The organism is Streptomyces viridiviolaceus (genome assembly GCF_014650995.1).
Lineage (GTDB): Bacteria > Actinomycetota > Actinomycetes > Streptomycetales > Streptomycetaceae > Streptomyces > Streptomyces viridiviolaceus.
The window spans coordinates 33,899-149,241 of the sequence record NZ_BMWA01000007.1 but is presented as its reverse complement, the minus strand read 5'-3'; the positions used below and the strand labels follow the sequence as shown (position 1 = coordinate 149,241).

The 115,343-nt window shown below is 72.6% G+C and carries 68 protein-coding genes, 3 tRNA genes, 2 pseudogenes and 1 riboswitch (1 of these 74 cut by a window edge); of the genes and pseudogenes, 29 read left to right on the top strand and 44 right to left on the bottom strand.

Features of this window, described 5'->3' with window-relative positions:
• Positions 1–455, top strand: partial view of a CHAT domain-containing protein gene (locus tag IE260_RS11625; RefSeq protein WP_229880689.1) — the final stretch only. The gene continues 2,569 nt to the left of window position 1, outside the view; 455 of the gene's 3,024 nt are visible here — the last part of the coding sequence; the start codon falls outside the window, past its left edge; its stop codon occupies positions 453–455.
• Positions 456–462: 7 nt separating this feature from the next.
• On the opposite strand, the gene IE260_RS11620 is transcribed toward IE260_RS11625, so the two are convergent.
• Positions 463–2,331, bottom strand: a complete 1,869-nt coding sequence (locus tag IE260_RS11620; protein WP_189870668.1) for a LuxR family transcriptional regulator AbsR2 — start codon at positions 2,329–2,331, stop codon at positions 463–465.
• A gap of 72 nt (positions 2,332–2,403) precedes the next feature.
• Between IE260_RS11620 and absR1 the strand changes: the two genes are divergently transcribed.
• Positions 2,404–3,483 (top strand): beta-glucuronidase AbsR1, encoded by a 1,080-nt coding sequence (absR1, locus tag IE260_RS11615; RefSeq protein WP_189870666.1) that lies wholly within the window; start codon positions 2,404–2,406, stop codon positions 3,481–3,483.
• Positions 3,484–3,591: 108 nt separating this feature from the next.
• Here the strand turns inward: absR1 and IE260_RS11610 are convergent.
• From IE260_RS11610 to IE260_RS11560, 12 genes and pseudogenes are all read right to left on the bottom strand, one after another.
• Positions 3,592–4,682, bottom strand: a pseudogene (locus IE260_RS11610) (LLM class flavin-dependent oxidoreductase).
• Positions 4,679–6,055 (bottom strand): NtaA/DmoA family FMN-dependent monooxygenase, encoded by a 1,377-nt coding sequence (locus IE260_RS11605; RefSeq protein ID WP_189870664.1) that lies wholly within the window; start codon positions 6,053–6,055, stop codon positions 4,679–4,681. The pseudogene IE260_RS11610 and the gene IE260_RS11605 overlap by 4 nt, the downstream one beginning before the upstream one ends.
• Positions 6,056–6,074: 19 nt before the next feature.
• Positions 6,075–7,280: an LLM class flavin-dependent oxidoreductase gene (locus IE260_RS11600; protein ID WP_189870662.1), complete on the bottom strand. Its 1,206-nt coding sequence runs from the start codon at positions 7,278–7,280 to the stop codon at positions 6,075–6,077.
• 79 nt (positions 7,281–7,359) lie between these two features.
• Complete coding sequence (locus IE260_RS11595) at positions 7,360–7,512, bottom strand: putative leader peptide (protein WP_189870660.1); 153 nt, start codon at positions 7,510–7,512, stop codon at positions 7,360–7,362.
• Positions 7,509–8,255 carry a GNAT family N-acetyltransferase gene (locus tag IE260_RS11590; RefSeq protein ID WP_189870658.1) on the bottom strand — a complete coding sequence of 249 codons (747 nt, stop codon included), beginning with the start codon at positions 8,253–8,255 and terminating at the stop codon, positions 7,509–7,511. Before IE260_RS11590 ends, IE260_RS11595 begins: the two co-directional genes overlap by 4 nt.
• 59 nt (positions 8,256–8,314) lie before the next feature.
• Positions 8,315–9,334 carry an ABC transporter substrate-binding protein gene (locus tag IE260_RS11585; RefSeq protein WP_189870655.1) on the bottom strand — a complete coding sequence of 340 codons (1,020 nt, stop codon included), beginning with the start codon at positions 9,332–9,334 and terminating at the stop codon, positions 8,315–8,317.
• 51 nt (positions 9,335–9,385) lie between these two features.
• Positions 9,386–10,174 carry an amino acid ABC transporter ATP-binding protein gene (locus IE260_RS11580; RefSeq protein WP_189870653.1) on the bottom strand — a complete coding sequence of 263 codons (789 nt, stop codon included), beginning with the start codon at positions 10,172–10,174 and terminating at the stop codon, positions 9,386–9,388.
• Positions 10,171–11,151 carry an amino acid ABC transporter permease gene (locus IE260_RS11575; RefSeq protein WP_189870651.1) on the bottom strand — a complete coding sequence of 327 codons (981 nt, stop codon included), beginning with the start codon at positions 11,149–11,151 and terminating at the stop codon, positions 10,171–10,173. The genes IE260_RS11580 and IE260_RS11575 overlap by 4 nt, the downstream gene beginning before the upstream one ends.
• A 389-nt stretch (positions 11,152–11,540) precedes the next feature.
• A riboswitch (SAM riboswitch) is annotated at positions 11,541–11,650 on the bottom strand.
• A gap of 53 nt (positions 11,651–11,703) precedes the next feature.
• Complete coding sequence (locus IE260_RS11570; protein ID WP_189870649.1) at positions 11,704–12,375, bottom strand: glutathione S-transferase C-terminal domain-containing protein; 672 nt, start codon at positions 12,373–12,375, stop codon at positions 11,704–11,706.
• Between the two features lie 118 nt (positions 12,376–12,493).
• Positions 12,494–12,616: a putative leader peptide gene (locus tag IE260_RS43025; protein WP_373303334.1), complete on the bottom strand. Its 123-nt coding sequence runs from the start codon at positions 12,614–12,616 to the stop codon at positions 12,494–12,496.
• 181 nt (positions 12,617–12,797) lie between these two features.
• Positions 12,798–12,871 (bottom strand) — tRNA-Pro (locus tag IE260_RS11565).
• A gap of 117 nt (positions 12,872–12,988) precedes the next feature.
• Positions 12,989–13,132, bottom strand: a complete 144-nt coding sequence (locus IE260_RS11560; RefSeq protein ID WP_229880649.1) for an Ldh family oxidoreductase — start codon at positions 13,130–13,132, stop codon at positions 12,989–12,991.
• Positions 13,133–13,291: 159 nt separating this feature from the next.
• Here IE260_RS11560 and IE260_RS11555 point away from each other — a divergent pair, with 159 nt between their 5' ends.
• On the top strand, positions 13,292–14,311 hold the full coding sequence (locus IE260_RS11555) for a bile acid:sodium symporter family protein (RefSeq protein WP_189870647.1): 1,020 nt from the start codon (positions 13,292–13,294) through the stop codon (positions 14,309–14,311).
• Between the two features lie 333 nt (positions 14,312–14,644).
• Complete coding sequence (locus tag IE260_RS11550) at positions 14,645–14,974, top strand: hypothetical protein (RefSeq protein WP_189870645.1); 330 nt, start codon at positions 14,645–14,647, stop codon at positions 14,972–14,974.
• Between the two features lie 79 nt (positions 14,975–15,053).
• Here IE260_RS11550 and IE260_RS11545 read toward each other — a convergent pair whose 3' ends face one another.
• From IE260_RS11545 to IE260_RS11520, 6 genes are all read right to left on the bottom strand, one after another.
• Positions 15,054–16,376, bottom strand: a complete 1,323-nt coding sequence (locus IE260_RS11545) for an MFS transporter (protein WP_189870643.1) — start codon at positions 16,374–16,376, stop codon at positions 15,054–15,056.
• 242 nt (positions 16,377–16,618) lie between these two features.
• Entirely contained in the window at positions 16,619–17,569 is a 951-nt protein-coding gene (locus IE260_RS11540) for a catechol 2,3-dioxygenase (protein WP_189870641.1), read from the bottom strand.
• Complete coding sequence (locus IE260_RS11535; protein WP_229880648.1) at positions 17,550–18,677, bottom strand: 4-oxalomesaconate tautomerase; 1,128 nt, start codon at positions 18,675–18,677, stop codon at positions 17,550–17,552. The genes IE260_RS11540 and IE260_RS11535 overlap by 20 nt, the downstream gene beginning before the upstream one ends.
• Positions 18,674–19,384 carry a 4-carboxy-4-hydroxy-2-oxoadipate aldolase/oxaloacetate decarboxylase gene (locus IE260_RS11530; protein ID WP_189870639.1) on the bottom strand — a complete coding sequence of 237 codons (711 nt, stop codon included), beginning with the start codon at positions 19,382–19,384 and terminating at the stop codon, positions 18,674–18,676. Before IE260_RS11530 ends, IE260_RS11535 begins: the two co-directional genes overlap by 4 nt.
• A complete protein-coding gene (locus IE260_RS11525) occupies positions 19,381–20,133 on the bottom strand; it encodes a PIG-L deacetylase family protein (RefSeq protein WP_189870637.1) in 753 nt (250 codons plus the stop codon). Before IE260_RS11525 ends, IE260_RS11530 begins: the two co-directional genes overlap by 4 nt.
• A 52-nt stretch (positions 20,134–20,185) precedes the next feature.
• The gene (locus tag IE260_RS11520) at positions 20,186–20,836 is read right to left on the bottom strand and encodes a GntR family transcriptional regulator (RefSeq protein ID WP_189870635.1); all 651 of its coding nucleotides are present in this window, start codon (positions 20,834–20,836) and stop codon (positions 20,186–20,188) included.
• A 196-nt stretch (positions 20,837–21,032) separates the two neighbouring features.
• On the opposite strand from IE260_RS11520, the gene IE260_RS11515 reads away from it, so the two are divergent.
• From IE260_RS11515 to IE260_RS11505, 3 genes are all read left to right on the top strand, one after another.
• On the top strand, positions 21,033–21,380 hold the full coding sequence (locus IE260_RS11515) for a cupin domain-containing protein (protein ID WP_189870633.1): 348 nt from the start codon (positions 21,033–21,035) through the stop codon (positions 21,378–21,380).
• A gap of 100 nt (positions 21,381–21,480) precedes the next feature.
• Positions 21,481–22,644, top strand: a complete 1,164-nt coding sequence (locus IE260_RS11510) for a Gfo/Idh/MocA family protein (protein ID WP_189870631.1) — start codon at positions 21,481–21,483, stop codon at positions 22,642–22,644.
• A 111-nt stretch (positions 22,645–22,755) separates the two neighbouring features.
• On the top strand, positions 22,756–23,760 hold the full coding sequence (locus IE260_RS11505; RefSeq protein WP_189870629.1) for a Gfo/Idh/MocA family protein: 1,005 nt from the start codon (positions 22,756–22,758) through the stop codon (positions 23,758–23,760).
• 7 nt (positions 23,761–23,767) lie between these two features.
• Here the strand turns inward: IE260_RS11505 and IE260_RS11500 are convergent, their stop codons facing one another.
• From IE260_RS11500 to IE260_RS11480, 5 genes are all read right to left on the bottom strand, one after another.
• Positions 23,768–25,009 (bottom strand): serine hydrolase domain-containing protein, encoded by a 1,242-nt coding sequence (locus tag IE260_RS11500; protein WP_189870627.1) that lies wholly within the window; start codon positions 25,007–25,009, stop codon positions 23,768–23,770.
• A gap of 136 nt (positions 25,010–25,145) precedes the next feature.
• A complete protein-coding gene (locus IE260_RS11495) occupies positions 25,146–26,048 on the bottom strand; it encodes a sugar phosphate isomerase/epimerase family protein (RefSeq protein WP_189870625.1) in 903 nt (300 codons plus the stop codon).
• 1 nt (position 26,049) lies between these two features.
• Positions 26,050–26,988: an ATP-binding cassette domain-containing protein gene (locus IE260_RS11490; protein WP_189870623.1), complete on the bottom strand. Its 939-nt coding sequence runs from the start codon at positions 26,986–26,988 to the stop codon at positions 26,050–26,052.
• Positions 26,989–26,994: 6 nt separating this feature from the next.
• A complete protein-coding gene (locus IE260_RS11485) occupies positions 26,995–28,071 on the bottom strand; it encodes an ABC transporter permease (RefSeq protein ID WP_189870621.1) in 1,077 nt (358 codons plus the stop codon).
• Positions 28,071–29,090 carry a sugar ABC transporter substrate-binding protein gene (locus IE260_RS11480; protein WP_189870619.1) on the bottom strand — a complete coding sequence of 340 codons (1,020 nt, stop codon included), beginning with the start codon at positions 29,088–29,090 and terminating at the stop codon, positions 28,071–28,073. The genes IE260_RS11485 and IE260_RS11480 overlap by 1 nt, the downstream gene beginning before the upstream one ends.
• 220 nt (positions 29,091–29,310) lie before the next feature.
• Here IE260_RS11480 and iolC point away from each other — a divergent pair, with 220 nt between their 5' ends.
• The 4 genes from iolC to iolD are packed head-to-tail and all read left to right on the top strand — an operon-like array spanning position 29,311 to position 33,954.
• Positions 29,311–30,273, top strand: coding sequence for a 5-dehydro-2-deoxygluconokinase (gene iolC, locus IE260_RS11475; protein ID WP_189870617.1), 963 nt, complete (start codon positions 29,311–29,313; stop codon positions 30,271–30,273).
• 13 nt (positions 30,274–30,286) lie between these two features.
• Positions 30,287–31,174: a Cgl0159 family (beta/alpha)8-fold protein gene (locus tag IE260_RS11470; RefSeq protein ID WP_189870615.1), complete on the top strand. Its 888-nt coding sequence runs from the start codon at positions 30,287–30,289 to the stop codon at positions 31,172–31,174.
• Between the two features lie 15 nt (positions 31,175–31,189).
• Entirely contained in the window at positions 31,190–32,083 is an 894-nt protein-coding gene (gene iolB, locus IE260_RS11465; protein WP_189870613.1) for a 5-deoxy-glucuronate isomerase, read from the top strand.
• Positions 32,080–33,954: a 3D-(3,5/4)-trihydroxycyclohexane-1,2-dione acylhydrolase (decyclizing) gene (iolD, locus tag IE260_RS11460; RefSeq protein WP_189870611.1), complete on the top strand. Its 1,875-nt coding sequence runs from the start codon at positions 32,080–32,082 to the stop codon at positions 33,952–33,954. The genes iolB and iolD overlap by 4 nt, the downstream gene beginning before the upstream one ends.
• Before the next feature lie 35 nt (positions 33,955–33,989).
• Here the strand turns inward: iolD and IE260_RS11455 are convergent, their stop codons facing one another.
• A complete protein-coding gene (locus tag IE260_RS11455) occupies positions 33,990–34,976 on the bottom strand; it encodes an aldo/keto reductase (protein ID WP_189870609.1) in 987 nt (328 codons plus the stop codon).
• Between the two features lie 70 nt (positions 34,977–35,046).
• Positions 35,047–35,724 (bottom strand): NUDIX domain-containing protein, encoded by a 678-nt coding sequence (locus IE260_RS11450; RefSeq protein ID WP_189870607.1) that lies wholly within the window; start codon positions 35,722–35,724, stop codon positions 35,047–35,049.
• 583 nt (positions 35,725–36,307) lie between these two features.
• Here IE260_RS11450 and IE260_RS41585 point away from each other — a divergent pair.
• Positions 36,308–36,632: pseudogene (locus tag IE260_RS41585) on the top strand (ankyrin repeat domain-containing protein).
• 157 nt (positions 36,633–36,789) lie between these two features.
• Here IE260_RS41585 and fxsT read toward each other — a convergent pair.
• From fxsT to IE260_RS11385, 13 genes are all read right to left on the bottom strand, one after another.
• Positions 36,790–40,038: an FxSxx-COOH system tetratricopeptide repeat protein gene (gene fxsT, locus IE260_RS11445; protein ID WP_229880646.1), complete on the bottom strand. Its 3,249-nt coding sequence runs from the start codon at positions 40,036–40,038 to the stop codon at positions 36,790–36,792.
• A gap of 146 nt (positions 40,039–40,184) precedes the next feature.
• Entirely contained in the window at positions 40,185–40,658 is a 474-nt protein-coding gene (locus IE260_RS11440) for a hypothetical protein (protein ID WP_189870604.1), read from the bottom strand.
• Between the two features lie 304 nt (positions 40,659–40,962).
• On the bottom strand, positions 40,963–42,732 hold the full coding sequence (locus IE260_RS11435) for a non-ribosomal peptide synthetase (protein WP_189870602.1): 1,770 nt from the start codon (positions 42,730–42,732) through the stop codon (positions 40,963–40,965).
• Between the two features lie 17 nt (positions 42,733–42,749).
• The gene (locus IE260_RS11430) at positions 42,750–43,568 is read right to left on the bottom strand and encodes a thioesterase II family protein (protein ID WP_189870601.1); all 819 of its coding nucleotides are present in this window, start codon (positions 43,566–43,568) and stop codon (positions 42,750–42,752) included.
• A complete protein-coding gene (locus IE260_RS11425) occupies positions 43,565–46,639 on the bottom strand; it encodes a type I polyketide synthase (RefSeq protein ID WP_189870599.1) in 3,075 nt (1,024 codons plus the stop codon). The genes IE260_RS11430 and IE260_RS11425 overlap by 4 nt, the downstream gene beginning before the upstream one ends.
• A complete protein-coding gene (locus IE260_RS11420; RefSeq protein WP_229880644.1) occupies positions 46,617–47,975 on the bottom strand; it encodes an MFS transporter in 1,359 nt (452 codons plus the stop codon). Before IE260_RS11420 ends, IE260_RS11425 begins: the two co-directional genes overlap by 23 nt.
• Position 47,976: 1 nt before the next feature.
• Positions 47,977–55,098 carry a non-ribosomal peptide synthetase gene (locus IE260_RS11415; protein WP_189870595.1) on the bottom strand — a complete coding sequence of 2,374 codons (7,122 nt, stop codon included), beginning with the start codon at positions 55,096–55,098 and terminating at the stop codon, positions 47,977–47,979.
• Complete coding sequence (locus tag IE260_RS11410) at positions 55,095–56,891, bottom strand: acyl-CoA dehydrogenase family protein (protein ID WP_189870592.1); 1,797 nt, start codon at positions 56,889–56,891, stop codon at positions 55,095–55,097. Before IE260_RS11410 ends, IE260_RS11415 begins: the two co-directional genes overlap by 4 nt.
• 26 nt (positions 56,892–56,917) lie before the next feature.
• Positions 56,918–58,456 carry an amino acid adenylation domain-containing protein gene (locus IE260_RS11405; RefSeq protein ID WP_189870590.1) on the bottom strand — a complete coding sequence of 513 codons (1,539 nt, stop codon included), beginning with the start codon at positions 58,454–58,456 and terminating at the stop codon, positions 56,918–56,920.
• A 325-nt stretch (positions 58,457–58,781) separates the two neighbouring features.
• A complete protein-coding gene (locus IE260_RS11400) occupies positions 58,782–59,432 on the bottom strand; it encodes a type VII secretion system-associated protein (protein WP_189870588.1) in 651 nt (216 codons plus the stop codon).
• Positions 59,433–60,397: 965 nt separating this feature from the next.
• Positions 60,398–95,407 (bottom strand): hypothetical protein, encoded by a 35,010-nt coding sequence (locus IE260_RS11395; protein WP_189870586.1) that lies wholly within the window; start codon positions 95,405–95,407, stop codon positions 60,398–60,400.
• Entirely contained in the window at positions 95,407–95,595 is a 189-nt protein-coding gene (locus IE260_RS11390) for a hypothetical protein (protein ID WP_189870584.1), read from the bottom strand. The genes IE260_RS11395 and IE260_RS11390 overlap by 1 nt, the downstream gene beginning before the upstream one ends.
• 848 nt (positions 95,596–96,443) lie before the next feature.
• Positions 96,444–96,517: transfer RNA gene (locus tag IE260_RS11385), tRNA-Pro, on the bottom strand.
• Between the two features lie 115 nt (positions 96,518–96,632).
• Here IE260_RS11385 and IE260_RS11380 point away from each other — a divergent pair.
• The 3 genes from IE260_RS11380 (at position 96,633) to IE260_RS11370 (ending at position 98,632) form a co-directional block, all read left to right on the top strand.
• Complete coding sequence (locus IE260_RS11380; RefSeq protein WP_189870582.1) at positions 96,633–97,148, top strand: DUF309 domain-containing protein; 516 nt, start codon at positions 96,633–96,635, stop codon at positions 97,146–97,148.
• A 48-nt stretch (positions 97,149–97,196) separates the two neighbouring features.
• The gene (gene cobF / locus IE260_RS11375) at positions 97,197–97,970 is read left to right on the top strand and encodes a precorrin-6A synthase (deacetylating) (RefSeq protein WP_189870580.1); all 774 of its coding nucleotides are present in this window, start codon (positions 97,197–97,199) and stop codon (positions 97,968–97,970) included.
• A gap of 161 nt (positions 97,971–98,131) precedes the next feature.
• Positions 98,132–98,632, top strand: a complete 501-nt coding sequence (locus IE260_RS11370) for a hypothetical protein (RefSeq protein WP_189870578.1) — start codon at positions 98,132–98,134, stop codon at positions 98,630–98,632.
• On the opposite strand, the gene IE260_RS11365 is transcribed toward IE260_RS11370, so the two are convergent.
• From IE260_RS11365 to IE260_RS11350, 4 genes are all read right to left on the bottom strand, one after another.
• Positions 98,619–99,365, bottom strand: a complete 747-nt coding sequence (locus IE260_RS11365) for a cobalt-precorrin-6A reductase (RefSeq protein ID WP_189870576.1) — start codon at positions 99,363–99,365, stop codon at positions 98,619–98,621. The genes IE260_RS11370 and IE260_RS11365 overlap by 14 nt on opposite strands.
• 37 nt (positions 99,366–99,402) lie before the next feature.
• Positions 99,403–100,176 (bottom strand): sulfite exporter TauE/SafE family protein, encoded by a 774-nt coding sequence (locus IE260_RS11360; protein ID WP_189870574.1) that lies wholly within the window; start codon positions 100,174–100,176, stop codon positions 99,403–99,405.
• Positions 100,177–100,241: 65 nt separating this feature from the next.
• Complete coding sequence (locus tag IE260_RS11355; RefSeq protein ID WP_189870573.1) at positions 100,242–101,765, bottom strand: long-chain-fatty-acid--CoA ligase; 1,524 nt, start codon at positions 101,763–101,765, stop codon at positions 100,242–100,244.
• Between the two features lie 55 nt (positions 101,766–101,820).
• Positions 101,821–103,008, bottom strand: coding sequence for a thiolase family protein (locus IE260_RS11350; protein WP_189870571.1), 1,188 nt, complete (start codon positions 103,006–103,008; stop codon positions 101,821–101,823).
• Positions 103,009–103,170: 162 nt separating this feature from the next.
• On the opposite strand from IE260_RS11350, the gene IE260_RS11345 reads away from it, so the two are divergent.
• The 12 genes from IE260_RS11345 to IE260_RS11290 all read left to right on the top strand — a co-directional run bounded on the left by IE260_RS11345 (position 103,171) and on the right by IE260_RS11290 (position 113,057).
• The gene (locus tag IE260_RS11345; protein WP_189870569.1) at positions 103,171–103,980 is read left to right on the top strand and encodes an alpha/beta hydrolase; all 810 of its coding nucleotides are present in this window, start codon (positions 103,171–103,173) and stop codon (positions 103,978–103,980) included.
• A gap of 48 nt (positions 103,981–104,028) precedes the next feature.
• Positions 104,029–104,286: a WhiB family transcriptional regulator gene (locus IE260_RS11340; protein ID WP_189870567.1), complete on the top strand. Its 258-nt coding sequence runs from the start codon at positions 104,029–104,031 to the stop codon at positions 104,284–104,286.
• Positions 104,283–104,765: a Dps family protein gene (locus IE260_RS11335; protein WP_189870565.1), complete on the top strand. Its 483-nt coding sequence runs from the start codon at positions 104,283–104,285 to the stop codon at positions 104,763–104,765. The genes IE260_RS11340 and IE260_RS11335 overlap by 4 nt, the downstream gene beginning before the upstream one ends.
• Before the next feature lie 47 nt (positions 104,766–104,812).
• Positions 104,813–105,145 carry a DUF3140 domain-containing protein gene (locus IE260_RS11330; protein ID WP_189870563.1) on the top strand — a complete coding sequence of 111 codons (333 nt, stop codon included), beginning with the start codon at positions 104,813–104,815 and terminating at the stop codon, positions 105,143–105,145.
• A 2-nt stretch (positions 105,146–105,147) separates the two neighbouring features.
• A complete protein-coding gene (locus IE260_RS11325) occupies positions 105,148–105,795 on the top strand; it encodes an HhH-GDP family DNA glycosylase (RefSeq protein ID WP_189870561.1) in 648 nt (215 codons plus the stop codon).
• 660 nt (positions 105,796–106,455) lie between these two features.
• Positions 106,456–107,286: a hypothetical protein gene (locus IE260_RS11320; protein ID WP_189870560.1), complete on the top strand. Its 831-nt coding sequence runs from the start codon at positions 106,456–106,458 to the stop codon at positions 107,284–107,286.
• Between the two features lie 123 nt (positions 107,287–107,409).
• Positions 107,410–108,219, top strand: coding sequence for an SAM-dependent methyltransferase (locus tag IE260_RS11315; protein ID WP_189870557.1), 810 nt, complete (start codon positions 107,410–107,412; stop codon positions 108,217–108,219).
• 42 nt (positions 108,220–108,261) lie between these two features.
• A complete protein-coding gene (locus IE260_RS11310) occupies positions 108,262–109,665 on the top strand; it encodes a type I glutamate--ammonia ligase (protein WP_189870555.1) in 1,404 nt (467 codons plus the stop codon).
• 1 nt (position 109,666) lies between these two features.
• Positions 109,667–110,812 (top strand): amidohydrolase family protein, encoded by a 1,146-nt coding sequence (locus IE260_RS11305; protein ID WP_189870553.1) that lies wholly within the window; start codon positions 109,667–109,669, stop codon positions 110,810–110,812.
• A gap of 83 nt (positions 110,813–110,895) precedes the next feature.
• Positions 110,896–111,423 (top strand): NUDIX hydrolase family protein, encoded by a 528-nt coding sequence (locus IE260_RS11300; protein WP_188180126.1) that lies wholly within the window; start codon positions 110,896–110,898, stop codon positions 111,421–111,423.
• A 189-nt stretch (positions 111,424–111,612) separates the two neighbouring features.
• Complete coding sequence (locus IE260_RS11295) at positions 111,613–112,050, top strand: DUF2690 domain-containing protein (RefSeq protein WP_189870551.1); 438 nt, start codon at positions 111,613–111,615, stop codon at positions 112,048–112,050.
• 191 nt (positions 112,051–112,241) lie between these two features.
• Positions 112,242–113,057 (top strand): SAM-dependent methyltransferase, encoded by an 816-nt coding sequence (locus IE260_RS11290; RefSeq protein WP_189870549.1) that lies wholly within the window; start codon positions 112,242–112,244, stop codon positions 113,055–113,057.
• A 94-nt stretch (positions 113,058–113,151) separates the two neighbouring features.
• Here IE260_RS11290 and IE260_RS11285 read toward each other — a convergent pair.
• A tRNA-Pro gene (locus tag IE260_RS11285) sits at positions 113,152–113,225 on the bottom strand.
• Between the two features lie 138 nt (positions 113,226–113,363).
• On the opposite strand from IE260_RS11285, the gene IE260_RS11280 reads away from it, so the two are divergent.
• Both IE260_RS11280 and IE260_RS11275 read left to right on the top strand, forming a co-directional pair.
• Positions 113,364–114,071, top strand: coding sequence for a thiamine pyrophosphate-binding protein (locus IE260_RS11280; protein WP_189870547.1), 708 nt, complete (start codon positions 113,364–113,366; stop codon positions 114,069–114,071).
• Positions 114,072–114,121: 50 nt separating this feature from the next.
• Positions 114,122–115,042, top strand: coding sequence for a transketolase family protein (locus IE260_RS11275; protein WP_189870545.1), 921 nt, complete (start codon positions 114,122–114,124; stop codon positions 115,040–115,042).
• The last annotated feature ends 301 nt before the right edge of the window (positions 115,043–115,343 follow it).

The window sequence follows — 115,343 nt, the reverse complement described above, 5'->3', positions numbered from 1 at the left end:
GCGACGAGGCGCGGGTGCCGCGAGTGCTGGAGGAGCTGGACGGGGCCGCGCTGGCGCACATCGCCGCACACGGCACCTTCCGTGCGGACAGCCCGCTGTTCTCGTCGCTGCGCATGGCCGACGGGCCGCTGATCGTGCACGACTTCGAACGCCTGGACCGCAGCCCCTACCGCATCATCCTCTCCTGCTGCGACACCGCCCGTTTCGCGTCCGTCGGTGCCGACGAGCTGCTCGGCCTGGTCACCGCGTTGCTGCCGCTGGGCACGGCCGGGGTGGTGGCGTGCAGCGCGCCCGTCAACGACGCGGCGGTGGTGCCGCTGATGCTCGCGCTGCACAAGGGGCTGAATGCCGGCCTGTCCCTGGCGGAAGCCCTGCGCGACGCCCGGGCCGCGTTGCCGGGCGACGCGATGCACCGGGCGACGGGGTGGGCGTTCTCGGCGTTCGGAGCGGCCTGACCGACCGTCAGGCCGGTTGTGCCTCGGGCAGCTCCACCAGCCAGGGCAGGGCACCGCGGTCGCCGGTGCCGAGCCGGGTGTAGGCGCTGTAGAGGTGGTTGCCGACGGTGCGCACCGACAGGGTCAGGCGTTCGGCGATCTGCCGGTTGCTCAGGCCCGCCGCGGCGAGGGTGACGATCTGCCGCTGGCGGGCGGTGAGTTCGCCGAGCACCAGACCGGCCAGGGCCGGGGTACGGGCGCCCTCGCAGCGCCGGGCGAGGGCGACGGCACGGGTGCGGGAGGTACGGGCGGCGCGCGGATCGCGGTGCGCGGGCACGGCCTGGGCGTGCGCCTCGGCCGCGAACAGCAGGAAGCCGCGCCGCTCCAGCTCCTCGGCCACCCGGTCCAGCTCCGGCCCGTCGCCGCGGGCCAGGGCCTCGGCGTGGGCGGCGAAGACGCCGGTCAGCCTGCCGGCGGCCCGCTCGGGGGCGCCGAGCCGCACGCTGTCGTAGGGGTCACCGGCGGCGGCCGCCAGGGCCGCTGCGTCGAGGTCGCCCCGCACGGCGGCGGCCCACGCGGCCACGGCACCGCGGGCGACGCCGTGTGCGCCGGGCACGTCGCCGAGCCCGCCCCCGGCGCTCGTGGCCGTCGGCGGTGTCTCGCCCGACTGTGCTCGAGCGAGGGCGAGTTCCGTCAGGCAGTCCCGGTCGCCGGCGTTCCGGCGCAGGCCCTCGCGGGCCCATGCCGCGGCCTCTCGGAGCCGTCCGCCGAGCCGGGCGAACCGCGCGCGCAGGGCCGCGTACTCGGCCGGCAACGGCGCTCCCTCCGCCACGAGCCAGTCCCCCACCGGGGTCTCGGGCGCCCGTACGTCGGCCCGCTCGACACGCCGGACGAGCGTCGCCGTCTCCGCCGCCAGGGCGGAGGCGCACCGGTCGGGCGGACCGGCCAGCCGCCGGGCCCGAAGCCGGCCGGCCGCCGCCCGCAGCACGGGGCCGTGCAGAGGGTGGGCGAGGCGGGCGGCGCCGTGGTCGTCGACGCGGACCAGGCCCTCGGTCTCCAACTGCTCCAGGGGCCGTACGTCGAGTTCGTCCACGTCCAGCGGCAGGGGCTCGGCGAAGGCCAGGCGTTCCAGTGTCTCGCGCTCCTCGGGACGCGCGCGGTCGAGGACATCGGCGGTGCGTTCCCGTACGGGCGACGTCATGGGCACCGGGCCCCGCCACGCCTGCTCGTCCGTGCCCGGAACGGGGGCGAGCAGCCCCTGCCCGCGCACGGCGGTGAGCAGTTCGCGCAGCAGCCGCAGGTCCCCTCGGCACAGGCGGTGCAGCCGGTCGACGGTGAGCGGCTCCGGTCGGTCGCCGGCACCCGCGGTGAGCAGTTGGGCGGTCTCCTCGCGGGGCAGCGCCTCGAGGGTCAGTCGGGGCAGCAGTTCTCCGGTCCACAGCCGCGAGACCGCGCCGGGCACCCGGGCGCCCTCCGTGGCGACGACCAGGAGCCGGGTGCGGCCGTGCACGGCGAGCTGGTGGACGAGAGCGGCTGAGGCGTCGTCGAGCAGGTGCGCGTCGTCCACCAGCAGCAGCCGGGCACCGGAGAGCAGGTGGACCGCGCGGTGCAGGGTGACCGACTCGGGCAGCAGATGGGCGAACGCGGCGAACGGGATTCCCCGCGTCTCGGGCGTCCCCGCGGCCCGGGCGCAGTCCGCACCGCGGACGGCCTCCGTCACCAGCCGGGTCTTGCCGCAGCCCGCCGGGCCCGTCACCACGATGCCGTTCCGTCCGGCGGTCACCGACCGGCGCACCAGCTCCAGTTCGTCCTCCCGCCCGGTGAACGGCCAGGGCGGTGCCGGCGTCCTCGCGTCCCGTTCGTAAATCGTCACGGCAACAAGAGTCCGGATACTCATCCCTGATACAGGGCGACTTGAGTAGCCCCCGACTCAGGTGCCCGGGGCCGGTCCGAGGGCAGTCTGGGGGCCATGACCGCACGCTACTGCTCGCTCGCGCAGCAGCCTGTCCCCGCGCGTCCGCCGGGGCTGGCCGCCGAGCGGATCGCCGCACTCGCCGGCGGGCAGCGGATGTGGGTCAACGGCACGGTGCTGCACTACTGCTTCTTCGACGGCGACGGTGACGCGTCGGTCATCCCGGTCCCGGGCACCGGCCAGCTGCGGCGGGTGTCGTGGGTCGGTGCCGAGGAGCAGCGGGACGTCGTGCGCGACTGCTTCCGGGAGTGGCGCGACCTCGGTATGGGCATCGTCTTCACCGAGGTCGGCGACCGGTCGGAGGCCGAGCTGCGCATCGGGTTCCAGGCCGGGGACGGCTCCTGGTCCACGGTCGGCAAGGACGCGCTCCGGGTCGGTGTGAACGACCGCACCATGAACTTCGGCTGGGACCTGACCGCGCCCGGGGAGCGCGCGACGGCCCTGCACCAGATCGGGCACGCGCTCGGCATGCTCCACGAGCACCAGAGTCCGTTCGCCGGCATCCACTGGGACGACGAGGCCGTCTATGCCGAACTGGCGGGCCGGCCGAACCACTGGAGCCGCGAGCGGACGTTCCACAACGTCCTGCGCAAACTGGACGCCGACGAGGTCAACGGCTCGGTGTGGGACCCACATTCGATCATGGAGTACCCGTTCCCGTCGGGGCTGATACTGGAGCCGGAGCACTTCCGTGCGGGCCTGCACCCGCCCGGCACCCTCTCCGCCGCCGACAAGGAGTTCGTCCTGCGCTGGTACCCGCCGGCCGAACGGCCGGGGCCGCTGCTGCCGTTCCGCTCGGTCCCGCTCGGTCTCGGCCCGGGCGAGCAGGCCGACTTCCGCGTCGACCCGCCGGAGACCCGCGAGTACACCGTGAGCACGTTCGGCGACAGCGACGCCGTCCTCGTGGTCTTCGAGGAGCGGGACGGGGAACCCCGCTACCTCGCCGGGCGGGACGACGGCGGAACACCCCGCAACGCCACCCTCAAGGCCCGGTTCGTCAAGGGACGCTGCTATGTCGTCCGGGTCCGCCTGTACTCCTCCTGGGGGTCGGGCGAGACCGCCGTCATGTGTTGGTGACGGCAGCGGGCGGCCGCCCGTACGCAGACCAGTCCGGCGCCGGGGGAAATGGCCGGGGTCCGTCGCCTTCGGGGGAGGGAGACGGGTCCCGGCCACTCCGACGGGCCGTCAGGCACGGGCGGGAAGCCCGGCGACCGGTGAGGCCGGCAACACCGGGCCCCAGTCGAACGGCGGGTCCGGGATGTCACGCCGCAGCACCGGGGCGGCCTCCGCCTGGAACAGCTCCAGCGACCGCCGGTGCTCGGTGTCGGTGAGTCCGCTCGCGTCGGCGTGCAGGTGCAGCACCGTGTGCCCGAACTGCTCGTGGTAGCGGTGCACCTTCTCGACCACCTGCTGCGGGCTGCCGATCAGCGCCGAGCTGCCTCCACGAAGTCCTCCAGGGTCTCGAAGACCACGGGAAGGCCGGTTCGGCGCTGGAAGGCGAGGTGACTCTCGAAGATCGGGCGGTACGTCTCCAGGGCCTGCTGCGACGTCCGGGCCACGTACACGCCCGCCGTACCGGCGCCGATCGCGATGTCCGCCGGATCGTGCCCGTAGTGCTCCCAGCGCTCCCGGTAGTGACGTATCAGCTCGGCATACGGCTCGATCGGGTTGGTGACGTTGGCCGAGAAGAGCGGCTCGCCGTGACGGGCGGCGAGGTCGACCGACTCCTTGCTGGTGGCGCTGCCGTGCCAGACGCGGACCGGCTGCTGGTAGGGCCGCGGCCACACCTCCGCGTCGGTCAGCTCCGGCCGGAAGCGGGTCCGCGCGGTGACCTTGTCCTGCCGCCAGATCCGCCGGAAGACCTCGTAGCTCTCGGCGTTGCGCTCCCACTGGTCCTCGGGCGTGACGTGGAACAGCTCGCGCTGGGCGGCGCCGTTGCCCTTGCCGATGATCAGTTCGAGGCGTCCGCCGGAGAGGTGGTCGAGGGTGGCGTAGTCCTCGTAAGCGCGGACCGGGTCGAGGAGGCTCAGGGTCGTCACGGCGGTGAACAGCCGGATGCGGCGAGTGAGCGCGGCGACGTGGCTGAGGACGACCGGGGGTGAGGACGAGATGAAGGGGCGTTCGTGCCGCTCCCCCACGCCGAAGCCGTCGAAGCCGAGTTCCTCCGCGAGGACGGCGTTGTCGAGGACCTCGCGGAAGCGCTCGTGGGTGCTCTTGTGCACTCCCGTGACCGGGTCCGGGCGGTGCACGATCAGCGTGATGGCGAGGAACTTCACGAGGCCGCCCGCTCGTCGCCACCGACCGCGTCCGGGTGGGCGAGGCCGAGGTGGTCGCGCAGGGTCGTGCCCTCGTAGTCGGCACGGAAGACGCCCTGTTCCTGGAGCAGCGGGACGACCTTGTCGGCGAACTCGTCCAGGCCGGAGGGCGTGATGTGCGGGACGAGGATGAAGCCGTCGGCGGCGTCGGCCTGCACGAAGTCGTCGATGGTCCGGGCTACGGTGGCCGGGGAGCCGACGAAGGTCTGACGGTTGCCGGTGTTGATGACCAGGTCGCGGATGGACCAGTTGTTGGCCTCGGCCAGCTCGCGCCACTCGCGTGCGGTGGCCAACGGGTCGCGGTACATCCGCACCTGGGCCCGTCCGCGCGCGATGTGCTGGTCGCCGACGTCCGGGTCGACGTCGGGCAGGGGGCCGTCCGGGTCGTAGGAGGACAGGTCCCGGTTCCAGACGAACTCCAGGTGCTTGAGGGCGGTGGCACCGCTGACCTGCTGCCGGCGGACCTCGCGCGCCTTCTCCTCGGCTTCGGCGTCGGTGTCGCCGAGCACGAAGGTCGCGGCGGGCAGGATCAGCAGCTGGTCGGGCCGGCGGCCGTACTTGGCGAGCCGCTTCTTGACGTCACGGTGGAAGGCCTGGCCCTCTTCGAGGGTGGCGTACCGGCTGAAGATCGCGTCCGCGTCGGCGGCGGCGAACTCGCGGCCCTCCTCCGAGTCCCCCGCCTGGAAGATCACCGGACGGCCCTGCGGGGAACGGGGGACGTCGAACCGGCCGTGGATGTCGAAGTGCTGTCCCCGGTGGACGAAGGCACCGGCCTTGGCGTCGGCGAGGAAGGTGCCGGTGACCGGGTCGGCGACGATCTCGTCGCCGCGCCAGGAGTCGAAGAGTTCACCGGCCGTGGCCAGGAACTCCCGGGCGCGGGAGTAGCGCTCCTCCTGCGGCAGGAAGCCGCCGCGGCGGAAGTTCTCGCCGGTGAAGGCGTCCCAGGAGGTGACGACGTTCCAGGCGGAGCGTCCGCCGGAGAGGTGGTCGAGGCTCGCGAACTGGCGGGCCACCTCGTAGGGCTCGTTGAACGTGGAGTTGATGGTGCCGGTCAGGCCGAGCCGGTCGGTGACGGCGGCGAGCGCCGCGAGGACCGTGAAGGTGTCGGGGCGGCCGACGACGTCCAGGTCGTAGATCTGCCCGCCCTGTTCCCTCAGGCGCAGCCCCTCGGCGAGGAACAGGAAGTCGAACTTGGCGCGTTCGGCGGTACGCGCGAAGTGTGCGAACGAGGCGAACTCGATGTGGCTGCCGGCCCTCGGGTCGCTCCAGACGGTGGTGTTGTTGACGCCGGGGAAGTGCGCGGCCAGGTGGATCTGCTTCAGCGGCTTGGTCATGGTGGTGGCGTCCTCCGGCTCAGGCGGTGGCGGCGTAGCGGTTGGCGGGGCGGGACAGGCCGAGCAGTCCGCGCAGGGTGTCCGCCTCGTAGGTGCGGCGGAAGGCTCCTCGGCGCTGCAGCTCCGGGACCAGTCCCCGGGTGATCGCCGGGAGGTCGTGGCCGAGGACGGCGGGCCGGAGCCGGAATCCGGTCAGGCCGGCATCCCTGAACTCCTCCAGCAGATCGGCCAGTTGATCCGGGCTGCCGGTGAAGATCCGGGCGTCGCCGGTGTACGGGTGTCCGGCGGCCGCGTCCAGGCGGTCCCTGCGGGCGGCGGCCTCGGCCGGGTCGTCGTCCAGGAAGACCACCAGGTCGGCGAAGACGTGCAGCGGTTCCGCGGCGCGCCCGGCGGCCTCCTGCTCGGCGCGGATCTCGGCGACGGTCGCCCGGGCCTGGTCGGTGTCGTGCGGGGTGATGTACCCGACGTCGGCCTGGCGGGCCACGAGCCGGTACGGCACGGTCCAGTGGGCGAGGGCGGTGACGAGTGGCTGGCCCTGTGGCGGACGGGGGGTGATGGAGGGGCCCTTGACGCTGAAGTGCGGGCCGCGGAAGTCGATGTAGTGCAGCTTGTCGCGGTCGACGAAGCGGCCGGTGGCCACGTCCCGTATCTCGGCGTCGTCCTCCCAGCTGTCCCACAGGCGCCGGACCACCTCCACGTAGTCCGCGGCCTCGTCGAACAGTTCGGAGACCAGCTCGCGCGCGGCCGGGCTCTCGTAGCCGTCGATGCGCGGGAGGGCGCGGCGGCCGAAGTGGGCGGCCTCGTCGGGGCGGGCCGAGATCTTCACGCGCACTCCGGCGCGGCCGGTGCTGACGTAGTCGAGCGTGGCGATCGCCTTGGAGATGTGGAACGGCTCGGTGTGGGTGGCCACCACGGTCGGCACCAGTCCGATGTGCCGGGTCAGGGGCGCGACGCGGGAGGCGATCAGGACGGCGTCCAGCCGGCCGCGGACCTGGTCGGTGCGCTCGTCCGGGAGGAGGAGGTGCGAGGACTGCGGGCCGAGCCCGTCCTCGATGGTCACGAAGTCGAGCAGACCGCGCTCGGCCTCGGTGACCAGATCGGCCCAGTACCCGGCGGTGAACAGGTCCCGGGGCCGGGCCGACGGCTCGCGCCAGGAGGCGGGATGCCAGCCGGTGCCGTCCAGGGCGACGGCGAGGTGCAGTGGGGAGGAGGGAGTCGTGGACACGAGTGGGTGCCTTCCTGATCGTCCGTACGGGAACGCCGGCCGTCACCGAGGCGAGGGCTCGGCGGCTGGGAGCAACAGGTCAGGGGCGACAGAGCGCGCCGGCCACGCGCAGGAGGTCGATGTGCGGCCGGGAGTGGAGGCGGACGGCGTGCGGGGCACGTGCCACGTCCGTCACCTCCGTCGACAGGGCGGCCCGCGTGTGCGGCGCCGCATACCTCGTGTCTGCGCTCACAACGCCTCCGCGGCGTCCGCTGTTCCCGGCGTGCGGACTTCGAGGAAAGTGGTGCGGCGGCGCAGGGTGAAGCCGAGGGACTCGTAGAGCCCGATGGCGTGGGTGTTGCTCGCGGCGGCGTGCAGGAACGGGGTGTCGCCGCGTTCGCGGATGCCCGCGGCGACCGCCCGGACGAGGCGGGTGGCCAGGCCCCGGCCCCGGTGGTCCGGGTCGGTGCACACGGCGCTGATCTCCGTCCAGCCCGGCAGCCGGAGCCGCTCGCCGGCCAGGGCGATCAGCCTGCCCCGGTGCCGGATGCCGAGGTAGGTGCCGAGGAGGACGGTCCTGGGCAGGAACGGGCCGGGCCTGGTCCTGGCGACCAGTTCCAGGATCTCGGGGACGTCGGCGGGCCCGAGCGGCACGGCCTCGGGGTCGGGCTCTGCCCGCAGCGCGGTGTCGACGAGTTGAACACCGGGCACGCCACCGGATGTCTGCCAGCCCTCGGGGACCACGTCCACGCCGGGTACGGCCACGGCGGTCGCCGGTCCGACGAGCCGGTGCAGGTCGGCCCAGGCGGCCGGGTCCGCGGGGTCGGCGAGTGCGGCGAAGACGGCGACGTCCGAGGGGTAGCGGGCGGCCCGGCCCAGGCGTTCGGCGAAGGAGGCGTGCGGGCCGGTCAGGGCGGACCACGCGGCGTTGTCCAAGGGATGCGGGACGGCGGGTGCCGAGGCTCCGTCCACGCGGACGTCGGTCGGTCGGGCCACGGGCTCTGGTTCCTCTCGTACGGGGAGAAGTGCTGGTCGGCGGGTCTGCAGACGGTGCGTCAGGAGTTGTCGACGGGCAGTCCGGGCGGGTTGACCTCGGACTTCCCGACGGCCTCGTCGGTGAGGTTCCAGGCGGCCAGCCACTTGGCGTACTGCCCGTTCTCGATCAGGTGGTTGACGGCGTCCGCGATCGGCTGGGCGAGTCCGCTGTCCTTCTTGGTCGTCGCCGCTATCAGTCCCTGGAGCGAGGCGCCGGCCCCGGAGTAGGTGCCCGCGCTGCGGGTGGGGTCGGGGGACTTCGCGGTCTGCGTGACGTGGTAGGCGACGCCCGGGTTGGCGGCGAAGTAGGCGTCGATCTTGCCGCCGGTCAGCGCGAGATAGGTGCTGTTCTTGCTGGCGTAGTGCTTGACGGTGAGCGGCTTTCCCTCCTTCTTCAGCTTCGCCTGCCATTCCAGGAGGATCTTCTCCTGGTTGGTGCCGTTGTCGACGGCGACGGTCTTGCCGGCGAGGCTGCGGTAGTCGCCGTCGAAGTTCCAGGTGCTCTTCTTCAGCACCTCGAAGCCGACGTCGTCCTTGCGGTAGGAGGCGAAGTCGTACTTCCGCTTGCGTTCCTCGGTGTCGGTGATGTTGGCGAAGGCGACGTCGACCTTGCCGCTGTCGATCCCGACGAACATGTTCTCCCAGGTGGAGTTCTTCAGTTCGGGCTCCAGCCCGAGCACGGCGGCGACCAGCCGGGCCAGGTCGGGTTCGGCGCCGGTGAGGGTCTTCTGGTCGTTGCCGACGTAGGCCAGCGGCGGGAAGCCGTCGGGGAGGGCCCCGACGCCGATGACGAGCTTGCCGCTGCCGCGGACGGACTCGGGGAGGCCGGCGCTGATGGACTTCACCTCCGAGACCTTCAGCGCCGTCTCCTTCGCGGCGCCGTTGGACAGCCGGCCCACCGTCACCGTGCCGGCGGCGTCGGTCGTGGTGGCGGCGTCGCTGTCGCCACCGCAGGCGGCGAGGGAGGAGGCGAGGGCGGCGACGGCGGTCGCCGCCGTGATGCCGCGCAGGAGGCCGCGTCGGGAGAGGTGGTGGGGCATGTCTGTCCTTGTCTGAGACGGGTGGGGTGGGCGGGCGGAGCGGTGTGGGTTTCAGAGCACCTTGGCGAGGAAGTCCCGGGTGCGTTCGTGCCGTGGATGGTCCAGCACCTGGGCGGGCGGGCCCTGTTCGACGATCCGGCCGCCGTCGATGAAGACGACGCGGTCGGCGACCTCGCGGGCGAAGCCGATCTCGTGGGTGACGATGACGAGGGTGGTGCCGCTGGTCGCCAGGTCCTTGATGACCGCGAGGACCTCGCCGACCAGTTCGGGGTCGAGGGCCGAGGTCGGCTCGTCGAAGAGGATGATGCCGGGGCGCAGGGCGAGGGCGCGGGCGATGGCGACGCGCTGCTGCTGACCGCCGGAGAGCTGGCGGGGGTAGGCGCCGGTGCGGTCGCCGAGGCCGACGCGGCTGAGCAGTTCGCGGGCGAGTTCGCGCGCCTCCTCGCGGGTGAGCCTGCCGGTGGCGACGGGTGCGGCGGCGACGTTGTCGAGGACGGTCAGGTGCGGGAAGAGGTTGAAGTTCTGGAAGACGAAGCCGATCCGGCCGCGCTGGCGCAGGATGGCCCGCTCGCTCAGCTCCCTCAGCCGGGCGCCGTGACGCCGCACGCCGATCGGTTCGCCGCCGACGCTGACGTGTCCCAGCTCCGGCTTCTCCAAGTGGTTGATGACCCGCAGCAGGGTGGACTTGCCGGAGCCGGACGGGCCTAGGACGACGGTGACCTCGCCGGGCCGTACGGTCAGGTCGATGCCGTCGAGCACGTGGTGGGTCCCGTACCACTTGTGCACGCCGTGCACCTCCAGGGCGGCCGGGGCCGTGGGGGTCTTCTCGGTCGTGGTCATACGGCGGCCTCCCGGCGCAGCCGGGCCCGTGCCTCGGCGAGGCCGGCGCGTGCCTTCTGCAGGGGCGTCGGCGGCAGGGAGCGGGTCGCGCCCCGGGCGAAGTACCGCTCGACGTAGAACTGGACGACGGACACGGCGCTGGTCAGGATCAGGTACCAGACGGTGGCGACCAGCAGCAGCGGCACGATGTCGCCGGGATAGGTGCTGCCCATCGTCTGCACGGAGCCGAACAGGTCGAGCAGCGACACGTAGAACACCAGCGACGTGCCCTTGATCAGGCCGATGAGCTGGTTGACGTAGTTCGGGGTGATGGACCTGAGCGCCTGCGGCAGGACGATCCGGCGGAACTGGTAGCCCTTCGGCAGGCCGAGCGCCGCTGCCGCCTCGTGCTGGCCCTGGTCGACGGAGAGGATGCCGCCGCGCACCACTTCGGAGGCGTAAGCCGCCTCGTTGAGGCTGAGGCCCACGACGGCGACCGCCATGTCGGTGGCGAGCCGCGACTCGTCGAAGGTGACGAAGGCAGGGCCGAACGGCACGCCCAGGCTCAGCGTCTTGTACAGGGCGCTGAAGTTGTAGAGGAAGATCAGTACGACGATCAGCGGGACGGACCGGAACAGCCACGTGTAGGTCCAGCTCACGGCGCGCAGCACCGGGCTGCCGGAGAGCCGGGCGAGGGCGAGCAGGACGCCGCCCAGCAGCCCGAGTACGGCGCTGAGCGCGGCCACTTCGAGGGTGATGAGCAGTCCGTCGAGGATGGTGGGGCGCAGGAACCAGTAGCGGAAGCGGTCCCACTGGTAGAAGGGGTTGGTGGCCAGGCCGTGGACGATCTGGGCGACCACGACCAGGACGGCGGCGGTGGCGATCCAGCGGCCGGGCCTGCGCAGCGGCAGGACCCGCTGGGCCGCGGGTGGCCGGGAGGTGTCGTCGGCGGGCGGTGCCTCGGCGAGGGACACGGCGGCGCCTGGGGGTTCAGTCATGGGAGGGCTCCGGCGGAGTCGGACACCCCGGGGCGGCCGTGAGGGTGGTGGTGAGCCGCTACGGCGGGACGACAGGGCGGGAACCGCTCTGCGGCGCGGGGCGGCGCACGGGGACGCACGGGACCGGGGTGGGGCGGACAACGGCACACCGCAGGGGCGGTGTTCGTCGGGTGGGGCGGCCGGCGCGGGGTCTGGGTGGAGAGGTCAGCCCTGGCAGCGGGCGGCGCCGCCCGGGTCGGTACACAGTGCGCTGCTGACGCGGAGCAGATCGACGGCGCGGTCTGCGACGAGCGGGCTCGGGCACGGCAGTACGCGGCCCTGGGGGCGGCGGGCGGCCGTCCTGGGAGCTGCGTACATGTCCGTCACCGTCTCTGTTCCGGCCCTGTGGGCCCTCGCGCTTACCGAAACGTCATCCGGTCCGGTCGTCACCTGGGGCACCCCACCGCGGAGCGAGGGTTGCCGGTCAGCAAGCCAGGGCTTGTCGCTGACGCTCATGACCGTTCTTGGTGCGTAGTTAAGGCAGTTGACCCCCCATGTGTCAACGCCGTTCCGTCAGGTGGGACGGTCCTGGAGCCGGCGACCGAAGGCCGGGTGCGCGGTCAGTCGCCGCACGTGGGACCACAGGGCGGGGTGGCCGGCGCCGCGGTGTGCGGTGTCGAGGCCGGCCAGGGCCACCCACACCTCGACGTCGGCCGCGGTGAGCCGGTCACCCAGGACGTAGGGCTGGGCGGTCAGCCGCCGGTCCAGCCGGTCCAGCACCTCGGGCAGCGCCGCCGGGTCGGTCGCCCGCGCGCACAGCAGCTCGACGGCCTCGATCTCCGCCTCCGCGCCGCCCGGGTACAGCACCGGGCCGGCGGAGGTGAAGTGGCGGGCGAGGTCGCGCATGATGTCCGGCGCGTGCGTGCTCACGATCCGGCCCGACCAGGCGTCGCTGAGCACCGGTGCGACGGCCGGGCCCCGGTAGTGGTGCGCGCTCGCCTCGTACAGCGGGCGCAGCGCGGAGTGGCCGCCGTCGGGACAGTCCGGGGCCGGGTCGAGGAGGGTGACCGGACAGACCTCGTCCAGTTCGAGCAGGCTGTGCACGACGGCGATGCGGAGACAGTCGGGGCGGGCGGGCGACAGGTGGAGCCGGTAGCGGCGCGGTACGGCGTAGTGGCCGCTGCGCGGGTCGCGGCCGATGCGTCCCCGGAAGGCGGGGGCGGGCGCGAGCGGTGCGACGGACATGGTTCTCCCCGGGGGCGGGCGCGTGGACGTACGCGCGGCGGAAGCGGCGTCGGGCCGTGAGCGGGCGCCGGACCGGGCGGCGTCCGTTCAGGGACCGCCACCGGTCGGCACCGGGGACTCAGCGCAGGGAGCTGATCGCGCTGCAGACACGGAGGAGGTCGATGTGACGGCGGGAGGTGAGCAGGGGCGAAGATCCGGGCCGGCGGCTCGCTCGGCTGGTGACCGGCTCAAGGCGCACCATGTTTCCCTACCTGTTCACTAGGATTCTCATCGCAGTGTCGACCGGCACCCGGAGTGCGTCAAGAGGGTGTCCACGCAGTGGTCCGTCGCGGTGATCCGCGTTCGGCCGACGGGGGCGAGCGCTTCATCGCATGAGGAAAGGGCCCCCGCGAGCCACTGCTCGCGAAGACCCTTCGCAACCGTCGGGACGACAGGATTTGAACCTGCGACCCCTTGACCCCCAGTCAAGTGCGCTACCAAGCTGCGCCACGTCCCGGTGCGCGGCACGGGGTGATCCGTGTGATCGCGCAGGTCAACCCTACCTCATCGCCGCAGGGGAGAAGAGCCGCCGGCCGTCCCCTCCTGGAGCGGCCGGCGGCGGTCGGCACGCGGACTACGCCGGGTCGGGCGGGGTGACCCCCAACTCCGCCGCCCGGTCGTTGAGTTCGCGCCACACCTTCGGGGCCACCGGAATCCCCTTCTCGCCCCGCTCCCGCGCCACGGCGGCGCTGCGCTCGCCGGGGTAGCCTCGGGCCATGTGACACGGACGTTCACGGAGACCGGCAAGACGGTGGAGCACCTGTCGGACGAGGACCAGATGGGCCGCGACTGAGCAGGCCGCCGGTGCGGGCCGTCCCGATGATCACATCGCGAGACGGCTTTGCGTCACGGCTCCCATCAGGCGTTTCCTCGCACAGTGCGAACCGAGCAACCCGGACACCTCACCCCCGACGTGACAGGCGACCGCTCCGCGCGGCGCGCCGTCACCGTCTTCCCGCTCCTCGTCCTCGCGGCCGGCGCCCTCGGCCTGCTCCTGCCTGGGAGTTTCACCGGCTGGGGCGAATCGGTGCCGTACCTGCTGGGTGTGGTGATGTTCTGCATGGGCGTCACCATGACCCCGGAGGACTTCCGGGGCGTTGGCAAGCGTCCCTGGGCGGTGGCGCTGGGACTGGTCGCGCACTACGTCATCATGCCGGGGCTCGGATGGGCCGTCGCCCACCTGCTCCAGCTCCCGCCGCAGCTCGCCGCGGGCGTGATCCTCGTCGGCTGCGCCCCGAGCGGCACGGCCTCCAACGTGGTGACCTATCTGGCGCGCGGTGACGTCGCCCTGTCCGTCTCCGTCGCCACCGTCTCCACGCTCGTCGCCCCGCTGGTGACCCCGCCACTGACGCTGCTCCTGGCCGGTGAGTACCTCCCGGTCGACGCCGCGTCCATGGTCACCGACATCCTCAAGACGGTGCTGCTGCCCGTCCTCGCGGTTCTCGTCGTGAGGCTCCTCGCGGGCCGGTACGTGCAGCGGGCGCTGCCGGTGCTGCCGTGGCTGTCCGCGCTGACGGTCTCCGTGATCGTGGCCGTGGTCGTGGCGGGCAGCGCCGACGCCATCAGGTCGGCCGCCGGGCTGGTGTTCGTGGCCGTCGTGCTGCACAACGGCCTCGGCCTCGCGCTGGGATACGGCGCGGGGCAGGTCGCCCGGCTCGGTGAGCCCGCGAGCCGCGCCATGGCCTTCGAGGTCGGCATGCAGAACTCCGGGCTGGCCGCATCGCTGGCCACCGCCCACTTCAGTCCCCTGGCGGCGCTGCCGGCCGCGGTCTTCTCCGTCTGGCACAACATCTCCGGCGCCCTGGCCGCCGCCTGGCTGTCCCGTCGGCGGGGCGCCTCCCGCCGCGCCGAGCACGAGCCCGGTGGCACCGGCGGTGCCGAGCAGCCGTCGCCGTGAGTTGCCCTCGCGCGCGGACGGTGACACGGACGTGTCCCGGGACGCCGGACCCGCACTGACCCGTCCCGGTCGCCCGTCCGTACGACGCCGCCCCGGTCCGCCGCAGGTGAGGGCCGGGGCGGTGCCGCGTCCCGGGGCCTCGGCACCATCCCGGTGTCGTCTCGCGCCGACCGGTCGTCGGTGCGCTGCCGCGCTCCTCTAGATTGGCCTGGTCCGGGACGCGAGACCACACCGACCCGTCGAGGAAGGAACTCCTGTGCAGATCAGGCCTGTTGCGAGGCCCGCGTTACCCGTGCTCACCGTCGCCGGTGGTGCCGACGGAACGGCCGGCTCGTGAGCGCCCGCCGGCGGATCGTCGCCGTCTGGGCGGGGCTGTGCCTGGGCGGCATCGCCGCCACCTCCGCCCTCGACGCCGATCCGTACGCCGGCGGGCCCGAGTTCCCCGGCGACGATCCGACGCCGGCGGAGAGCCACGCCGTCGACTGCGAGGAGATCGCCGGCGAGCTCGCGCGGGAGCGCGCCGAGGCCGCAGCCGAGCGGCAGCGGGTGCTGACGGCTGCCCCGTCCGCGTTCCCCTCTCCGCCGGTGGCGACCTTCAGGGCGGTGGCCGTGCCCGAAGGGTGCGCGGACGAACTCCGGGCCCGTGGCCTGACGTCCCCCTGAGCCCGGCCGGCGGCCCGTGTACGCGGACGCCGGCCGCCGCGTCCCCGCGGTGACCGGTGTCCGTTCACGGCTGAAGGTCTCAGTGGGCACTGAGCAGCTTCTGCTCCGGGCTGTCGGCGGCGGGCCGCCTGGTGGTGCGCAGGGCGGCGATGCCGATGCAGACCATCGATGCCACGCCGGCGAGCGCGAAGGCGGTGAAGCCCCAGTCGCCCTTGTTCGCGGCGAGCAGCTGACCGCCGAGCCACGGGCCGAAGACGGCTCCGAAGCGGCCCATGCCGGAGGTCCAGCCGACAGCGGTGGCGCGGTTGGCCGGCACCGAGCCGATGGACACCGTCGCGTAGATCATGGTCTGGGCGCTGTTGAGGAACACGCCGGTGAGGAAGACGACCACGAAGGTCAGCGTCAGCGGCATGTGGACGCTGAGCAGGAAGACGCCGGCGGCGGTCAGCGCGAACCAGATCGCCGAGATGCGCGGGGCGCCGAAGCGGTCGGAGGCGCGGCCGGCGACCAGCATGCCCACGATGCCGCCGAGGTTGAACAGGACGACGAAGGTCAGCGCGGAACCGAGCTCGTAGCCCTCGCTGCGCATCAGGGTGGGCAGCCAGGTGGCGACGCCGTAGACGAGCAGCAGTCCGCCGAAGGAGGCCAGCCAGTACAGCAGGGTCTGGATCCACTCCCGGCCGCGGAAGAGGTTGGCCAGGTTGGCCCATCGGGCGCCGGACGGCCGGCCCGCGGCGGCGGGCAGTTCGACGTCGTAGCGGCCGGCCAGCTCGCGGGCCTCCTCGCCGCGGCCCTGGGCGACGAGGAAACTCAGGGACTCGGGCAGGAACTTGGCGAGCACCGGGACGAAGAGCACGGGGACCACGCAGACCGAGAAGGCGGCGCGCCAGCCGAGCGGCTCGACGATCCACAGGGCCACGTAGGCGGAGAGGATGCCGCCGGCGTGGTGGGCGGTCATCAGCAGCCCGATGGTGAGGGCGGCGCGGCCGCGCGGCGCGTAGTCCGAGACCATGCTGATCGCGGTGGGCAGCAGGCCGCCGAGGCCGACGCCGGCCAGCGTCCGGCCGAGGCCGAACACGGCGACGCCGTTCGCGACGGCGCACAGGCCGGAGGCCAGCGAGAAGAGCGCGACGCAGGAGATCATCAGCTTCTTGCGGCCGATCCGGTCGGCGACCGTCCCCGCGGTCAGCGCGCCGACCAGCATGCCGAAGGTGGCGTAGCTGCCGAGGTCGCCTGCCTGGCCCGAGGTGATCCCGAGTGCCTTCTGCTCCAGCATGTGGGGCAGCACCGAGCCGTAGATGAACATGTCGAGGCCGTCGAAGAGCACGGCGACCCAGCACAGGACGACGACCAGGAGAGCCAGTCTGCCGCCGCGGGCGGACAGGGCGGGGGAGGAGGACATCGTTGTTTTCCTCTCGTCCAGGAGGAGTCCCTGGAGGGGATCAGTGAACCGGGCCGGCGCGGCTCGTGCGGCTTGACCCGTTGGTGCGCACGACGCTAAGGACCCGGCGGATCAGTGTCAACGCTTTTGTTAACAATCTCAGCAACAATCAGGTGGTGGCCGGTCCGGTCGCCGCGCGCGTACGACGAAGGGGCGGACCACGCACGGGCGTGCGCGGCCCACCCCCCTGTGGTGCGGTCGCCTCAGGCGACCGGCGGAGTCCCGTGGGTATGGAAGGACTCGATGGTCCTCAGGCCCCACGCCTGCCCCTTGGCCCGCTCGGCCTCGGTCCAGGTGACCAGCGGCCAGTCGGGCGCCAGCACCAGGCGCGTGAGCGGGTTGCACAGCTCGATGCGGTTGCCGCCCGGCTCGTAGACGTACAGGAAGAACGTCTGCTGGATGGCGTGCTTGTGCGGGCCGGTCTCGATGAACACACCCGTGTCGATGGCGAGGTCGGCGGCGCGCAGGATGTCCTCGCGGGTGTCGGCCGCGAAGGCGATGTGGTGCAGGCGGCCGGAGGAACCGGTCCAGTCCTCGGTGTAGACGACGTCGTAGGACTTGTTGGTGAAGGTCAGCCAGCGGGCCGCGATCTTCCCCGTGTTCAGCCGGATCTGCTCGGTGGGCCGGGCGCCGAGGACCTGTTCCTGGAACTCGGCGTTGGCGAGCACGTCGGAGGCGAGGAAGTTGACGTGGTCCAGGCGGCGCACGCCCACGCCCCGGTTGGGTTTGGCCTGCGGCTGGTTCTTCAGGGCTGGCTTCAGCTCGTCGGGCGCCCGGTAGTGCTCGCTCTCCCAGTACAGGGCGTGCTCGTGCCCGTCGGGGTCGGTGGTGAGGTACAGCTTGCCGATGCCCGGCTCGTCCTCGACCCACGTGCCGGCGCGGCCGGCCGCCTCCAGGGCCGCCACCCGGCGCTGGAGGGCCTCCTCACCGGAGGTGCGCAGGGCGAGCCGGCCGAGGCCGGGCTGCTCGCGGGCGGTGAGCACCAGGCTGTGGTGCTCGTAGTCGTCGTAGGTGCGCAGGTAGACGTTGTCGCCGTCCTGGCCGTTGACCGTGAGGCCCAGGTAGTCGGTGAAGAAGCCGACGCTCGCGTCCAGGTCGGGGGTGAACAGCTGGGCGTGGCCGACATGGGCGATGTCACCGAGCGGCGGAGTCATGGTGGTCTCCAGAGGGTTGTGCGGGTACGGGCGCCGTCGCGGCGGAACGGGGGAAGACGGTGCCGTCGAAGATCTTCCGTGCGGTGCGCACGACGGCGGTGCGGCGGACCACCAAGGGGGTGTCGCCGGATCCGGACGCGACGCTCAGGTCGATGTCCAGGAATCCGGTGGGGTGTTCGACACGGACCCTGTCGCCCGGCGCTGCGGGCTCCGCGATCCGCTCCCCCACCCCTCCGGGGACGCGCAGTCCCGCCGCCACGCTCGCGGCGCCCAGGACGCCGATCGAGGTGTGGCAGCGCACGGGGATGAAGGTGCGGGTCATGACCGCACCGCCGTGCCGGGGCGGGGCGAGCAGCGTCAGCTTGGGCACTGTGGTGCCCTCGACGTCGCCGAGGCCCATCAGCTCCCCGGCGGCCGGCCGGATCTCCTTCAGGCGGTCGGCGAGGGACCGGTCCTCTTCCAGGTCCTTGGGCGTCTCGTAGCCGGTGACGCCGAGGGCGGCGGCCGGGATCAGCACGACCGGCATGCCGTTGTCCACGCAGGTCACCCGGGTGCCGGCGACGGTGTCGCGGACGTTGCCGGTGGGCAGCAGGGGCCTGCCGCTCCGCGGGAACTCGATGACCACCGCGGCGGCGGTCCCCGGCACGCCGGAGATCTCGGCGTCCCCGGTGTAGTCGACGCGCCCACCGGGCGTGCGGAAGGTGGCGACGGCGAGTTCCCCGGTGTTGAGCATGCGGATGCGGACGGAGGTGTCCTCGTCCCCGGCGGGCACGAGCCCGCGCTCGACCGCGAACGGCCCCACTCCGGCGAGGATGTTGCCGCAGTTCTGCCGGTCGGTGACCTCGGGCCGGTCGACGGCGACCTGGAGGAACAGGTAGTCGACGTCCGCGTCGGGGTCGGCCGAGCGGGAGACCACGGCGACCTTGCTGGTCAGCGGGTGGGCGCCGCCCAGGCCGTCGATCTGGCGCGGGTCGGGGCTGCCCATGATCCGCAGCAGCAGGCCGTCGCGGGCGGCGGGGTCGGCGGGCAGGTCCTCGGCGAGGAAGTAGGCGCCCTTGGAGGTGCCGCCGCGCATCAGCGTGCAGCGCACCTCCCGGGGTCCGGTCACGACGGGTCCCCGTCCCCGACGTACTCGTCGTAGGACCGGTAGGTCACGCCCAGCCGGGTCAGCTTCTCGCGCAGCCCGTAGCGGTCCAGGCCGAGTTGGCCCTCGACGAAGGCGGCGCGGGTGGCGGCCTCCTTCGCCTCGCGGGCCTCGGACGCCTCGGCGACCCGGCGGGCCCGCTCGCGCGGGACGACCACCACGCCGTCGTCGTCGGCGAGGATCACGTCGCCGGGGCGGATCACCTGGCCGTCCACGGCGACCGGCACGTTGACCGAGCCGCCGGTGGCCTTCACCGTGCCCTGTGCGCTGACGGCGCGGGACCAGGCGGCGAAGCCCATCTCCCGCAGCTCCTGGGTGTCGCGGATGCCCGCGTTGATCACCAGGCCGCGGACGCCGCGCTGCCGCAGCGCGGTGGCGAACAGTTCGCCGAACATGCCGTCGGTGGACGGGGAGGTGGTGGTGACGACGAGGATGTCGCCCTCGCCGCACTGCTCCACCGCGGCGTGGATCATCAGGTTGTCGCCGGGCCAGCTGAGCACGGTGACCGCGGTGCCCGCGCTCCGTACGCCCTGCTGGACGGGGCGGATCTCCGGCCCGAGCAGTCCGGTGCGCCCCATGGCCTCGCTGACCGTGGCCACGCCGTACCCGGCGAGCGCCTCGACGTCCTCGGCCGCGGCCTTGGGCGGGTTGGTGACGACGACGCCGCTCATGCCAGCTCCTGCGCGATCTGCGGGTACGGGCGCATGTACGCCTCGGCCATGGTCTTGTGGGCCAGGCCCAGGTTGGGGCCGGCGTTGCGCTTGAGCTGGACACCGCGGCGGACGGCGAGGTCGGTGTAGTAGTCCCACAGGTGCTGCTGGGCGCCGAGGCACTCCATCGCCTTGCGCTTGGTCTCCCACACCTCGGTGATGTCGAGGAGCACTTCGGGCTTGAAGCCGCTCATCTCGGGCTGGTGCGGCTCGAAGTAGAAGACGGGCGGGGCGCCGATGATCTCGCCCTCGCCCGGGTAGCCGATCGCCTGGGCCAGGACCCGCGCCTCCAGCGCCATGCGGTTGGCGGCCGGGTGGTCGCCGTTGTACGGGTCCTCGACCGGGTGGGTGAGCACGACGTCGGGCTGGGTGGCGCGGTAGACCTCGACGAGCTTGTCGGTCAGCTCGGGGGTGGCGATCAGCGGGTAGTCACCGGCATCGAAGAAGCGGACCTCGGCGCCGAGGACGGCGGCGGCCTTCTCGGCCTCCTCCCGGCGTATCGCCTTGATCTCCTCCAGATTCCTGCCCTCGCGCCACGCCTTGGCGGACTCGCCGCGCTCGCCGAAGGTCAGGCACGCGATGGTGACCTTCTCCCCGCGCGAGGCGGCCAGGGCGATGGCTCCGCCCGCCCGCCACACGAAGTCCCCCGCGTGCGCGGTCACGACGAGTGTGGAGCGTGGGCCGGCGGCGGGCGCGTTGCCGTGCGTCATGGGTCGAATCTCTCCTTCTTCAGGCTCGTGGACGCCCGCCTCGGTGCGTGGGTCAGTCGCGCAGCGCCTCGATCACGCTGGTGAGGTGGGCGCGGACGGCCGCCTCGGCCGCCTGCGGGTCCCTGGCCTCGATCGCCTCGATCATGGCCAGATGCTCGTTCAGGGATTGCTGCGGGCGCCCCGGTCGCAGCGCCAGCTGGAAGCGATGGCGCACCAGTTGGGCGTTGAGCCGCTCCAGCAGTTCCACGGCCGTCAGCTGGCCGGAGAACTCCCGGATCCTGGCGTGGAGTTCGTGGTTGAGGTCCGAGTAGACCAGCGGCTCGCCGCCGGCCACGGCCTTGCGCATCGCCGTGCCCAGCTCCTTCAGTTCGGCGAGCTGCTCGTCGCTGACGGCCACGGCCGCCTTCGCCGCGCACAGCCCTTCCAGGACCAGGCGGCACTCGGTGATGGCGACCGCTTCCTCCACGGTCACCACCCGCACCCGTGAACCACGGTTGCGGATCCGCTCCACGAGTCCCTGGGACTCCAGATCGATCAGCGCGGCCCGGATACTGGCCCGGGTCACGCCGAACTGCTCGGCGAGCTCGTTCTCCACCAGCCGCTGTGCCGGTGCCATCTCGCCGCGCAGAATCGCCTGCCGCAGCTGCCCGAGCGCAAGCTGTTTCGCCTGCTCCCCGGTGCTCGGACGCGCTTGGTTCGGCATGGTTGCCCTCCCTGAGTGAGTGCCTGTCGAACGTAAATCTAGCCAAACAAGATTGTCAACAATTTTGTTCGCTCTATTGCGGGTGCGTTTCGTCCCTCCCGCGGAGCGAGGGTGCGACGAAGTGTCCGCACACCCCACCGGATTCGCCACACTCTGTCGTCCCCGAGGCGGCACGCGCCCCGGTTAGCGTCACCGCATGACCCACAGCTTCGTTGTCCACGTCCCCGACGCCGCGCTCGAGCCCGAGCCCCTCTCCCCCGCGCAGATCGTCTCCGGCACCCCCGAAGTGACCGGGAAGGTGGTGTGGGAGTCGGCGGACGGACGCCAGGTGCGCGGGATCTGGCAGATCACGCCCGGCGTGGTCACCGACACCGAGGCGGACGAGTTGTTCGTGGTGCTCAGCGGATCGGCCACCATCGAGGTGGAGGGCGGCCCGACGCTGACCGTCGGGCCCGGGGACATGGCCGTCCTGCGCGAGGGCGACCGCACGACGTGGACGGTGCACGAGACGCTGCGGAAGGTGTACGCGATCAACCTGGGATAGCCCTCGGCGAGCTATTGTCCTGTCAAAAGGTTGACAGGATGTGCGGTCCCCGCCCAGGCTGGGCCGGACAGAGCACGGACCGGTCCAACAAGGGGCTCGCATGGTGGATGCGCTGGGTGTCGCCGTCGTCGGTTTCGGCTGGATGGGCCGGGTGCACACCCAGGCGTACGCCCGTGTCCGCCACCACTACCCGCGGCTCGGGCTGCGTCCGGAGCTGGTGACGGTGGCCGAGGAGGTGCCCGGCCGGGCGGAGGAGGCGGCCGCGCGGTTCGGATTCGCCTCGGCCACCCGTGACTGGCGCGAGGTGGCCGCCGATCCGCGCGTCCGGGCGGTCAGCATCACGGCGCCGAACTTCCTGCACCGCGAGATCGGCGTCGCGATGGCCGAGGCGGGCAAGCACATCTGGATCGAGAAGCCGGTCGGCCTGACCTCCGCCGACGCCCGCGCCGTGGCGGACGCGGTGGCCGGGGCGGGGGTGCAGGGCGCGGTCGGGTTCAACTACCGCAACGCGCCCGCCGTCGAGGCCGCCCGCGAGCTGATCGTCTCCGGCGGGATCGGCACCGTCACCCACGTCCGCATCCGTCTCCTCAGCGACTACGCGGCCCATCCCGAGTCGGCCCTGACCTGGCGGTACGAGCGGGAACGCGGCGGCAGCGGGGTGCTGGGCGACCTGGCCTCGCACGGCGCCGACCTGGCCCGGTTCCTGCTCGGCGACATCACGTCCCTGACCGCCGAATCGGCGATCTTCCTGCCCCGGCGGGCCCGCCCCACCGCCGCGACCGCGGGCCACGCCCGTGCCACGGGCGGCGAACCGGGCCCCGTGGAGAACGAGGACTACGTCGGCTGCCTGCTCCGCTTCGCCTCGGGTGCCCGCGGTGTCCTGGAGGCCAGCCGGGTCTCGGTCGGCGAGCAGAACAACTACGGCTTCGAGGTGCACGGCACCACGGGCGCGGTGTTCTGGGACTTCCGGCGCATGAACGAGCTGGGCGTCAGCCGCGGCACGGCGTACCAGGACCAGCCGGTCAGCACCGTCTACGTCGGCCCAGGCGACGGCGACTTCGCCGCCTTCCAGCCCGGCGCCGCGAACGCCATGGGGTTCGACGACCTGAAGGTCATCGAGGCCCACCGCTTCCTGCGCTCGATCGCCGAGGGCACACCGTACGGGACCACGCTCGCGGACGCGGTGCGCAGCGCCGCCGTGCTGGACGCGATGGCCCGGTCCGCGCGGAGCGGGACGTGGGTCACGGTGGACCCGAAGCCCTGACGGTCGGTGCGCGCCGCCGCGCCCGCCGTCGCCGCGGGGGCATGGGCGGTTCGTCAGCCGTGAGCACCTGGAACGCCGTACCAAGAACCCCGTACAAGGAGCACCGACCTGATGCGTATCGGAATCCTCGGCCTCGGCCGCATCGGCGCCTTCCACGCCGAGACCCTCTCCGGCCTCGACACCGTCGAATCTCTGGTCGTCGCCGACCCGTTCGCGCAGGCCGCCGAGGCCGCCGCCGAGCGGTTCGGCGCCGAGGTGGCCGACTCCCCCGAGGCCGTGCTGGCCGCCGGGGTGGACGGGGTGGTGGTCGCCGCGGCGACCGACGCGCACCCGGACCTGATCGTGGCCGCCGTCGAGGCCGGCGTGCCCGTGTTCTGCGAGAAGCCGGTCGCCCGCACCATGGCGGAGGGCGTCGAGGTGCTCAAGGCGGTCACGGGCCGGGAGGTGCCCGTCCAGATCGGCTACAACCGCCGCTTCGACGCCGGGTTCACCGTGGCACGTGCCGCCGTGCGCAGTGGTGAGCTGGGCAAGCTGCACACCGTGCGGTCGACCACGCTGGACCCGGCGCCGCCGCCCGCCGCGTACATCGCCGCCTCGGGCGGCATCTTCCGGGACTGCTCGGTGCACGACTTCGACATCATCCGCTGGGTGACGGGCCGCGAGGTGACCGAGGTGTACGCCGTCGGCGGCAACCGGGGCGCCGACTTCATCCGGGAGGCCGGCGACGCGGACACCACCGGAGCGGTCCTCACCCTGGACGACGGCACGATCGCCGTGGTCTCCAACAGCCGTCACAACGCCCGGGGTCACGACGTCCGCATGGAGCTCCACGGCTTCGCGGACTCCGTCGCCGTCGGCCTGGAGGACAGGCTGCCGCTGCGCTCGGTCGAGCCCGGCGCGACCTTCCCGGCAGGTACGCCGCACGACTTCTTCATGGACCGCTTCGCCGCCGCCTACCGTGCCGAACTCGCCGCGTTCGCCGAGGTCGTCGCCGGCACCCGCCCCTCCCCCTGCACGATCGAGGACGCCCTGGAGGCCGGGTGGATCGCGGAGGCGTGCACCCTGTCCGTGCGCGAGCACCGGCCGGTGACGGTCGAGGAGGTCCGTTTCGTCTGACCGGCCGTCACCTGGCCGCCGGTGCCGCGGGCAGGTCGTAGACGTGGTCCGGGGAGACGATCTTCGTGATCGCCTCGCCGAACAGGGTGCTGGGCTCGGTGTTCTCGTGGTCGATGTCGGTGTTCAGCATCACGACCAGGGTCGCCTGCGCCGACGGGAGGTAGACCGTCAGCGACTCGTAGCCCGGCAGTGAGCCGTTGTGGCCGATCCAGCCCCGCACGTCGAAGATGCCGAGGCCGTACCCGGCGCCCGGGACGGTGGTCGGGAGCGTGGTGAGGCGCTGCTTCTGGACGACGGGGCTGACCAGGGTGTCGCCGTCGGGCAGTTCCCCGGTGGCGACCGTGCGGGCCCAGACGCGCAGGTCCCGCAGCCGGGAGATCATGGCACCGGCCGCCCAGGCCCAGGACGGGTTCCAGTCGGCCGTCTGCTCGACCTCGCCGGTCGCCGTCTGGTTCGTGTAGCCCTGCGCGTGCGGGTCGGGGAACCCCGCGCCCTCCGGGAAGACGGTGTGGTCCAGGCCGGCCGGTTCGAGGACGGTCTCGTGGATGTAGTCCCCGAGGGGCTGCCCGGAGACCTTCTCCACCACCAGACCGAGCAGGATCAGGTTGGTGTTGCTGTAGAAGAACTTCTCGCCGGGCGGGAACAGCACGGGATGCCTGAAGGAGTAGTCGAGCAGTTCCCGCGGGGTGAACGGTCGCCGCGGGTCGGACGTCAGCGCCTTGAAGAAGCCGTCGTCCTCCGAGTAGTTGAACAGGCCGCTGCGCATGCCGGCCAGCTGGCGCAGCGTGATCTCGTCGCCGTTGGGGACGCCGTCGACGAACCTGTCGATGGTGTCGTCCAGGCCGATCCTGCCCTCGTCGACCAGTGCCAGCAGCGCGGTGACGGTGAACGTCTTGGTCTCGCTGCCGATCCGCAGGTACAGGTCGGGCGACATCTTCCGGCCGGTGCTCCTGTCGGCGACGCCGAAGGACCTGACGTACTCGCCCCGGTCGGGGGTCCACAGGCCCACGGTGACGCCGGGTACGTTCGCCTGCTCCATGACCCGTCGCACGGCGTCGTCGAGCTGCCGTCGCACCGCGGGGGTGAGTTCGCGGATCTCGTCGCCGGAGGGCGACGGGGAGGGTGGTTCGACGGAAACGGCCGACGGGGGCGGGTCCACGGACACTCCGCCCGTGCCCGGCAGCACCAGCGCTCCCGTCGCGGCGGCGACGACGGTTCCCCTGCGCAGTCGCGTGCAGCGGTGTGCCATGGGCCTACTCCCACACGAGGAGACGTGCGCCGCGGACGACAGCCGTCACCGGGTGAAGGCCGGGAGCGGCCCCGTCACCCCCAGCATAGGAGCGCCCGCGCGTCACCGCCTGTCGACCGCGGGGCGCCCGGCAGGGTCACGCCCCGCACGACCTGAGGAACCGGCGGGTGCGCACCGCGATGGGCAGCGGCCGGTCCGGTTCACAGGGGTACATGTCCTGCTCGACGATGGCGAACAACTCGACGCCCAGTTCCTGGGCGGCGGTGAGCACCGGGCCCAACTCCGGGACGCCCGACGGAGGTTCGCACATCACGCCGCGCTGCACGGCCGGCCCGAAGGGCACGCCCTGCGCCCGTACGTCGGCGAGGATCTCCGGGTCGACCTGCTTGAGGTGCAGGTATCCGATGCGCTCGCCGTAGGTCTCGATCAGCTTCACGCTGTCGCCGCCGCAGTAGGCGTAGTGGCCGGTGTCGAGGCAGAGGTTGACCAGGTCGGAGTCGGTGGCGTCGAGGAAGCGCTCGACGTGCTCCTCGGTGTCGATGTGGGTGTCGGCGTGCGGGTGGACGACGATGTCCAGGCCGTAGCCCTCCTTCACCTCGCGCCCGAGCCGCTCCATGCCCGTGGTCAGGTGGGACCACTGCTCGCCGGTCAGCTCCGGGGGTTCCAGGATCTCGGCGGTCCTGTCGTCGCGCCAGAAGGACGGGATGACGACGAGGTGCTTCGCGCCCATGGCCCGGGTGAGGGCGGCGACCCGGCCGACCTGCTCCCGGGTGGCGTCCCATTCGGTGGGGCCGCGGTGCAGTCCGCAGAAGATCGTGCCCGCGGAGACCCTGAGGCCGCGCCTGCCTACCTCGTCGGTCAGCCGGGCGGGGTCGGTGGGGAGGTAGCCGTAGGGACCCAGCTCGATCCATTCGTAGCCCGCCTCGGCGACCTCGTCCAGGAAGCGGTCCCAGGGCACCTGCCGCGGGTCGTCGGGGAACCAGACCCCCCAGGAGTCGGGGGCCGAGCCGACCCGGATGCGGTCCAGGGCAGGGGGCATGTCAGGACTTCCCTTCGACGGGCTCGGAGGCGGCGGGGTCGGCGACGGCGGGCTCCGGTGCCGCGGACAGCTCCCGTTCCTCCGGGAGTTCGTCGACGTCCACTCCGCCGACCTGCGCCAGTTCGTGCTTGAGGGCGGCGAGTTCGGCCCCGCCGGCCATGTGGTTGGTCAGCGTTTCCAGGGTGACCTCGCTGCGGGCGGCGGACAGTTCGAGGGTACCCAGGCGCAGCACGCTGAAGTGGTCGCCGACCATGTAGGCGTGGTGGGGGTTGTGCGTGATGAAGATGACGCCGAGGCCGCGCTCGCGGGCGGCGGCGATGTACTTCAGCACCACCCCGGACTGCTTGACGCCGAGCGCGGCGGTCGGTTCGTCGAGGATGAGCACGCGGGCACCGAAGTGGACGGCGCGGGCGATGGCGACGCACTGGCGCTGGCCGCCCGAGAGGGTGCCGATGGGCTGTTCCAGGTCGTCCAGGACGATGCCCATGTCGCGCAGCTGCGCGTCGGCGGTCCTCTTCATGCGGGCGATGTCCAGGCGGCGGACGGGCCAGGGGCCGCGGGTCAGCTCGCGGCCGAGGAAGAAGTTGCGCCACACCGGCATCAGGGGGACGGTCGCCAGGTCCTGGTAGACGGTGGCGATGCCGCGGTCGAGGGCCTCGCGCGGGGTGGTGAAGCGCACGGGTTCGCCGTCGACCAGGAACTCGCCCTCGGTGTGCTGGTGCAGCCCGGAGACGATCTTGATGAGGGTGGACTTGCCGGCGCCGTTGTCACCGAGCACGCAGGTCACCCGGCCGGGGCGGACGGCGAGGTCGACGCCGTGCAGGGCGCGGATGTTGCCGTACGCCTTGCCGGCGCCGCGCAGTTCGACGATCGGCCGGTCGCCGCCGGGCGCGCCGCCCTCCAGGACGGCCCCGTGGGTGCCGGTGGTCTCGCTGGTCATTTCCGATCACCTCCGGGTCGCCGTGCGGCGGACCCACAGATTGACGAGGACGGCGCCGAGCAGCATCACGCCGAGGAACGCCTTGAACCAGTCGGGGTTCCAGCCGGCGTAGACGATGCCCTGGTTCACCATGCCGAACATGAAGGCGCCGAAGACCGGGCCGATGGCGGACCCGTAGCCGCCGGTCAGCAGGCAGCCGCCGATCACCGCCGCGGCGATGTAGATCAGCTCCTGGCCGACGCCCTCGCCGGACTGCACGGTGTTGAAGGAGAACAGCTGGTGCATGCCGACGAACCAGGCGCCGAAGCCGACCAGCATGAACAGCGTGACCTTGGTGAAGGTCACGGGCACGCCGACCGCGCGGGCCGACTCCTGGTTGCCGCCCACGGCGAAGATCCAGTTGCCGTACTTGGTGCGCAGCAGCACCCAGGTGGCGAGTGCCGCGAAGACGAGCCACCACACGACCGTGATCTTCACCTGGACGCCGCCGACGTCGAAGGAGGACGCGAAGATCGCCCTGGCCCGGCCGAAGCCCTCCATGTCGCTGATGTCGTCGGTGGCGACGTTGCCGGTGACCAGCTTGGTGACCGCGAGGTTCACGCCCTGCAGGATCAGGAAGGTGCCGAGGGTCACCAGGAAGCTCGGCAGTCCGGTCCTGACCAGCATCCAGCCGTTGAACGCGCCGACGGCCAGGGAGACCAGGAGTGCGACGATCACCCCTGTCCAGACGTTCAGGGTCAGCTGGTAGCTGAGCATGCTCGCGGTCAGCGCGGAGGTGACCACGGCGACACCGGCCGACAGGTCGAACTCGCCGCCGATCATCAGCAGGGCGACCGGCAGCGCCATGATGCCGATGGTGGAGGACTGGTAGAGGACCGTCGCCATCGATCCGCCCTGGCGGACCGTGGGCGCGGCGATCAGGAAGAACACGAGCACGGCGGCGGCGCCGAGGAACACTCCGACCTCGGGCCGGGCGAGCAGCCGGAGGGCCAGGGGGCGTTCCCGGGTCCGTCCGCCGGTCTCCTTCGGGCCGGGAGCCGGCGGTGTGGTCACCGCCGGCTCGGCATGCCGGGTGATGCCCATCACCGGGTGCCCTTCGCGGCGAAGCCGGCGACCGTCTCGACGTTGGACTTGTCGACGAAGGCCGGGCCGGTCAGCACGGGCTGCTCGCCGCCGCCGCTGTAGTTGCCGTTGCTCTTGTAGAGCCACAGGCCGTCGACCGCCAGGTAGCCCTGGAGGTAGGGCTGCTGGTCGACGGCGAACTCGATGTCGCCCTTCTGGATGGCGCCGGTCAGTTGCTCGTTGAGGTCGAAGGTGGCGACCTCGGCCTTGCTGCCGGTCTCGTCCACCGACTGCACGGCGGTCATCGCGAAGGGTGCCCCGAGGGTCACGACGTGGTCGATGGCGGTGTCCTGCTTGAGCTTGGCGGTGACGGTGGACTTCACGGACGGCATGTCGGTGCCGTTGACGTAGAGGTTCTCGACCGAGCCCTCGAAGGTCTTCTTCACGCCGTCGCAGCGCTGGGTGAGGCCGACGTTGCCCTGCTCGTGGACGACGCAGACGGCCCTCTTGGCGCCGACCTCGTTCAGCTTCTTGCCGAACGCCTCGCCCGCGACGCTCTCGTCCTGCCCGAAGAACTCCAGCAGCCCCATCTGCTTCCAGTCGCTCAGGCCGGAGTTGAGTCCCACGACGGGTATGCCGGCCTCCCGGGCCTTGCTCACCACGCTCTTGAGGGCGTCCGGCTTGGCGAGGGTGACCGCGATGCCGTCGACCTTCTGGTCGATCGCGTTCTGCACCAGGTTGGCCTGGTTGCCGGCGTTGGGGTCGGCGGAGTAGACGAGCTTGACGTTGTCCTTGGCCGCGGCGGCCTCGGCGCCCTTGCGGACGATGTCCCAGAAGGTGTCGCCGGGCGCCTGGTGGGTGACCAGGGCCACCGTCATCCGGGGAGTGGCCGCCTTCCCGGCCGAGGCGCCGGACCCCTCCTCGTCGGACTTCTTGCCCCCGGATCCGCTGGAGCAGCCGGCCAGGGTCAGGGCCACTGCGGCGGCCAGGGCCACGGCGGGGGCGAATCTGCGGGAGCGGGCGTGAGAAGAGCGGTCCATCTTTCCTGCACCTCACTGTGCGACGGGAACCGTGCCGGGTGAAGAACGGCTGATGCGCTGGGACCGGATACAAGCCCTTGACGCGCCCACTGTCAATACTTTGTCAAGACATCATTTCACAAGCAGGTCCGAATGTAAGTACAAAGTGTTGACAACAGTCGCCTCCGCGTCCTACACCTGGGAGGCGGCAGGCCCCCGTCCAGCCCGAGGAGCGTCCCGAATGACCGAGTCAGCTCAGCGCTTCGACCTGATCACGATGGGCCGCATCGGGGTCGATCTCTACCCCCTGCAGACGGGCGTACCCCTGGCGCAGGTGGAGACCTTCGGCAAGTTTCTCGGCGGTTCGGCCGCCAACGTGGCCGTCGCCGCCGCCCGCCTCGGCCGCACCACGGCATTGATCACCCGCACGGGCGACGACCCGTTCGGCGGCTACCTGCACCGCGCCCTGAAGGAGTTCGGCGTCGACGACCGCTGGGTCACGCCGGTCGCCGCCTACCCGACCCCCGTCACGTTCTGCGAGATCTTCCCCCCGGACGACTTCCCGCTGTACTTCTACCGCCGGCCCAAGGCCCCCGACCTGGAGATCCACCCGGAGGAGCTGGATCTCGCCGCGATCCGCGCGGCCCGCATCTTCTGGATCACCGGGACCGGCCTGAGCGAGGAGCCGAGCCGTACGGCGACCCTGGCCGCCCTCGCCCACCGCGCGAAGTCCGGCACCACGGTCTTCGACCTGGACTGGCGCCCGATGTTCTGGACCGATCCCGGCCAGGCCCGCCCGTACTACGCCGAGGCGCTCCGGCACGCGACCGTGGCGGTCGGCAACGTCGACGAGTGCGAGATCGCCACGGGCGTGCGCGAGCCGCGGGCCTGCGCCGAGGCGCTGCTGGCGGCGGGCGTGGAGCTGGCCGTCGTCAAGCAGGGCCCCAAGGGCGTCCTCGCCGTGCACCGGGACGGGCGGACGGCCGAGGTGGCGCCGGTGCGGGTCGAGGTGGTCAACGGACTGGGCGCGGGTGACGCGTTCGGCGGTTCGCTCTGCCACGGTCTGCTGGCCGGCTGGGAGCTGGCGCGGACCATGCGGTACGCCAACGCGGCCGGCGCGCTCGTCGCCTCCCGTCTGGCCTGCTCCTCCGCGATGCCCACGGCGGCCGAGGTCGACGACCTCCTCGCGCGAGCCACTCCCTGAACGGAGCTTCGTCTTGTCCCTCAGCATCCCCGACCTCACCGCGGTCAGAGCCCGGCACCCCGAGGCGATCGCCGAGGCGGCGGCCCGCCGCACGCGCCGCCCGCTGATCGGCGACACCGGCCGTCTGATGATCGTGGCCGCCGACCATCCGGCGCGCGGCGCGCTCGGTGTCGGCGACCGCGCGCTGGCCATGGCCAACCGGGCCGACCTGCTCGAGCGCCTGTGCACCGCGCTGTCGCGGCCCGGCGTCGACGGGGTGCTCGCCACCGCCGACGTGCTGGAGGACCTGCTGCTGCTCGGGATGCTGGAGAACAAGGTCGTCATGGGCTCGATGAACCGCGGCGGCCTCGCGGGCTCGGCCTTCGAGCTGGACGACCGCTTCACCGGCCACCGTGCCGAGGACATCGCCCGGCTCCGCTACGACGCGGGCAAGCTGCTGCTGCGCATCGACTACGACGACCCCGGCTCGCTGGCCACCCTGGAGTCCACCGCCCGCGCCGTCGACGACATGGCGGCACGGGAACTGCCCGTGTTCGTCGAGCCGTTCATCGCCCGCCGGGTCGGGGGCCGGGTCCGCAACGACCTGTCCGCCGAGGCCGTCACCCGTTCCATCGCCATCGCCTCGGGCCTGGGCGGCACCTCGGCCTACACATGGCTGAAGCTGCCCGTCACCCACGACCCGGACGACATGGGCGAGGTCCTGGAGACCTCCACCCTGCCCGCGGTCCTGCTCGGCGGCGACATAGGCGGCTCCCCCGAGGACCAGGCCGCCGCCTACGAGCGCTGGCGCAAGGCACTCAGGCTGCCCACCGTGCAGGGCATGGTCGTCGGCCGCTCGCTGCTCTACCCGTCCCGGGGCAGTGTGGAGGAGGCGGTGGACACGGCCGTCGGACTGTTGTGACGAGGAGAGGATCCGATGACGTACCACCTTCCCGCGGGCAGGACGGCACACGGCCCGTACGTCGTGGACGTGACACCCCGGACGGCCGGCTGGGGCTTCTCCGCCCTGCGCGTACTGAACCTGCCACCGGGCGGCACGCACACCTTCGACAGCGACGACAGCGAGTGGATCGTCCTGCCGCTGAGCGGCGGCTGCACGGTCGCCACGGCCGGCGACTCCGGCCGGGACACCTTCGAACTCATCGGCCGCCACAGCGTCTTCGGCGGCGTCAGCGACTTCGCGTACGTGCCGCGCGACGCCCGTACGACCGTCACCTCCGCGGCGGGCGGACGGTTCGCGCTCACCGGCGCCCGCTGCACCCGCCGCCTGCCCGCCCGGTACGGTCCCGCGTCCTCGGTGCCCGTGGAGCTGCGCGGCACCGGGAACTGCTCCCGCCAGGTCAACAACTTCGGTGCGGCCGGCGTCTTCGAGTGCGACAGGCTGATCGCGGTCGAGGTGATCACCCCGGGCGGCAACTGGTCATCCTTCCCGCCGCACAAGCACGACGAGCACCGGCCGGGCGAGGAGTCGGTGCTGGAGGAGATCTACTACTTCGAGTTCGCCGGCCACGACGGCGTCCCCGGCCTCGGCTACCAGCGGGCCTCGCCGTCCGGGCAGGGCCGGGGCACGGACGTGCTGGCCGAGGTGCGCGACGGGGACGTCGTCCTCATCCCGGACGGCTGGCACGGACCGTCGATGGCCGTGCCCGGTCACCACATGTACTACCTCAACGTCATGGCGGGCCCGGACGCCGAACGCGCCTGGCTGATCCGCGACCATCCCGACCACGCCTGGATCCGGGGCACCTGGCCGGAACGGCCCGTCGACCCCCGTCTCCCCCTCTACACCGCACCGGAGAGGTCCGCATGAGCGCCACCACCCGCCGTCTGACGACCGCCCAGGCCCTGGTGCGCTTCCTGTCCGCCCAGTACACCGAGCGGGACGGCTCCGTGCAACGGCTGATCACCGGCACCTGGGGCATCTTCGGCCACGGCAACGTCGCCGGACTCGGCCAGGCACTCGTCGAGTACTCCGACGTCATGCCGTACCACCAGGGCCGCAACGAACAGGCCATGGTGCACGCCGCGGTCGGCCACGCCCGCCGGCTGAACCGCCTGTCCACGCAGGCGGTCACGACGTCCATCGGCCCGGGCGCCACCAACCTGGTCACCGGCGCCGCCCTCGCCACGATCAACCGGCTGCCGGTCCTGCTGCTCCCCGGCGACTACTTCGCCTCGCACGCCGCCGACCCGCTGCTCCAGCAGCTGGAGCACCCGCTCGCGGCCGACGTGTCCGTCAACGACACCCTGCGGCCGGTGTCCCGGTACATCGACCGGATCACCCGCCCCGAAGCACTGATCCCGTCGGCGCTCCAGGCGATGCGCGTGCTCACCGATCCGGCCGAGACCGGGGCCGTCACCCTCGCCCTGCCCCAGGACGTGCAGGCCGAGGCGTACGACTGGCCGGAGGAGTTCTTCACCGACCGCGTCTGGCGCGTACGCCGCCCCGCGCCGGACCCGGCGGAACTCGCCGACGCCGTGCACGCGATCCGGGCCGCCGAGCGCCCGCTGATCGTCGCGGGCGGCGGCGTCCACCACAGCGCGGCCGAGGAGGCCCTCAAGGCGCTCGTGGACGCCACCGGCATCCCGGTCGCCTCCACGCAGGCCGGCAAGGGCGCGCTGCGCCACGACCACCCCGCCGACCTCGGCGGCATCGGCCACACCGGCACCGCCGTCAGCGACGACCTCGCCCGCACCGCCGACCTGGTGATCGGCGTCGGCACCCGCTACACGGACTTCACCACGGCCTCCGGCACCCTCTTCCAGCACCCGGACGTCCGCTTCCTGAACCTCAACATCACCGCCTTCGACGCGCACAAGCTCGCCGCCCGCACGCTGGTCTGCGACGCGCGGACCGGGCTCGCGGCACTGACGGAACAGCTCTCCGGCCACCGGGTGGACCCGGCGTACGAGGCGGAGTACCGCCGCGGCAAGGAACGCTGGGAGCGGGTCGTCGAGTCCGCCTGCCGCGCCGACGACGACGGCGCGGTACCGACCCAGACGCAGGTGCTGGGCGCGCTGGACGAGGTCGTCGGCGACGAGGACGTGGTGATCAACGCGGCCGGTTCGCTCCCCGGCGACCTGCACAAACTGTGGCGCGCCCGGTCCCCGCACCAGTACCACCTGGAGTACGGGTACTCCTGCATGGGCTACGAGATCCCGGCCGCGCTCGGCGTCCTGCAGGCCGCGCCCGGCACACCCGTGTGGGCCCTGGTCGGCGACGGCACCTACCTGATGAACCCGACGGAGATCGTCACCGCCGTCCAGGAGAACCTGCCCGTCAGACTGGTCCTGATCCAGAACCACGGCTACGCCTCCATCGGCGGCCTGTCCGAGTCGGTGGGCGCCGAACGCTTCGGCACCGCCTACCGGCACCGGGCCGCCGACGGCACCTTCACCGGCACACCGCTGCCCGTCGACCTCGCCGCCAACGCGGCCAGTCTCGGCATGGCGGTGCTGCGCGCCAAGACCGTGCGCGAACTGCGCGAGGCCCTGCGGACGGCGCGGGCCGCGGACCGTCCGACGTGCGTGTACGTCGAGACGGACACCGACGGTCCGGGGGCTCCCCCGGCGGAGGCGTGGTGGGACGTGCCGGTGGCCGAGGTCTCCGAACGCGAGGCCGTCGCCGACGCCCGCGCCCGGTACGAACGCGCCGCCGCCGACCGCCGCCGGCACCTCTGACCGCCGTCACCCACCCGGGGCCGGGCGTCCCTGCGTCAGTGGACCGCGTCCAGCCGGGCCCGCTGCTCCACTGTCAGTTCCAGGTCCACCGCCGCCAGGTTCTCCTCCAGCTGGGCCACGGACGACGCGCCGGCCAGCGGGACGATGGGCAGTTCGCCGCCGATCTGCCACGCGAGCACCACCTGGTTCACGGTGGCGCCGGTCTCCCGGGCGACGTCACGGAGCACCGCGAGGCGGGCCGGGGTGCCCGGGTGGTCGTAGTCCGGCGGCAGCGGCTTGTCGTCGCGGACGTAGGCACCGGCCAGCAGCGGCGAGTACGCGACCAGGGTGAGGGCGGGCTCGGCCCGCAGGTACCCGAGCAGTTCGGGTCCGGCGTGGCCGAGGCTGCCGTCGGGGAAGAGGTCGCTGGGCACGTCGTAGCGGGGTCGCAGGTGGCTGTGCTGGTACTGCAGCACCTCGTAGCCGGGCAGCCCGGCCGCGGCGGCCAGCGCGCGGGCCCGCTCCACGCGCCACATCGCCTGGTTGCTGACGCCGAGCAGCCCGACCGTGCCCTCCGCGACCAGTTCGGCGAAGCCCTCGACGGTCTCGCGCTGCGGCACGGTGTGGTCGTCGATGTGCGCGTACAGCAGGTCGAGCCTCTCCGAACCGAGCCGCTCGCGGCTGCGTTCGGCGGATTCGCGGATCACCTTGGCCGACAGGCCCTCCGCGTTGTCGGTGTAGCTCGTGCCGGGGGCCAGGGGGCGGGCGCCGAGCTTGGTGGCGATGACGACCTCGTCGCCGATGCCGCGGCTGCGCCGCCACCGGCCGAGCAGCTCCTCGCTCTGCCCGCCCTGCCCGCCGTCGATCCAGAAGGCGTAGTTGTCGGACGTGTCGATGAAGTTCCCGCCGGCCTCGACATAGCGGTCGAGCACGGCGAAGGAGGTCTTCTCGTCCGTCAGCGATCCGAAGAGCATGGCGCCGAGCGCGAGCACGCTCACCTCGCGGCGGCGGGCCGGATCGGTGCCGATGGTGCGGTACTTCATGATGGTCCTCCCGTTCGTACCCGGTCGTCCGGGCACGAAGGGGAGTCTTCATTTTGAAGTGCACTTCAGGTCAAGCCCTCTTGGAACCACCCGCGAACGGGCCCTCCAGCGCGGCCCACTGCAGCAGCATGATGGTCTTGGCGTCGGCGATCTCCCCGGTGCGGATCATCTCCAGGGCCCGGCGGAAGGGCAGTTCGAGGATCTCGATGTCCTCGCCCTCCTCGTCGAGGCCGCCGCCCTCGTGGGTGCGGGTCGACGGGCCGTAGGCGGCGGCGTAGAAGCCGACGCGTTCGGTGACGGAGCCGGGACTCATGTACACGTCGAACACGTGCTGCACCTCGCCGACGGTGTGCCCGGTCTCCTCGACCACCTCGCGCCGCACGGCGGCCTCGGGATGCTCGTCCTCGTCGTCGAGCAGCCCGCCGGGCGTCTCGATCAGCATGCCGTCGGGGTGCCCGTTGACGTACACGGGGAACCGGAACTGGCGGGTGAGCAGCACGGTGCCGCGATCGGTGTCGTACAGCAGCACGGTGGCGCCGTTGCCGCGGTCGTGCGTCTCGCGCTCCTGGGTGCTCCAGGTGCCGTCGGCGCGCTGGAGGTCGAAGGTGGTGGTGCGCTCGACGTACCAGTGGCTGGACAGCAGTTTCACGTCCCGGACCTTGACCCGGGGGTTCCCGGTGAGGTCGCGGCCGGTCCGGTCCAGTCCGGTGCGGCCCCGGCGGTCCGGGGTGTCGATGCCGGCGGTCATCGGGGGCCGCCCGGGAGGACGGGGCGGGGCAAGTTGGTCATGGCCCGCTTCTATCACTCCGTCCGGCTCCGTACGAAGTCCGGTGAGGCGGTGAAGCAGTCCTCCACGTCCTCCTCGGCCGCCCCGATCCACAGGTGGTCGGCGCCGGGGGACGGCCCGGAGGGCGGCTTCGGAACCGGCCGCCCGCAGTGCGGATGCCAGCGCTTGTCCCTGGGTGGGCGGGATGGCCGTGTCCTCGGCGCCGTGCAGGATCCGGAACGGGGGTGCCCCGGCGTGACCCGGGCGACCGGGCTGGCGGCCCGGGCGAGGTGCCGACCGCATCGGCGCCGACGCGGCCGCGGCCCTGCGCACCGCCCTGACCCTGCCGCGCGGGGGGCCGCCGGTGGTGGAGGCCCCATAAGGGATCTCCGTCACGCTCGGCGGCGGCCCCGGCGACTCCGAGGCGGAACGACACCTGGACTCGGCCGAGGTCTTCACCGGCGGCATGGACGGCGAGATGCTCGCCGACGCGAACCACTGATGCCCGCCGCGGCCTCGCCGGACCGGCGGGGGCCGCGGGAGGGTCCGCCTGGGCTGAGCCGACGTGAACAGACGACGACGGAAGAAACTGTCCAAACGGCTCGTCGACGCCGCGTTGGTCGGCGACATCACGCAGGTAAGGGCGCTGCTGCGCGCCGGAGCGCCGGCCGAGACGGCCGACGCGGCCGGCACGACGCCGCTGTACCAGGCATCCGTGAACGGCTCCGCCGGCATCGTCCACCGTCCGCGCGCTCGTCGAGCACGGCGCCGACCCGGACCTCCGGGAGGATCACGGCACGGGCTGGTCACCCCTCGAATGGGCGGCGCACGGCCGGCACGCCGAAACCATGGAACTGCTCATCGCGGCCGGGGCCCGTCGGCGGCCGTAGTTCCCCGGGCACGCGAAAGGGCCCTCACAGGCTTCCGTCCAATGGACGCCTGCCATATCTGTCGGCAAACGATCATTTGACGACGCCATTTGCGAACAGCGCAGGCCCGTTCGAGCCGAACCGCAGTGAGATCGGTTGCGGAGCTCCGCAGGCGGGATCACCCAGCGGTGGGCATCGCGCGACCGGAGCGCTCGGCTTTCGCGTACTGGTCCAGCAGCTTGTTGTACGTAGCGGACGGGAGGGCCGAGCCGCTTTGACGCAAGGCGTCCCGGAAAGCTCGGGTGGCCTCGGTGACGTGGTGGCCGGGGCCCAGGACGCGCACGCAGTCGTCCAGGAGCGCGGCGAAGGCGACGAGGCCGTCGGCCGGGGCGCGGTCGCGCCGGACCCGCACCTCGGCCAGGCAGCCGCGGATCATCAGCGAGCCGAGGTGGTCGGGGCCCCAGATCCGCAGGGCCGCCGGCAGCAGGTCTTCGTACGCAGTGGCCGACCCGGTGAAGTCTTCACTCTCCGCGAGCAGCTGGGCGTAGGTGGCGCGGACGGGCAGGGTCTCGACATGGTCGGGCGGCATGAGCCGCTGGTAGTCGCGGAGCAGCTCGCGGCACTCCGCGGCCGCTCCGGCCGGGTCGCCCGCCTCCGCCCGGCAGACGAGTAGGCGGCTGCGCATATCGAGCGTACGGGGGTGGTCGGGGCCCAGGACCCGCGCGAAGTCCGCGATCAGATCCTGGTAGACCGGGATCATCGTGTCCGCCTCCGCGTCGTCGGAGCGGTAGTCGGCGAGGGCTGTGCGCAGCCGGAGGGTGTCCGGGTGGTCCGGGCCCAGCACCCGGCGGTGCACGGCGATCAGATCCTCGTACGCCTCAAGGGCCGCCGCCGTGTCGCCCGCCGCGTACAGCTTCTCGGCGAGCAGTCCACGGGCGCGCAGGGTCTCCGGATGGTGCGGGCCCAGCACCCGAGCCATGTCTCCGTGCAGGTCGCGGAGGTCGGCGACCGCCCTGGAGTAGTCGCCCGCCTCGCCACGCCAGTCAGCCAAATCCGCGCGGATCGCCAGGGTGAGGGGGTGTTCAGGGCCCAGGGCCCGTCGACAGTCGGCGAGCAGCACGGCGAACTCCTCGGCTGTCTGGCCCGGGTCACCGATCAGGCCCCCGATACCGAGGAGGATACGGCGGGACTCCAGCACCTGGGGGTGGTCGGGGCCCAAGAGCGCGCGCAGGGCGGCACCCTTCTCCTTCAGGACCTCGGCGGCGGCGACCGGATCGCTCTCCACCAGCGCGTGTTGCCACCCCAGGAGCACGGCACGGTTTCCGACGACGAGCGGGTGGTCAGGCCCGAAAATCTGCTCCAGCGCGCGGGCCGACTCGTCCATGCCAGCCGGTGCCGCGGTGGTGTCTCCCGCCTCGGCGCGCAGGAGTCCCAGGGAGTAGCGGGCCCGGGAGACATCGATGTGGTGGGCGCCCAGGACCCGCACTGCGTCGTCGATCATGTCCGCCAGCTCGGCGGCGGCTCCAGCTGGATCTCCGGCAGCGGCCCGCCACTCGGCCAGCTCGTGCCTCGCCACCAGGGTGCGGTAGTCGTCACGGCCGAACGCCGCCAGGTGCTCGTCCAACAGCTCTCCGAACCGATCGCGGGCCCCGACAGGGTCGCCCGCCTGACCCTGCAGGCGCGCGAGCTGTATGCGTACGTCCAGGGTCATGTCGTCGAGGAGCCCAAGGTACGTCCGGCAGTCGCCGAGCAGCTCCTCGTACAGGGCGGCAGCGCGCGGCGCGTCTCCCATATCGCCGTGCAGGGAGGCGATCCTGGAGCGGACCGAGAGAGTGTTGCGGTGGTGCGGGCCCCGCACGCGCCGGTGGTCGACAAGCAGTCCCTGGTAGTCGACCAGCGCACCGGCCAGGTCGCCCCCCTCGGCCCGGGCGCCGGCAAGCTCGCCGCGGGCGTCGAGGGTGGCGGGGTCGTCCGGCCCGACCAGGCGGGCGCAGTCCGCGGCCAGCTCCGTGTACGCCGCCACGGCCTCTGCGGGGCGTGCGGTGAACCTCAGGAAACGGAGGGAGTTGCTGCGGCAGGTGAGGGTACGGGGGTAGCCGACGCCGTACTTTTGGGCGGAGGTGGCCGCGAGCTGCCGGTAGTGGTCCATCGATGCCTGATAGAACCCCGCACGGCCGAGGCTCTGGCCCAACCGGAGTAGGACCTCGTGCACATCGTGGTCCGACCACAGCAGGTGCTCGTCATGGGACCGCAGCGTCTCGGTGTTGGCGCGGAACCGCTGCCCGGTGGCGAAGTCACGTTCCGTCTGTGGCCACGCCTGGAGCAGGGCGTCGGCCGCCGCCCGGACGGCCCGGGCCAGCAGTTCCGGCGGAAGCTGCTCGCGCACACTACGCTGCACCAGTCCGTGGACCTGGACAGGCCGGCCCGGCGCGTAGGTGACCAGGCTGAGCCGGTGCAGGGCGTGCAGCGCGCCTGCGGCGTCCTCGGTTGTCGCGGAGATCGGTTGCTGGGTGTCGGGTGTGCGGTGGCGGGTGAGGTGGGTGAGGGCGGGTCGGCTGGTCAGGACATCGGCGGGGATCCCGTTGGGGTCGAGCATCGCGGCGAGTTGGAGCATGGGGCGGGCCAGGCCGGCGGGACGGAGCCGGTCGGCGTGTTCGATGGAGAGGGACCAGGTGGCCGCCACCGTGACGGCTTGGTCGTCGGGCAGGGCGCTGGGGTCGGGGAGCAGATCGGCCAGTTTGCTGAGCCGGTCGGCCAGCAGACGGCGGTAGCGGGCGCAGGTGACGTGGGTGTCGATGATGTAGGCGGCGGCCTGGGCCAAGGCGAGGGGCAGGTGTCCCAGGTCGGCGGCCAGGCTGTCGATCTGGTCGGCGGGCTCGTGGCGGTCGTGCGCGGTGAGTACGGCGGTGAAATAGGCGGCGGCGTCCTGAGGGGTGAACAAGCCCACGGTCACCAGGCGTCGGCCCGCTCCGGTCAGAGCGGCCTCGCGGCGGCGCGTGGTGACCAGGACACGGCCGCGCGGGCTGGCGGGCGGCCACCAGCCGCGCATATCGGCCGGGTCCGCGACGTCGTCCAGTACGACCAGCCACCGGCACGGCTTCTGGCCGGCCTTCGGCTCCAGCCAGGCCAGGAACGCCCGCGCGGCCTGCTCGGGGTCGCTGGGGTCGGCGGCAAGGATCTCCACACCAGCCTGCGCGTAGCCGGCCAGGATCGCTGAGCGGCTGCTCGCGCTGATCCACACCAGTACGTCGACCTCACCGCTGTCCCAGGCGGTGCGGGCGTAATCGGCAGCCAACTGCGTCTTGCCCACCCCGCCGGTCCCGGTCAGTACCTGGCCGAGCACCGCAGTACCCCCGCTGCCGACCGCCGACCCCAACTGATCGACCTCGGCCCGGTGCTGGAAGGACAGGGCGCGGGGCGGGATCACGCCGACCTGGTGCGGCCAGGCGGCTGGTGTGCGCGGCGGGGCGTGGTGGTGGACTTGCCCGGCGTAGCCGACGGCGATACTGCCGTGGTCGGCGAAGATGCCGCCGATGTGGGGAGCCGGCGCGGCCGAGGCGGTACCGGGTGCGCTCAGTCCTGGTGCGGACCCGGCTGGGAACGGTTTCCCAGTGTCACATTCCCCATGGTCACAGCGGCAGCGGACCCGTGGTCGGCCCGGACGTCCACGTTCCCGCCCACGGCCAGACCGCTCTGGCCGGCCGACACGCTGCGGTGGGAGGTCTGTTGGGCCAGCAGGGGGCGCAGCTCATCGGCGACCCGGGCCCGCTCGACGTCCTCCAGACTTTCCAGCAGGGCCTCGATCCGGCCCTGCCATGCGGCCTCCTGACGGATACGCACCCGCTCCACCTCGGCCGGCCGCGCCGCCTCCAGCTCGCCCGCGGTCTGATCGAGGCGCTCCAGCTCGGCGTGTTCCCGCTCCGGATTTCCCCGGCCGAACCAACGGGCCACCTGCCGGCGCACCCCTGTCCATGCATCTGTGCCTGCGGCCTGCACCACCGCAGTGCCTCCCGCCGCAGCCAGCGCAGTCATCGCCTCCGACAGCATCCTCGCCCTTCCCCCTGGGAGATCAGTCCGAACCGGGGCACGCACCTACACCGGTGCCTTCACCACGTCACTCCATCAGACATGCACCGCCGCTGTCCCTGGTTCCGCCAAGATGGCGGCCGTGGCACAGGGGCCGGGCACCGTACCTGGGGTGAGATTCAGCCGGGCGTCCATGTCGAGGTTCACAGGGCATGGCGAGACTCCATTGCCAGTTGGCCAGCGGTGCCGGCCGGACGTCGACCGCCTCGGACAGACCGGCGTACGTGAGGGCTTCGGTACGCGTGCCCGCGTGCCGCGGCGGGCATCAGTCCCCGAGGCCGTCGAGATAGGCGGCCATTGTGCGGACCGTCGGGTGGGCGAACAACTCGACGACCGGAATGGGGCGGCGGAGGCAATCCGCGAGTCGGCGTTGCACTTTGATCAGCAGCATCGAATGACCGCCCAAGTCGAAGAAGTTGTCGTCCGGTTCCACCTGGTCGACTTTCAGCACGCTGCACCACGCGTGCGCCACGATCTGTCGCATGGTCTGCGTGCAGTCCGGCGGCGAGACGTCCGGCGCCTGGGAAACGGGGGACGGAAGCGCGTTCCGGTCGAGTTTGCCGTTGCTCGAGAGCGGCATGCTGTCCATCGGAACGATGACCGCGGGCCGCATCGCGACGGGCAGGCGCTCGGCGAGATAGGTACGCAGCTCCCGAAGGTTCTCTTCGGCGGTCACCGCATAGGCGACCAGGTACGGCCCGCTGCCGTCGTCGACGGCTCGCACGTGCGCCTGCGTCACCGCCGGATGAGCAGCGAGCAGTGCTCTCGTCTCCTCAGGTTCGACCCGGTGCCCACGGATCTTCACCTGCTCGTCCATCCTGCCGACGAACACGAGACCGGAGCGCTCCGCCCGCACCAGGTCGTCGGTCCGATACCCCCGCGACCAGCCGATCCCTGGGAGAGAAGCGAACTTCTCGGCATCCAGGGTGGCGTCGAGATACCGTCCCAGGCCGACTCCCCCGATGACGAGTTCACCCGTCTCGCCCCAGCGCACGGGCCGGCCATCGGTGTCGACGACCGCGAGCCTCCAGCCGGCCAGCGGCAGGCCGATGCGTACGATCTCCCCGGGGAACAGTCTGGCGGCGCAGGAACCCACCGTCGCTTCGGTGGGGCCGTAGACGTTCCACACCACGCCGACACTGGTGGTGAGACGGTGGCCGAGTTCCGGTGGGCACGCCTCGCCGCCCAGGATCAGCAGACGGATCCCGGCGAGCGCCTCCGCCGGCCACAGCGCAACCACACTGGGGACCGTGGACACAGCCGTGACGCGTCGCTCCACCAGCCAGGGGCAGATGTCGGCCCCCGCACGCACCAGGACACGCGGAGCGGGAACGAGACACGCCCCCTGGCTCCAGGCAAGCCACATCTCCTCGCAGGAGGCGTCGAAGGCGACGGACAGTCCGGCGAGCACGCGGTCGCCGGGTCCCAAGGAGCCGTCCGGCGAGAACAACAGCACCTCGGCGTCGACGAACGCCGCGGCGGCGCGATGCGTGACGGCGACCCCCTTGGGGTGGCCGCTGGTGCCGGAGGTGAACATCACCCAGGCATCGTCCTCCGGTGCCGGGGCGCCGGCACCGGAACCGGGCGAAACCCCGTCGCGCAGGCGGAGGGTCCCCCCGGCCTCGACGACCGCGCACACCCCGGCCTCCGACCACACCCACTCGGCACGGGCCTCCGGGTCGTCGGCGTCCACCGGAACGTACGCCGCGCCGGAAGCGAGGACGGAGAGGATCGCGACATAGAGCTGGGTGGTCCCGGAGGGCATGCGCACGCCCACCCGGTCCCCGACGCCGATACCGAACCCGCGGAGCCGTTCGGCGCCCGCGTCGACCTCCGCGGCCAGGGAGCGATAGCTCAGCACTGTCGTTCCGTCGTCGATCGCTTCGTGTGCGGGGTGAGCGGCGACCGTGGCCCGAAGGATGTCGAGCAGCGTCCGCGGGGGCGGAGGCGCGGTTTCCGGCAGTACGGCCGCGCCCGTGACGGGCGCACCGGTGTGCCCTGTGGCCTGGGCGGAAGATCGGCTCGTGGCGTCCATTGTGTTCGTTTTCTCCTTCACGTTCCGCCGCCCCTTCCGGCGGTCGGCTGGTGGGGGGCCAAGACAGCGCGCAGGGTTGTGATCAGTGCGGCCGGGTCGTCGCGGAAGTAGAAGTGGCCGCCGGTGAACCTGTGCGTCCGGAAGCCGGCGCTGGTGTGCCGGGACCACTGCGACAGTTGTCCGGCCGTCACCGAGTCCTGGTCCCCGCCGAGGATGTCCAGCGGGACGGGCAGCGGGGCGCCGGGGCGGTGCCGGTAGTTCTCCAGGATCGTGAAGTCCGTCCGGAACGCCGGCAGAAGCAGTTCCATGAGGTCGGCATCCTCGGCCACCTCCGCAGGTATCCCCCCGTAGCGGTCGCAGACGGCCTCGGTCAGCTCGTCGTCGGGCAGTGTTGCAAGGTCCCGGGCCGTGCGGGGCAGATGCGGGGCGGGGTAAGCCGACAGGATCAGCCGGGCGGGCAGTTCCCGGCCTCGTGCGCACAGTTCCCGGGCCACCTCGAACGCGACGAGCGCGCCGAGGCTGTGCCCGAAGAACGCGAACGGCCCGCTGAACCGGGTGCTGTCCAGGAGTGCGGCCACCAGTGCGTCCATTTCCGTGACGGGTGGCTCCGCGGCGCGCCCGCCCCTGCCCGGCGGACAGATGCCGTAGACCTGCACGCCGGGAAGCTGCCGGCCCAGACGGATGTACTCGCCCGCCAGGCCGCCCGAGTGAGGGAAGCAGTACAGGACGACGCCGGGATCACCGGGCATGGTCTTCCCCAAGGTCCACGGGCTGCGGGCGAAGCGGCGCCCGGAGGTGTCTTCGGCGCTGCGTCCGCTGATGTGTTCGGTGCTCATCCTGCGCTCGACTCCGGCATGTCCGGGCCCTGTCGCGGCACCGGGGCGGCGCCCTGTTCTGCGCGCTCCCGGATCAGGCGGGCCAGCGACGCCGCGTTTGCGGCGCGCAGTACGTCAACGGCCGAGACGGGCACCTGGAACTCCGTTGCCGCCCAGGCCGCCAGTTTGGTGGCCAGCAGAGAGTCGCCCCCGAGATCGAGGAAACCGTCATGTGCCTCGACGTCCGGCGTCCCCAGGGCCTTCCCGTAGGCGTCGAGCACCGCACCCAGCACCTCGCACCCGTCCTGACGGTCCCCGTGCGCCGTGCCGTCCCGGGCCGCCCCGGCCTGTGTCGTCGTGGCCGGCGTGCCGGTCCGGGAAACGCTTATGTCACCGGCCGCCCCGGCCTCCCAGTGCCCGGACACGACCGGGGGTACGAGAAAGCGGCGCCGTTCGAACGGGTAGGTGGGCAGCGGTGTCCGGCGGCGCCGTTCGTCACCGTGCAGGGCACCGAGGTCGACGTACGTCCCGGCGGACCAGAGGCGGCCCACGGCACCAAGGAGGGTGGCCAGCGCGGAGACGGGTTCTGCGGGGTGCGGCGAGGCGTGCACGACCAGCCGCCCGTCGCTGTGCCCAGGGTGCTGACGAGCCAGGGTGGAGAGAGTCCGGCCCGGGCCGATGTCGACCAGGGCCAGGTCCGCGGAGCCGAACAGCGTCGTGAGAGCCTGGCCGAAGCGGACCGGGCGGCGCAGGTGGTTCACCCAGTAGTCCACCGACCGCAGGGCGCCTGGCTGGGTCCACTCGCCCGTGGTGTCCGACACCATCGGCAGTCGCGGTTCCTCAAGCGTCAGGCCCGCCAGCGTCTCGGCGAACCGCGCCATGATCGGCTCGACCAGTGCCGAGTGTCCTGCGGTGGCGATGCGCAGGACCCGGGTCTCGACCGCCCTGTCCGCCTGCTGCCGCGCGAAGCGGACCACCAGGTCGGCCGGCCCCGTGACCGTGCACTGACCGGGTCCGTTCACCGCGCCCACGGCGAGGCCCGCGGGCAGCAGCGGCGTCACTTCCGACTCGGGAAGCCGTATCGCGGCCATGGCGCCGGTCGGCAGCGAACCGAGCAGTCGGCCGCGCTCCGTCACCAGCCGCACGGCGTCCGGCAGGGAGAAGACCTCGGCCAGACAGGCGGCGGCGTACGCGCCGAGGCTGTGCCCGACCACGGCACCCGGCCGCACGCCCCAGGACATGAGCAGACGCGCCAGGGCGTACTGCACGGCGAAGACCGCCGGCTGGCCGACCGCGATGGATCCCAGGCGTCCGGCCGCCATGGCGCGGTCGTGCTCGCCGTCGGGGAACAGCACTCCGCGCAGGTCCAGGCCCAGGGGGCCCGCGGCCAGCTCGGTGATCTCGTCCAGGTGTCGGCGGAACACCGGCTCCTGGTCGTACAGTTCGCGGGCCATGCCGACTTCCTGGCCGCCCTGGCCGGCGAACATGAAGACGAGTGGCCGTTCTGTCCGCGTGGCGGCCGCACCCGCCGGTCGATCTGCGCGCAGTGCCGCCGCAGCCTCCGCTGTGTCTCCCGCTACCACGAACCGCCGGTACGCGTGGTGGTCGCGCCCCGTGCGAAGTGTCCAGGCCGCGTCCGCCAGGTCGGTCGCTGGGTGGTCGTCGAAGTGCGCCGCCAGTCGGTCGGCGGCCCGGTCGGCCGCGGCCGGCGTCCTGCCGGACACCAGCAGCAGTTGGTGCGACCGTGCTCCCGTCGTCGGGGCGGGGGGCGGCGGTTGGGCCACCACCACATGGGCATTGGTCCCGCCGAGACCGAGCGAGTTGACGCCGGCGATGCGTGGCCTTCCGTCCGTGGTGTCCCACGGGCGGGTTTCGTCGTTGACCTCGAAGGGCGAGTCGGCGAAGTCGATGTCCGGGTTGGGGTTCTCGAAGTGGAGGCTGGCGGGGAGCATGCCCCGCTCCACACAGAGCACAGCCTTGATCAGTCCGGCCACGCCGGCGGCGGCGTCGGCGTGGCCGATGTTGGTCTTCACCGAACCGATGCGACAGTAGCCGCGCCGATCGGTGCTCTCACGGAAGGCCCTGGTGAGCGCGGCGACCTCGATGGGGTCGCCGAGTGGGGTCGCGGTGCCGTGCGCCTCCACGTAGCCGATCTCCTCCGCGCCCACCCCGGCGACGAGCTGGGCGGCGCGGACCGCCCTCGCCTGACCGGACACGCTGGGCGCGGTGAACCCGATCTTGTCGCGGCCGTCGTTGTTCACGGCCGAGCCGCGGATCACGGCGTGCACGTGGTCGCCGTCCGCAAGCGCATCGGCGAGCGGACGCAACACCACCAGTCCTACGGCGCTGGCTCCCACGGTGCCCGCCGCGGCGGCGTCGAACGTCCGGCAGTGGCCGTCGGGAGACACGATGCCGCCAGGCACATAACGCGTGGCGGGGGCCTCGGGGAGCACGCTGGCCCCGCCCGCGAGTGCCATGTCGCACTCCTTGTCCAGCAGCGACCTGACCGCCATGTGCACGGCGACCAGGGAGGTGGAGCACGCCGTCAGGACCGACACCGCGGGCCCGGTCAGGCCGAGTTTGTAGGCGATGCGTGAGCTGAGGAAGTCGGCATCGTTGCCGTGGGCGATCTGCCACTCGTCGACGAACGGCAGCTCGTCGATTCGCGCCCGTACGCGTTCGCCGTACCGGGTGTTCGATCCACCGGCGAACACACCGGTCGACGGCCGGTTCGGGTTGCCGTGTCCGGCCCGTTCAAGTGCCTCGTGCGCGCACTCGAGAAGCAGGCGCTGCTGGGGGTCCATGATCAGTGCGTCCTGCGGGGAGTAGCCGAAGTGTTCCGCGTCGAACGACGCCGCGTCGGCCAGCAGTCCGTAGGCCGGTGTGTACTCCGGTTGTTGCGGTGAGATCCTGTCGTGCAGTACGGAGACGGACTCCACGCCGTCGAGGAGGTTCTGCCAGAATCGCTCCACCGTGGAGGCACCCGGGAATCTGCCCGCCATGCCGATGACGGCGACCCACCCGGCCTCGTCCGCGGCGGAATCGGTGCATTCGATGCGACCGGCGACGTCAGTGGGATCGGTGGCTGTCATGCCGTTCCTTCCTGTTCCGCCCGTGTCCGGTGGCCGACGCGTCGCGCGCCGGTGCCGCGGAGGCGGAATTCTCGAGTCGGACAGGTGCCGTGGGGTGCGGGCCGACGCCGTCCTGCACGGTGTCGGCCCGCGTTCCCAGCGCGCCGGAGACGAACAGGGCCGCGGCGCCGGCCTGGAGGACCGCGAGGCCCAGGAACGTCGGGTTCAGGCCTGCCGCCTGCGCGGCGAAGCCCGCCAGGGCCCACCCTGCCGTCCCCCCGGCCATGACGAGGCCCGTGGCGGTGGTCAGGCCCTCGGCCCGGCGGCGTTCCGGGATGCGCAGGGCCCGTACTGCGGTGGCAGGTGCCAGGGACACCCCGTTGAGCAGGCCCACCACCGCCAGGCAGCCCGCCGTCCCGCCCACGCTCAGAGGCAGCAGCAGAGTCAGGAACACCGCGGCCAGGGCCACGCGTCCGGCCACGGCCAGGACGCGGGGCGAGACGAGACGCAGCAGCCGTCCCACGGCCAGGGTGCCCAGCAGGGTTCCGCCGCCGTACGACCCCAGCAGCGTCCCCGCGACCACCGGGGAGGCGTCCGCCCGGATCAAGGCGATGACAGGGAACAGTGCGAACATCGCCTGCCAGGCCGCTTCGTTCAGCGTCAGGCCAAGGGTCCAGCTCGTCACCAGTCGGTCCGAACGCAGGGCGCGCAGCCCCTCGCCGAGCGACGGGCGGGCGGTGGGCCCGCTCTTGCCCACTGTCCGAGGCAGTCGCCGGCGCAGCAGCAGTGCGGAGACGGCGAAGCTCAGGGCGTCCAGAAGCAGTACCTGGGGCGCCGTCAGTGTGGCGATGAGGAATCCGGCGAGAAGCGGCCCGAGGAGCATGCTCAGCCGCGACGCGGTCTGGAAGGCCGCGTTGGCCCTGCTCAGTAGTTGCTCGTCGGTACCGACCAGGTCCAGCAGAATGCTCTGCTGACTTGCCATGTACGGAGCGAAGGTGGCCCCGACTGCGAACATCACCGCGGCGAACACCCCGATGGACAGTCGGTCGACGGCGTGGAGAAGGGGGAGCAGGGCGACGAGCGCGGCGCACAGGACGTCGCCGTACAGCATCACTCGGCAGGGGCCGAGGCGGGCCACCCACGGGGCGCCGAACAGCCCGAACACGGTGACGGCGGCGAACTGGCACGCCGTCACCACTCCCACCGCTCCTGGGGAGCCGGTGAGCGTGAGCACCAGCCACGGTGTCGCCACCGCACCGAGTTGCGTGCCCAGGATCGACACCGTCTCCGCCAGGAGCACCACCCGCAGGACCGGGTGGCTTCCACACCGGACGCCGTCCGGACGCGTGGGGGCCACCTCAGCCTCGCCTCTGCCGGTCGGGCGACGGGGTGCGGGACGGTTCGGCCGCGAACGTGCTCCGTTGCCCATGCGGGTCCGGGGCGGGGAAGATCGTCACCCGGACGTCTGGGCGGATGGCGTCCGGACCGGTGAAGTCCGGCTCCATGGCATGCGGGATGCTGAGGTCGGGGCCGGCCACCGGATTGGTCAGTTGGTCCGTGAGGCTTCCCAGTGTTCGGCCGAAGGCGGTGGCGAGCTGCTCCATGTCTCGCCGTCGGTGGCGGTCGCCTCGATAGGCGATGCGGCCCGACATCTGCTCGCCGTCCAGGGCGAGTGACACCGTGATGCCGGTCTTGCCGAGGAATCCCGCGCCGGCCCGGCCGATGTCGATCGCGTGCAGGGACCGCCCGCCGACTGCCGACCGTCGACCACCGGCGGGCGCGAACTCCAGCGACACATCGCTGTAGGGGGTCCGTCCCGGCTGCCGCGGCGGATTGAGAAGGTGCACCACTTCGTCGAAAGGGGTCCAGGCGTGTTCGAAAGCCGCCAGCACCTGCGATCGCGAGGCGCACAGGGCATCCAGGAAAGTGGTGCCCTCTTCGATCAGGGAGCGCAGCACCACGGTGTTCTGGCACGGGCCCAGCACGTTCGCAAAGCCCGGCGCGTCGCGGTTGCTCATCTCGGTGCAGATCACCACGTCGTTTGCCGCACTCCAGCGGTGGAGCACCGCCGTCAAGGCGGTCAGGGCGGCCATGTAAGGGGTGACACTGTGCCGGGCCAGCAACGGACGAAGCGTCTCCAACAGCCGGGCCGGCAGCGGAATCTCCACCAGTCCATTGGGCTCCGGCCGCGCGGGGGCGGGGAAGTCGGTGTGGACCGGGGCGCCGGCCAGCTGCTGCTGCCAGTACGCCAGGTCGGCCCGGTGGCGCGGAGTACCGCGGAGAGCCTCCTGCGCCGCCGTGAACTCGCGGTACTGCGCCACAGGCTGCGGGGGTAGCTCCGCCCGGCCCGGAGAAGGCACTGCGGCTGTGGTGAGCGACGGCCGTTCACCGGCCGGCCGGGTCAGCAGCCGCGCCACATCGTGGGCCAGTTCACGGGCCTCTGCCCGGGACACCTGATCGCCCCGGTAGGACAGCAGCGCGGCGTGCTCGCCCTCTCGTTCCGTCACCGTCAGCACGAGGCTGAACTTGGGTGCGTGCGCGAGGAGGGAATCCGGCACGTACGGCTCCAGGTCCGCACCGCCGAGCACTGGAGGTGTGCCGGGGCGCGGGTCCATGTTCAGCATGACGTCGACGTACGGCGTGCGCCCCGCGGCACGTTCGGGTCGGAGCAGGTCCAGGACGTCTCCGAAAGGCGCCGCGGAGTGCTCCCTCGCGGCCAGCAGTTGGCGGCGGACCGCGCGCAGGGCGGTGGAGAACGCGTCCGGCGCCTCACCCTCCGGGCCGATGTCCAAGCGCAGCACCACCGTGTCGAGGCACGGGCCCAGCAGGTTCCGGAAGCGGGCCCGGTCCCTGATCGTCATCGGCACGCCGAAGGTGAGTGACCGTTGCCCGGTCCAGCGGTGCAGCGCCAGGGCCAGCGCGGCGCCGAACGCCATGAACGGGGTGGCCTGGTGCTCGGTCAGCAGCGGTCTCAGTGTGCGCGCCATTCCGGCGGGCAGGGGTACCCGGACCACTCCGTCGGGTTCGGTCCGCGTGGGGGCGGGGAGGTCGGTGCGGGCCGGGGCGCCGACCAATCTCTCCCGCCAGTACGCCAGGTCGGCCCGGTACCGCGGGGTGTCGCGCAGCGCCTCCTGCGCCGCCGTGAAGTCCCGGTACTGCAGCGCCGGGGGCTCCGGGCGCTCCCCCCGGTGCACCGCCCGGTGGCAGCGCTCCAGCTCGTCGAGGAGAACGGGCACGGACTCGCCGTCGATCGCCAGATGGTGCACACACACCAGCAGCGCCTGCCGATCTGCCGCCAGATCGGCCAGTGCGACCCGCAGCAGCCGGCCCGTCGCCGGATCGAAGGGGTGGGCGGCCATCTCGTGCAGCCGACGTGTCAACTCCCCGTCGGGGTCCTGTGACGTTCTCAGGTCGAGTTTCTCGATCTCCGGCCGCCAGGGCTCGTTCACCACCTGCCGCAGGACATCGGCCTCCGCTACGAATGCCGTGCGCAGGAGTTCGTGTCCCTCGACGAGGAGGGCGAACGCCTCCTCCAGCTGCTCCGCGTCCAGTCGGCCGGACGTCTTCCACGCCATGGACACGTTGTGTCGTCCTCGGCCCTTCAACTGTTCCGCGAGCCAGATGCTCCGCTGGAACCCGCCGGCGGCCGGCCACCCGGCGCCGGCGGGGACAGCCGGGACGGGCACGGGGACGTCTTGCGTTCCGTCCGGGATTGCATCGGCTCGTGTGGCCAGTTCACGGTCAAGCAGGCCGGCGAGGTCCCGCAGCCGTGGGTGTTCGAACACGGCTCGCACCGTCAGTGTGAGGGCGAATCGTTCACCGATCCGGTCGACCAGTTGGAACGCCAGCATGGAGTGCCCGCCGAGCAGGAAGAAGGAGTCGTCGGAGCCGATCGGGGACACGCCCAGCAGGGCCTTCCAGATCTCGGCCAGGGCGGCGGCTGTCGGGGTCAGGGGCCGCGCCCGGTCCGAGCCGTCCTCGTGGGCGGCGGTTCTGGTGTCGGACGCCTCCGGCTCCCTCAGCGCTTTCAGGTTCTTCAGCGCTTTCAGGTCCAGCTTGCCCTGGGGCGTCAGCGGCATGTGCGTGACCGTCTTGAACAGCGACGGAAGCATGTAGTCGGGCAGGGTCGCGGCGAGGTGCGCGCGCAGCGCCTCGACGGGCGGCGGGTCGGTGCTCTGCACGACGGCGGCCAGCCGGTCGTCCTGGGCGAAGACCACCGCATCGGCGACGGCCGGGTGCCGGCGCAGACAGGTTTCGACCTCCGCGGGTTCGATCCGGTATCCACGCAGTTTCAGCTGGGCGTCGGCCCGGCCGTGGAACCGCAGCGCGCCGTCAGGACCGTAGCTGGCGAGGTCGCCGCTGCGGAAGAGCCGGCCGGGACCGACCGGGGAGACCACGAAGCGTTCCCTCGTGAGCTCCGGACGGTTCAGATAGCCTTCCGCGACTCCGGCGCCGCCGATGTAGATCTCGCCCACGGCACCCGCCGGCAGTAGCCTCCGGCCGGTGTGCCGGTCAAGGAGCAGCAGCGTGGTCGTCGGCAGTGGAGAGCCGATCACGCTGGCGTCCGCGTCCATGTCGGCCCTGGTCACCGTGTGGATGCTGGCGTACACGGTGGTCTCGGTGGGGCCGTACATGTTCACCAGCTGTACCTGCGGATAGCGGTCCGCCCACGTCTTCAACATGGCGGGGCGCAGTGCCTCGCCCGCGAAGATGACGCACCGCAGGGCATGGGGGGCGGCTGCTGCTCTCTGCTCCGCCTGGAGCAGCCCCCGGAAGGCGGATGGCGTCTGGCACAGCACCGTGACCCGTTCCCGCTGGACCAGTTCCCACAGCAACGCGGGGTCCTTCGCCTGCTCCTCCGAAACGAGCACCGCACGACCGCCGTGCGACAGTGCACCGAGCAACTCCCACACGGAGACGTCGAAGGTGGCGGAGTGGAACACCGTCCACACGTCGGACGGTCCGAAGGAGAAGGGGAACCGGTCGTTGTGCAGCAGCCGGATCAGGTTGCGGTGGCTGATCACCACGCCCTTGGGACGGCCGGTGGTGCCGGAGGTGTAGATGCAGTAGGCGGGAGAATCGAGCGGAACGTCCGGCAACGGGGTGTCGTCCTCGCCCGACTCGGGCAGCCGGCTCCCCCGAAGCACCTGGCCGCCGAAGCCGGCGAGGCCGGGATGGGGTACGGCCGGCTCGTCGGGCACCACGGCCCACCGAGCGCCCGAGTCGGCGAGGACGAACTCCAGTCGCTGGGCCGGGACGGCCGGGTCGACCGGCACGTAGGCGGCGCCCGTCAGCAGGACTGCGAGGATCGTCCGGACCTGCTCGGGTCCTCTGGGCAGCACCAGCGCCACCAGTTCACCGCTTCGCACGCCTGCGGCCCGCAGTCCGCGAGCGGTGGCCTCGGCGTCCGCCAGCAGCTCACGGTAGGTCAGTGCGGTCCGGTTCGCGGTCACCGCGACGGCGTGCGGCCGCGCGAGAGCACGCTGCCGGATGACCTCGTGGACAGGAATCCGCGGGTAGTCGGTCTCCGTGCCGTTCCAGACGGCCAGTTGCGTGTACCGCTCGGTCTCGGTCAGCGGATCGGCCGCGCCGACGGCTCGCCGGGGTGTCTCGATGAGCTGTCCGAGCAGCCGACGGTAGTGCTCGGCCATGGTCCGCATCCGGTCGTGATCGAAGCACCGCCCGTCGAAGACGAGCCGGCCCTCGAACTCTCCGGCACGCCGTCGCAGCAGCAGGGCCACGTCGTGGTTGGCGCAGATGGCATGGCTTCCGGGCGCCTCTGATCCCGGCCCGTGGTCGTGACCCTCGTACCCCCCGTCGTCGTAGGCGAAGAGCACCTGGCTCAATGGGGCCGTCCGGTCAGCTCTCGACGGGTCCACGAGCCGCATCAACTCGTCAGCCGGTGCCTGGGCGTGGGCAGCCGCCTCCGTCAGCTCGGCCGCCGTACGGGCTGCGAGCGTCGCGAAGTCCTCGGCCACCTCAGGCCGCAGCCGCACGGGCAGGACATCGGTGCGCGGACCCACCATGTGCCGGTTCGAAGAGGGTCGTGCGCCGTGCGCGACGCCGACGAGCAGGTCCTGTCGGCCGGTGTACCAGCCGACGAGGGCAGCGAAGGCAGCAAGCAGCACGTCCCGGGGCCCGATGCCGAGGCGTTCGGCCGCCTCGCACACCGCCCGCTCCTGAGGAACGGCGAACGCCACGGTCTCTTCCTCGTACCCCTGCACAGGGAGGCCCCTCCCCCGGGGCCGCAGCCCGGGCAGCTCCAGCGGTTCGGCGGCCGGGCGCAGCCACGCCGCGCGTGCCTTCAACGCTGTGCTGGAGGCACCCCCCTGACCGGTGCCGTCCGCCGGAGCGAGGAGGGTGTAGTGGGCAGCCAGTTCCTTGAGCAGGATGGCCGTCGACTCGCCGTCCCACAGCAGGTGGTGGACGCACAGGAAGAGCACCTGGCCGCTTCCCGTCTCGACGAGCGCGGCGATCAGCAACCGCCCCGAGACGAGATCGAACTCGTGCTGGGATGCCTCGTGCAGCCAGTCGTCCAACGCGCGCTCGGGGTCGGCTTCGTCCCCGAGGTCGACGCGATCGACCTCGGGCGTCCACGGCGGGAGCACCACCTGCAACGGTTCTCCGTCGCGCTCGTGGAACGCGGTACGGAAAATCTCGTGGCGTTCCACCAGCCGGGCCAGCGCCCCTTCCAGTGCCGCGGGATCCAGGCCGCCGCCCGCGACCCGCCAAGCCATCGGCACGTTGTACGCGCCCCGCCCGGGCTCCAGTTGTTCGGCCAGCCAGACGCGTTGCTGGAAGGCGGAGGCCGGGAACGTCTGCGGCACGGGCGCGGCCGACCGTTCCGGCGCGGCTGCGCAGACAGCGGCGGCGAAGTCCGACAGACGGGGGTGATCGAACAGGACGCGGATCGGAACCTCGCGGCCGAACCGCTTCGAGACCGCGAGGGTGAGCCGTTCGGCCAGCAGCGAGTGCCCGCCGAGTTCGAAGAACGAGTCCTGCTCATCGATGTCGTCGATCCCCAGCGTGTCTTCCCAGACCTGCCGCATCTCGGCCAGTTCCCGCGGATGCACCGCGGGCCGGTCCGCCTGCGCGGGCCGTGCGGGTTCGGTACGTGGGGGACCTGACCGCTCTCCCGGCTCGGGGGATGGCTCCGGCACTCCGGGATCCGTGCTCGGTGCCGACAGCTGGGTGTGCGGGTCGGCGGCGATTGTTTCCAGCACCTCGCGGTAGCCGGCCGCCATCGCGGACACCTGTGCGGGCCCCACGACTCCAGCCGGGTCCTTCCACAGGACATGGGTTCCGGTGCTGTCCTCACGCACCATCAGTGCGAGCGGGAAGCCCGCGCTGCTCTCCACCTCCAGCAGACTCAGGAGGGCGGACGAGCCGACGGCCTCCAGGCGCAGCGCCTGGAGATCCACGCCCTGGCGCGACCCGGTGTTCCAGTACTGGAACACCGTCTGATGCGTGCGGGCGTGCGCCTCGGGACCCGTCAGTCCGGCGGCGCGCATCACGGCGGGCAGCGGCAGGTCGCCGTGGCGCATGCCGTCCTTCACCCGGCCCCGTACCCGGGCCAGCAGGTCCGCGTGGGTGTCGCGCTCGTCCACCTCGACCCGGATCGGAAGGGTGTTGACGAAACAGCCGACCCGTTCCCGCACGGCCTCGTCGGTCCGGCCGTGGAAGGGCAGGAACACCAGGAGGTCGCTCGCCCCGCTGCAACGATGCAGCAGGGCGTAATAGGCGCCCAGCAGTACGGTGACATAGGAGACGCCCAGTTCGGCCGCCCGAGAGCGGAGCCGGGTGACGAGGCCGGACGGCAGCCGCTCGCCGAGCGTGGTGTACGCGGGCTCGCCCACGGACCCGTCCACGCGCCGTGGCAGCAACGGCCTCGGCGTGTCCGTTCCGAGAGCCCGGCGCCAGTAGGCGCGGTGCGCGTCACCCGCCTGTGTGTCGGCCAGTTCGCGGGAGCGGTCGGCAAACGCCCGCAGCGCCGGTACGGGGTCGTCGGCCGGCAGCGCCTCCCCCGTGTAGGCACGCCGCAGCGCGTCGGCCAGGATCAGGACGGACGCCCCGTCGTACACCAGGTGGTGGACGGCGAGCAACAGCACCATGTAGTCCGGCCCGTGGAGCAGGTCCACCCGGGCCAGCGGCCCGCGGCGCAGGTCGAAGGGCACCTGCCAGGCACGGCGGACGGCTTTCTCACGGGGCAGGGACGTGGTCGACTCGCGCACCGGGATACCGGGGGCGTCGGACCAGTCGAGCACTGGCCCCCGGGCGCCGACGACCACTCGTCCACGGAGCTGCGGGTACGCCCGGCCGACGGCGGCCACGGCCCGGCCGAGACGCGCGGGGTCGATCACGCCGCGCACCGAGAAGGGCGCCGGCATGATGTGTATCCACTGCTCGGGGTCGCGCTGCCAGACGACCCACATTGCTTCCTGACCGACGGAAAGGGGGATCTGCTCCGGGCTGTCGTTCACGCCTGTATTCCTTCCGCGATGTCGTCACGGGTCGCGGCGCCGGGCGTGTCCGGTACCGGATGAGCCGGGGCCGGGTTCTCCAGCCAGGCGTCGCCGAGCGCGGCGAGGTCCGGTGCCGGGTCCGAGGTGGACAGCCGCCGTTCCAGGTCGGCCACCCGGTGTCCGGCCGAGGTGCAGTAGACGTCGGCCAGGCCCTGTCCGCTGTCGTCCCCTCCTCCGGCCATGGCCGAGGCGCGGGCCAGGACGAGGGACATTGTGAGCAGTTCCCTCGCGAGTCTGGTGAGCAGGATGAGCGTGCGTTCCTTCTGCAGGAGTTCGGAGCGGTCCGGGTGCGCGCGGACCAGGTCCGAGCAGATGCGCCCGAACTCGTGGACCCCGGCGGCGACTGCCCCGAGGTGGTCGAGGTTGCGGCTGCTCAAGTGGGCGTCGTCGATACAGGCAGCGGCCGGGTCCGAGGGGGCCGGCTCGGTCGCCGACTCCGGCCGGGGGTAGTAGTAGGAGAGGATGTAGAACCGCGCGATCCAGTTGTCGATCTGGAAGTCCACCCCGCCGGAGATCCGCAGGCCTCGTACGTCCCTCAGCAGTCGCTCCATAGGCACTGCCGGCGCGCCTCGGCGCGCCTTGCTGCCGGAGGTTTCGTAACCCTCGCCTCCCATGAGGGACAGCGTCCGGTCCAGGATGCCCCAGCCGAGGTCGGTGCCGATGTTCTTGGCGGCGTTCTGTTCGAAGCGGACATTGAGTCCTCTGTCCTGGTCTTCAGGAAGCAGGCACCATTGGGCGACCGTCTCGATGGCGAACGTCTCCGCCAGTGATTCCGCCAGTTGCCGCCTGATTTCCTCGTACTCCCCCAGCGGCCGTCCGTCGACCGTCCGTCGCGCCACGAACTCCCGGGCCCACCGGTTGCAGAGTCGCGCGGCCGCCAGGGAGGGCGCCACGATGTGGTACAACCGCCCCCTGATGACCAACGCCGAGGACGTCGCCGTCATCCTCACCCGGTGTTCCGTGTCGGGCTCCACGAGCATCTGGTCAGCGGGTACGAGTACGTCGTCGAACCGCAGCCAGCCGTTGGGGAAGCCCTTCAGGCCCATGTACTCGTGCCACTGCCCCGCCGTGACACCGGGGCTGTCGGTGTGCAGGAAGAATTCCCGTATGCGGCTGCCCTCGCCGTCGTGCACCATGGCGGTCACCCCCACCAGGCCGGCGACAGGAGCGTGACCGACGAAGATCTTCTCCCCATTGATCAGGTAGGCGTCCGCTGCGGGCACGGCTGTGGCTGTGGTGGTCCTGTCGCGGTTGGCCGCGCCGGTGGGCTCCGAGTCCGCGCTGGCCGACAAGCCGTCCCGCAGCACGTGTTGCCGCAGGAGGTCACGCAACGGGCCTTCGGGGACGAGCGGCAGGAAGGCACCGGCCCCGAGCGTGCTCTCGATCCCCAGGGACATGGCCACGGGCATGCACCAGTTCGCGGCCGACTCCAGCACCCTGAACGTGTTGTAGTGGGACAGCTCGTGGCCGCCGAGCCCGGAGTTCAGTTGCAGTTTGAAGTACCCGCGTCCGGCCAGTTCCTCGATGAAGCCCTCGGGCAGGCTTTTCTGGAGGTCGACGGCGTCGGGGTCCACTCTCTTGCGGAGCAGATCCGTCATCTCGTCGATGAAGGCCCTGCCGAGGTCCGCGTCTTCCTTCCCCTGCGTGGGGAAATCGCGTATCAGATCCCATCGGAACCGGCCCCGGTACAACTCCTCCAGGAAGCTTTCGCGGTTCGGATCGCTCAGGGCGTTGTGGGTGGTCGTCCCCATGGTGATGGCGTCCCTTCGTCCGGTTGTCATGATCGCGCCGCGAGGGCTTGTCGGTCGGTCTTGCCCGACACGGTGAGGGGCAGGGCCTCCAGCTGGACGAAGCGGCTGGGCGTCATGTGCCGGGGCAGCAGGGCTCTGGCCTGTTCGGCCAGCTCGTGCGGGGCGGAACCGGTGTGCGTGGCGTAGTAGGCGATGAGGACGTCGCTGCCGATCCTGCTGCGGACACGGACCACCGCCAGGTCGCGGACGCCGGGTATCTGCCGTAGCACCGACTCGATCTCTCCCGGCTCGATACGGAAACCGTTGATCTTGACCTGGTCGTCGGCCCGGCCCGCGTAGCAGAGGGTGCCGTCGCCGTTTTTGACCGCCAGGTCGCCGCTGCGGTAGCAGCGGACGGGGGCGCCGTCCCGCAGGCTCAGGCCCCGGAAGCGCTCCGCGGTCAGTTCGGGCCGGCCGGTGTAGCCGATCGCGACGCCCTCGCCGGCGACCCAGATCTCCCCCGTTCCCCCAGTCGCCACCGGTCGGCCGTCCTCGTCGAGGACGTGGATCTCCCAGCCGTCCAGAGGCTCGCCGAGAGCGGTGGCGAACTCACGGTCGTCCGTCTCGGTGTCCAGTTCGTCGTCGGTCAGGTCCCGGGTACTCACGAACACCGTGGTCTCCGTGATGCCGTAGGTATTGGTGAACGCGCAGTCCGTGCTCACCGACCGTCGCCAGGAACGGATGTCCCCCACATCGACGGCCTCGCCCCCGAAGACGATCCGCCGCACGGTGACCGGCGGATCGGGCAGCTCCCGGGCGGCAGCGGCCAGGTAACGGAACACCGACGGCACGATGTTCATCACGGTCACCCGCTCACGTGCCAGCAGTTCGGCACTGGCGCGCGGTGAGAGCACCGTGTCCGAGGGCACCACCACGAGGGTGCCGCCGGTGGCGAGGGCGCCCCACATCTCCCACACCGAGAAGTCGAAGGAGGAGGAGTGGACCAGGGTCCACACATCCCGGTCCGTGAAGTCGTACCGACGGCTCATCGCTTGCACCATCGCCACTACGCTGCGCCGGCTGATCTCCACGCCCTTGGGCCGCCCCGTCGACCCCGACGTGTAGATGACGTACGCAACCGCCTCAGGATCGACATCGGCGGCCGGCTGCCGGGGCACCTGCCGCGACCAGTCGACCTCGTCCAGGCGCAGGGGGGCCGCAAAGGCCACCTCTTCGGGCACGTCCCTGTCGGACAGCACCGCCTCCACCCGGCTGTCAGCCGCCATGAAACGTACTCGTTCCGGCGGGTATGCCGGATCGAGCGGCACATAGGTGTGACCGGCCGCGGTCACCGCCAGCACGGCCGTGACGACGTCCACGGTACGGCCCAGGAAGAGGCCTATGCGTGCGCCCGGCTCGACACAGTGCTCACGAAGCGCGGCGGCGAGTACGTCCACCCGGCACGCCAGCTCGCGGTAGGTCAGGGACGTACGGTCGTCGCGCACCGCCACGTTGTCGGGATGTGCTGCCGCACGGCCGGAGAAGAGGCAGTACATGACGGAGCTGTTCGGTAATGGAGTGGACACGGGGTGGTAACCACCTCTCCTAGATAACCGTTATGTATGCGGTACAGGAACGTGAGCGTGCGGAACACTTGGACGCCATACACTCCTGGCGCACTGTCGAGCATTCAGGCGTAACCGGCAAGCCGTGGGCCGACGAGGCATTACGACTGCAAAAAGGCACCTCATACCGGCATGCAGGCGGCATCGACGCGCGTAGATACCCCACACGCGGATAAGCGACGGTTCGGGTATCCATGCGTTGCAAACAGGCGGCGGCACCTGTGGATCCCGCCCGCTCTCCTACCTACATGTTAAGTATATGGCCTCCGTCGCTGTCCGTCGAGGTTCAGCTTCTCTCAGCGATCGACGGCCCCTGGGCGCGGTCCAGGGCGGCAAGCAGGGTCTCGGTCCGCACGGTCGTGGGCGCCGGTCCGGCCGGATTCGGATACAGCGCATGCCCGGCGGGGAGCCGGACCAAGAGGTCCCGGCACGAGATGATCTCCGAGGCCAGCGCTCCGGCCGTGTCCAGATGAGGCTGCGCGGTGAAGACGGGGACCACTGCGGTCCCGTCGGGGGTCGCCCCGGTGACCACACCGCCGTCCGGCCGGGTCAGCACGGCCAGCTCGGCCCCGGCGAGCGTACGCGTCACCTCGTCGGCCGGGCCGTAACCGGTGGCGGCCCGCTGGACAGCTTCGTCGACGGGGTCCGTGGGCGGGTTCCAGCCGAGCGCCGCGGGCGAGGGACGGTACTGTTCATTGCTCTGCCACTCGACGATCTCCCCTGTCCCGTCGGAGCGCCACTGGCCGACGACCGCCCAGGCGGGCGGGGCCGCATCACTGTTCCAGGCGGGGTCGACCATGCCGACCCAGTGGTCGGGAGCCTGCCGGGCGGCCTGCTCGATGTCCTCCGGCGGCTCGGGCACGACGGGCTTGTCGGCGGTGGTGGCGCCGCCCGCCGCGGCCGGGGAAACGCCGCCGGCGGTCGTACTGTCGCTCATGGAGTCACTCCGTACTCGGTCGATCGGCCCGGTGGGGTCCGGCGTACGGCGGAGTGCTTTCTCTTACTCACGGCGGGCGGTCCGCCCGGGCACAGGCCGGCCGGCGGGCACAGCATGGGGTGTGACCGAGGACGGCCAGGTCCTCACTCCGACACGCGCTCGGCATCCTCGCTCCGCGGGGCTCGCCCGACTCCCGACTCACTCGCCGGCACCGCGACGACCAGCTCCTTGGCGGCCTTCTTCCCTTCGGTGAGGGAGGAGGTATCGTCCGAGGCAGACGTCTGGTCGAGGAGGTCGGTCTCGTCCTGAACCGTCGCCCCCGTGCCTGTGGGATTTCTGTCAGGATCGTCATCCTGCCTTTCCGGCACGGTGGGCCAACAGGTCAGCGCCTTTCTCCTGCCCCCTGTGACACTTCATCTGCCCCGGAGGCCCCGAGCGCGGTGTGGCCCCGGTACGCCTCGGCGGACGCCGCCGTGACCGTCGGTGCGCGAGGAGCAGCCGGTTGCCCTCGGCCTGGAAGACGAACGGCCTCGAGGTCTGCGGGCCGCGCGGTCCGCCACCCACCGTGCACGGTCGGGTGAGGCTGCCTGGGGTCATCTCCAGGACGCGGAGCTGCGGTGGCGCCTCCCACTGCTGCTCGGACTGGGACCAATCGGTGGGCGCCACGGCGGTCGATGACGACGGAAGACGGGTTGTACTCCGTGCAGACGCTCGCGGGCGGGGCGATCCGCGGTATGTCCCCGCCGTCCATGAACACCACACGGTCAGCCGCCTGCTGCGCGCAGTCACCTCATGCTGATGAGGATCATCGGTCCGGAGTTGGTCGACGCGACGTACCGGCACAACCTCGACTCTCCTTGACCGCACGGCCTGCGTGCGCCCCCGACTCGCCTGCGGCGATGTACCAGAGCCACAGGGTGCAGGGCAGCTTCGACGGACGTCGGTCGGTGTCCGCCGCACGCCGGCTAAGCGCGGGTGTGGATCCGGCTGCGTGTCCCGGTAGCCGGAACGGCGGAGTACCGCGGCGAGGACCGGAGCTCGCGCACAGGGGATGTCGCCCCGTCCTCCACCGAGGTGAGCCCGAATGCTCCAGGGGCGTCTCGGACGTGCGGGTCGCCGTCGCCGACGACGGCCTCGTCACCGGCGACGGTGGCCCCGTCCGTCCCCGGCTCCGCAGCCAGTGTCTCCTCGTGCTCGGGCAGGCCGGGGCCCACATCCGCCGCCCCCCGGGCGGTAGCCGTCGCGGCGGTGTCATCCCGGGTCCAAACGATCTGCCGCGCCTGGGCGTCCCAGGTACCGGTCCGGCCGTAGGAATGGTCGTAGACCTGGACGATCGCCTCCGGGGCGATCCGTCCGGTGAACGTGGTCTCCCGCTCGTCCTCTCGGAATCCAGGGGTGCCCTCCGCCCGAACGAGCGTGGCGTTGACATCCACTCCGGCCGGTTCGGGGTCGACAGCCGCCGCGATCTCGTAACGGAACCGAGCGCCCATGTAGCGGTTGCCGCGCTCGCGGGTGGTGTCCAGGGTCACCAGCGCCGACGGGTCGTCCGCCTGGAACCCGTGCCGGAACACCTCCTCCGGTTCCCTGCCCGAGAAACGCCACAGGAGTTCGCCGGGCCGGCTCTCCACCACGTAGTCGCGGTCTTCGGGGTCGACCGTGCGGTAGTCCACCGCCGGCGCCACGTCCGCGTCGTCTTCCCGGTCCTGGACCTGGTGCCGACCGCCGGGCGGTACGAGGTGTGGCGGTACGAGGCCGGGCAGGGCGTACAGCTCGTGGACGTCGCCGTCAACCGCCCACGCCTCTTCGGGTGTGGCCACGTCGGCCAGTCGGGAGGCACGCATGATTTCGAACAGCGAGTGGTCCTGGCCGGGCAGCATCCAGCCGAGGAGTGCCCGGCGGAAGTCGGTGGCGGTGGCGTCCGGCACGTTCAGCCACTGGAAGGCACGCAGCAGACGCAGGGTGGTGGCCGAGATGCCGGCGACGAGGGGCATGCCGTGTTCGTCGTGCCACCGCCGGTACCAGGGCGACTGGTCGTCCAGGTCGAAATAGGCGATGCCCTCCACCCAGCTCAGCGGAAGTTCCGGTCCCTGTTCACCGTCCGGAGTGAGGTCACCGGCCCGCAGGTCGGAGACGGTCCGAGGGGACCGCACGACGGCGAAGACACGCTCGACAGGACCGGTGGCCGTGCCCGAGGCGTCGTGTTTCTGCCCGGCCGGTGCGACGGGCCTGCTCCGCTGCACCTCCACCGTGAGCACTTCGTCGCGGGCCAGGACGTCGGCGAGTACCGGTTCTCCGGTGGCGGGGTCGAACTCCAGCGTGTCGAGCGGTATCTCCTGCACGGCGAAGCCCACCAGAGACAGCGGCCTTTCGTGGCGGGCCAGGAAGGTTCGCTCCCGGCCGCTCAGCGACGCGTCCAGGTAGGTGTAGTCGCGGGGCGTCTTCTTGTGCGCTCCGGTGGCCCGGTGTGCTGCGGGGCGGGGGATCCGGGATGCCTGGCTGTGCACGATCTCCATGGCGTCCTTCGGGTAGTCGCCCGTGGCCCGGTGGGCGGCCAGGCTGCCCAGCGCGAACGGGTCGTCCGGCGAGAACAGGTACACCTGCGCACGTGTCCGCGGGTCGGCGGCCGTACGTTCCTGGAGGGAGGCCCTCGCCCCGCCGCGCACGAACGCCGCGTACGCCTCCAGCGCCGGCCGGTCGAGGCCGAGCCGGTCGGCCAGGGCCATGCCGGCCTCGGACACCGGGCCGCCGTCCGCCGGGGTGAGCACCGCCTTCAGTACGCCGGTCAGGCTCGGGACCGTTTCGTCCGCCTCGAACAGGGCCTTGCCTGCCACCGCGTTGAAGAACGCGGTCATCAGCTCGCGCACGGTGCCGTCGGCGAGCAGCTCCTCCAGCCGGTTTCGGTTGGAGGCGCCGGCGTCCGCCAGGCCGGTCTGGCCCGCGCTCGTCGGGTCGGTGGTGAAGAAGGACGCGGCCAGTGCTTCCTCGCCGTATTCCGGGTAAGCCGTACGCAGCACCTCGTGCAGCCTGGTCACGGCCGCGCGGGCGGCGGCCAGTGCCTCCGGGGCGCGGTGGTGGTACGCCCCCACGGCCTGCTCGAACACCGCTGTGGTCGGGTCGGCCGCGGCAGTCGCCGATGGGGCCTGCGGGGCGGCGGGGGCCGACCGGGCCGGAGCGGTGGTGTCGGTAGTGGCGGGCTCGACTCGGCCGGGAGCGGCAGTGTCCGTCCCGCCGGAATCGACTCGGCCGTGGGGCACCGCCGTCTGGGCGGGTGCGGGGGCGGTGTCCGCCTCGGTCGCATCGTCCGTCCGGCTCCGGGGGCTGGGCGCGGCGAGGAGACCGTCCAGGTCCGGCGCCGTCGCGGGCGGGCGCGGCTCCAGCATCTCGCCGTCCAGCCGGGCATCACGCTCCGCCGCGGAGAGGGCGACCACAGGCCTCCCGGACGCCGCCTCATCGGGGCGTTCGCCGGTCAACGAGGTGGTGGGAGGCGCACCGAGCCCCTCATGGCCGTCGAACGCGGTGTCCGGGTCACCCGGCCGCGCGGTCCGCCAGCCGGCCAGACCGTCGGACGGGACCATGAACGTCTGGGAGAAACCAACCCTGAACTCCCCTGTCGGTCCCGCGACCGGCAGGCCCAGACGGTCCGCCATGCGCCGGATGTACATCGTCGGGTGGGCGGCCCGAGAGCGAGCCGCGAAGCAGGTGGCGGCGATCACGGCGGCGTCCGTGTGGTCCGCTGTTCGCCGCCGGAACGCCCGGAAGCTGGCCCTGCGGCGCAGCACCTTTGCCACTTGCTCGCCGTCGAGCCACACGGAGCGGCCGTCCCGGGTCCACATCTGCGCCTGAGGTGACTCCTGCGCGCCGTGGACGACCACGAAGTGCCGCGGGCCCCGGCCCTCGCCCCATGGGTTCCTGTCGTCGAGGCCGTAGCTGTCACCCTCCTCCGACTGCACCTCGAACCGCTGGCTCTGCGGCAGGGACTGGAAGGCGCCCTCGGCCTCCCTGACGACGGTGTCGGGCAGAGACATGTGGCCGATCAGTCGGCCTTCGGCGTCGGCGAACGGCGTCAGCAGCAGGGAACGGACGTGAAGCCTCTCACCGGTGGTCGTTGCCACGTAGTTCTCGGGACCGCTCTCGGCCGCGGCGGATTCCGGCTCGTCGGGCGCTTGCTCCCCGGCCGGGTCCACGTACATCCAGTGGCCGCGTGGCATGCCGTCCTGCTCGTCGGCCAGGTCGATCCTCAGGTCGCCGAACCCGGTCTCGGCCAGGTCGGCCCGGCCGCTGTGCGTGTATACCCGGACGCCCGTCCGGTCTGCCACGGCCCTGGCGAGGTCGAGGCCGTACCTGGCGCCGTGGGCTGTGACCAGGGCCACCGGGTTGGCGACGAAGCCGCTCTCCGCGACCAGTTCCGCGAACGCGCCGAGCGTCACCCGGAGCGGCCGACCCTCCCGGTACACGATGACCGAGGGGACGAACTCCGGTGCGGCACCGGGGTCGAAGACCAGCCGCCAAACGCCCAGGCCCTCCACCCTGACCTGCCGCGGCCTGAGGTCGGCCGGCGGCGCGAGATCGATGCCGACGATCCGTCCCGTGCCGTCGAGCAGCGCCCTGGCGTCGACGGCTCCCGGCGATCCGGTGACGGGCGCGTTCTGCTGCGGCGTGGAATTGCTCAGCCCCAGCAGCGTGCCCCCTCCAGGGGACCGCGGCGCCACAGGGGGCACGCCGAGCCCTTCGTACCCCTCGAACGTCATGTCCGGTTCACCCGGCCGCACGGTGCGCCAGCCGGACAGGCCGTCGGACGGCACGATGGCCAACAGGTCGGAGCCGATCAGGAGTTTGCCGGTAGGGCCCGTGACCGGCAGGCCCAGGCCCTCCGCCAGATGCCTGATGTACGGCGTCGGGGCGATGCCGGCGGAACGCCCGGCGTAACAGACCGCGGTGATCACGGAGCTGTCCGCGCGGCCCGCCGCCTTCTGCCGGAACGCCCGAAAGCTGGCCCTGCGGCGCAGCAGGGCCGCCGTCTGCTCGCCGTCGAATGTCACGTTCCGGCCGTCACGGGTACGCAGGATGGCGTGGGGTGTGTTCTCGTGGCCGTGGAAGGCCAGGAAGTGCCGCTCTCCCCGGCCTCCCGCCCAGGGGGTCGGCCCGCTGAGGCCGTAGTCCACCTCGTCGGCCGACCACACCTGGAATCCGGTCTGCCGCGGCAGTGCCATGAAGGCCGCCTCGAACTCCATGACCTGATAGTCGGGCATCGACATGTGGCCGATCAGTCGGCCCCCGGGGTCGGCGAGCGGCGTCAACAGCAGAGAACGGAAGTGGAACTCCTCGCCGCTGACGGATCTGACGTAGTTCTCCCGCCCGGTCTCGTCCGCGTCCGTGTCCTGCTCCGTGCCGTCCGGGGCGCGCTCCCCGGACGGGTCGACGTACACCCAGTGCCCGTGCGGCAGACCGTCCTGCGGGTAGCCGACCGGCATGATCCTCAGATCCCCGTACGCGGTCTCGACCAGGTCTACCTGGCCGCTGTTGGAGTACACCCGGACGCCCGTCCGGTCGGCCACGGCCCGGGCGAGGTCGAGGCCGTACCTGGCGCCGTGGTTGGCGACCAGCCACACCGACTGTTGGCCCGTCAGGTTATGGGCGACCAGGTCCGCGAATGCGCGGAGTGACACCCGGACCGGTTCACCCCGCTGGTACAGGACGATCGCTGGTGCGGACGTCGGTGGGACGCCGGGATCGAAGTCGAGGCGCCAGATGGAGCGCCTCTCACTCTCGCGTACCTGCCGCGGCCTGCGCTCCCTGGTCGGTACGAGGTCGATGCCTACCGGCCATCCCGCGCCGTCGAGCAGTACCCGGCCGTCGAGGTCGTGCAGCGACACGGTGCTCGCGGGCCCGGGAGACGGCCGGCTCCGGAACCGCGTCTCATCGGCGTCGCGGACGGCGGTGGGGGCCGCCTGGTCCGCGGCAGGGAGCCCATTGTCCCGCGGGTCTTCGGACGCGCTCATGTTCAGCGTCGCCAGGCCCTCCTGCAGCCCGTCCGTGGAGGGCCGCGCGCCGGGGTCGAGGCCCATGTCGCGCAGTGCCCGTTGTGCCTGTTGCAGTCGGCCGCGCGTGTTGCCCAGGACGCGTGTGGCGTTGCGTGCCTGCCGTGCGGCGTACAGCTCGCTCAGGGCCATGTGGTAATTCGTCAGCGCGTCAGCGAGGCGCGTCAGTTCCGGGTCCACCACCAGTGGCGGCACCGAGGCTACCGACAGGGCGGGAGCAAGCGGGGCGGTTCCCTTCCTGCCTTTCCCCTTGCCCTTGGCACCCGGGACGCGCGCCGGCTGCGCACCGGCCTGCCGCGCCGCGTCCCGGGCCAGCTCCGTGGAGGCCACCAGGGCCGGGTGGTTGTGCACCGCGTCGAGATCCAGCGGGCCGTCCACGTACCGTCCGCCGTGGCCGTCCCACTGGTACTTGTTGCCCTGCCGGGACGTGCTGAGCGCGTAGACGAGCGTGTCCACCAGGCCGTCCGGGGCCAGGACGTACGCCAGCGAGGCGCCACCGCTGCCACCGTCCAGGTGTACATGCAGTGCCCGGTTGGCCCGCACCTCACTCTCGCGCGGCCGGCGGTCCCCCGTCGCCACCTCCCGCAGTACCCGGAGCTGTTCATCCGGCAGCCACTCCGGCCGTACATGGCCGGCGTAGACCAGGCGACCGCTGAACTCCCAGGTCTCGGTCAGGTGCGGGGCGAAGGCCGTCAGCCGCTCCGCGACCCGTACGGCCTCCTCCGCCCGGTGGGCCTCGCGTTCCGCGCGCGCCCGTGTCCATACCGCGCGTGCCGCGTCGGTGACCCGGCCGTGGTAGTCCCCCTCCAGGGCCACGCCCATGGTGTCGAGCCAGCGGTGGAAGTCACCCTCGAAGTCTTCCAGTGTGGCCTCGGGAGTTCCCAGGAAGGGGCCGAAGGTGTAGTCGCGCCACAGGGCGGGGTCCTGCCTGACGTCCTCCACCACCGTCGGCGCGCCGAGCAGCAGCGGCAGCAGTTCGGGGTTGGCGCCCAGCGCACCGGCCAGCGCCGCGCCCGCGGGGCTCAGCAGCAGTTCGCCCGTCTCCGGCACCGAGGCGAGCGCCTGCGCCCAGACGGAGCCCTGCGTGGGTCGGGGCGCCGCCCTGCGTGCGGACGTGTCAAAGCGCGCCTCCCGGCCGGTGTCCTGCGGCGCCCGGTTCGATGCCGCAGTCGCTGTCGCCGCGCCGCGCGCGGGCCCGCCGCTCCGGGACAAAGCGTCCAGCAACGGCTCCTCCGGGGCGGCCTCGGCCAGGTCCCGCAGGCGGCCGGAGCGGGCCAGCTCTCGCAACGCGCCGGTGAAGTCGGTGTCGCGCAGTGCGTACGCCCACCAGGCCGGGGTGGCCAGGAAACGCTCGGCGAACCAGGGTTCGTCGTCCAGGAAGCTGGTCAGTGCGGTGTTCGACAGCAACCGCCGGAGGTCCGCGGCCCCGGGTCCGGAAGCCTGTCCCGCCCGGCGAGCCAGCAGCGTCAGCAGGGCCTCGCGGTCGGCCAGCCGTCGTACGAGCTGAGCTGTCAGTGCTGCGGCCAGCACCCGGTCGGCCCGCGCCGCACGCCACAGCACGCTGTCCGCACGCGCCTCCTTCAGCAGGTGGTGGCTGCGCAGCAGCGCGTCCACCAGCCACGGTGCCTGGCGCAGCTCCCGCCAGATCCGCGGCTGGTCCGTCATCGCCTCGGGCAGCCCGCGTACCGACTCAAGGGCGGTGCGCAGCGAACGCCCGCTGTTGCCCAATCTCTCTGCCACCTCGGGGTACTCGCGCAGCAGGCGGTGCACCGCGGGGCGCCGCGCCAGCAGCCGTGCGGTGCCCTCGTCCGCCTCGAGGGCCGCCACCAGCACAGGGGCGGCCATCGCGGTCTCCACCAGGGCGGTGTCTGCGAGCACCACCGGCACCTGCGCGGGTCTCGAGGCGAGCAGACCGAGCAGAGGACGGTGTTCGAGCAGCTTCAGGTAGGCGGCTTCCGTGGCCAGCAGATCCGGCCTGGCGGCCAGGGCCTCGGCCATCCCCGGCAGGGAGGCGATCAGTCCCAGCCGCTGGGGCCGCTTCGCCAGGGCCTGCAGCAGGGGCAGGCTGCTCACCGCGGCGAGCACCGTCTCCTTACCCCGGGGCTGCGTCATGACCTGGGACATGATGTGACGCAGTCCCGGCTCCGCCAGCAGCACGTCGGCGACCCGACCTCCGTCGGCGAGGACACGGGCGACGTCCTCGCTGTCCCTCATGAGAACGCGGTCACTGGGGCGGCTCATCCGTCCCGCGACCTCCTCGCGGTACATGATGAGCCGGCTGAGCTGCGGGTTGGCTATGTAACCGGCGATCGCGTCAGGAGCGTTGACGAGCCACAGCCGGGTGTCGGGGTTGGTGACGAAGAGCCGATGGAAGTAGTCGTTGGTGCGCAGCGCGCGGGTCAGCTCGGGATCGTCGTGGATCAGCGACAGGCTGACATCGCTCGGGTCGGCGACCAGTTCCAGCAGGGCACGCCGGGTCCGCAGCGTCTCCAGCAGTTCGGCATTGTGGTGGAGGGCGGCACCCAGCGCCTGCCGGGAGCGCGCCAGTTCCAGCAGCCTCGGCACGCTGCGCGTTTCCCGGTTGACGGTCAGCAGCCGTTCGAGGGCCGCCGGTGATTCGGAGCCCCCCTCGGTCTCGAACCGGGCCCGGATCTGCTGTTCGGCCTCCCGCTCGGGGAGGGCGAACAGACCTGCCAGCCAGTCGTCGTTCTCCCGGAGCTCGATGCCCTCCGGCGACAGCACCGGCGGGCCGCTGCTCTGCACGGCCTTCAGCAGGTCGTTGATCCACCCACGGCCCTTCTTCGCCCTGCTCGCGTTTCTCCTCGTCCCGGCGACCTGGGCGAGGACGTCGTGAAGACTCCCGTCGGTCAGTGCCCTGGCGAAGCCGGCACGGGCCACGGCCTCCGCGAGAGCCTCGGGCGCGGCCAGCAACAGCTCTCGCTCCGGACTGGCGGGTTCGAGCGCGTCGAGCAGAGCGGTGTCGTCGTAGAGGCGCTCCCAGTGACTGACGGCGAACGGCAGGCCGGGCCGGGCTGCCAGTTCCCGCACCAGGCCGGGGTGGGTGCGCAGGTTGGTCAGTTGATCGCGGTGCGTCAGAGCCGTCAGTGCCTTGGGGTTTTTGGTGAACAGCGCCAGCAGCGCGTTGCCGTTTTCCACGATCGCGTCCGCGACCTCGTGCTTCGCGTCCTTGAGACGCTGCAGCATCACCTCGGCGCCGCTCACACGCAAGAAGCCGATCAGACGGTCGTCGGTCACCAGCCGTGACGCCAGATCGTCCAGGGCGTCGACCAGGAGCAGGACCGCCGGAATCGTCGCGACGGCGTGCGCCACGGCCGGGTTGCGGTACAGCGCCTCTTCGAGCGCGGGGCTTCGGCGGATGATCTCCGCCACGCGTGAGGCGGCCGGGGCGGCGCCCGGACCGAGGATCTCCGTCTCCAGCGAGGGATGGCGCAGCACCGTCCGCAGCACACCGGGCGCCACCAGGGCCGGGACCTCTCCGCTGGCCAGCCGGGCCCGCAGGGGCGCGTTCTGCGGCTGCAGCAGACGGCGGTACTCATGAGGTCGGCGCAGCAGCCGTGCGGTGTTTCCGAGGACCGCCGTCAGCCCTTCCTGCCCTTCCAGTACGGCCACGAGTTCCGGGTCGGTGAGGGCCTGGTCCAGGGCGGCGTCGCCCGCGCGCAGCCTGTCCAGCAGCGAGTCGCCCCGCGCCTGTCCCACCGTCCGCCGTGGCGGGGGAACGGCCTGTGCCAGGGCCTGGGCAAGACGGTCGTCGGGCACGCTGTCGAAGGCGTGCGGGTCGTGGGAGAGCACAGCGGCCACCGCCGGATTGCCTGCGGCCGCGCCGAGCAGGTCCCTGGACACGGCGATCCGGGCGCCGAAGCCGGGAACGTCCGGCAGGAGGTCGATGAGGTCCGGACTGCCTGCCAGCACATCCAGTACCGAAACGTCTTTCATCGCCAGGTCCAGCAGACCGGGCACTTCAAGGAGCGCGTACGCCTGATCGGCGTGGGTACGCAGGGCGGCGCGCAGTTCCTGGTGGGCGAAGAGCCCGCGGACGTCGATCGGTGTGACGAAGGAGCCACCTCTGGTGGCTCTCAAGAGCCCCGCCATCAGGGCACCCTCGGACGAAATGGCCAGGGCGCGAGGTATCGGGCTGTCGGCCCTGCGCAGCGCGTCGGCGATCTCCGGTACGCGTTCGGCGAGCACGGGGAGGGACTTGATCGTCAGCAGCATGAGGGCACGGATCAGGTCGGTCTGCGACCTGGTCCGGAACGGCAGCGCGGGGAGCAGGAAGAGCTGTTTGGCCCACTTCACCCCGCTCTCGACCGCCTCGACCAGTTCCCGCCGGCCCGACGAGGACCGCGCCACCAGGGCGGCCAGGAACTCGGGGTGCCGTGAGAAGGCCAGGGCCTGGGGGTTCGCCCGGTCCGGCAGTTCCTCCAGGTGGTTCAGCACGACCGGCGAGGTGGCGAGCACCTCCGGCATGTCCTCGTGGGAGAAGAGGTACTGGGCCAGCCATGCGTTGCCTACCGCCCGCTCGACCAGGTGAAAGGCGTCGGGCTGAAGCATCCTGGACACCGCGGCGCGGTGCGTGTCCTCGCTCCAGCGGCTGTCGGTGAGCAGCAGCTCGCTCAGCGGCCGGACCGGCCACTGGTCGTGCCAGCCCGAGTGCCTGGCCGCGTCGAGCAGTTGGCCGCGCAGCCAGGTCTTCTCCTGGGCGGTCCGCCCGGCGGCACGCGCCACCGCTTCGATCTGGGACCGGACTGCAGGGGTGAGCTGTGCCGGCGCGGCAGGCTCGACGGCCTGGGTACTCGGTCCGTCCTGGACCTGGCCGGCGGCGGACCGGTCCGCCGCCCGCTTCTTGGGCGCGCCGCCGGGCAGCTTCGGACCCGCCGCCCGCAGGGCGGGATTGCCGGCGGCCAGCCGGTCGGCGAGTTCCCTGGCGGCACCGGGTCCCTGGTGGTGGAGAGCCTCGGCGATCCGGGCGAGTGCGTCGCGCCGGGCCGCGCGTCGCGCCTCCAGCTCCGGCTCCGACCCGATCTCCAGCGGGGCGGACAGATACCCGCCGGCGGTGGTGAGCACGGCTCGCAGGTCGTCCGAGGTGACCCCGAGCCGTTCGCCCAGCCGTCGCATCTCCTCCGCATCCGGTTCCAGGGCCTCTTCCAGGTCCTGCCGCGGAGCCTTCTCCCTGACCGGGCCGGCCGGGACGGGCGGATCACCGAGGGTGCGCAGGACCATGGAGCCGAGGACCCAGCGCGTGCCGTCCGGTCCCTCGACCCGCAGCACGGCCAGCGCACGGACCAGGTGACCGGGGGTCGGGCCGACCTGGCCGGCCGGGGCCGGCACGCCGTACTTCAGGTAGTCACGCCGGTAGTTCTCGGTGGTGCCGGACTGCCCCTGACCCGAACGGTTCTGAGCATGCGGCACCGTGAGGCGTACGCGGTCGGCCTCGTCGCGCCTCAGGGACGCGGTGTAGCGGCTGCTGACCGCGGGGGTGACCGTGGTCGTGGCGCTCGCGCCGGACGCGTCGTTGGCCACCCGGACGTCGTCCAGGGCAGTGGGGCCACCGGCGAGGATCTCCCGCGGCAGCAGCCTCAACCGTACGGAGGTGGTGGCGTGGGCACCGGTCCGCCCCAGGAGGCGGCCCACCCCGTGGGAGTCGAGAAGCCGACCGGCGTCACCGTGTCCCGGCCGCACCAGCCGGGCGAGCCGGATCAACAGGGCCTCATACGACAGCGAGGTGTGCATCCGGCCCGGTCCGGCGAGCGCCGGGTCGACATCGCGCAGAGCCTGCGCGAGCTGCTCGGCGGCGTCGAAGGCGTACAGCGCGAAGGGCCGGGCAGGTATCCAGTCCTCACCGGCCAGGGCGGCGCGCAGGGCGGGTGTCAGGCCGTCCATGCCGATCCCGACCGCGCCCTGGGGCGGCGTGGTCCGCTCGGCGGGGTCACTCTCGAAGACAGCGGGTGCCACCAGCGGCACCACGTCACCGGGCTCGGCGGACAGGTCGGCGCGGTCGAACCGTATGGTCACCGTCGCGTCGGCGGACGCCTCCGGATCCCGCACACGGGTCCCGCCCAGAGTGCTGCCGACGGCCTCCATCAGCCGTCCCGCAGCGGTGCCGGTCAGCAGGGTGGTGCGTACCGTGGCGGTGTACCGGTACGGAACCTCGAACTCGACCAGATCACCGGAATGCTGCCAGGACCGGTTCTCGCGCACCGACGTCACGGTGGCGCCCACCGCTCGCTCGGTGGTCAGTGCGAAGGTGTTCTGCAGGCGCTGGCCGCGGTATTGCAGCACGGGCATGGCGTCCAGTTCGTGGCCGCGGGTGTGCGAGATGCTGTGCGCCGCCGCGCCCGGTACCGGAAGATTCCCCTCCCGCCCGCCGCCGTGGGCGGCGGAGTGGGACAGCCGCCCGGTGTCCTCGACGACGACGCCGCGCAGGGCGTCCAGGTCTGTGCCCGGGGCCGGACGCGCCGTCAGCATCACCTCCACCAATTGCGGGCCCAGCCAGCTCCGGTGCACGAAGTGGGTCGCCATCCGCCCGCCGGGGCCCGAGCCGACCAGCGTGCGCAGCCCCGCCGAGGACGTGCGGTCGGCGATCCAGGCCGCGACTCCGGGCAGGTATGTGGCGTGTCCCGGCACGGTCGCCCCGGGGGCCGCGCCCTCGACGGCATCGAGGACGCGTCGGCGGAAATCACCGCGCGGACCGGCCGATGTCACCTCGGTGACGGCGGCGTGCCCGAGCTGGCCGGTCGCCCGGTACCACTGGGGCAGCGGCAGCGTCCTGGCCGGGGCGGGCCGGTCGACTCGGGCGACGGCCGCCAGCACCGGGTGCTTCGACAGCTCACTCTCCGGGATCAGGAATTCCACGCCGTCCGGTACACGGATGCCGGCGGTTCGCACCGAGTGGGGGCCTGCGGCCACGGTTGCGGACACCGCGTTTCGCCGCCCCTGGCGGACCGTCACCCGGAAGGCGACGGTAGCGGCGAATCGCTGGAGCCGGGTGTCGTCGTAGGTGGTGACCCGTACGTCTGCGGCGTTGTCCGCCACGGTCGTGCTGGCCGAGGTGCCCGTGCCGTACGCGTAGCGTCCGCTCGGGAAGAGGGAGATCCGCGGCTCGTAGGCGCCGGCGACAGTCAGGCCGCCCTGCTGTCCGTTGCTCACCGTCCGGGTGACGGACGAGGTGTCCGCAGTGTAGAGCCAGGTCTGCAGAGTCATGGGGCCAGGGGCGTCAAGCCGGCGCACCTCGATCAACTGGCCGCTGACCTCCACCGACACGTCCGTGCCCGAGAGCAGCCCGAAGCTGCCGGCGCCCTCCAGCACGAATCCGTCACCGAAGACGGCCAGGGCGTTGGCGGTGAGCTGGTTCGAGGAGAGCGCGGCGCGCAGGACCTGCTGCGCCATGCTGTCCGGGTCGGTGAGGGAACCGCCCACCGCCGAGCGCGTCGTCCATCGCCATGCGCCGGTGGCCGCGCGGTAGGCCCGCTGCAGCGGATCCGGCTTGTCGGCCGACGCCCAGGGCGCGACGGGGTCCTCGTCGGTCCCGGCCCGCTGTGCCACGTTCTGCCCGGCGTGCGGCGCGGACAGGTCGAGCACCTCCTCGGCGCTCGTCCCGGAGGGGGCCGCACCCAGCAGCCGGCCCACCGCCCGGACCAGGGCGTCGCCGCCCTCGACCCGCTCCACGAATGCGGTCTCGGGCAGCCGCGGCAGCGTGTCGGTGGTCACGGCGTCCAGCAGCCGCGTCAGTTCCTCCTCGGTCATCTCCACGACGGTCCGGCCGTCGGCCACGTCCGAGCCGGTCGTGCCCGGGTCCGATGGGTCCGCGCCCAAAGCCTTCGCAGCCGCGGCGTCCGCGTCCGAACGGGCCACGTCCGAGCCGTCCGGACCGAGCACGGCCTCGGTGCGGTAGGTCGGCACCGCCAGGGTGAGAGTGCCATCGGTGAGGACGGGACGGGGCGCCGGGCCGTGGCTCCACAACACGTCGAGACGCAGGCGGACCGGAACGTCGAAGACCTGCAGCCCGTCGTCCGCTGAGGTGGCCGTGTACTTCTCCTGGCCGACCAGCGAACCGCTGCCGGTGGTGGTGGTGGTCGCCCCGTTGTGGGTGTACTCCCCTGCGACGCCCTGCAACGGCAGGTCGCCGTGGCGCTCCAGGGGACTGCTCATCTGCGCCAGCCCGTTCACCGACCAGCCCAGGGGGGTCGCCGTGCGCTGTTCCTCGCCTGAACGGGTGAATCCGGACCAGTTGTTGACCCGCATGCCGGGCAGCGCCCGGACGGCAGTGACAGGCCCGGTGCCGCGGCGTTCGGCCGACAGGCGCACTTCGACCCGCTGGACGTCCGCCGTGCCGGGCAGCTCGAACCACACCGAGTGGCCGCCGTCGACCATCTCGTCCGCCGCGGCCCGCAGCACGTGGGCGGAACGTGCGTCGTCCAGGGCGCGGGCGTTGGACAGCCACCGGGCCCGGGTGGCCTGGCCGGTCCAGCCGCCACCGCCCGTCCTGGGCGGCAGGAACCCGTGCTCGCGGAGCCACCGCTCGGCCATCGCGAACAGTCGCTCGGCCCCATCCACGCGCAGCGTCGTCGTCGACACGCCCAAGGAACGCAGTCGCTCCATCTCGGACGGCAGTCGGCGCGGCGCGGCTGCCCGTGTGCCCTCCAGCGCGGCCCGGGACGGTACCTGGAACATCACCGGGTAGGTCACCCGGCTGCGTTCTCCGGCGCCGTCCGACGAACCCTCGGCGGGGAGGACGACACCGTCGTTCGACCGGACCAGTTCCATCTCCAGTGCGACCCGGCCCAGCACCTGAAACAGCGGCCCGCCCCACTGCAGCGCCTGCGACCTGGTGACCTCGCCCCCGGACCCGAACCCGTACGAAACCTGTCTGCGCACACCGGCATTCAGTGTCACCGCGCCGCCGGCCAGAGAGGCGGCGGACTCGTCCTGCGGGCCCGAGAACCCGAGCATGACACTCAGGTCGGCGCCCGCGGCGTTGGTGACGGTCGACTGCCCAGTGACCCGGACGGCACGCACCACCATGTGCATCAGGTCCGCCTCGGGAGCCGTCGGTCCCGCCTGCTCACCGTCGTCGGTGAGGACAGCGTGGACCCGCAGGTAGCCCAGCGCCGAGCCGTCGTCGGCCAGGAGCATCGGCGAGCTGTGCCATCCGTCCAGCATCCGCGGAAGGGCGTCGCGCAGGTTGCGGGAACCGAAGAACCGCCGGAGATCCTGTCGGGAGGACCCCGACACCCTGTCCAGATGGGGGGCGAAAGACCGTTCCACATCGTGCAGGACCCGCTCCGGGTGCAGCACCGACTCCACGGCGAACAGCGGCGTGTCGTGCACCGCCGCCCGCAGTGGGGCGTGTTGCGGTTCGGCGGCCGCTCGCCCAGCCACCGCCGCCTCGCCACCAGGTGTCGCTGTGGTGTCCTGGACGCTGTCGGTGGACCCGATGCGGGTCAGGTGTGCCGGGAACCAGACGGCGATCCTGTCCCGGTCCGAGCTCTCCCGCTCGGGCGTCCAGTCGGCACGCTGTGTCCCGGCGTCGGTCCTGAGCTGCCAGCGCATGCGGTACTCGTAGGGCACTGCCCCACCGAGGACGGTGACGATCGACAGCGTCTGCGCCCCGCCCACGGCGCTCACTTGCGTCGAGAGCTGGTTGCGCACCAGGTTCACCTGGGGCTGTACCGCCACCTGGCGCAGCGCGCCGGCCGTCGGCTGCCACACGTGGCTGTGGTTCAACTGGAACGTTCGCAGATCGGCCGTACTGGCGGTGTTCCCGGCCTCCGAGTACCCCGCTCCCCAGCGCTGCACCCGGTTCGGCACGCCCTCGGCCAGTCCGTTGAGCAACGCCGGCGCGGGCCGGGGGTCGGTCAGCCGCAGCCGCACTTGGACCGTGCGCGGACTTCCGCGGTGGACCACGTGCAGGGACAGCCCGCTCTCGCTGCGCACATCGGTCCACTCGTTGGTGAGGTACGCGGCGGTCAGCCTGGCACGGATCTGCCCGCGCAGGCTCTCGTCCCGCCCGGTGCTCCCCTCCAGCTGCTCGCTCACCGTCCGGTGCAGCCAGTCGACCGTCGCCTCGGGGACAGGTCCGAGGTTGACGGTGCCCTGGGAGCCGTCGAACACGGCCCCGTACGTACCCACCGGGTCGCTGAGTTCGTGGGGGACGCCGGCCGTACCGACGGCCGTCCGGACCTCGGGGGCCGCGCTGCGCCGTATCTGCTGCTGTTCCGGCAGCCGCTCCCGGGGGTCCTCGGCGAGCGGCGCTTCCTGGTCCGCCGGCTGAGGCTCCAGAGCCTGCTGGTGCAGGTCCTCGGTCCGGGCGCGCACGTGGTCCTGGACGTCGGCCCCGGTCACCGTCTCGGGTCCTGTTCGCGGCTGCCGCTCGGTCTGCGCGTCGTCGGAACGAAGCCCGTCCAGGGCGACGAGCAGGCTTCTGGGCTCCGCCGGGCGTGGCTCCATGAGCCACTGCTCCAGTTCCTCGGCGCGGACGAGCGTTCCCGCCTGGTTGCTCGGACCTGCCGGCACGTCCTGGTCCGCCGCGCCCGCCTTCGACGTGGAGGGTCCCGCGCCGACCGGGAACGGGCGCGTGTCCGGCCCGGCCAGTTCCCCGGCCAGTCGGCGAGCGGCCTCCGCGCCTCGCGTGTGCAGGGCGTGGGCGACGTCGCTCAGCCTCTCGCGGAAGGTCTGCCGCAGCGCCTCGGCCACCGGGCCCCGGTCCAGCGTCATAGGCGCGCGCAGGAAGCCGCTCGCCCTGGTCAGCAGCGCCTCGGCGTTGCCCGCGGGCACATCGAGCCGTGCAACGAGGTCCGCCACCACGTCCGCCGGGAACCGGCCGACCCGCGTCCCGGGGTCCAAGCCCAGCGCGCGCAGCGCCCGCACGGCCGCGTCCAGGGCGTTCCCGGCCGCCTGCCGGCGGGCTTGGGCCTTCCTGTCCCGTGCCTGCGACGCGGCGTCCTGTTCGGCCACGGCCGCGTGATACGCCGACAGCGCCTCCGCCAGTCGCGCCAGTTCGGGGTCCACCACCTGGACAGGCGCCCCGACAGCCGACGGACGCACCGTCCCCCCGGCCGTGCCCTTGCCCTTGCCCTTGCGGTCCTCCGCCGCTCGCGCCGCGGCCCGCGCCGCCTGCCGGCCCACTCGTTCCACGGAGGCTCGCAACGCCGGCTCGTTGCTGACCGCCCCGATCTCCAGTGGACCGTTCACGTACTGCCCGCCGTGCCCGTCCCACTGGTACTTGTTGCCCTGCCGGGTCCTGCTGAGGGCGTACACCAGGGTGTCGACCCGGCCGTCGTCGGCGAGGACGTAACCGAACGAGGCACCGCCGCTGCCACCGTCCAGGTGGACGTGGAGCGCCTGATTGACCGCTATCGGGCGCTGCCGGTCCTGGAGCTCGCGCGGCCGCCGCTCGCCGCGGGCGACCTCCTGGAGTACCCGCAGCCGCTCCGGTGCGAGATCCTCCTCCCGTACGTGCCGGGCGTGGAGGAGCCGCCCGCTGTATTCCCAGGTCTCGGGGAGGTGCGGCTGGAAGGCCGCCAGCCGCTCCGCCGCCTGCGCGGCCTCTTCCGCCCGGCGGATCTCCCGCAGTGCCAGTTCCCGGTCCCACACCCCGTGCGCCATGTCGCGGACCCGGTTGTGGAAGTCCCCTTCCACGATCGCGCCCAGCCGCTCCAGCCAGGCGTGGAAGTCGGTGTCGAAGCTTTCGAGGCCGGCCTCGCCGGAGGTCAGGAACTCGCCGAACGCGTAGTTCCGCCAGGCTGCGGGTTCCCGTGCCAGGTCTTCCAGGATCGCGGGTGCGCCCAGTAGCAGGGGCAGCAGCTCCGGGTGCCGGCCGAGTTCGGCGGCCAGTGCGGCGCCCGCCGGGACGAGCAGCAGATCGGCGGCCTCGGGCACCGAGACCAGGGCCTCGGCCCACACCGAGCGCGTCTCGGGCTGATTCCGCTGCCGTCCGGCCGCCGGCTTCGTGGCACTGTCGCCCCGGCCCTTGCCGGAACGCGCCGCCGTGGCGGTGTCTCCCGCCCGGGCCTGGGCCCTCGCCGCGGCCTGATGCCCGGCCGGGGCGGTGGCGGTGACGCGGGGCAGAGCGGCCAGCAGCTGTTGTCCGTCCGCGTTCTCGGCGAGCTGCCGGAAACCGTGGGGGTCGCGCGCCAGTCGCCGTAGCTCGCCGGCGAAGCCCGGTGTCCGCAGGGCACGGTCCCGCCACGCGGGGGTGGCGAAGAACCGCTGCGCGAACGCCGGGTCGTCGGCGAGGAACCGTGTGAGGTCGGCGTCGGACAGCAGCCGCCGGACGTCGGGCGAGGCGACGCCGGCCAGCGAGCCGGGCCGCTCGGCGATCCGGCGCAGCAGCGCCTCGCGGTTGGTCAGTCGGCGCACCACCTGCGGCGTCAGAGCATCGGCGAGCATCCGCTCGGCCCGCGCCGCCTGCCACAGCGGGGTGTCGTGGACCGCATGGTCCACCAGACCGTGATTGCGCAGCAGCGTTCCGGCCAGCCAGGGGGCCCCGCGCAGATCCCGTCCGATCCGCGGGTCGGCGACCATCGCGTCGGCCAGGCCGCGCACCGCGCCGAGCGCCGTGCGCAATGTACGGCTCCCGTCCTCGGTGGTCACGGACAGAGCGGCCGTCAGGTCCGGCTGTTCGCGCAGCAACCGGTGCACCGCATCGCTCTGCGGCCTGCGTTCCAGCAGCTGTGTCAGCGCCCCGTCAGCCGCCAGCGCCGTCACCACCTCGGGGGTGCGCAGGGCCGTCTCCAACACTTCGGCGGAGCGGAGCACCTTGCCGGCCTGCTCCGGGTGCCGCTGCAAGGCGGTCAGCAGCTCCGTGCGGGCCAGGAACCTCCGGAAGTGCGCCGCGTCGGTGAACGCCCCGGGGTGATCGGCGAGGGCCGCACCGACCAACGGGAACCGCCGTAGCTCATCGGACAGCTCAGGAGCGTCCGCGACCGCCCGGGCCACCGGGAGGCCGCTGAGCACGGCCCGTACGACCGTGGTGTCCTCGTCGTGGCCCGTGTGGAACCGGAGCAGTTCGGCCGTCAGACCCGGGGTCGTCAGGAGCAGATCGACGACCGGTCCGCCGTCCGCCAGGACGCTGGTCACGTCCTGCCGCTCCACCATCAACCGCTCCAGGCTGGGGTCCCTGTAGGCGCGGTCGTAACTCTGCGGCGCCGTGGTCATGAACCGGGCCAGGTCCGGGACCTCGACCAGTTCTCGTACTCGCTCCGGAAAGCTGATGAGCTGACTGAGGGCAGCCGGGAAGCGCACGTACCAGTAGAGGTAGTCGTCGGTGCGCAACGCGGCGGTCAGCGGCGCGTTGTCCTGAAGCAGTACGAGGATCGATGTGTCGGTGTCCGCGGCCAGTCCGAGGAGCCCGGGCCTTGCCTGGAGTGTCCTGGCCAGCTCCGGATTGTGGAAGAGCATGGCGCCCATGGCGAGGCCGCGCCGGGCGGCCGCGAAGAGGATGTCGTCGCGGCGGATTCTGTCATCGACGGCCAGCAGCCCTGGGAGCCTCTCCTCGTGTTCCGCGGCCGGGACCGCCCTTTCGATCTCCGCCCTGGCCTCGTCCTGCGGCAGGTGCCACAAGCCTGCCCAGAAGGCGTCACCGGGGCGCAGCCGAACGCCTTCGGGTGACAGCACGGCGTCGCCGCCGTACGCCGTGACGATCCGTTCCAGGTCCTTCGTCCACGCCTTGGTCTTCTTCTTGTTCTTCTTCGCGTTCTCCGCCTTGCGCGCCGCGACGACGGCGGACACCTCGGCCTGGAACAGGGGGTCTTCCAGCGCGGCGACGAGCCCGGGGCGCGCGATCGCCTCACGGAGCACCTCGGGTGCCGAGGCGAGCAGGCTCAGCAGGTTCTCGTTGCGGCTGAGCCCCTCCAGGAGGCCGGATGAGCGGAAGAGCGCGTGCCAGTGGGCGATGGTCAGCCGGAGGCGCGGCCGGGAGGCCAGCTCCGCCAGCACCGCCGGGTTGGCGTGCAGAGCGGGCACCGTCGGGGTGTCGACGGCATCCAGGACCCGCCGGTCGGACGCGGCCAGCCGCAGCAGCGCGCTGTCGTTGCGGAACATCACGTCCAGCAGGCGCGCACGGTCCCCGACGAACAGCAGGTCGTGGAAGCCCGGAAGGCGGTAGTGGCTGAACAGCCGCTCGTCGGTGGGCCGGTGCTCCCAGAACTTCCTCAGGTTCCGGTAGTCGGGCGGGTACGTCGACCCCAGCCAGAGGAGGATGCCCAGTGCGGGGTTGTCGAAGGCCATCTCCCCGACCCGGGAGTCCTTTTCGACCGCCTCCGTGAACGCCACGCGCCGGTCGAACGGGCCGGCGTCGAGAAGATGCGGGCGGGCGAGGAGCCAGTTGCGCAGCACCTCGTGGCGCAGGGCCGCCCTGAGCACGTAGGGAGCCAGCAGCGGTGAGTTCTCGCGCACCAGCGCCCGCAAGGGTGCTGCCTCGACGCGCAGCAGGCGCCGGTACTCGTGGGGCTCCGACAACAGGTCCGGGTGGGCCAGTAGCGTCTCTGTGAAGGCGGCGTCCTCCTCCAGGACCGCGGACAGGGCCGGCTCGGCGGTCACTACGGCGTGCAGGCCGGGGAGCACCTCCCGGACGCGCGACAGCATTCTGCCGTTCGCGGTGCGTGACGACTTCGTCGATGCGCCCGGTGCGGGGTGCCTCGCCTTCTGCAGCGCGTGCAGCAGGCCGGCCTCCGGCACCGCGTCGAAATGGCCCGGGTCACGAGAGAGCAGGGCCGCGACGGCCGGATTGTCCACCGCCGCGTGCAGCAGGCGGCCGTCGGCCGCGAGCCGGTCGGCGAAGCCGGGGACGTCGGTCAGGACGTCGGTCAACCCAGGATTGCGGTCCAGAACGTCCAGCAGACCGAGGTCACGGGTAACGGCCGCCAGGAGCCGCGGAGCCCTGAGAAGGAGCTGCGTCTGGTCGGCGTACACCTGGAGGACGGCCCGCAGGTTCCGGTTTCCGTACAGGGCGGCGTAGTCGACCACGGCGTCATCCTGGCCGGTGTGGAGAATGGCCGAGGTCAAGGTCCACTCGCGGGTGAAGGCCCGTGCGCTGTCCGGCGTTCCGGCCAGTACGGCCGGGACCAGCTCGGGCACCGCCTTGATCACGTTGGCGGCGAGCCAGTCACCGGCCACGGCGAGGACGTGCGGTGCGCGGCCTTGGAGGACGGTGGCCAGTCCGACCGTCTTGAGCAGGTGGGCGGCGTCCGGCGACTTGTTCTCGATCGCCTCCACCAGCTCACGCCGCCCGTCGGCGGAGGGCGCCAGCAGGTCGTCCAGGTACCGCGGGTTTCTCGCGTATGTGCCGAGCTCACCAGGGGTGAGCTTGCTCAGCCCGTCGAGCAGCACGCCGGACTCGGACAACAGCTCCAGGTACTGCGGGCGCACACGAATCAGCGGCCCCAGCGCCGGCTGTCCGACGACAGCCTTGACCACGTGCAGATGAGGCGGCTGCATCAGCGCGTCGATCAGTCCGTCGTGCTCGGGCGCCGTCCAGTCCGTGTCGGCGACCACCATGCGGGCGAGGTCCAAAGCCGGCCAGTCCTCGTGCCAGGTGCGGGCGGCCGCCCGGGCCAGGAAGTCGGACACGGCGTCCGGCCGCAGCCCGCTCCGGCCGGCGTCCCGCAGCACCCGCCGCGCCACGTCGTTCAGGATCCGGGCGGGGGGCTGGACGGGCGGCTGGACGGCGCGTGACTGGGCGGTGCGCGGCGGGGCGCCGGCCGGCAATCCCTGTTGCGGGGAGCGGATGCCGGGAGTCTCCATCTCCGCCCCGACCGCCAGTGCCTGGGCCTGTTCCCGTGCCTGTGCGTCATCCCGGGCCCGGGCGAACACTTGCATGATCTGGAACAGCGCCTGCTCCTGCGCCGCCCGCAACGCCACCTCGTCCGGCTCGAGTCCGAGCACGACAGCGGGCCGCAGTACCTCCACCGCTCGCTGCCAGAGGGTCTGGAACCGCTCCGGACCCAGCATCCGCAGAAGACGGCCTTCCATCTCCGAGGCCGTCTCCCGCAAGCCATCCAGCCCCAGGTCCACATCCGGTTCCAGGTCCATGCCCGGCTCTGTGCCCATGCCAAGGTTCAGATGCGTACCCGCGGCCACGCCGAGGTCCGGTGTTTCCTGCCCCAACATGGGCAGCCCCGCGAGCCACTCGTCGGAACCGCCCGGGTCCCACTCCTCCTGTGGCGGCCAGACCTGCGAAAGATCGGGCAGGACCCACATGCCGTCGTCCAGCTCCATGCCGTCCTGGGGCTGGTTCACGCCGTAGAGGTCCGGATTGTCCGGATCCAGACCTGCGGGAGGAATGCCCCTGCTCGGCCCCAGGTCCGTACCGGTCAGGTCCGTACCGGTCAGGCGCGGTCCCTGTTCCGGCTGTTCCTGGTCGCTCCGCGCCGCCTGATCCCGGACCGGCCCCTGCCCGTGCGACGCCGACTCGCCCTCGCGGGACACTCCGTCGGCCTCGCCCGAGTCGGTGGTCGGCGGAGCCGTCTGCGTGGTTTCAGCAGTCGCCGGCGCACCGGCCTCCGTCGACGGACCGGCCTCCGCCGCCCGCCCACCCCGGCTTGAGGGACCGGCCGTGCCCGAAGAACCGGACGCGTCGGCGGCCGCGCCCCTGCCTGCGCCCCGCCTGTACGGGCCCCGTTTGCCGGGAACCGTGCGCAGGATGCTGTCGGCCCATGCGTCGCCGAACACTTCGCGTATCTCCTGCCGCTGGCGCAGCGTCAGAACGTTGGTCTCGACGTGCGCCAGCGTGCTGATCCAGTGAGCGAGGTCCAGGGTGGCCTGTCCGCCGGGCACCGGGATCGCCCTGATCTGGGCGTCGGGCAGCGGCGCACTCGGCACCTGGCCGTCCAGGTGGGTTCTGACGGCATCGAGTACATGGCGGGTGGACCAGCGCATGCCGACCGATTCCCACCGCTCCACGACGTTCTGGGGCAGGCCTATCACACCCGGCCTCCGGCGCAACGTCTCCACGTAACCGCCCAGCGACGGGTACGCCTGTCTGTTCACTTCCAGATGGCGGTGGACATCGTAGTGCCGTTGGGCGGCCTCGTGCTGGAGTTCCGCCCTTTGCGTCGGGGTACGCCCCTCCCTTCCGCTTTCGACAGGTTCCGCCGGGCGCACCACCTCCGACTGATACTCCCAATGAAGCCTTTCCACCTGCGCCTCGTCCAGCGGCACACCCAATGTGTCGAGAACCCGGTCGGCGACGGCCCCGAAGGTCACCTGCTCCGCCTGGCGAACCTGATCACGCACATACACAAAGAGCTCGTTCCGCTCCTCCCGTGCCGGATACTCCGGCCAGGCGGGACGTATGAAGGGCTGCGGTCGCGGCGGGGACACCCAGGACCGGGCCCTCCATGCTTCAGCGGGCTCTTCCAAGGCGTCCACGTCGAGCGGCGCCCCCGGGCCTCCCGGCGTGACCGCCACGTCGTCCGGCTCCGGGCTCGGGTCGAACAGGTCCTCCATCCCCTCGTCGGCAGCCGGCGCGGAACCGGCTGGACTCCCCAGCACCGGGCGCCCCTCACGCCCGGCGGCTTCGGGTACCGCTTCGCGCGTGCTGGTGAGCCAGTCGCTCCACTCCTGACCGAAGCCGGTCAGGAGCTGCTCGCGTTCCGTCTGCCCGAGATGCGGGTTGGCCCTGAACACTCTGGTCCACCGGGCGAGGTCAAAGGTGGCCCGATGACCCCCGATGACCACGGCCTTGATGTCCGCATCCGGCGGTGGCACGGCGACGTCACCGTTGCGGCCCGCGAGGTACGCACGTGCCGCCGCCGCAGCGTCCGAGGTAGACCACCGCATGCCCAGCTCGTCCCACGCATCGACCACCTGCTGCGAGAGAAGCCGGCGCCGAGCGCGCAGTAGGTCGAGCACCTTCTTGAGGTCGTACGGCTGGTCCGCACCGTGGACCACGGTGTTGCCGGAAACCTCAAGGTGCCCGTTGGCCTCGGCGAACTCCTTCGCGGCCTCGTAATGCCAGCCTTCCGGCACCTCGCGGCTCGCCCGCGGATCCTCGCTCGCCCGGAGGCGTTGGATGGCACGCCCGCTGCTCGGTCCGGCCTGGGACGCGTCGATATGCGCAGGGGTCTGATCGGTCACTGCCGTGAGGAGCGCGTCGGCCCACGCGTCACCCAGCGTTTCACGGACCCGTGTCCTGAGCGCGCTCCAGGAGTGGCCACGCAGTGTTTCGCCCCAGTGCACCAGGTCAACGCTGGCCCGCCAGTTGGGTACCGTGATAGCGCGGATCTCCTCCTCCGGCGGCGGTGCGGTCAGCGTCCGGCCGTTGAGATATGCCTTCGCGGCGTCCAGCATGTCATCGGTCGACCACCTCATGCCGACCGAGTTCCACCAGTCGACGACACCCTGGGGGAGCTTGGCGAACGTCCCCTTGCGGCGCAGGTCGGCGACATACTGCCCCAACTGTGTGCGATTACCCCAAACCTGCTTCTCGTATTTCCTGGGGACCTCCAGATGACGGTGCTCCCGGAAGTACTCCCAGGCCGCGACGAACTGGCTCAGTGACCACCCGGCACGGACGCGGCCCGCCGGCGCCAGCGCGTACCGGCGGTATTCCTCGTGCAGTTGTGCCCACTGTGCCTGATCGAGGCGCAACCCCATTGAGCGGTCCGCCCAGTCGGCGATGGCCCCGAAGGTCAGCACCTGCTCCGCCGCGGCGTTCTTCTCTCGTGATGTCAGTTCCAGGAACAGGAGCTGTCGTTCCTCCTGCGTCAGCTGCTCACCCTCGGACCGCTCTTCGGCGGGTCGTGGGGCAGGCTCGGAGAACCATGGCCGGGACCGCCACAACCGCTCCTCCCACATTCTCCCGGCCTCTGCGGAGGCGTGCGCGTCCATCGGTTCTCCGCCGGTGCCCGTCGCCCGCGGTGCCGAATCCGGCCGCGACGGGCCAGCCTGCGGGGCCGACCTCTCGCTGGCGAAGAACGTGTGACTTCCCTGGTTCCGGGTCTGGTCCTCTGCCGCGCCTTCCCGTTGGCTGACAAGTCGTTCGGCGTGCTGCCGGACCCGTGCCCGTTTCCCAGCATCAGCACGCGCCCGCTTTCGCTGTTGCTTCTCGACCAGCGCCTGAGCCCGCGCCCGCCCCTCATCCTCAGCCACCGCCTGAGCCCGCGCCTCATCCTCAGCCTCAGCCGCTGCCCGCACTTGCGCCTGCGCCTGCGCCTGCGCCTGCGCCCGAGCCTCGGCCGCCGCCCGCGCCTCAGCCCTGCTCTGCAGCCACGCCTCGACCTGTGTCCGAGCCCCGGCCACGACTTCGCGGGGCAGGGCTGCGCCTTGGGCGGCCTTCTCCTGAGGAGTCTGGACCCGGCGGCGTAGCCATGCCTCTGCGTTGGCCTGGTCCCGGGCCCGGTCGGACTCAGCCTGGGCGAAGGCGGCCAACAACCTCTCCGGACGTTGCGGGTAGCGCAGGACGTACTCCTCGTTCAGCCACTCCAGATGTTCGAGAGTCGGCTGCCGCTTCCATGTATTCGTGACCGCATTGGTGACATCGCCGAACTTCAGCGGCGTTGCGCGGCTGCTCTCGCGTACCCGCAAGGCCCTCATCAGGCTGTCCATCTGTACATCCGACAGCGTCGACGCAGGAGGACGGCGGTCGGACCCCGGCGCCGCCGCCATGCCCCACAACCGCGTCCGCCACGCTTCCGGGGCAGGACCGTCGAAGCGCGCCGACAGGAGCTCGGCAGCCCAAACGTCGCCGAGCAACCATCGCATCGCCGCCTGCTCATCGTGGGTCAGCGTCGCGCCGCCGATGTGGGCGAACGTCCGCTTCCACTGCGCCAGGTCGAAAGCGGCACGCCAGCCGGGCACCCTGACCTCGCGGACCGCCTCGTCCGGCGGCACCCGGGTCGGCTTCGGGCCCGTCCCCAGGAACACCTGCGCGGCCTGCAGCGCGGTCCGGGTCCCCCACCGCATACCGATCGAGTTCCACCAGCCCACCACCGCCGGAGGAAGAGTGCCGTACTCCACCTGGTCGCGCAGCCGCTCGACGAAAGCGATCCGCGGCCCCAGGGTGGTCGGCTCCAAGTGCCCGTGGAGCACGAAGTGGTCCCACGCCAGGGACACGTGCGTCGGGTCCGTCGCCGGCGGGAAGACCCCATCACGCACCGGAGGCGGGGCGACCCGGAGGTACTCCGCGTGCAGTCGTTCCACCTGCGCCCGGTCGAGCCGGAGGCCGACTGCGCGGTCCACCAGGTCGGCGACCGTCCCGAACGTCGTGATGCCATGCTGCGCGTCAGGTCCCAGTCCTCTCAGCTCGGCGAAGAGCGACTTCTTCTGGCCTGGCGTCAGCACGTCGTCGACGGGCGCGGATCGCCCCGGCATCGGGTTCGGTGCGGTGCTCCATGGCCTGGAACGCCACAGCTGCTCCCGGCGCTGCCTCGAGGCTTCCGTCTCCGCCGGAGCCTGCCCCGCCGCAGTCGGCGCCGTGGTCCACGAGGCCGGCGGCACACCGCCCCGCAGTCCTCGCCGTGCCGAGCGGATGCCGGGTCGGCCCGCCGCCAGCGTGTCCGCCAGTGCTCTGGCCCGTGCCCAGGTCCGCGGCTCGTCCTCGGCCCGGCCGAGGACCTCAATGATCCGGAGCATCGCCCGGTGCTGTGTCTCCCGCAGGGCGACCGTTTCCGGGTCACGCCCGATGAGCAGGGCGGGCCGCAGCAGGGCGTCCGCCTCGTCCCACAGCTCCCGGAACGCGGTCTCCCCGTACTCCCGTCGCAGCCGTGCCTCCGCCGCCTCGGACGTCTCGGAGGTAGTGCGGCCGGGGGCGGTGTCGAGTGCGCGCAGGCGGGCGGCGGTGAGGCCGGCGGTGAAGGAGTCCGCGTACGCCGCCTCGTGGGCGGACCAGGAGGTGGAGAGGGCCTGTGGCGCCCACAGCAGCCCGTAGGCGGCCAGGAAGTCCTCGCGGAAGTCGTCGGCGAGTTCGGCCGGCCGTTCCCCGGTGGTCTCCGTCTCTCCGCGCAGCGACTCGAAGGAGTGGGCCGCCGCGTGCAGCGCCGGGCCGACGGTGGACTCGAAGTCGAGGTGGGCGGGGAGGGCGCGGGCCTGGTCGGCCAGGACGGTGTCCCAGCGCCGCAGCAGGCCCGGCAGTTCTTCCTGGGTGACGGGACGGGCCGTGAACAGGGCGTCGAAGGTGGCGAGCAGCCGCTCGTCCAGGCCGGCCCGGACGCGGGCGGCGTCGGCGTCGCTCAGCGTCCTCCCGGTCTCGGCCCGGCGCCGGAGCTGTTCGTCGAAGAGGCGGCGGGAGACGGCGTTCACCTGGTCTCGGGCGTGCCGCACGGTGAGCCAGATGTGCAGCCGGGCGGGGTCGGTCAGTTCCTCGTACGCGGTGCGCCACTGCTCCCGCCAGGTCCCCGTCGCCCCGGAGGTGTCGACGGCGACGACCTGGTCGAAGCGGTGGTTGACGGTCGCGGCGACCGTCACGTCCAGTTCCTGGCGGAGCATCGGCCGCAACTGGCCGAAGTCCACCGGGAAGCGGTCCAGGAACGCGGCGCCCACCTCGGGACCGGACTCGGCCCAGGAGGCGGCGGCCTCGGTCACGGCCTCGCGCGCGCGGACGATCTCCGCCTCGCGGACCGCCTGCCGCGCGAGGCGTCCGGGCAGTTCGGTCAGCGTCGCGCCGAGCCGCTCCTGCCACGCCGAGGGCAGCGGGCGGGCCTCGGAGACGGTTCCGGCCGCGCTCCGGCCGGTGGGGAAGGTGCGGTCGAACGCCTCGCGCAGCGCGCGGCCGGCGTCGTCCAGGACCCGTCTCCGGCCCGGCCCGGAGACGACGGTGTCCTCGGCGTCGAACGCGGCCAGCAGCTCACGGCCCTCCTGGTCGAGGTGGTCGTGGAGGGACGCCGCCACCTCCTCGGCCCGGTCGCGGAGCCGGTCGAGCTGGCCGTGGAGCAGCGCGTGCCGGTCGAACTCGGCGGGCAGGTCGTCGCCCAGGGCGCGCAGCCGCCTGCTCGCCCGCCGTATCGCGTCGTTCATGGCGGTGCGGGGGTCGGTGCCGGCGAGGGCGTCGCGCAGTGCCTCGTCCCACCGCTCGCGGAAGCCTGCGGCGGCCCGCTCACGGACGGCGGTGGCAAGGTCCTCGGTCAGTGCGAACGGGGCCGGTGTGCCGTCGTCCAGCCGGCCGCGCCAGGTGGCGGCGACCCGCTCCCCCCACGCTCGGAAGGCGCGCGTGAACACCTCCTCGCCGCGGCCCAGGCCGATCTCCCGGGCCGCCGCCACAGTGAAGGCGTCCCGCAGTTCCGTCCCGGCCGGCGGCGGGCCGGCGGTGACGGCCTCGGTGATGCGGCCGTGGTCCGCTCGGACCCGTTCCCGGACGGCGGTGAGCTGGTCCTCGGTCAGCCCGGGCGCCTCCTCGCGCGACCAGCGCCAGAACTCCTCGTCGAGCGCGCCGGCCTCGGTGCGGGAGGCGTCCGCCGGCGGCTCCTGGCCGGTGCGGGCCCGCGCCAGCAGGTCCGCGTAGCGCAGGTGCAGGTTTTGCTGGGCCGTGTGCCAGGCGGTGGTACGCCAGTCGCGGGCGTCGGCATGGGCCGGGGGCGGGACGAACTCCACAGCCGGGGTGGTGACCTGGGCGGAAGCGGTGCCCTGGGCCCGGGTGTCCTCGGCGGGCCGGAGCGACGCGGTGGTGATGGCGGTGGTGGCGGCCTGGACGTAGGCCGCGCGGAGCGAGTCGATGTGGTGCCGGGCCCAGTCGGCGGTGGCCGCGTGACTCATCCGCACAGTGCCCCGGGGGCGGTCCTGCAGGAGCCGGGCGAAGTCCTGGTGGGCCTTGTGCCGGGCCTCGGCCACCGCGTGCAGGGCCTCGGCCTGGGCGTCGAAGCGGGCGACGGCGTCGGTGCGGACCTGCGGTCCGTACAGGTCGAGGTGGGCGGCCAGGGGCTCGGCGAGCGTGCGGCGCTGCTGCTCGTACCAGGCGGTCAGGTCGCTGTTCCAGGCCGGGTCGGCGGTGAACCGGGCGGTCTGCTCCATGAGCAGACGGTGCTGGCCGGCCACGGCGGGCGCCCGGTCCTGCTGGTGCACGGCGGCCCGGCGGAACTCGTCGGCCAGCCGGTCGAGGCGCTGCCGGCGCTCCTCGGCGTCCGGCACGGCGGACGCCTCGGTCCACTCCGCGGCGAACTGGGTCCGCAGGACCGTGAGCCGGCCCTCGTACCAGCGCCGCACAGAGGTGTTCCACTGGGCCCGGCCATCGGCAAGGTCGACGCGCTCGCCGTTCGGGCCGGTGGTGCGCAGCGCGGCGTCGAAGGCAGCGCGGGCCTGCCGGTCGGCCGCCCACGCCGTGTGCGCCTCGGCGTACCGCTGACGGAACTCCTCCACCGGCGCGGGGGCCCTGTCGGTGGCCGGCCGGCCGGCCATGACGTCCTGGAACTCCCCGGCCAGCGCCTCGGCCTGCGACGAGGCGGTGAAGGCCGTGGCGGAGGAGGCCACGGCGAAGGACGTCGCGGGGATGCCGTTGCCGGACAGGACGGTGGCGACCTCGCGGTCGAAGAGCTGCCGTGCCCGCTCGCGCGCGGCGAGTTCGTCGCGGGTGGCCGCGAGCTGGGTGTCCAGGTCCGCCAGGGCGGCGGTACGGTCCCGGGCCCATGCGTCGGCGAACGTCTCGCGGACGGCGGCCAGCCGGTCGGCCGCCCCGGCGGTGCGCAGCTCGGGGAAGTCGGCGAGCCGGGTCTCGAACTCCCCGTGGGCCCGGTCCCGGACCTCGACGGTACGCCCCAACCCTGCGAGCGCCTCGGACGTCGGGGCGTCCACGCGCGGCAGCTCCTGCCGGAGCTGGACGGCGGTCTCGCCGGTGCCGGTGGGGCGGGCCGTGGTGCTCGCGGGCGCGGGTGCCGATTCCTGGCGGGCCGGCAGTTGCCGGGCCTCGATCTGTGCCTGGAGCTGCGTGTCCCCCTCGGCGTCCCGGGCGCCCGCGGGGCCCGGGCCGTCGCCGGGGCGCGGGCTCTCCTCGAAGGGGGCGCGGGTGATCTCCAGGCGGGCGAGGTCGAGGTTCCAGGCCGGGCTGTCCGCCCAGGCCGCGTACGCCTCGTCCCGCCCGCGGGTCTGCTCGCCGAGCGCCTGCCGGCGCTGCCGTGCCTCGTCGGCCAGCGCCGCGCGGACCGCGCTCTCGCCCTCCGGCGAGGCGGTTCGGGCGGCGGCGTCCCACTCATGGGAGAACCAGCTCCGCAGCTCCGCGAGGCCCTGCCGGTACTCGGTCCGCACCTGGGCGGAGCGGATGTCCTCGGGCCGGATCCCGGACGCGCCGGCCAGCTCCTCCAGCACTGCTCCCTTGCCGAGGAAGCTCTGGAAGTTGGCGGCCATCTGCTGCCGCCAGGCATGATTCTCCCGCCTGGTCCGCTGACCCGCGGCGAGGGCGTCCGCCTCCGCACGGGTCCGCCCGGCGGCGTCGTACGGCTTCGCGGTCTCGTCCCGCAGGGCCTCCCACTCGGAACGGACCGTGCTGCCGAAGGTGTCGCCGTTCTCCCGCTCACGCTGCAGCCAGGCCCGCACATCGCGTTCGGAGGGGCCGTAGACGTCGTGGTAGCGGCGCATCCAGTCGCCCCGGAACTCCTCGGCGAGCCGGTCGTGGGTCTTTTCCTCCACGTCGTAGCGGCGGTGCTCGCGCTCGGTCAGCTTGCTGCGTTCGGCAGTCAGCCGGTGGAAGCTCTCTCCGCCCTCGCCGAGGGCGCGCGCCATGCCGTACTCCAGCTCGACCCGGTGCGGCAGTGAGCGCTGCGCCACCGGCAGGTACTCGCGCAGGAAGACTGCCTCACCGGCCGCCACCCGGTCCGGTCCCCAGCCGCCGTTCTCTGCGCGGCCGGCCAGTTCACCGAAGACCCGGGTGACGTCCTCGCGCAGTCCCTCGCGGGCGCGCTGGACACCGGGTCCCTCCGCGTCCAGCCGCTCGATCATCAGGTCCGCCTCGACGAGCGCGCGCTCCAGGCCGGCCTGGAAGTCCAGACGGGTCGGCAGCTGTTCCACGAGCGTGTCGTGGGCCTGTCGCATCCGGTCCATGTAGGCGTTCCACTCCTCCGCGGTCAGCTCCCGCGGCTCCCGCCCGGCCAGGATGCGCTCGCCCTCGGCGGTCAGGTCCGCACGGTGACCGGCGACGACCGCCTCGGTGTCGACCGCGGCCATCTCCACGGGGTCACGCCCGTTCGCGGCCAGCCACTGGGCGCGCGCCGCCCCGACGTGCTCCTCGGCCCGGCCCCGCAGTCCCTCCTCGGCGTCCATGGCCCGCAGCCGGGCCTCCCAGCGTCCGGGCAGGTCGGCGAGGAGCGACTCCATGGCCGGCCGCCGCTCCAGCCACTCGTCGTAGGACGCGCGGCGGGCGAGGAGACGGTCGTCGCCGGGGAGGGCGCGGGTGAGGTCGTCGAACTCGGCGAGCAGGTCCTCGCGGGCCCGGTCCACCCACGAGACAGGCGGCTCGTCCTTCGCGTCGTCGGCGCCGCGGACTGCCTGCCCCTCCGGGTCGTCGGCGCCGCGGGGCACGGGCCGTTCGACGCCCGCCGCGTCCGTGGCCCGTACGAAGAAGTCGTGAGCGACCGCCTCCAGTTCGAGACGGTTCCGCAGGCCCTGCGTCAGCTCCCGCATCCCCGCGTCGAACTCGTCGTGCAGCCGCGGCCAGTCGATCCCCTCGGAGCCCAGGTCCCCGTCCTCGCGGTGCCTCTGGGCGAGCAGGTACACCTCGGCCACCGCCTCGGCGGCGAAGCGTTCACGGGCGCGGGTCAGCACCGGCTCCGGCAGGGAGGACCCCTGCTCGTCCAGCGGCGCACGGTCACGGCCCGCCTCCAGGCGTTCGCGCAGGCCCTCCTCCATGACCTGGTGATCACCGCGCCGCAGCTCGGGGCGGTCGGCGCCGGTCAGCCGGTCGAACGACTCCAGCGCCGACCTGCGCACCAGGCGCGCGGCGGCCGTGATCTCGAAGTCGTCCCGCAGCCCGGCGGTCAATTGCTCGAAGCGGGACGTGAACTCCGCCCGGGTGAGGTCGCCGCGCCGGTACTCCTCGTAGTCGGCGTGCCAGCGCTCGTCGAACCAGTCCTTGACCTCCTGGCGCCAGGCCTCCGCCACCGCCCGCGCCCGGGGCGGTGGTTCGCCGCCCTCGGTGAGCAGCAGGTAGTCGCCGTCGGACTGCTCCATGCGCGCTCTCGCCCCGGCGGACGGGCCCTCGTGGCCCTCGAGCAGCTGGAACCCGCCGTCGTCGGACCGCTCCACGTGTGGCAGTGCCGGGCGAGGCTGTCCGTCACCCTCGCCGGAGGAACTCTCCGCCAGGGCGTCGGTGTCCGGACGGCGGTGCACGGGAGCGGGGTTGTTCAGGTGGTCGGCGAAGGCCGCCCGGACCCGCTGGTTCGCCTCCTGTTCGACCTCGAACCGGCTCCGGTGGTCGCTGATCACCGTCTCCCGCTCGGTGTGCCACCTCCCGGCGAGCACGGGGTCGTCGCCCCGGAAGACGTACGGCTCCGCCAGTTCCGGACGCAGCCGCACCACGGGCGCCACCTCGCCCGGTGGCCGCTCCCCACCGTCACTCCCGTCACGGCCTTCATCGCTGCGCGGAGCTTCGGCGTCGTCGCTCCGGTGCGCCGACGCAGTCTCGGCGGGGCGGGGAGCTGGTGTCTCGGTGACACGCGGGGACGGGGTCCCGGCGGTACCAGGTGCCGCACTGTCCGCGGGGCGGGGGGCCGGGGCTTCAGCGGGGTGCGCGGACGGAGTCGCGGTGGTGCGCGGGGACGGACTGTCCGTGGTGCGTGCGGACGATGTCTCCGGGACGCGCGTGGTGGAACTGTCCTGCGTACGCGGGCCCGGCGCCTTGGCCTCCGGGACGCGGGCGGGCGGGGTTCCTGTGGTGCGCGTGGGCGAGGTGTCCGTGGCGCGCGGGGCCGAACTGTCCGGCGCTCCGGTCTGGGCCGGGCGCTGCGGCGTGTCCTCCGGTGCCGGGGTCTGTGTCCGGGGCCTGGTGTCCGGGGCTCCGCCCCGGTCCTCCCGGGCGCCGGCGCCGGCCGGTTCGGCCGACCGGCCCGTGGGCGTGGTGCGCGGGGCCTGCGGCTCGGTCCGGGTGCCGGTGGGGGTGCCGGGGCGTGCCTCGCCACCGGCCGCCGTACGGGATCCGTCCGGCACCGGGCCGCCCGCCGTCGCGGGTCGCGGATCCGCGCCGGTGCGGCTCGTCGCGGCGCCGGGGCGTGCCTCGCCGCCGGCCGCCGCGTCCGCCGTACGGGATCCGTCCGGCACCGGGCCGCCCGCCGTCGCGGGTCGCGGGTCCGCGCCCGTGCGGCTCGTCGCGCCCGGCTGTGCCGTCGCCGTGTCACGCACCGGCGCGGGATCGCCGCCGACCCGTGTGCCGCTGCCGGCTCCGCCGCCCGGTGCGGCCGGCCGGGCCGACGGGTCCGGGACGCCGCCGGAACCCTCGGTGCGTCCACCGGACACCCCGGCACTCCCGGCCTGACGCGACCCGCCCGGCGTGACGGTGCCCGCGTCGACGCGCCCCGTGGGCGAGCCACTTCCGGGACCGCTCCCGCCCCCCGCCGCCGTGGGCGGAGCCGGGGAAGCCTGTGTGCGGGCGGCGGGTGCCGCGCCGCCCTCCGCGGTCCCGGCTCGCGGGGCACCGGGTGCGGTGCGCCCGTCGGCCGGGGCCGACGTCGTCGTACGTACGGGCGACGGCTCGCCCGACGCGCTGGGCGTACCGGTGGAGGAGCCGGGCTGGGCGGTGCCGGGCTGCCTCGTCGGCGCGCTGTTTCCGGCCGGGCCGGCTCCGGTGTCGGCCGTACCGGCGGCCGGACCGTCCTGCCGTGCGGCGGCGGCCGGCGCGTCGGCGCGGCCGGCGGGCGCGACCGTCGCCGGTGCGGTCGTCGTCCCGGCGTCCCCCCGGGCCTCCGCGGGCCCGGCGGCGACGCCGCGGGCCGACGGTGCGTCGGCGGCACCGGCGGTGACCGGACCCTGCTCGGTGGTTCGCGCGGGCGGCGCGACCGAGACACCGTCGCCCGCCGTCGCCGCGTACGGTCCGGCCACGCGGGCCGGTCCGCCGTCGGCACCGGCCGGGTGCGCGGTGGTGACGGGCGGCGCCGTCTCCCCGGCACGCCCCCCGGGGCTCCCGGACTCCGGGAACCCGGCCGGAGTGATCCCGGCCTGAACCCTCCCGCTCCCGGAGGGCCCACTCGTGCCGTTCGCCTCGGCACCCCTCGCCGCGGAAGACCCGGCCGTGACCATGGCCTCAGGACCCCTGACTCCAGAAGACCCACCCGCGACTCCGGCTCCGGAACCCCCGGAAGACCCACCCACGACCCCGGTCTCAGGTCCCCTGGTCCCGGAGGTGCCGCCCGTGACACCCGCCCCGGGGCCGCTCGCGCCGGTGGGTCCCACCTCGCTACCCGTTTCCGGGCCCCTGGCCGGCACGGTCGTCCCGGGGCCGAGGTCGCCGGTCACCGTGGTCGTCGCGGCAGGCGTGTTCTCCGCGTGCGTGCCGGACCGTACCGTCGAGGCCCCCTCCGGCACGCCCGTACCGGGTCCTGCCCCTCCGCCGTCCGCGCCCTGCCTCACCGGTCCCGGCGCCGCCGGCTCCGTACGCACACCGGCACCAGCGCCGGCACCGCTGCCGTTCGGGGCCGCAGCCGTGCCCGGTGGCACGGTGCCCGCGCCCCCCGGAGCACCAGCGCCGGTCTCGGCCCGACCCGGCACACCATCGGGGCCCCCGGCCGCGGCGAGCGGGGGCTCCTCGAAGCCCGGCAGCCCTTCCCGAGCGCCCCCCACACCCCCGGCGGCCGCATCCGGACCACGAGTACCCGCGCCCGCACCTGCGGGAACAGGCGCACTCACCTCACCGGAGAGCCCGGCCCCCGGGCCGCCGCCCGTGCCACCAGCGGGCATCACACCTGACGAACCGCCGGGCGTCGTACCGGCCGCACCGCCGGGCATCACACCGGATGTGCCGTCGGCCTCGCCAGGTGCGCCGGGGACGGGCTCGGCGGTGCCCGCCGAGCCCCTTCCGGACGCACCGGACATACCCGTGCCCCCGTCGGCCGTTCCGCCCGAGGGCGGCGCCACCGGGGTCACCGGGCCGGCGGTCGGGGAACCCTTCGGCCCACCGGGGCCGATACCCGTGGCCGGGTCCGTGAGCGAGTGGCCGTCGGATACCGACTGGACCGTCTTCGCCAGGTTGGAGATCGCGATGTTCTCGTCCTGCCGCCGTCCCCCGCCACCGCCCGGCATCCCGAGTACGGCGCCCGCCGCACCCCCGAGGAACGCCAGCCCCGGGTCGATCTCACCGCCGGTGGCCGCGGCGGCCCCGATGCCGCCGGTCACACCGGCCACACCGCCGATCGCACCACGGCCGATGAGGGAGTTGGAGGCGCGCGGCGCCACCACCCGGCCCAGTCCGGACAGCGCGCCGAACGCCGCGCCGCCGATCGCGCCCCCGACCGCCATGTCCTTGATGGCTTTCGGGTCGAGGTGCTTGCGGTGGCCCTGGAGGATCTCGATCGTCTGGAGCAGGGTCTCCAGACCGGTCATCACGCCCGCGCCGACCGCCGTCGACATCAGCAGCCGCCGCAGGATCGCCATGATCACCGCGCGCACGCCCGTGATCAGCGCCGGCACCGCCGCCAGGCCGAACAGCGAGTTGGCCAGGAACGCCAACTCCACCAGCATCCACGAAAGCATCGCGATCACCAGGTTGGTCGCGTGCTCGACCTGCAGGGCGAAGTCGTCGCTCATGATCTGCAGGTTGTCCGCGGCCCGGGCCAGCGCCGGCAGCGTGCTGTTCAACTGCCGTATGTAGTCGCTGAACGCCTCAGCGGGGTCACCGTTGATGTGCCCCTGCACTACGGCGTTGACGGCGTTGACCTCGCTCACCATGCTCTGGACCTGCCGGCCCAGGTCGGCCCAGATCTGCCCCTGCCGGCGGAGCCCGTCCGGGTCCGCCTTCGGCAGTTCCGTGCCGGTGAGATAGGCCGCCCAGCGGAGCGGCTCGGGAACGTGAGCCACTACCGACGACCCCCGCCGCCCTTTCCGCCGCCTTCCTCCAGGTGGGCGTCCCGACGTGACGTCGTGTGCGTCGCGCCCTGCTCGGCGGCGTCGAAGAGGGCGACCACCGTCTTCAGTCCTTCATGCGAGGTGTCCGGCATCGCGACGGCCAAGGCGCAGACGATCTGCTCGTCGAACAGCGTGGACACCCAGCTCGCTCCTCTGGCGTCTTCCGGCCTGGCGGCCTATGGGTACAACGGGGCACGGACGGCTGATGTCGCTGTCGGGCCTTACTTCAACTAATGAACACGAGGCGAACGGCGACAGAAAGCGGCAGGTCAGCATCCTTGCCCAGGCGAACGTCCTCGCTGTCCGAACAGGCATGCGCCCGGCTGCACGGCCTCCTGCGCGACGCGACGCGCCGCAGCCCCGCACTGGGAGGACAGTGCGTGCCAGGTCTGTCCATGCGGCCTCGGCACCCGCCCCGTCCGCATGCGCCTGCGGCGCGAGACCGCGAAGGCTGCCGCCCGGCCGGCATCGGCGACGCGTCGAGAAGACCATGCGTCAGCGTCTCGCCGAGGGGAAGTGACCACCGCTGGCGCAGTTGCCGTCGTACGCCGAGCTGGGTGAGGAGTTCGGCGTATCCCCGTCGACCGTCCGCATCGGTCCGGCCCCGTTGATCAGGGAGGGGTATTCGAGAGCCGGCCCAACGGGGGCGGCTCCCGGCCTCTTCGTCACGGAGGCTGTCGTGAGCGCCTCACGCGCCGCACTGTTGCGGGTGGCTGATCGCCTGCCCTGTCCGGGAGACGCCGGGTTCGCCGCCTGAGGCCGCTGACAGAAACTGGCGGACTGGGCCAAGGGCCTTCGGTGCATGGTCTCGTTCTCTGTCCTCCGAGCCCGTGTCCACCAGCACCGATGGCCCATCAAGGCTGCTCTCAGGACGCGGGAACTGATCCGCATCTGCCGCTGCGCAGGTCCCTGCCAACTGGCCCCCAGAAAATCAAGGGCCGGTTTCGGAAACCTCCGAAACCGGCCCTTGACCTGCGACTCTCACGAGTCGGGACGACAGGATTTGAACCTGCGACCCCTTGACCCCCAGTCAAGTGCGCTACCAAGCTGCGCCACGTCCCGGTGCGCTCGCCACACGGCGAGCCGCGCGATCACGCGGACAGCACTCTACCCCACACCGCGGGCCACGCCGAAAGGGGCGGGGCGGGAGGGGCGGCGGGAGAGGGACAATCGCCCCATGGACAGCACACCCCCGAACCGACCGGTGGACGCACGGGACCGCGACGAGGAGGGGCGGGCCCGCAACGCCCGGCCGCGGGACGGCCTCGGCCGCCCCCTGCCGTACGGCGCGGACGGCGTCCCCCGCCAGCCCGAGGGTGTCGTGCGCGCACCCGACGAGACGGTCGCCGAGGCGCAGCGGCTGCTGGACGAGGGCAAGCCGTTCCACGCGCACGAGGTCTTCGAGGACGCCTGGAAGTCGGGCCCCGAGGAGGAGCGGGAGCTGTGGCGGGGCCTCGCCCAGCTCGCCGTGGGGCTCACCCACGCGGCCCGGGGGAACGCCACGGGCGGCGCCCGGCTGCTGCTGCGGGGCGCCGGGGCGGTGGCGCAGTGGGCGCAGTCGGCGCCGGGGCGGGGGCGGCCGTACGGGCTGGATCCCGTCCGGCTCGCGGGGTGGGCCCGGGAGCTGGCGCGGGACGTGGAGCGCGGTGAGCCGGTGGACGCGGGCGCGCGGGCGCCGCGGCTGCGGGGCTGAGGGCGGCCCGCCCGGGGCGCGGTCGGTGGCGTACGGCAGACTCTGGGCGTGCGGAAGATTCATGTCATCGGTATCGGCGCGGGCGACCCCGACCAGCTGACCCTGCAGGCGGTCAGGGCGCTGCGGAGCACGGACGTGTTCTTCGTCCTGGACAAGGGCGAGGTGAAGGCGGACCTCGTGCGGCTGAGGCGCGACATGCTGGACGCGCACGTCCCGGAGGGGACGTACCGCGTCGTCGAGGCGCGTGACCCCGAGCGGGACCGGACCGCCGGCGGCACGGCGTACTCACCGGCCGTGGGGGACTGGCGCAGCGCCCGCGCCGGGATCTACGAGCGGCTGATCGCCGACGAGCTGGGTGAGGACGAGAGCGGCGCGTTCCTGGTGTGGGGCGACCCGGCGCTGTACGACAGCACGCTGGGCATCCTGGAGGAGATCCTCGACCGGGGCACGGTGGAGTTCGAGTACGACGTGGTGCCCGGCATCAGCAGTGTCTCGGCGCTCGTCGCCCGGCACCGGACCGGGCTGAACCGCGTCGCGCGGCCGGTGCAGATCACCACCGGGCGGCGGCTCGCCGAGGGCTTCCCCGAGGGCGTGGACGACGTCGTCGTGATGCTCGACGCCCACCAGACCTTCCGGCAGTACGCGCAGGAGGACATCGACATCTACTGGGGCGCCTACATAGGCACCCCGGACGAGATCCTCGCCTCCGGCCCGATCGCCGAGGCGGCACCGCGCATCGAGCGGCTGCGCGCCGAGGCCCGGGAGCGCAAGGGCTGGATCATGGACACGTATCTGCTGCGGCGCAACCCCGGGGACCGGTAGGCGCACCCGGGCGGACCGCCGCCCCTCCTCCCGTACTGGACAGCTACCGCCGGAACGTCGTCTTCGTGAGCGGCCTGCCCGAGCGGACGCGGCAGCCGGCGGCGAGCGCGGCGACCTGAAATCCGGATGCGGACCGCCCGGCGGAGCGGGACAGTGGGGGCATGTCCCCCGCCCCGGTCCGCTTCCGTGACCCGCTCAGCACCCTGGACGACTTCACCGGCTCGGTTCTCGTCCGCTGTCCGCGCTGCGACCGCATCGCGCGGGTCCAGGCAGTCGCGGACACCGACGCGGGCGCCGGCCACGCGCTGTTCGCGCCACGCCGTCTCGTCTGCCGCGCCTGCGGTCACGCACGGACCTGGCGGGGCAGGTCGGTCATGTTCTCCGGCAGTTCCCTGGCCGTCGCGCGCGATCCGTACTTCCGTCTCCCGCTGTGGCTGCAGACGGACACCCGGCACGGTCGGCTGTGGGCCTACGACCTCCCCCAGCTGACACTGCTGCGGCAGTTCGCAGCAGCCTCGCTGCGCGAGCGGCGTCCGTGGCACGAGCACGGCCGGAAGATGACATACGTGGCCCGTCTGCCCGCATGGGTCAAGAGCGCCAAGAACCGCGACGAGGTGCTGCGCGCCGTGGACCGCATGCGCGCCTCGGTCACGGGCCGCTGAGTCCCAGCCGCTGAAGGACACCGGGCACGTCGGGCACCGTGCTCACTCCCGGCGGAAGCGGCGGCCTGCGCACGACCACCACGGGCAGGGCGAGCTCCCGGGCCGCCGTGAGCTTGGCCGACGTGGCCTCTCCCCCGCTGTCCTTGGTCACCAGCACGTCGATGCGGTGCTCGCGCAGCAGGGCCGTCTCGTCGGGCACGGTGAACGGACCGCGTGCCAGCAGCACCCGCGTGTCCGGCGGCAGGGGCGGCTCCGGTGCCTCCACCGACCGGACGACGAAGTGGAGTTCCGTCAGGTGGGCGAAGGCGGCCAGCCCCAGCCGCCCGGTGGTCAGGAACGCCCGGCGGCCGAGGCCCGGCAGCAGGCCGGCGGCCGCGGACAGGGACGCCACCGGGTGCCAGCGGTCGCCGGGAGCGGGCCGCCAGCCCGGGCGGCGCAGGACCACCGCCGGCACACCGGTCGCCGCGGCGGCCCGGGCCGCGTTCGCCGTGATCCGGCCGGCGAAGGGGTGGGTGGCGTCGACGAGGGCGTCCACGCGGTGCTCGCGCAGCCAGGCGGCCAGTCCCTCGGCCCCGCCGAAGCCACCGGTCCGGACGTCCCCTTCGAGGGGTCCGGGCCGGGTGACGCGACCCGCGAGCGAGGTGGTGACGCGGACACCGGGCCGCGCCGCCAGTGCGGCGGCCAGGCGGCGGGCCTCGGCGGTGCCGCCGAGGATCAGCACGTGCGGGGACATGGCGAGGAGCGTACGTCAGTCAGGGCAGCGGCGGCCGTCAGCGCAGCAGCAGCTGGAGGCCGCCGAGCACCGTCGCCGCGATGACCAGGCGCTCGAAGAGCCGCTGGTTGATCCTGTTCACCGCCCACTTCCCGATCAGCGCGCCGGGCACCACGAACACCACGAGTGCGGCGTCGAGGAGCAGCGAGCGGCCGTCGATCAGGCCGAGTCCCGCGCTGAAGGGCACCTTGGAGACGTTGACGATCAGGAAGAAGAAGGCCGAGGTGCCGAGGAAGCCGAGCTTGCGGAAGCCCGCCGAGAGCAGGTACATCGACATCACCGGGCCGCCCGCGTTGGCGACCATGGTGGTGAAGCCGCCGAGGACACCGTAGGAGCGGGCTTTCAGCCGGCCGGGCCGTGAGGTGACCTCGTCCGGCTGCTCGGACGCGTCGGCCTGCCGCCGGCGCCACACCGTCACCCCGGCCATCAGCAGCAGGATCGCGCCGATCGACGTCCGGACGATCGTGTCGTCCGCCCACACCAGGAACACCGTGCCGACGACCACTCCGGCCCCGACGGCGGGGAAGAGCCGCCACAACGTGGGCCAGTGCGCGTGCCGTCGGTAGATGAGGACGGCCAGCACGTCGCCCGCGATCAGGACCGGCAGCAGGACGCCGGTCGAGGCGCGGGCGGGCAGCACCGCCGCGAAGACGGCGAGGCTGACCGTGTTGGCCCCGCTCACGGCGGTCTTGGAGAAGCCGACGAGCAGGGCCGCGAGGGCGAGCGCGGCGAATTCCCAGCCGGTGAGGTGCCAGAGCGTCATCGTGTCCATTGCGGGGACCGATGCTATGCGCACCTAACCGTCACGCGTAAGGACCGTCTCGCCGGTCGGCGGTTTCAGGGCCTGCCCTGGCTCCCGGCGTACCTCACCCGCAGCTCCCGCTTGAGCACCTTCATGCTCGGTCCGAGCGGCAGGGCGTCCGTGAACTCGACGCGGCGCGGGTACTTGTGCCTGCCGAGGTGCTGCTTGGACCACTCGGTGACCTCGGCGGCCTCCGGGGCCGCGTCCGGGGCGGGCACGACCACGGCGCACACTTCCTCGCCGTGCAGCTCGTCCGGTACGCCGATGACCGCGACCTGGGCGATGCCGGGGTGGCGCATCAGCACCTCCTCGACCTCCCGCGGATAGACGTTGTAGCCGCCGCGGATGATGATGTCCTTCTTGCGGTCGACGATCCGCAGGAACCCCTCGTCGTCCTTGGTGCCGAGATCGCCGGTGCGGAACCAGCCGTCGACGAGCGCCTCGGCGGTGGCCTCGGGACGGCCGAGGTAGCCGGAGAAGACGTTGTGCCCGCGGACGACGACCTCGCCCAGCTCGCCGGGCGGCAGCAGCTCGATGCGTCCCTCGACCTCGGCTCGGGCGATCTCCACGTCGACGCCCCACAGCGGGTGGCCGATGGTGCCGGGCTTCGCGCCGAACACCGGCTGGTTGACGGCCGCCGCCGGGGAGGTCTCCGACAGTCCGTACCCCTCGTAGATCTTCGCCCCGAACGCCGCCTCGAACCGCTCCAGCACGGCGACGGGCAGGGAGGCCCCGCCGGAGATGCACACGCGCAGCTCGGGCAGGGCGTCCGCCCCGGCCGCCGCGGCGGCGAGGGCGACGAACATGGTGGGCACGCCGTGGAAGGTGTTGACCTTCTCCCTCACCATCAGCTCGATCGCGCGGGCCGCGTCGAAGCGCGGCAGCAGGACCAGAGTGGCGCCCGCCCGCCACGTGGAGTTCAGGGAGACGGTCTGGCCGAAGGCGTGGAACAGCGGCAGGGCGCCGAGCGCGACGTCGTCGGGCCGGATGTCGTTGGCGTCGAAGGCGTTGACGGTCGCGTTCATCACCAGGTTGAAGTGGCTGAGCACGGCGCCCTTGGGCACGCCGGTGGTGCCGCTGGTGTAGAAGACGACGGCCGGGTCGTCGGCGTCGCGGGTGACGTAGGAGGGCAGCGGCTCGGCGTCGGCCGCGAGCTTGTCGAGCTCGTCGCCGAGGGTGATCACCCGCACCCCGGCCTCGCGTGCGGCGGCCGTGCCGGTCTCCGCCTGCGCCGGGTGGCACAGCAGCAGGGTGGCGCCGCTGTCGCGCAGGACGTGCTCGACCTCCGCCGGTGACAGCAGCAGGTGGACCGGGACGACGACACCGCCCGCCGCGGCGATCGCGTAGTACGCCTGCGGGAACTCGGCGGTGTTCGGCGCCATCAGCGCGACCCGGTCCCCCGGCCGTACACCCAGGCCCGCGAGAACTCCGGCCTGGGCGCGGGCCCGCTGCCACACCTCGGCGAAGGTCAGTCGCAGGTCGCCCTCGACCAGCGCTTCCTTGCCGGGGCGGCGCCGGGCGTTCTCGGCGAGGACGGCGGCGACGGACAGGGTTGCCATGGGTGTTGCTCCATTTCCTTGCTGCGGCTCTGCAGAGGGGGTGGGTGGCGTACGGCTAGTGCCGCTCGACGAGCACCGCGCTGCCCTGCCCCACGCCGACGCACATGGTGGCGAGCCCGCGGGCCGCGCCCGTGCGCCGCATGCGGTGGAGCAGGGTGGTGAGGATGCGGGCGCCGGAGCAGCCGAGCGGGTGGCCCAGTGCGATCGCGCCGCCGCTCGGGTTGACCAGGCCGGGGTCGATGCCGAGCTGGTCCACGCAGGCGAGGGCCTGCGCGGCGAACGCCTCGTTGAACTCGGCCTCCGCGATGTCGTCGACGCTCCAGCCGGCGCGGGCGAGGACCTTGCGGGTGGCGGGGACCGGTCCGATGCCCATGACGTCCGGGTGGACGCCGGCCGAGCCGCCGGCGACGTAGCGGCCCAGCGACTCCAGGCCCAGGTCGTTCAGGGCCTCCTCGCTGACCAGGAGGAGGCCGGCGGCGCCGTCGTTCATCGGGGAGGCGTTGCCCGCGGTGACCGTGCCGCCGGCGCGGAAGACCGGCTTGAGGCGGGCCAGCTTCTCCGCGGAGGTGTCCTCGCGGACGCACTCGTCGGCGTCGACGACGACGCCGTCGGGGCGTTCCACGGGCAGCAGTTCATCGTCGAAGTGACCGTTCTTGCGGGCCTCGGCGGCGAGCCGGTGGCTGCGCAGGGCGAACTCGTCCTGGCGCTCGCGCGGGACGCCGTACCGCTCGGCGACCTCCTCCGCCGTCTCGCCCATGGCCAGCAGGCCGTGCAGGTCCTTCATCGCCGGGTTGACCAGGCGCCAGCCGAGCCGGGTGTCGGCGGTCTCGATGCGGTGCGGCAGGGCCTCGTCGGGGCGGGGCAGCACGAAGGGGGCGCGGCTCATCGACTCGGAGCCGCCCGCGAGCACGACGTCGGCCTCGCCGGCCGCGATGGTGCGGGCGGCGGCGGTGACGGCCTCGAGGCCGGAGGCGCACAGCCGGTTGACCGTGGCGCCGGGCACGGAGTCGGGCAGGCCGGCGAGCAGGGCTGCCATGCGGGCGACGTTGCGGTTGTCCTCGCCGGCCTGGTTGGCGGCCCCCCAGTAGACGTCGTCGATGCGGGCGGGGTCGAGCGCGGGCACGTCGGCGACCAGGCCCCGGATCACGGCGGCGGCGAGGTCGTCGGGCCGCACGGTGGACAGGGCGCCGCGGAGCTTGCCGATCGGGGTGCGGCGGGCGGCCGCGAAGTGGACGGGACGCACGAGGGTTCTCCTGATCGTCGTCGCTCGGTCGCCGGCGGAGCGTGTGTCGCCGGGCGGACCTCCACGAGCCTTAATTAGCACTGCTAGTTTTGGACTATAGACCGCGGGGCGGCTCCCTGGGAAGATCCCCCGGGGACCTTCACCGACGCAGTTGGAGGAGACATGGCCGAGGCCCGCGAGCACGTCCTGACCGGAACCCGGGGAAGCATCACCGTCCGCGAGTGGCCCGCCGCCCGCGCCCGGTACGTGGCCCTGCTGGTGCACGGTTACGGCGAGCACATCGGCCGCTACGAGGAGGTGGCCGACGTCCTGGTGGCGCACGGCGCGGCCGTGTACGGACCCGACCACACGGGGCACGGGAGGTCGGCCGGCGAGCGGGTGCTGATCGAGGACTTCGAGGACGTGGTCACCGACGTGCACGCCGTGGCGGAGCTCGCCCGGGCCGCGCACCCGGACCTGCCGGTCGTCGTGATCGGGCACTCCATGGGCGGGCTGATCGCCGCCCGCTACGCCCAGCGCCACTCGGACGAGCTGACCGCGCTGGTGCTGTCCGGACCGGTCATCGGCGACTGGGAACTGCCGCGCCGGCTCCTGGCCATGGAGGAGATCCCCGACACCCCGATCAGTCCGGCCGCCCTCTCCCGGGACCCGGCCGTCGGCGCGGCCTACGCGGATGACCCGCTGGTGTGGCACGGTCCGATGAAACGGCCCACCGTGGAGGCGTTCGTACGGACGCTGGAGACCGTCGCCAAGAACGGCGAGGTCGGCCCGCTCCCGCTGCTGTGGGTGCACGGCGACGACGACCGGCTGGTGCCGCTGTCCGGGAGCCGGCCCGGCGTGGAGCAGCTCGGCGGAGGAGCACTGACCGAGCGGATCTACCCGGGCGCCCGGCACGAAGTGTTCAACGAGACGAACAAGTCCGAGGTGTTCGCGGACGTCACGCGTTTCCTGGACGGGGCGCTCGCCCGCTGAGACGTCAGCGGTGTTTGCCCCCCGGGCCCCCGGGGCACCCGCGCGACCATGGAGTGGTTGCGCCGCGCCGCCTGCGTGGATGAGGACCCCGAACTGTTCTTCCCGGTGGGCACGACGGGACCGGCGCTGCGGGACATCGCGGCCGCCAAGCACGTCTGTGCCCGGTGCCCGGTGGCGACCCCGTGCCTGACGTTCGCCCTGAGCATGGGACAGACGTCCGGCGTGTGGGGAGGGACCTGCGAGGAGGAGCGCGACGCCCTGCTCCGTACCACCAGAGACGACGCCGCAAGGAGAAGCACTGTATGACTGTCGTGAAGAGCACGATTCCCGAGTCGGCCCGCCAGGTCACCGGGGACGCGTTGCAGAGCACGCTCGTGGATCTTCTCGGGCTCTCCCTGATCGGGAAGCAGGCGCACTGGAACATCGTGGGGCCGCGGTTCCGTTCCGTCCACCTCCAGCTGGACGAGGTGGTGGCGGCGGCGCGGTCGTTCGCCGACACCGTCGCGGAGCGCTCCGTGGCGCTCGGCATGCCGGCCGACGGCCGGCCGGAGACCATCGCGTCGGCGTTCACGCTGCCCGGCCCCAAGGACGGCTGGGTGCGGGACGGCGACGTCGTCCAGGTGATGGTCGAGACCCTGGAAGCGGCAGTCGGCCGGCTGCGGGAGCGGATCGAGGCCACGGAGAAGGCCGACCCGGTCACCCAGGACCTGCTGATCACCATCACCGCCGAACTGGAGAAGCAGCGCTGGATGTTCGACGCCGAGAACTGGCCCGAGGAGGACTGAGCGGGAACTGCCCGGCGCACGTACGCAATGGCGAAATGGGGCACCTCATGGCCGACGCCGTCGAACTCGACGCGCTGTGGGCGAACTTCCACCGCGTGGTGAACATGACCTCCGCGGAACTCGCGGACTGGCTGCGGGTACGCGATTCCGGTGAGCTGACGGAGCCGCTGCCGGACGATGCGGGCTCCCCGCTCGGGCAGCACGTCCTCGCGATCCTGCAGAAGCGGCGCACGGATCTGACGGAGGACGACCTCCGCGCGATGCGGAAGGTCGTCGACCTGGTGACGTCGCAGACCGACCTGGAGAACGAGCCGGTGGCCGAGGACACGCGCCGACGGCACCGGCTGATGACGATCGGTCACGATCCGCTGAAGGCTTAGCCGTGGACCGCGACGAACGTGTCCTGCGGGAGCTCGTCGGCGCGCACGGCGAGACGTACGCCGAGGAGGCGGGCATCCGGCTGAAGGACACCCCGCAGCCGCTGTACCGGCTGCTGGTCCTCGCCCACCTGCTCAGTGCCCGCATCCGCGGTTCGATCGCCGTGGCCACCGCCCGTGCCCTCGACGAGGCGGGGCTCGGCGATCCTCGGCGCATGGCCGAGTCCGACTGGCAGGAGCGGGTGGACGCGCTGGGCCGGGGCGGCTACCGGCGGTACGACGAGCGCACCGCCACCCAGCTGGGCGAGGCCGCCGAGCTGCTGACCGAGCGGTGGGGCGGGGACCTGCGCCGGCTGCGGAAGGAAGCGGACGGAGACGTCACCGAACTGCGGCGGCTGCTGCAGGAGTTCCCCGGTGTGGGTCCGACCGGCGCGGACATCTTCCTGCGCGAGGCCCAGCGTGTGTGGCCCGAGGTGGCGCCCTACCTGGACCGCAAGGCTCTGCAGGGCGCGGAGCGCCTGGGCCTGCCCACCGACCCGGACCGCCTCGTCGGCCTGGCGGGGTCGACGCAACCGGCCGTCCTCGCCGCCTCGCTGGTACGCGCGGCGGTGGACAAGGACGTGGCCGAGGACAGCCTCGACCGCGCCGGGTGACGGCCCGCACGCGGGCATCACCACCGACGGACGGCACCTCGGAGCGGCCGGTCGGCGGTCCCCTCGGCCGGGACTCGCCGGCCGGCCGCCAGGTCGTTCGAAGCCACGTAACCCGCGTCCCGCCGATCGGTGACCCGAAGATCCCGGGGCGCCTCCCCCGACGTGCCACCGCCCGAGCGCGCTGTGCCACGGCGACCGGCCGGGCCGCCATCCCGACAGTCTCGGGGCCACCCCGACGAGCCCCCCGGGAACGGGCGGGAGACGGGGTCGGTGGGAGGTGATGGCTCGGCAAGGCGTGGGCGCCGCGCGGGACCGGTGGGGTGACGGCTCGTCGGGGTCAGCCGCGTGGTTGTCGGCGCCCCGCCGACCCCACGCGCCTGTGCCGCCGCCGACGCCCGCGCCGCCGGCGAGCCGTCACCCCCCGGCCGGCCCGCGCGGCGCCCCTGCCTTGGCGAGCCGTCTTCGCTTCCCCGCCCGTTCCCTGCCCCTGGCAGGTCGCCCCTCACCGACGCCCCGCGCCCCCGTTCCCGCCGGCCGCCACGCCACGGATCACGCGCGCCCCGGCGCCGGCGCCTCACCCGAACGAACCCGTGCGCTGGTGTCCCGACCGGGCCGGTGATGCCCTGAGGACACGCGTCACGTTCCCAGGAGGCATCCGCGATGAGCCGTAGTCCGTCCCATCCCGTCCGTCTGTTCGCCTCCGTGCTGGCGACGGGTGCGCTGCTGACCACCGCGGCCTGCGCGGGCGGCGACAGCGACACGGTGGCGGCGGAGGCCACCGCATCGCCCGCCGCCGAGGCGGCCAGGGCCGTCGGGAAGACCCCCACCCCCTCACCCGGCACGCTCACCGAGTCCGGCGCGAAGGCCGCGCTGCTCACCGAGGCCGACCTGGAGGACGACTGGCAGCGGGTCGAGGACGCGGACAAGTGGCGGGACACCCTGCTCGTCGGCAAGGTCGACGTCGCGGACTTCCTCACCGCCAAGGCGGACGCCGCCGACTGCCAGAAGCTGCTCGACGGCCTCTACGGCGACGACCTGCTGGGCAAGCCGTCGGGGGCGTCGGCGCTCGCCGGCTTCGAGCAGGGCGACTCCCGGCTGCTGGAGCAGGTCGCCGCCTACGACCAGGCCACGCTGGACGACGCGATGAAGTGGCTGAAGTCCCTGCCCGCCGAGTGCGACCAGTTCACGGCGACCGGCTCCCCGGACGGCGAGCGTACGGTCCAGGTGACGCAGACCTCGGTGCCCAAGGAGGGCGACGCCCGCCAGGGCCTGCACGTGACGGTCCAGGGCACGGCGGCCGACGCGCCCGCGACGCTCACCCTCGACGTGGCCGTCGTACGCGTGGGCAACGACGCCATCACCATCACGGCCGGCGGGCTCGACGGCGGCGAGGCCGACTCCGTCACGCAGGGGGTCGAGCTGGGCACCCAGCGGTTGAAGGACGTACTGGCCGGCAAGACCCCCACCTCGAACCCCGGCCAGTTCGACTGACCGACCCGCCGCGCGGACGCCCCGCGCCGCCGTGCCCGCTCCTCGCCCGATTCCCAGGACAGACGTGATCACCGGGCGGCACAATGGTCGGCGACCACGGCACGGGCGTGAAGGAGCTGGGACGTGAGCGAGAGCCACACCGCAACGGACGGAACCCAGGAGCCGAACACGGCAGTGGCCCACAACGCCCGCGTCTGGAACTACTGGATCGGCGGCACGGACAACCACCCGGTCGACCGGCAGGTCGGCGAGCACGTCGCCGGCATGTTCCCGGTGATCCGGGAGGTCGCCCGCGCGGACCGCCAGTTCCTGGGCCGGGCGGTGCGCCTGCTGGCGACCGAGCGGGGCATACGGCAGTTCCTCGACATCGGCACCGGGCTGCCGACGGGGGACAACACCCACGAGATCGCCCAACGCGTCGCGCCCGACGCACGGATCGTGTACGTCGACAACGACCCGACCGTCCTCGCACAGGCGCGCAGGCTGCTGACCGGCACGCCCGAGGGGGCCACGGACTACATCGACGCCGACGTGCACGACGCGGACGCCGTCCTCGAACGCGCCGCGAAGACACTCGACTTCGGCCGGCCCGTCGCGGTCATGATGCTGGGCATCCTCAACTTCGTGCTCGACACCGACACGGCCCGCGAGATCGTGCGCGGGATCATGGCCCGCGTCCCCTCGGGCAGCTGCCTGGTCCTGACGCACCCCACCGACGACGCCGACCTCGGCGGCGAGGGCCAGGTCCCGGCCATGCGGTTCTGGAACGAGAACGCCACTCCGCCGATCACCGCACGCGGCCGTGCGGACGTCGCCGCGTTCTTCGAGGGCCTGGAACTGCTCCCCCCGGGGCTCGTCTCCTGCTCGCAGTGGCACGCCGAGCCCGGCGCCGCCGTCGTACCGCAGTTCGGGGCCGTGGCCGTCAAGCCCTGAGCCGCGCCGCGCCGGCCCCACACAGCCGTCCCGGGAGGACGTATGACCACCCTTGCCGACCCGGTGCCCGGCGGGCGCCCCGGCGACGTCGAGCGGGCGGCCGCCCTGAGCGGTGAACTGTCCGGGAGGGGCGTGCACGGCGTCGTACTGGCGTACGTGGACACGGCCGGGATCGGCCGGGTGAAGACCGTCCCCACGGCGAAGCTCGCCTCGGCCGCCGCCTGGGGCGTCGGCATGTCACCGGTGTTCGACACGTTCCTCGCGAACGACGCGATCGTCTCCACGGACGTCCTCGGCTCCCCCGACGGCGATCTGCGCCTGTACCCCGACCTCGACCGGCTCACCGTGCTGGCGGCGCAGCCCGGCTGGGCGTGGGCGCCGGTCGACCGGATCACGCAGGAGGGCGAGCCGCACCCGGCGTGCGGGCGGACCGTGCTGCGCCGGGTCGTGGCCGAGGCCGCCGAGCGGCACGGCGTCACCTTCCGGGCCGCGGTCGAGATCGAGTGGGCCGTGGGCCGGGGCGACGCGCCCGACGGCGCCTTCGTCCCGGCGGTGTCGGGACCGGCGTACGGCGCCACCCGCCAGGTGGAACTGAGCGACTGCGCGGCCGACCTGCTGGCGGCGCTCGCGGCGCAGGGCGTCGAGGTCGACCAGCTCCATCCCGAGTACGCCGCGGGGCAGTTCGAGATCTCCGTGGGCGCCCTCGACCCGGTGGCGGCTGCCGACCGCAGCGTGCTGGTGCGGCAGACGATCCGGGCGGTGGCCCAGCGGCACGGGCTGCGGGTCTCCTTCGCCCCGGCGGTCCTGGCCCAGGGCGTCGGCAACGGCGGGCACCTCCACCTCTCCGCCTGGCGCGGCGGCGGCAACCTGCACGCCGGCGGGGAGGGCCGGTACGGCATGACCGCGGACGCCGAGGCGTTCACGGCCGGGGTGCTGGCCCGCCTCCCGGCGCTCACGGCGGTGACCGCGCCGAGCCCGGCCAGCCATCTGCGGCTCAAGCCCTCCCAGTGGGCGGGAGTGTTCACCGCCTGGGGCCGGGAGACCCGCGAGGCCGCCCTGCGCTTCGTCACCGGTACGGCGGGGGTGCGTGAGCACGCGGCGAACCTGGAGGTCAAGCCGGTCGACCTGGCCGCCAACCCGTATCTCGCGCTCGCCTGCGTGATCGCCGCCGGACTGGACGGGCTCGCCTCGTCCGCGTCCCTGCCCGAGGAGACGACCGGTGACCCGGCGCGGTTCGACCCGGCCGACGCGGCGGCCCGGGGCGTGCTCCGGCTGCCCACCTCGCTCGCGGAGTCCGTCGAGGCGTTCCGCTCGGACCAGGTGCTGCGGGCCGCGCTGGGGACGGTCCTGGCCGACGCGGTGATCGCCGTGCGGCAGGGGGAGATCGAGGCGGTCGCCGGGCTGGACGACGACCAGGTCGCGGCGGCGTACCGCTGGAAGTACTGACATGGCCGGTCCCGTGCTGGAGGCACTCGACGCGCTGGAGCTGGTCGACCACCACTGCCACGGTGCCGTCAGCGCCGACCTGGACCGCTCGGGGTTCGAGTCGCTGATCACCGAGGGCGCGGCATGGCCCGGTGTCTCGCCCTTCGACAGCCCCGTCGGCCTCGCCGTCCGCCGCCACTGCGCGCCCCTGCTGGACCTGCCGCGCCACGCCCCGGCCGAGGCGTACCTGGCCCGGCGGGCCGAGCTGGGGTGGGCAGAGGTGAACCGGCGGTTCCTCACGGCGGCGGGCACGGGCGTCTTCTGCGTGGACACCGGGTACGCCCCGGACCGCGTCACCACGGTGTCCGAGCTGGCCGGGGCCGCGGGCGCGGTGGCGTACGAGATCGTCCGGTTGGAGGGCGTCGCGGAGGCGGTGGCGGCCGGGGGTGTGGAGGCGGACGCGTACGCGGAGGCGTTCCGCACCGCCGCGTGGGAGGCCGTGCGGCGGCCGGGCGTGGTGGGCGTGAAGTCGGTGGCGGCCTACCGCACCGGCTTCGACCTGGACCCGGCCCGCCCCTCGCCCGAGGAGGTCACGGACGCCGCCCGGCGCTGGCTCGCCCGGGGCGGCCGGCTCGACGACCCGGTGCTCGTCCGGCACCTGCTGTGGACCGCCGTCGACCTGGGGCGGCCGCTGCAACTGCACACCGGGTTCGGCGACAGCGACATCCGCCTGCACCGCGTGGACCCCGCCCACCTGACCGACTGGCTGCACCTGACCGCCGGCACGATCCCCGTCCTGCTGCTGCACTGCTGGCCCTACCAGCGCCAGGCCGCCTACCTGGCGGCGGTCTTCGAACGGGTGTACCTCGACGTGGGCCTCACCCTGCACTACGTCGGTCCCGCACGGGCGGGGGCCGTACTGGCGGAGGCCCTGGAGATCACCCCGTTCCGCAAGCTGCTGTACAGCTCGGACGCCTACGGGGTGGCCGAGTTCCACCACCTCGGCGCGCTGGCCTTCCGGCAGGGTCTGGCGGGGCTGCTCCAGGAGCGGGTGGAGGCCGACGAGACGGCCCTGACGGACGCGCTGCGCATCGCGCGGTGGGCAGGGCGCGGGAACGCCCTGCGGGTCTACGGACTGACCGAGGACTCTCCGGACGACGACGGCTGACGGGCGTGTGGAGCGTCACAGTTGTTCCGGAGCGGCACACAGGAAGCGGGAGACGCTGAAAGTATGATCAAGCGATGTCTGACATGACCGAAACCACGCCGGGCTGGCTGACGACCGACGAACTCGAACTGGCACGCGCCCGCATGCCGATCCTGTACGTCGAGGCCGTGCCCGTGCGCGTCGACGACAGCGGCGAAGTCACCAGTGTCGGGCTGCTGCTGCGCATCGGACCGGACGGTACGGTCAGCCGGACGCTGGTCTCCGGCCGCGTCCTCCACCACGAGCGGGTCCGTGACGCCCTGCTGCGGCACCTGGAGAAGGACCTCGGCCCGGTGGCGCTGCCCAGGGTCCCGGCCTCGCTGCAGCCCTTCACGGTGGCCGAGTACTTCCCCACCCAGGGCATCACGCCGTACCACGACCCCCGGCAGCACGCGGTGTCCCTCGCCTACGTCGTGCCGGTGACCGGTGACTGCCGTCCCCGGCAGGACGCGCTCGACCTGGTCTGGTTCAGCCCCCAGGAGGCGCTGTCCCCGGCCGTGCAGAGCGAGATGCCGGGCGGACACGGGGTGTTGCTGAAGCAGGCGCTGGCGCATGTGGGCTGCGTGATCTGAGCGCGGCCGGGGCGGCCCGGTGGACGCCTGCTCGTCGTGCGCTGAGCAGGGTGTCACGCCGGAGAGTGACTTCCTGGGTCACACGGTTGCGGCTGGAAGATCCTGACCGCTATCAAGATCAGGACCACTTCCACCGCAGCGGCCCACCCTCGGTGGGCGGCGATCCGGCACGCTGAAGGGACCCCCCACATGTCCGCACGTCGTTCGGCGTTCTCAGCCCTGGCCACCGTCGTACTGGCCTCGACGATGCTCTCGACCCCCGCGATGTCCGCCGAGGCGGCTGCGCCCGCCGCGTGCAGGAACGCCGCCTGCACGGGCAAGAACCCGCAGACCGAGGGATGCGGCTCGGGCGCCAGGGTGCTCGACCGCATCCGCCCGGCCGGCGGAGGACCGGAGGTGCAGCTGCGCAATTCGGCACGGTGCAGCGCAGCCTGGGCACGGATCGAGAAGGCCGACAGCAGCTGGAGGTTCAAGATCCAGATCCGGGGTGGTGCGTCCTACACGGCCAACGCGTCACCGTCCTACGCCGCGTACACGCGGATGGTGGGATCGAGCAACGCCTATCGCGCCTGCGTGGAGGAGTACGACGGACAGGGCGGCAGTTGGTCCTGCACCAAGTGGCACTGACCGCCGCCGTAAGCGATCAGGGGCCGTTTCGGACAGGTCGGAAACGGCCCCCCGGGCCGTGCGCCGGAACTCGGTGGCAGGGCCCCGTCCTCCCGCTGCGGAACACCCGCGTCTGCTCGCCCTCCCCCGGGCTCAACTCCGTGCGTTAAGTTGCCACTTGACCATCGACCATTCGAACAGGAGCACTTCGCATGCCCGACGGCCCCGCCCCCAGCGAGTTGCACAAGAGGATCAGAACGGATCAGCCGCACACAGCGCGGATCTGGAACTACTGGCTGGGCGGCAAGGACAACTACGAGGTCGATCAGGCGGCAGGAGAGCAGATCCGCAAACTGCACCCCGGCATCGGCGAGTACGCCCGCGCCGACCGGCAGTTCCTCGGCCGCGCGGTCCGGCACCTGGTGACCGACTGCGGGATCCGGCAGTTCCTCGACATAGGCACCGGCCTGCCCACCGCCGACAACACCCATGAAGTCGCACAGCGGATCGCCCCCGAGTCCCGCGTCGTCTACGTCGACAACGACCCGATCGTCCTCGCACACGCCGAGGCCCTCCTGAGCAGCACCCCCCAGGGGCGCACGGCCTACCTCGACGAGGATCTGCGCAACGTCGACACCATCCTGGAGCAGGCGGCGCAGACGCTGGATCTCAGCCGGCCCGTGGCACTGATGCTGCTCGGCGTCGTCATTTTCATCGAGGACGACGAAGAGGCATACGGGCTCGTGCGGCGCCTGATGGACGCCCTGCCGCCGGCCAGCCATCTGGTGCTGTCCCACACCATCACACGTCCGGACATGCCCGATGTCGACGCCGCGGTGGCCTTCTGGAACGAACACGGCACCCCCAGACTGACCCAGCGCACCCCCGATGCCGTCACCCGCTTCTTCGACGGACTCGAACTGCTCGACCCCGGCGTGGTCTCCTGCAACGGCTGGCGCCCTGTGGAGAACGACAGCGCATGCGCGCAGGAAGTCGCCATGTTCGGCGGAGTGGCGCGCAAGGTGTAGCCCTCCGTCCGCTGCCGGCCCCCAGCCGCCCCCAGCAATGCTCAAGAGGCCGTATCGGAATACCGATACGGCCTCTGACCTGCTACTTCACAAGTCGGGACGACAGGATTTGAACCTGCGACCCCTTGACCCCCAGTCAAGTGCGCTACCAAGCTGCGCCACGTCCCGTTGCCCGTCTGACCTGGGGTTTCCCCTGGCCGAACGCGCAGGAAAACAATACCGCACTCGGGCCGGTGGTCGCGCACCCGTTCAGGCGGGACGGTGACGCTTGACCTCAAGCTTGGTCGAGGTTGCACGATCGTCGGCATGACCACCACCGAAGAACGCGGACGGGTCCACACCTATGCCGACCTGCCCGGACTGATGTCCCTGATGACCGGGGACGAGAAGCACGGCCCGGCGGCGACCTCCACCCTGGACGTGCTGTGGGTGCTCTACGACCGGGTGCTGCGGGTGGACCCGGAGCACGTGGACGACCCCGGGCGCGACCGGTTCCTGCTGTCGAAGGGGCACGGTCCCATGGCCTACTACGCCGTCCTGGCCGCCAAGGGCTTCCTGCCCGTGGACTGGCTGCCCGGCTTCGGGCGCTACGACTCCCCGCTCGGCCACCACCCCGACCGCACGCTTGTGCCCGGCGCGGAGATCGGCAGCGGCTCGCTGGGGCACGGGCTGCCGATCGCCGTGGGCACGGCGCTGGGCCTGCGGGCGCAGGGACTCACCGAACCTGCCGTGTGGGCGCTGATCGGGGACGCCGAACTGGACGAGGGCAGCAATCACGAGGCGATCGCCTTCGCCGGCCCGGCCGGACTGGAGCGGCTGCACACCGTCGTCGTCGACAACGCCTCCGCCAGCCATGCCCTGCCCGGCGGGATCGCCGCCCGGTTCGAGGCGGCCGGCTGGTCCGCGGTCACCGTCGACGGCCGGGACCACGAGGCGCTGTACGCCGCCTTCACCGCGCCGCATCCGGGACGCCCGCACGTGGTCGTGGCCCGGGTGGAGCCGAAGTCCGTCTGATCCCCCTGCTCGTTCCTTATTGCTCACGCCCACCTCGAGGAAGGCCCTCCATGGACACCATGCGTGACCGTTTCGCCCCCGTCGTCACCCGGCTGCTCGACGAGGATCCACGTGTCGCCGTGGTCCTTGCGGAGATCGGCAAGGACGGCTTCGCCGAGGCGCTCCGCCGGCATCCCGACCGGGTCGTCAACGTCGGCATCCGGGAGCAGCTGCTCGTCGGGGCCGGGGCCGGTATGGCGCTGACCGGGCTGCGGCCCGTCGTGCACACCTTCGCCAGTTTCCTGGTCGAGCGGCCCTTCGAGCAGCTGAAGCTGGACCTCGGGCACCAGGACGCGGGCGCGGTGCTGGTGAGCGCCGCCGCGTCCTTCGACTGGCCGGCCGGCGGCTACACCCACATGGCGCCCGGCGACGTGGCACTGCTCGACACCCTGGACGGCTGGACCGTGCACGTGCCCGGGCACCCGGACGAGGCCGAGACCCTGCTGCGGCACGCGGTCGCCGCCGGGGACGACAAGGTGTACGTGCGACTGTCCGTGCAGTCGAACGCCGAGGCGTTCGCCGTCGACGGGGAGCGGTTCCGCACGGTCCGCGAGGGCCGCTCGGGCGTCGTGGTCGCCGTCGGTCCGGTCCTGGACGCGGTGCTCACCGCCACCGAGGGCCTCGACGTCACCGTCCTGTACGCCACGACCGTGCGTCCCTTCGACACGGCCGCGCTGCGCCGGGCCACGGAGACGGCGGGGACGGACGTCGTGCTGGTCGAACCCTATCTGGCGGGCACGTCGACGGCGGTGGTGAACGACGCGCTGTCCGACGTCCCCCACCGGGTGCTGGGCCTGGGCGTGGCCCGGCGTGAGCTGCGGCGCTACGGGCGCGTCGAGGAGCACGTCGCCGCCCACGGGCTGGACGCACGGTCCCTGCGGCGACGCATCGGCGACTTCGTCGCGGGCGGCGCGGTGACGATGCCGGCGTGAGACGCCGGCGGGTCCCGTCGATCAGCTCCCTGCGCACGGACCCACCGGCCCGACCACCCACGGTCCCGGCCCCCGGACCGCGGCAGCGCACCAACGCGGCGACTCAGCGGGCGCCGAACGCCGACAGGACCGGCCGATCAGCTCTTCCTGCGCACGGACCCACCCCGCGCAGCCACCCACGGTCCCGGCCCCCCGGACCACGGCAGCGCACCAACGCGGCGACACAGCGGGCGCCGAACGCCGACAGGACCGGCCGATCAGCTCTTCCTGCGCACGGACCCACCCCGCGCAGCCACCCACG

What these genes read in the sequence shown, in the direction of transcription:
- absR1 (WP_189870666.1), top strand. Translation starts at nt 2,404, where the DNA reads ATGACCGCACGCTACTGCTCGCTCGCGCAGCAGCCTGTCCCCGCGCGT.
- IE260_RS11410 (WP_189870592.1), bottom strand. Translation starts at nt 56,891, where the DNA reads ATGGGGACGACCACCCACAACGCCCTGAGCGATCCGAACCGCGAAAGC.
- IE260_RS11585 (WP_189870655.1), bottom strand. Translation starts at nt 9,334, where the DNA reads ATGCCCCACCACCTCTCCCGACGCGGCCTCCTGCGCGGCATCACGGCG.
- IE260_RS11520 (WP_189870635.1), bottom strand. Translation starts at nt 20,836, where the DNA reads ATGCCGAACCAAGCGCGTCCGAGCACCGGGGAGCAGGCGAAACAGCTT.
- IE260_RS11575 (WP_189870651.1), bottom strand. Translation starts at nt 11,151, where the DNA reads ATGACTGAACCCCCAGGCGCCGCCGTGTCCCTCGCCGAGGCACCGCCC.
- IE260_RS11620 (WP_189870668.1), bottom strand. Translation starts at nt 2,331, where the DNA reads ATGAGTATCCGGACTCTTGTTGCCGTGACGATTTACGAACGGGACGCG.
- IE260_RS43025 (WP_373303334.1), bottom strand. Translation starts at nt 12,616, where the DNA reads ATGGTGCGCCTTGAGCCGGTCACCAGCCGAGCGAGCCGCCGGCCCGGA.
- IE260_RS11300 (WP_188180126.1), top strand. Translation starts at nt 110,896, where the DNA reads ATGACCGAAACCACGCCGGGCTGGCTGACGACCGACGAACTCGAACTG.
- iolB (WP_189870613.1), top strand. Translation starts at nt 31,190, where the DNA reads ATGACGTACCACCTTCCCGCGGGCAGGACGGCACACGGCCCGTACGTC.
- IE260_RS11400 (WP_189870588.1), bottom strand. Translation starts at nt 59,432, where the DNA reads ATGAGCGACAGTACGACCGCCGGCGGCGTTTCCCCGGCCGCGGCGGGC.
- IE260_RS11280 (WP_189870547.1), top strand. Translation starts at nt 113,364, where the DNA reads ATGACCACCACCGAAGAACGCGGACGGGTCCACACCTATGCCGACCTG.
- IE260_RS11425 (WP_189870599.1), bottom strand. Translation starts at nt 46,639, where the DNA reads ATGACAGCCACCGATCCCACTGACGTCGCCGGTCGCATCGAATGCACC.
- IE260_RS11450 (WP_189870607.1), bottom strand. Translation starts at nt 35,724, where the DNA reads ATGACCGCCGGCATCGACACCCCGGACCGCCGGGGCCGCACCGGACTG.
- IE260_RS11525 (WP_189870637.1), bottom strand. Translation starts at nt 20,133, where the DNA reads ATGACGCACGGCAACGCGCCCGCCGCCGGCCCACGCTCCACACTCGTC.
- IE260_RS11290 (WP_189870549.1), top strand. Translation starts at nt 112,242, where the DNA reads ATGCCCGACGGCCCCGCCCCCAGCGAGTTGCACAAGAGGATCAGAACG.
- IE260_RS11455 (WP_189870609.1), bottom strand. Translation starts at nt 34,976, where the DNA reads ATGAAGTACCGCACCATCGGCACCGATCCGGCCCGCCGCCGCGAGGTG.
- IE260_RS11605 (WP_189870664.1), bottom strand. Translation starts at nt 6,055, where the DNA reads ATGACCAAGCCGCTGAAGCAGATCCACCTGGCCGCGCACTTCCCCGGC.
- IE260_RS11430 (WP_189870601.1), bottom strand. Translation starts at nt 43,568, where the DNA reads ATGAGCACCGAACACATCAGCGGACGCAGCGCCGAAGACACCTCCGGG.
- IE260_RS11305 (WP_189870553.1), top strand. Translation starts at nt 109,667, where the DNA reads ATGGCCGGTCCCGTGCTGGAGGCACTCGACGCGCTGGAGCTGGTCGAC.
- IE260_RS11530 (WP_189870639.1), bottom strand. Translation starts at nt 19,384, where the DNA reads ATGAGCGGCGTCGTCGTCACCAACCCGCCCAAGGCCGCGGCCGAGGAC.
- IE260_RS11515 (WP_189870633.1), top strand. Translation starts at nt 21,033, where the DNA reads ATGACCCACAGCTTCGTTGTCCACGTCCCCGACGCCGCGCTCGAGCCC.
- IE260_RS11275 (WP_189870545.1), top strand. Translation starts at nt 114,122, where the DNA reads ATGGACACCATGCGTGACCGTTTCGCCCCCGTCGTCACCCGGCTGCTC.
- IE260_RS11435 (WP_189870602.1), bottom strand. Translation starts at nt 42,732, where the DNA reads ATGGACGCCACGAGCCGATCTTCCGCCCAGGCCACAGGGCACACCGGT.
- IE260_RS11365 (WP_189870576.1), bottom strand. Translation starts at nt 99,365, where the DNA reads ATGTCCCCGCACGTGCTGATCCTCGGCGGCACCGCCGAGGCCCGCCGC.
- IE260_RS11495 (WP_189870625.1), bottom strand. Translation starts at nt 26,048, where the DNA reads ATGCCCCCTGCCCTGGACCGCATCCGGGTCGGCTCGGCCCCCGACTCC.
- IE260_RS11480 (WP_189870619.1), bottom strand. Translation starts at nt 29,090, where the DNA reads ATGGACCGCTCTTCTCACGCCCGCTCCCGCAGATTCGCCCCCGCCGTG.
- IE260_RS11360 (WP_189870574.1), bottom strand. Translation starts at nt 100,176, where the DNA reads ATGGACACGATGACGCTCTGGCACCTCACCGGCTGGGAATTCGCCGCG.
- IE260_RS11545 (WP_189870643.1), bottom strand. Translation starts at nt 16,376, where the DNA reads ATGTCCTCCTCCCCCGCCCTGTCCGCCCGCGGCGGCAGACTGGCTCTC.
- IE260_RS11570 (WP_189870649.1), bottom strand. Translation starts at nt 12,375, where the DNA reads ATGTCCGTCGCACCGCTCGCGCCCGCCCCCGCCTTCCGGGGACGCATC.
- IE260_RS11560 (WP_229880649.1), bottom strand. Translation starts at nt 13,132, where the DNA reads ATGGCCCGAGGCTACCCCGGCGAGCGCAGCGCCGCCGTGGCGCGGGAG.
- IE260_RS11310 (WP_189870555.1), top strand. Translation starts at nt 108,262, where the DNA reads ATGACCACCCTTGCCGACCCGGTGCCCGGCGGGCGCCCCGGCGACGTC.
- iolC (WP_189870617.1), top strand. Translation starts at nt 29,311, where the DNA reads ATGACCGAGTCAGCTCAGCGCTTCGACCTGATCACGATGGGCCGCATC.
- IE260_RS11490 (WP_189870623.1), bottom strand. Translation starts at nt 26,988, where the DNA reads ATGACCAGCGAGACCACCGGCACCCACGGGGCCGTCCTGGAGGGCGGC.
- IE260_RS11320 (WP_189870560.1), top strand. Translation starts at nt 106,456, where the DNA reads ATGAGCCGTAGTCCGTCCCATCCCGTCCGTCTGTTCGCCTCCGTGCTG.
- IE260_RS11510 (WP_189870631.1), top strand. Translation starts at nt 21,481, where the DNA reads ATGGTGGATGCGCTGGGTGTCGCCGTCGTCGGTTTCGGCTGGATGGGC.
- IE260_RS11500 (WP_189870627.1), bottom strand. Translation starts at nt 25,009, where the DNA reads ATGGCACACCGCTGCACGCGACTGCGCAGGGGAACCGTCGTCGCCGCC.
- IE260_RS11330 (WP_189870563.1), top strand. Translation starts at nt 104,813, where the DNA reads ATGGCCGACGCCGTCGAACTCGACGCGCTGTGGGCGAACTTCCACCGC.
- IE260_RS11440 (WP_189870604.1), bottom strand. Translation starts at nt 40,658, where the DNA reads ATGCTGTCGGAGGCGATGACTGCGCTGGCTGCGGCGGGAGGCACTGCG.
- IE260_RS11505 (WP_189870629.1), top strand. Translation starts at nt 22,756, where the DNA reads ATGCGTATCGGAATCCTCGGCCTCGGCCGCATCGGCGCCTTCCACGCC.
- IE260_RS11580 (WP_189870653.1), bottom strand. Translation starts at nt 10,174, where the DNA reads ATGACCACGACCGAGAAGACCCCCACGGCCCCGGCCGCCCTGGAGGTG.
- iolD (WP_189870611.1), top strand. Translation starts at nt 32,080, where the DNA reads ATGAGCGCCACCACCCGCCGTCTGACGACCGCCCAGGCCCTGGTGCGC.
- IE260_RS11335 (WP_189870565.1), top strand. Translation starts at nt 104,283, where the DNA reads ATGACTGTCGTGAAGAGCACGATTCCCGAGTCGGCCCGCCAGGTCACC.
- IE260_RS11540 (WP_189870641.1), bottom strand. Translation starts at nt 17,569, where the DNA reads ATGACTCCGCCGCTCGGTGACATCGCCCATGTCGGCCACGCCCAGCTG.
- IE260_RS11370 (WP_189870578.1), top strand. Translation starts at nt 98,132, where the DNA reads ATGTCCCCCGCCCCGGTCCGCTTCCGTGACCCGCTCAGCACCCTGGAC.
- IE260_RS11295 (WP_189870551.1), top strand. Translation starts at nt 111,613, where the DNA reads ATGTCCGCACGTCGTTCGGCGTTCTCAGCCCTGGCCACCGTCGTACTG.
- IE260_RS11380 (WP_189870582.1), top strand. Translation starts at nt 96,633, where the DNA reads ATGGACAGCACACCCCCGAACCGACCGGTGGACGCACGGGACCGCGAC.
- IE260_RS11340 (WP_189870567.1), top strand. Translation starts at nt 104,029, where the DNA reads ATGGAGTGGTTGCGCCGCGCCGCCTGCGTGGATGAGGACCCCGAACTG.
- IE260_RS11485 (WP_189870621.1), bottom strand. Translation starts at nt 28,071, where the DNA reads ATGGGCATCACCCGGCATGCCGAGCCGGCGGTGACCACACCGCCGGCT.
- IE260_RS11345 (WP_189870569.1), top strand. Translation starts at nt 103,171, where the DNA reads ATGGCCGAGGCCCGCGAGCACGTCCTGACCGGAACCCGGGGAAGCATC.
- IE260_RS11355 (WP_189870573.1), bottom strand. Translation starts at nt 101,765, where the DNA reads ATGGCAACCCTGTCCGTCGCCGCCGTCCTCGCCGAGAACGCCCGGCGC.